Origin of the sequence: Pseudomonas sp. MWU347, assembly GCF_017947305.1 — a bacterium.
GTDB lineage: Bacteria > Pseudomonadota > Gammaproteobacteria > Pseudomonadales > Pseudomonadaceae > Aquipseudomonas > Aquipseudomonas putida_A.
The window spans coordinates 114,073-226,556 of the sequence record NZ_JAFGZB010000010.1 but is presented as its reverse complement, the minus strand read 5'-3'; the positions used below and the strand labels follow the sequence as shown (position 1 = coordinate 226,556).

Here is a 112,484-nt window from a genome sequence, read left to right as displayed (position 1 = left end):
CGCCTGCGTCTCTGATAGCATCAGCAATCATTTTTGCGGAATGCGGATTTCGCGCCTGGGTCGTCGGCCCGATTCCCGCCTTCCATCTGTCGCCAGCCCACGGCTGGCCAACGCTCAAGGATCTGAAACGTGATTGGACGCTTGCGCGGCACCCTGGCTGAGAAACAGCCGCCGCACCTGATTCTGGATGTAAACGGCCTCGGGTATGAGCTGGAAGTGCCCATGACCACCCTTTATCGTCTGCCGTCGGTCGGTGAACCGCTGACGCTGCACACCCATTTGGTCGTACGCGAAGACGCGCAGTTACTCTATGGTTTCGCCGGCAAGCGTGAGCGAGACTTTTTTCGCGAGTTGATCCGTCTCAATGGTGTCGGGCCGAAACTGGCCTTGGCCTTGATGTCGAGCCTGGAAGTCGATGAACTGATTCGCTGCGTGCAATCCCAGGATACCTCGGCGCTGACCAAGGTCCCGGGGGTCGGCAAGAAAACCGCTGAGCGCCTGCTGGTTGAACTGAAGGATCGCTTCAAGGCCTGGGAAACCTCGCCGGCCATGTTCGCCCTGGTGCCGAATCAGCCGGACGGCCCGGCGCCGGTCAACACCGCTGAAAACGATGCGGTCAGTGCGCTGATTTCCCTGGGCTACAAGCCGCAGGAAGCGAGCAAGGCGATTACCGCCATCAAGGACAAGAATTTGAGCAGTGAAGACCTGATCCGCCGCGCCCTGAAGGGAATGATTTAAGTGATTGAAGCTGATCGTCTGATCGCCGCCGCGCACAGCCCGCGCGAGCGCGAAGAAGTCCAGGATCGGGCCATTCGCCCGGTCAGTCTGGCCGACTATATTGGCCAGCCGACCGTGCGCGAGCAGATGGAACTGTTCATCCAGGCGGCGCGTGGTCGCAGTGAGTCACTGGATCACACGCTGATCTTCGGCCCGCCGGGTCTGGGTAAAACCACGCTGGCCAACATCATTGCCCAGGAAATGGGCGTGTCGATCAAGAGCACGTCCGGTCCGGTGCTTGAGCGTCCGGGAGATTTGGCGGCACTGCTGACCAATCTGGAACCGCACGACGTGTTGTTCATCGACGAAATCCATCGTCTGTCGCCCATCGTTGAAGAAGTGCTGTACCCGGCGATGGAAGATTTCCAGCTCGACATCATGATCGGCGAAGGGCCGGCGGCGCGCTCGATCAAGCTTGATCTGCCACCGTTCACCCTGGTGGGCGCCACCACCCGTGCCGGCATGCTGACCAACCCATTGCGTGACCGCTTCGGTATCGTCCAGCGTCTTGAGTTCTACAGCACAGCGGATCTGGCGACGATTGTCAGTCGGTCTGCGGCTATTCTCGGTCTGCCACTGGATCCGGAGGGTTCTTTCGAAATCGCTCGTCGTGCCCGTGGTACGCCGCGAATCGCCAATCGTCTACTGCGTCGGGTGCGCGATTTTGCCGAAGTGCGCGCCAAGGGCCATATCACCAAGTCGGTGGCCGATCTGGCGTTGAACCTGCTGGACGTCGATGAACACGGTTTCGACCATCAGGACCGGCGCCTGCTGCTGACCATGATCGAGAAGTTCGATGGCGGCCCGGTGGGTATCGACAGTCTGGCGGCGGCGATCAGTGAAGAGCGCCATACCATCGAAGATGTGCTGGAGCCGTACCTGATTCAACAGGGTTACATCATGCGTACGCCACGGGGCAGGGTGGTGACACGGCATGCGTACCTGCATTTCGGTTTAAACATTCCGTCACGAATGGGTGAAATGCCCGTGGCAGACGAGTTTCTCGATGCCTTGGACGATTGATACACATTTATTGGCGATTTATTCAGCGTTTGTACTGTCACAGGACGGTACTTTTGCGGTAAAGCCTTAAACACTGAAAAAACAGTTGCCTGGCCGGATTGGCAACCCGAGGAGTAAGCACTAGAGTATGCGCGCGCAAAACGGGCTTGAGCCGTTCGCACATCGTTGTCGCGTTTATTACGAGGACACCGATGCGGGCGGCATCGTGTATTACGTTAATTACCTCAAGTTTATGGAACGGGCTCGAACCGAGCGGCTCCGGACGCTGGGCTTTGCCCAGTCGGAACTGGCCGGGGAGGACCTGTTGTTTGTCGTGCATTCCAGCGAAGCGCGCTACCACGCGCCGGCGCGACTGGACGACGAACTGCTGGTAAGCGCTGATGTAATCGAATTGAACCGTGCCAGCCTGCGCTTTAAACAGCAGGTCAGGCGGGCCACGGATAATGTGCTGCTCTGTGAAGGGCAGTTTCTGGTGGCCTGCGTGCGCACCGACAGTTTGAAACCCCGGGCCATGCCCGAATCCTTGCGTGCGGCCTTTGCCGACGCGGGCGGCACGGGTACACACTCAAAGCAGGAGATAAAGCGTGGAAGCTAACGTCGTCGACCATTCCTCCATGTGGAGCCTGGTCAGCAATGCCAGCATCGTGGTGCAGTTGGTAATGTTGACCCTGGTGGCCGCATCGGTGACCTCATGGATCATGATCTTTCAGCGCAGCAATCTGTTGCGCGCCGGTCGACGCGCCCTGGAGAGCTTCGAAGAGCGCTTCTGGTCGGGTATCGATCTGTCCAAGCTGTACCGTCAGGCCGGCAGCAACCCGGATCCGGATTCGGGTGTGGAGCAGATCTTCCGTGCCGGTTTCAAGGAGTTCTCCCGTCTGCGTCAGCAGCCAGGCGTCGATCCGGAAGCGGTGATGGAAGGTGTGGCCCGTGCCATGCGCGTTGCCATCTCCCGTGAGGAAGAGAAGCTGGAGCAGAGCCTGCCGTTTCTCGCCACCGTTGGTTCGGTCAGCCCGTACATCGGTCTGTTCGGTACCGTGTGGGGCATCATGAACTCCTTCCGCGGTCTGGCCAGCGCCCAGCAGGCGACCCTGGCCACCGTGGCCCCGGGTATCGCCGAAGCCCTGATCGCCACCGCGATCGGCCTGTTCGCCGCGATCCCGGCCGTTATCGCTTACAACCGTTTCTCTGCCCGCAGCGAAACCTTGCTGAGCCGCTACTACACCTTCGCCGATGAGTTCCAGGCGATCCTGCACCGCAAAGTGCACACCAGCGAAGAATAAGCAGGTATTTCCCGATGGCTTTAATCGCTCGAGCCCGAAACAAGCGCAAGCCGGTCGCCGAGATGAACGTGGTGCCATACATCGACGTGATGCTGGTGCTGCTGGTTATCTTCATGGTGACCGCGCCGATGCTCAATCAGGGCGTGAAAGTGGATCTGCCCAAGGTTTCCAGCGAAGCCTTGCCGCAGGACAACAACACTCAGGTGCTGACCATTTCGATCAAGGCTGACAAGACCTACTACTGGAACCTTGGCAGCGAAGTCGATACCGAAAAGCAGCAGGACAGGGCAATGACCCTGCCGCAGATGACTGACGCGGTGACCAAGATCATTCGCGCCGGCACCGAAGGCGGCAAGCGTACCCAGGTCTTTATCCGAGGCGACAAGTCGGTCGACTACGGCGCCGTGATGGGTGCCATGGGCGGGTTGCAGAAAGCCGGGGTCGGTAATGTTGGTTTGATTACCGAGGCCCCCTGATGCAGCAACAGCGAGAGCCGTCCGCCTCGGAAAGCTACTTCTGGCCAAGTGTTCTGGCGATTGTCCTGCACGTGCTGGTGTTCGGCATGCTGTTCGTCAGTTTCGCCTTCACACCCGAGTTGCCGCCGGCCAAGCCGATTGTCCAGGCGACCCTGTACCAACTGAAATCGAAAAGTCAGGCAACCACCCAGACCAATCAGAAGATTGCGGGTGAGGCGAAGAAATCCGCCGCGCGCCAGACCGAAGTCGAGCAGATGGAGCAGAAAAAGGTCGAGCAGGAAGCGGTGAAGGCTGCGGAACAAAAGAAAGAAGAAGCGGCTCAAAAGGCCGAGGAAGCCAAGAAGGCCGATCAGGCGAAGAAAGCGGACGAGGCGAAAAAGGCTGATGAAGCCAAGAAAGCCGACGATGCGAAGAAAGCCGAGGCCAAGAAGGCAGAAGAGAAACAATTGGCTGATATAGCCAAGAAGAAAGCCGAAGAAGAAGCCAAGAAGGCGGCTGAAGAAGAGGCCAAGAAAGCGGCCGCTGAAGAAGCCAAGAAGAAGATCGTCGAAGACGCGAAGAAGAAAGCCGCCGAAGACGCCAAGAAAAAAGCTGAGGCTGAAGAGGCGAAGAAGAAAGTCGCCGACGAAGCGAAGAAGAAAGCTGCTGCCGATGCTGCGAAGAAAAAATCGCAGGAAGCGGCACGTAAATCCGCCGAAGAGAAAAAGGCTCAGGCCCTGGCAGATTTGCTTTCCGATACGCCGCAGCGTGAGCAGGCCATGGCCGATGAACAGGGTGACGAAGTCGCGGGCAGTTTCGATGACCTGATTCGTGCGCGGGCAGCGGAAGGTTGGGCGCGTCCGCCTTCGGCACGCAAAGGCATGACGGTCGTGCTGCAAATCGGCATGTTGCCGGACGGTACGGTGACTTCGGTCAGCGTCGCCAAGTCCAGTGGCGATGGTCCGTTCGATGCGTCGGCAGTTGCGGCAGTGAAGAATATTGGACGTTTGACAGAAATGCAGGGAATGAAGCCGAGCGATTTCGCTCCGTATCGTTCATTCAAGATGACATTCACACCTGAGGATCTAGCCTTGTGAGAAACCTTCTTCGAGGAATGCTGGTCGTGATCTGCTGCATGGCAGGGATCGCGATGGCTGATGAAAAGAACATTCTGGTCACCAGCGGCAGCGATCGGGCCACCCCGATCGCCGTCGTACCGTTCGGTATGCAGGGCGGTGCCGTGCTGCCGGACGACATGGCCGAAATCATTGGTAACGATTTGCGGAACTCGGGCTACTACTCGCCGATTCCAAAGCAAAACATGATCAGCCAGCCAAGCCAGCCGAGCGAAATCATCTTCCGTGACTGGAAGGCGGTGGGTGCTCAATACATGATGGTCGGCAGCATTGCTCCTGCGGGCGGTCGTCTGCAGGTGCAATGGGCACTGTTCAACGTGGCCACCGAGCAGAAAGTGGCTGACGGCAGTGTTTCCGGTACCACCGAGCAACTGCGTGACATGGCGCACTTCATCTCTGACCAGTCGTTCGAAAAACTCACCGGCATCAAAGGTGCGTTTTCGACCCGTCTGCTGTACGTGACAGCCGAGCGTTTCTCCGAGAAGAACACTCGCTACACCCTGCAGCGTTCGGACTACGACGGTGCCCGTGCCGTGACTCTGCTGCAATCGCGCGAGCCGATCCTGTCGCCGCGTTTCGCACCGGATGGCAAGCGCATCGCCTACGTGTCGTTCGAGCAGAAGCGTCCACGGATCTTCATGCAGAACATCGACACCGGTCGCCGTGAGCAGATCACCAACTTCGAAGGCCTGAACGGCGCACCAGCCTGGTCGCCAGATGGCAATCGCCTGGCTTTCGTACTGTCGAAAGACGGCAACCCGGATATCTATGTGATGAACCTGGGTTCGCGTCAGATCACTCGCGTGACGGCAGGCCCTGGCATCAACACCGAACCGTACTGGGGCAAGGATGGTTCGACCATCTACTTCACCTCGGACCGTGGCGGCAAGCCGCAGATCTACAAAACCAGCGCCAGCGGCGGTGGTGCCGAGCGTGTGACCTTCATTGGCAACTACAACGCCAACCCGAAGCTGTCGGCTGATGAAAAGACGCTGGTGATGATTCATCGCCAGGATGGTTTCACCAATTTCAAGGTGGCGGCCCAGGATTTGCAGCGAGGTAGTGTAAAGATCCTCACTGATAGCACTCTGGACGAGTCACCTACTGTTGCGCCCAACGGCACCATGGTAATCTACGCCACCCGCCAGCAGGGCCGGGGAGTCTTGATGCTCGTGTCCATTAATGGACGCGTGAGGCTCCCGCTTCCTACCGCACAAGGCGAAGTCAGAGAACCGTCCTGGTCCCCTTACCTGAACTGACGCGGCGCTTTACGTTTTACTTAACACACTGGGGTTCATTAGGAGTTTCACGATGGAAATGCTGAAGTTTGGTAAATTTGCTGCGCTGGCTCTGGCCATGGCTGTAGCTGTAGGTTGCTCGTCCAAAGGCGGCGACAACGCCGGTGAAGGCGCTGTTGATCCAAACGCTGGTTACGGCGCAAACACTGGTGCCGTTGACGGTTCCCTGAGCGAAGAAGCTGCTCTGCGCGCAATCACCACCTTCTACTTCGAATACGACAGCTCGGACCTGAAGCCAGAAGCCATGCGCGCTCTGGACGTTCACGCCAAAGACCTGAAAGCAAACGGCGCTCGCGTTGTTCTGGAAGGCAACACCGACGAACGTGGTACTCGTGAGTACAACATGGCACTGGGCGAGCGTCGTGCGAAAGCCGTTCAGCGCTACCTGGTACTGCAAGGTGTTTCCCCAGCTCAGCTGGAACTGGTTTCCTACGGCGAAGAGCGTCCAGTTGCTACCGGCAACGACGAGCAGTCCTGGGCTCAAAACCGTCGCGTCGAACTGCGTAAGTAATTCGATATGCGAACGTGCCGTCGTGCTGTAACTGTTCTGGCTCTCAGCCTCGCGCCGCTTGCGGCGTGGGCTGCGGTTCCTGTGGTCGATGACAACTCCGGTTATAACAATAGCGGGAGCAGTTATCCGCCTGCGGGTTACGGTACGAACGGCGCCTATGCCGGGGGAGCGGCTTCGGCCCCTGCCTCGGCACAGGGCATGCTGTTCAACCAACTGCAACAGATGCAGGATCAGATATCGCGCCAGCAAGGTGTGATCGAAGAACTGCAGAATCAGGTTGCGCGCATGAAACAGGAATCCCTGGAGCGATACCAGGATCTTGATCGGCGCATAGGATCCGGTGTTGCACCTGCCGCGACTCCTGAGAATTCTTCTGCCGGTGGCGATGCAAGTGCTGCTGCCGGTGCTGCCGCTGGCGCCGGGGCTGCTGCCCAGGCACCTGCTGCAAGTAGCGAACCGGGTGATCCGGCCAAGGAAAAGCTGTATTACGATGCCGCTTTCGACCTGATCAAAGCCAAGGATTTCGACAAGGCCAGCCAGGCTTTCTCGGCATTCCTGCGCAAATACCCGAACAGCCAATACGCGGGCAATGCCCAGTACTGGTTGGGCGAAGTGAACCTGGCCAAGGGCGATCTGCAAGGTGCAGGTCAGGCTTTCGCCAAGGTGTCGCAGCTCTATCCCAAGCACGCCAAAGTGCCGGATTCGCTGTACAAGCTGGCTGATGTAGAGCGCCGCCTCGGTCACACCGACAAGGTCAAAGGCATTCTGCAACAGGTGGTTTCCCAATACCCGGGGACCTCCGCTGCTCAGTTGGCCCAACGCGATCTGCAACGCATGTAAGTGTGTTTGACCCGTTTGGAAGAAACCCGCGCTTGTCGCGGGTTTTTTCGTTAGAATTCACGCCCTTTTTCTGAAACACGCTTCTGGTGATCTACGCGTTGGCGGGGTTGTCTGAAGTGCCTGACGGAGGCGGACAGCCTGTTTAGCTGTTACGCCCGTGGCGACTATGCAAGACACATTGAGAATTACCGAAGTTTTCTACTCGTTGCAGGGGGAAACGCGGACTGCCGGGCTGCCCACGGTTTTTGTGCGCCTGACCGGTTGCCCATTGCGTTGCCAATACTGCGACAGCGCCTATGCGTTCAGCGGCGGTACGATCCGCACCCTCGACGATATCCTCGAACAAGTGGCCGGGTTTCGCCCGCGCTACGTCTGCGTGACCGGCGGTGAACCGCTGGCGCAGCCCAATGCCATCCCGTTGCTCAAGCAATTGTGTGATGCCGGTTACGAAGTGTCACTGGAAACCAGTGGTGCACTCGATATCTCGGCGGTAGATTCGCGCGTCAGTCGCGTGGTCGACTTGAAGACGCCGGACTCCAAAGAGGCGCACCGCAACCGCTACGAAAACATCGAACTGTTGACGCCCAACGATCAGGTGAAGTTTGTCATCTGTTCGCGGGACGACTATGACTGGGCGGTTTCCAAACTGATCCAGTACGGTCTCGATCAACGTGCGGGTGAAGTGCTGTTTTCCCCAAGTCATCATGACCTCAATGCCAGGGATCTGGCGGACTGGGTGGTGGCAGACAACCTGCCGGTGCGTCTGCAATTACAGCTGCACAAGTATCTTTGGAATGACGAGCCGGGGCGCTGAGATGACTGAACAACTGAACACCACCGAACAGCGTGCAGTGATTTTACTGTCGGGCGGTCTGGATTCGGCCACGGTCGTGGCAATGGCCCGAGCCGAAGGTTTCGCCTGTTACACCATGAGTTTCGATTACGGCCAGCGCTCCCATGCAGAGCTGCATGCCGCCGCGCGCGTCGCTCGCGATCTGGGTGTGGTCGAGCACAAAGTGATCGGCCTGAACCTGAATGGCATAGGCGGCTCGGCACTGACCGACACCAGCATCGACATCCCGGAAGAACTGGGCGAGGGCATCCCGGTGACCTACGTACCGGCGCGCAACACGGTGTTCCTGTCGCTGGCACTGGGCTGGGCTGAAGTGCTCGGCGCGCGTGACATCTTTATCGGGGTCAACGCGGTGGACTATTCCGGTTACCCGGATTGCCGTCCGGAGTTCATCGAGTCGTTCGAGCGCATGGCCAACCTGGCGACCAAGGCGGGTGTGGAAGGCAACGGTTTCCGCATCCAGGCACCGCTGCAGAACCTGAGCAAGGCGCAGATCGTCCAGGCGGGCGTGAAGCTGGGCGTGAATTACGGCCTGACAGTTTCCTGCTATCAGGCGGACGATGACGGCCGTGCGTGCGGCAAATGCGACAGCTGCCGCCTGCGTGCAGAAGGCTTCGCAGCGGCCGGTGTAAGCGATCCAACACCTTATTTTTGATTTTTTTCAAAAAGGTGTTGAATAGTCCTTAAAAATCAGTATTATACGCGCCACCACACAGCGGGTCGTTAGCTCAGTTGGTAGAGCAGTTGGCTTTTAACCAATTGGTCGTAGGTTCGAATCCCACACGACCCACCATATTTGGCGGTTTAGAAAATCCGGAAGGCCCACGAAAGTGAGGATTTCCGGGTTTTTTTTTGCCTGCGATTCAGGCACCTCTCCCTTGATCGTTGCCTGCGCTGACACAGGTCAGAATCATCTTTTGTATCAACGGGATATTCTGTAGCCTTGCGCAGCTTCAACGCTGTCCGTGCCTGATAATACTCACTCTCCCGGCGGTACCCTCAAGTGGTCCGGAGCCGGGTGTATACTCGACTTTCGCGCGAAAGCGCCTGCAGGTCTTGCGAACATGACGCAGATTTCCGAACGCCTTCTGGTTCAAGCCCACCTCGATGCCAAACAGCCCAAACCGCTGACTGCCGAGGAAGAGGCCCACTACCGTTCCGCCATCGCCGCCGAGCTCAAGGCTCAGGACGCGGTGCTGGTGGCCCACTTCTATTGCGATCCGGTGATTCAGGCCCTGGCCGAAGAAACCGGCGGCTGTGTGTCTGACTCCCTCGAAATGGCGCGCTTCGGCAACGCTCACCCGGCCAAGACCGTGGTGGTCGCCGGCGTGAAGTTCATGGGCGAGACCGCGAAGATCCTCAACCCGGAAAAACGCGTGCTGATGCCGACCCTGGACGCGACCTGCTCGCTGGACCTCGGTTGCCCGGTGGACGAGTTCTCGGCGTTCTGCGATCAGCACCCGGAGCGCACGGTGGTGGTGTACGCCAACACCTCGGCCGCGGTCAAAGCCCGTGCTGACTGGGTGGTAACGTCGAGCTGCGCACTGGAGATCGTCGAAAGCCTGATGGACAACGGCGAGACCATCATCTGGGGCCCGGACAAGCACCTGGGCACCTACATCCAGCGCAAGACCGGCGCTGACATGCTGCTGTGGGACGGTGCCTGCATCGTCCACGAAGAGTTCAAGTCCAAGCAGCTCGAAGACATGAAGGCGCTGTATCCGGACGCCGCGATTCTGGTGCACCCGGAGTCGCCGACCTCGGTGATCGAACTGGCGGACGCAGTAGGTTCCACCAGTCAGTTGATCGCAGCCGCGCAAAGCCTGCCGAACAAGACCCTGATCGTCGCCACCGACCGTGGCATCTTCTACAAGATGCAGCAGCTGTGCCCGGACAAGGTCTTCATCGAGGCGCCAACCGCCGGTAACGGCGCGGCGTGCCGCAGTTGCGCACATTGCCCGTGGATGGCCATGAACACCCTTGAGCGCACGCTCAAGAGCCTGAAGGAAGGGACGAACGAGATCTTTGTCGATCCGGCGCTGATTCCGCAGGCGATCCGCCCGTTGAAGCGCATGCTGGATTTCACCCAGGCGGCGCGGATGAAGCTGGCGGGTAACGCTTAAGCTCGTTGAGGCAACACGCAAAACCTGTGGGAGCGGGCTTGCTCGCGAAGGCGGTGTATCAGTCGATGCAAAAGGTGACTGATACACCGCCTTCGCGAGCAAGCCCGCTCCCACATTGGTATCTGGTGTCTGGAAACTATTTGGTCTTCTTCGGAATCCGCACCACGCGGGTATCGGAATAGATGTCGTGCCAGGTGCGCTTCTGCTTGTCGTACAGCGACCAGAAGAATCCAAGCCCTGCGCACAGCCACGAAGCGATCGACACCATAAACCGCAGCAGCGCCTGCCACAGGCTGATCGCGCTGCCATCGGCGTTCTGTACGCGTATGCCCCATACCTGCATGCCCAGTGTCTGCCCGCCGTGGGTCCAGAACTTGGCGAAGAACGCAAACAGCACCAACAGCAACACTGTGGAATACAGCGGATCGCCATCCATTTTTCCGGCGTCGGTCAGCACGCGCAGGCGTTCTTCACCGATGATCGCTGCCTGGATCAACTTGTAGACGAATCCGGTGACGATCAGCAGGGCAGTGCACAACAGGAAGTCATAGAACATCGCGGCCAGGCGCCGGCCGAGGCCAACAGCAGGAAAGTCGCCCTGGGGAGTGAGCAGGTTCTTCGACATGGCAGCCTCTGGACGCAAAATGAAGCGCCATTTTACGGATTCGCGCGCACAAAAAAGCCCCTGATATCAATATCAGGGGCTTTTTCGTTACAGAAGATTAACCTTCTGCTTGTACTTCATCAGCCTGCATGCCTTTCTGGCCTTGCACAGCAACGAAGGTCACTTTCTGGCCTTCTTTCAGGCTCTTGAAGCCGTTGCCCTGAATAGCGCGGAAATGCACGAACAGATCCGGACCGCTTTCTGGAGTGATAAAACCAAAACCTTTCTCGTCGTTAAACCACTTGACGGTACCGCTCTGACGTTGGGACATTTCTTATTTCCTTTGACGCATAAATTGATGACAGCCTCTTTCTCATGAAAGAGTACTGGGGCTGGTTGCAGGAGAGTAAGAAGACGTCGAGCGGGATGTAGCTAACTTGTAGGCTACTGCCCAGGTCACGATTCCAAGCTGACCCATGCAAACACAGTGGACAAACTCTACGCCAACTACGGGAGAAAAAACAAGCCCCGCGAAGGCCCCGGTTTTACTGTCCCTGCTGGCAGTTAGTCAGTCTGCTAGTGCGGCTTAGACGATTAGCTTGTTCAAAAGTTTTCGAACGTTATAAGTAAAGTTCATAATCGAATCAAATGTTAGAAAATGCACTTTTTTGTGGCGATTGCGTTACACATTAGTGCACGCATAACGCAATCGCGTTACTTATAGAAACAGTCAATCAACCACGATAGTAGCGTTGTGGAACAAATGGCATTTTGCTTACAAGCATTTGCACCTTTTTCCCACGAACGATGGCCCAGACTGGCGTATCCAGGGTGACATAAGCGCCGTCGAGGTAACCCATCGCCAACGGCCCGCCCAGGGTCGGACCGAAGCCGCCGCTGCACACGCTGCCGATGATTTCGCCCGCGTCGTTGACGATTTCTGCGCCTTCACGCACCGGCGTACGTTCCTGTGGCAGCAGACCGACGCGTTTGCGCGCGACGCCATTCTGCTGCTGAGCAAAAACTGTCTCTGCCCCCGGGAAACCACCGGCCCGTGCGCCGTCGGCACGACGTGGCTTGGAGATTGCCCACAACAGGCTGGCTTCGATCGGCGTGGTCTCGGTGTTCATGTCGTGCCCGTACAGGCACAGGCCGGCTTCCAGGCGCAGCGAGTCGCGGGCGCCGAGGCCGATGGCCTGAACTTCCGGTTCGGCCAGCAGGGCGCGGGCGAGTTTTTCTGCATCGGCGGCCGGCACTGAGATTTCGAAACCGTCTTCACCGGTGTAGCCCGAACGGCTGACGAAGCAATCCACGCCCAGCAGTTGCACGCGGTTGAACTGCATGAAAGTCATTTTTGCGACTTCAGGGGCCAGGCGCGCCAGCACGGTGACCGCAGCCGGGCCTTGCAACGCCAGTAGCGCGCGCGCTTCGAACAGCTCCGTAATGGTGCACTGATCGCCGATGTGCTTTTGCAGATGCGCCAGATCCTGATCCTTGCACGCGGCGTTGACCACCAGGAACAGCTCGTCGTTACCGAGATTGGCGACCATCAGGTCGTCGAGGATGCCGCCGTTGTCGTTGGTGAACATTGCGTAGCGCTGCATGCCCACCGGCAGGTCGATGATATCCACCGGCACCAGGGTTTCCAGAGCCTTGGCGGCATTGGCGCCGGTCAGGCGGATCTGGCCCATGTGCGAGACATCGAACAGCCCGGCCTGTTCACGGGTGTGTTGGTGTTCCTTCATCACGCCCAGCGGGTATTGCACCGGCATGTCGTAGCCGGCGAACGGCACCATGCGGGCGCCGAGTTCGATATGCAGAGCGTGCAGCGGGGTTTTCGACAGTTGTTCGGTGGACATGCGTGGCTCCTTGAAAGTTTGAGTTTGGGGGCATGGGGCTAGATTTAGATTAAGATCAAAAGCCCCTCACCCCAGCCCTCTCCCGGAGGGAGAGGGGGCTAAGTGCGGTCCTCTCCCAAAGGGAGAGGACATAAATCAGCATTCGATGATGTTGACTGCCAGACCGCCACGGGCGGTCTCTTTGTATTTGCTTTTCATGTCGGCGCCGGTCTGGCGCATGGTGCGGATGACCTTGTCGAGGGAGACGAAGTGTTGCCCGTCGCCGCGCATGGCCATGCGCACCGCGTTGATCGCTTTCACCGAGCCCATGGCGTTGCGCTCGATACACGGCACCTGCACCAGCCCGCCAATCGGGTCGCAGGTCAGGCCGAGGTTGTGTTCCATGCCGATTTCCGCCGCGTTCTCGACTTGCTGCACGCTGCCGCCGAGCACTTCACACAACGCGCCGGCGGCCATCGAGCAAGCCACGCCGACCTCACCCTGACAGCCGACTTCGGCACCGGAGATCGAAGCGTTTTCCTTGTACAGAATGCCGATGGCGGCGGCGGTCAGCAGAAAGCGCACCACGCCGTCATCGTTCGCACCCGGGATAAAGCGCATGTAGTAATGCAGCACCGCCGGGATGATGCCCGCCGCGCCGTTGGTCGGCGCGGTGACTACACGACCACCGTTGGCGTTTTCTTCGTTGACCGCCAGTGCATAAAGGTTGACCCAGTCCAGCACGGACAGCGGATCACGCAGCGCTGATTCCGGGTTCTTGCACAGTTGCCGATGCAATGCCGCCGCCCGGCGTTTGACCTTCAGCCCGCCCGGCAAAATGCCTTCGTTGCGACAGCCAGCGGCGACGCAGTCCTGCATCACTTGCCAGATTTTCAGCAGACCGGCGCGCGTCTCCGCCTCCGGGCGCCAGGCGCTTTCATTAGTCAGCATCACCTGGCTGATCGACAACCCGTAGGTAGCGCAATGGCCGAGCAAATCCTTGGCACTTTTGAACGGGAAGGTCAGCGGTGTCGCGTCTTCGACGATTCGGTCGGCACCGGCCGCATCTTCATCGACCACAAACCCGCCACCGACCGAGTAGTACTCGCGGCTGCGAATCTGAATACCGGCAGCATCGAAGGCGCGAAAGGTCATGCCGTTGGGGTGATAGGCCAAGGGTTTGCGGATCATCGCCAGGTGTTCTTTCTCGTTGAACGCAATGCTGTGTTCTCCGAGCAGATTCAGCCGGCCATTGCCGCGAATATCCTGCAGGCGTGCGGCGACGGTTTCGGTATCGACGGTGTCCGGGTGTTCACCTTCAAGGCCAAGCAGCACGGCTTTGTCGCTGCCGTGTCCCTTGCCGGTAGCACCGAGCGAGCCGTACAGCTCGACTTTGACGGTGCTGGTGGCCGACAGCAGGTCATCGCGGCGCAGGCCTTCGGCGAAGCGCGCAGCGGCACGCATCGGGCCGACGGTGTGGGAGCTGGAAGGGCCGATGCCAATCTTGAACAGGTCGAACACGCTTAACGACATGAGTGGTTCTCCGGTTTCTTGTTATAGGAATTGGCGCAAGCTCGAGGCTGGACACAAATCCCCTGTGGGAGCGGGCTTGCTCGCGAATGCGGTGTGTCAGGCAACATTGATGGCGATTGATACACCGCATTCGCGAGCAAGCCCGCTCCCACATTGGGATCTATGGTGTTGCTGAAAATCGGGGCAGGTGACCTGCCCCTCATCCGTTTAAGCGTAGCTTTCGATCGACGGGCAGGCGCAGACCAGGTTGCGGTCGCCGAACACGTTGTCGACACGACCGACCGGCGGCCAGTATTTGCCTTCGACCAACGACGCCACCGGATAAACGGCCTGCTCGCGGCTGTACGGGTGGGTCCACTCGCCGACCAGTTCCGCAGCAGTGTGCGGGGCGTTCTTCAGCGGGTTGTCGTCCTTGTCCAGCGTGCCGTTTTCCACCGCGCGGATTTCTTCGCGGATGCGGATCATGGCGTCGCAGAAGCGGTCCAGTTCTTCCTTGGATTCACTTTCGGTCGGCTCGATCATCAGCGTACCGGCGACCGGGAACGACATGGTCGGGGCGTGGAAGCCGAAATCGATCAAGCGCTTGGCAACGTCATCGACGCTGATGCCGCTGCTGTCTTTCAGTGGACGCAGGTCGAGGATGCATTCGTGCGCCACCAGCCCGTTGCTGCCGGTGTACAGCACTGGATAGTGCTCTTCGAGGCGACGGGAAATGTAGTTGGCATTGAGGATCGCCAGCTGCGAAGCACGCTTCAGACCGGCGCCACCCATCATGCGAATGTACATCCAGGTGATCGGCAGAATGCTTGCGCTGCCGAACGGTGCTGCGCAGACCGCACCTTCCTTGCGTTGCATCTGGCCGTGACCCGGCAGGAACGGGGTCAGGTGCGACTTGACGCCGATCGGGCCGACGCCCGGGCCGCCACCGCCGTGCGGGATGCAGAAAGTCTTGTGCAGGTTCAGGTGCGAGACATCGCCGCCGAACTTGCCCGGCGCGCAGAGGCCGACCATCGCGTTCATGTTGGCGCCGTCGATGTACACCTGACCGCCGTTGTCATGAATGATCCCGCAGATTTCGCGGATGCCTTCTTCGAACACGCCGTGGGTCGACGGGTAGGTGATCATCAGCGCCGCGAGGTGTTCGCGGTGCTCGACGGCTTTGGCGCGCAGGTCTTCGATATCGACGTTGCCGCGCGCATCGCACGCGGTCACCACCACGCGCATGCCGGCCATGTTGGCGGTGGCCGGGTTGGTGCCGTGGGCCGACGACGGGATCAGGCAGATGTCGCGGCGCTCGTCGCCACGGCTCTGGTGGTACGCGCGAATCGCCAGCAGGCCTGCGTACTCACCTTGCGAACCGGCGTTCGGTTGCAGCGAGATCGCGTCGTAACCGGTGGCGGCGCAGAGCATCGCTTCCAGTTCATCGGTCAGTTGCTGATAACCGGCGCTCTGCGCAGCCGGAGCGAACGGGTGCAGGGCGCCGAATTCGGCCCAGGTCACCGGGATCATTTCGCTCGCGGCGTTGAGTTTCATGGTGCACGAGCCCAACGGGATCATCGTGCGATCCAGTGCCAGGTCCTTGTCCGCCAGTTTGCGCAGGTAGCGCATCAGCTCGGTTTCCGAGTGATAACGGTTGAACACCGGGTGGCTGAGGATCGGCGACTGACGTACCAGCGCCGCCGGGATGGTGCTTTGCACCGACGCGGCCAGCGCAGCGAAGTCCGGCAGGGCCTTGCCGTCGGCGAACAGGCCCCACAGGGTTTCGATGTCAGCCTGAGTGGTGGTTTCGTCCACCGACAGGCCCAGACGCTCGGCATCGATGACCCGCAGGTTGATCTGCGCGGCGTGTGCCTTGTCGTGCAGCGTGGCGGTGTGTGCGCCGGTGGCTACGGTCAGGGTGTCGAAGAAGCTTGTCTGCTCGACGGTCTGGCCCAGTGCGCTCAGGCCCTTGGCCAGAATCGCGGTCAGGTGATGCACGCGGTTGGCGATCTGGGTCAGGCCTTTCGGGCCGTGGTACACGGCGTACATGCTGGCGATGTTGGCCAGCAGCACTTGTGCGGTGCAGATGTTCGAGGTGGCCTTCTCGCGGCGGATGTGTTGCTCGCGGGTCTGCATCGCCAGACGCAGGGCCGGTTTGCCGAAGCGGTCAACCGAAACGCCGACCAGACGGCCCGGCATGTCGCGCTTGAACGCATCCTTGGTAGAGAAATAGGCCGCGTGCGGGCCACCGAAGCCCAGCGGCACGCCGAAGCGTTGCGCGGAACCGATAGCGACGTCGGCGCCGAACTCGCCCGGAGCGGTCAGCAAAGTCAGGGCCAGCAGGTCGGCAGCGACCGCCACCAGCGCGTTGGCGGCGTGGAAGCGCTCGGTCAGTTCGCGGTAGTCGAACACATCACCATTGCTCGCCGGGTATTGCAGCAGCGCGCCGAAGAACGGCGTGACGTCGCTCAGTTCACGCTCATCGCCAACCACCACTTCGATGCCCAGCGGCTCGGCACGGGTGCGCAGCACGTCGAGGGTTTGCGGGTGGCTGTGGATCGAGGCGAAGAACTGATGGCTGCCCTTGTTCTTGCTCAGGCGTTTGCAGAAGGTCATGGCTTCGGCAGCGGCGGTGGCTTCGTCGAGCAGGGAAGCGTTGGCGATCGGCAGGCCGGTGAGATCGCTGATCAGGGTCTGGAAGTTCAGCAGCGCTTCGAGACGGCCCTGGGAAATTTCCGGCTGGTACGGGGTGTAAGCGGTGTACCAGGCCGGGTTTTCCAACAGGTTGCGCAGGATCGGTGACGGCGTGTGGCAGTTGTAGTAGCCCTGGCCGATGTAGGTCTTGAACAGTTGGTTTTTGCCGGCGATCGATTTGATCATCGCCAATGCATCGGCTTCGCTCAGGCCGTCGTCCAGGCCGAGCACGCTGGTGCCCTTGATGCTTTCCGGGATGACGCTGGCGCTCAGCGCTTTGAGCGAGTCGAAGCCGAGGCTGTTGAGCATGGCTTGCTCGTCACCGGCGCGTGGGCCGATGTGACGGGCGATGAATTCGTTGGCAGTGCCGAGGTTTACTTGGGTCATGTCGTTACTCCTCAGGCTTCGGCTTGGGCTTTGATCAGGCGGTCGTAGGCGTCTTGATCGAGCAGTTTGCCGACAGCGGCGGCGTCGCTTGGCTGGAAGCGGAAGAACCAGCCTTCGCCCAGCGGATCTTCGTTGACCAGTTCCGGGCTGCCGTCCAGTGCCGGGTTCACTTCCACAACTTCACCGTCGAGCGGCATGTACACGCCGCTGGCGGCTTTCACCGATTCCACGGTGGCGGCTTCAGCGCCTTTTTCGTAAGCCTGCAGCTCAGGCAGTTGCACGAACACCACGTCGCCCAAAGCGTTCTGCGCGAAAGCGGTGATGCCGACAGTAACGCTGCCGTCAGCTTCGGTGCGCAGCCATTCGTGATCTTCAGTAAAACGCAACTCGCTCATGGAAACTCCTAAGGGGGCCAGACTCGTCTGGTGGACGCGGTGGAAGGCTTGGGCATGAAAGCCCTGATTTTATGAGCGGTTACTTAGCAAGAACGCGGCCAGATTGTATTTATCTATATAAATCAAATAGTTATATGTTTCTGGTTGTGATGGGTGTGGGGCTTCTGTAGCGAAATCGCTACAGCTTGGGGCGGGGAGAAAAGCTGAAGCGGATCAAAGCCTTGCACAGCGGCGATCGGAGGAGGGTGTAGCGATATCGTTCCGCTGTAGCGCTTTCAGTACAGATGGAGGTCGCTTTTGAACGGATTTCGAATCCGTCACATCAACCCCCTGTGGGAGCGGGCTTGCTCGCGAAAGCGTCAGGTCAGTCGACATCACTGTTGAATGGCCCACCGCATTCGCGAGCAAGCCCGCTCCCACATTTTTGACCGCGTGCGGCTTACGGTTTATTGGGGATGCCGTACTTGCGCAGGCGATGGGCGATTGCCGTGTGCGAGGTCTGCAGGCGGCTGGCCAGTTGGCGGGTCGAGGGGTAGCTGACGTAGAGTTTTTCCAGCAGCGATTTTTCGAAGGATTCGACGGCTTGTTCAAGGCTGTCGACGTCGCTGTCGGTCTGCCGCGCCACCGAGGTGCCGGCGATGTCGAGGTCGCCGATGTCGACCAGACTGCTCTCGCAGATCGCGGCGGCGCGGAAGATCACGTTCTGCAACTGGCGCACGTTGCCCGGCCAGCGGTTGCCGAGCAGCGCTGGATAAGTCCCCGGTGCCAGGCGACACACCGGGCGCTGGATCTGCGCACACGCCTGCTGCATGAAATAGCGCGCCAGCAGCAGAATGTCCTGACCTCGCTCACGCAGCGGCGGCACTTCGACGTTGAGCACGTTGAGACGGTAGAACAGGTCTTCGCGGAACAGGCCTTCGCTGACCATTTTTTCCAAGTCGCGGTGGGTCGCGCTGAGGATCCGCACGTTGACCTTCACTTCACGATCGCCGCCCACTCGACGGAAGCTACCGTCGTTCAAAAAGCGCAGCAGTTTGGCTTGCAAGTACGGCGACATCTCGCCGATCTCGTCGAGAAACACCGTGCCCTGGTTGGCCAGTTCCATCAGCCCCGGTTTGCCGCCACGTTGCGCGCCGGTAAAGGCACCGGGGGCGTAGCCGAACAGTTCGCTCTCGGCGAGGTTTTCCGGCAGCGCCGCGCAGTTCAGCGCGAGAAACGGCGCACTGTGCCGCGCACTGATCGCGTGGCAAGCGCGGGCCACCAGTTCTTTACCGGTGCCGGTTTCGCCTTGAATCAGCAGCGGTGCGTCGAGGGCTGCGACTCGTTGCGCGCGGGCCTTCAGCGTGCGGATCGCCGGAGACTCGCCGAGCAATGCATCGAAACCTTCGGCATGGTCATGGTGCAACGCCGAGAGCTGTTCGCCGATACGGTTTGGCTGATACAGGGTCAGCAGCGCACCGGCGTCGGTGATCGGCGTGGCGTCCAGCAGCAGGGTCTGGCCATTGACGGTGATCTCACGCAGCGGCAGGCGGAAGCCTTGTTCGAGCAGGGTTTCCAGCAGACCGGGGTCGTTGAACAGCTCAGAGACACTTTCACCTGCCGGTTCACGCCCGTACAGCGCAATCAGTGCCGGGTTGGCCAGCAGGACTTTGCCGGCGCTATCAAGGGCAAGTACCGGATCGGTCATCGCCGCGAGCAACGCATCGAGCTGCAAGTGCCGACGCTGACCAGGGAGGATGTCGACCACCACCACGGCCTCCACGCCGCGCACCCGGAACAACGCATCTTTGAGCTCTTCGAGCACTTGCGGGCTCAAGGTCGGTGCATCGATGTAGACGTTGGGCGGAATCATCTCCACCGCATCCAGATTGAGATTGCGCCCACCGAGGATAGCCAGGACTTCCTGGGTGATGCCGACGCGGTCGATGAAGCTGACGTGGATACGCATGGGGGCGGTTCAGTGTTCTGGAATGCGGAGGGGGGCAAGTATGCCTTGATGGGGGACTGGGGTGAAATCTTGAGATTGTTGTCGTGCTGGAGATCTACCCCCTCACCCCAGCCCTCTCCCCAGAGGGGCGAGGGGGAAAGGGAGCAGATTGGGGGCTTTTCAAAACTTGAGTTCGGCTCGCTATTTCAGGTCGGTGTACCTTGAGCGAGCAACTCGGTCAGTCCCCTCTCCCTCCGGGAGAGGGTTAGGGTGAGGGGGCTTTTGGGGTTACTCGAAATGCTCGGGATTAACCGGATCCCCGGATTGCATATTCAACTTCTGCCGGATGTCCTCAAACATCAGATCGTAATGTTTGTGCACCGAACCGATCTGGCTGTGAGCCTTTGGAATCCCATATTTCTCGGCAATCCGGGTCACGTCGCGGGCGAAGTTGTAAGCCTCTTCCTTGGGCAGGAAAAACGCTTCCTTCATGTCCTTGCCCTGCATATTGCCGTGCAGGGTGAACTGTATCCCTTTGCCTTTTTGCGGATCGGTGAACACTTCATAGTCGAGACACAGGTCGTAACTGACGTCATCTGGCGTCAACGCATGTCGCTCGATGTGCAAATGACCGGGGTTGAATATGGCCATGGGTTTCTCCTGATCAAGGCATGGGAGAAGGGCAGACCCTGGGCCTGCCCTTGAGTTTCTAATTATCGATAGCTGATGCCCGGCTTCGCCGTGCTGACGCGTGTGCCGGCAGTGCCCTGGACGATCGCTTCGATGTCCGCGAGCGAGCCGATCACCGCGACCTTGCCAGTATGGCGCGCGAATTCGCAGGCTGCCTGCACCTTCGGTCCCATGGAGCCAGCGGCGAAACCGAGGCGTTCGAGTTCATCCGGGTGGGCTTCGGCGATGGCTTTCTGCGACGGCTTGCCATAGTCGACGAACGCCGCGTTGACGTCGGTGGCGATCACCAGCAAGTCAGCTTCCAGTTGCTCGGCGAGCAGCGACGAGCACAGATCCTTGTCGATCACCGCCTCGATGCCCTTGAGGTTGCGGTGCTCGTCGTACATGGTCGGAATCCCGCCGCCACCCGCACAAATCACGATGCTGCCCTTGTCCAGCAGCCACTTGATCGGGCGGATCTCGAAGATGCGTTTCGGCCGTGGACTGGCCACCACACGACGGAACTTGTCGCCGTCCGGAGCGATGGCCCAACCTCTTTCAGCAGCGAGTTTTTCCGCTTCGGCCTTGTCGTAGACCGGGCCGATCGGTTTGGTTGGATTCTGAAAGGCCGGGTCCTTGGCGTCGACTTCAACCTGGGTCAGCAGGGTGGCGAACGGCACTTCGAAGTCCAGCAGGTTGCCCAGTTCCTGTTCGATGATGTAGCCGATCATGCCTTCGGTTTCGGCACCGAGCACGTCCAGCGGGTAAGGGGTGACGGAGGTGTAGGCCGCCGCCTGCAGCGACAGCAGGCCGACTTGCGGGCCATTGCCGTGGGCGATGACCAGTTGGTTGCCGGGATGGATCTTGGCGATTTGCTCGGTGGCGATGCGGATGTTGGCGCGCTGGTTGTCAGCGGTCATCGGCTCGCCACGACGGAGCAGGGCGTTACCGCCCAGAGCTACGACGATACGCATGGTGCATGTCCTTCTAAAACAGAGGAATGGCAAACGACTCGGTCGCACTGCCGGAACCGCGGGCCTTGGTGGGAGGGGGCTTGCTCCCGAAGGCGGCGGATCAGTCGACATCTCTGTTGAATGACACACCGCTTTCGCGAGCAAGCCCGCTCCCACATTGGGATTCGGTTCCTTCAGTGGGAGCTATTTCAGTTACAGATCAGCCAGGGTCGAAACCAGGATCGCCTTGATCGTGTGCATGCGGTTTTCCGCTTGCTCGAAGGCGATGCAGGCGGGTGACTCGAACACGTCGTCGGTCACTTCGATGCCGTTGGCCAGGTGCGGGTACTGTTCGGCGATCTGTTTGCCGACCTTGGTATCGCTGTTGTGGAACGCCGGCAGGCAGTGCATGAACTTGGTGCGCGGGTTGCCGGTGGCTTTCATCAGCTCTTTGTTGACCTGGTACGGCAGCAGTTGCTGGATACGTTCGGCCCAGGCTTCAACCGGCTCGCCCATCGACACCCAGACGTCGGTGTGGATGAAATCGACGCCTTTGACTGCGGCTTTCGGGTCTTCGGTCAGGGTGATGCGTGCGCCGGATTCTTCCGCGTATTTCTTGCAGCGATCGACCAGATCGTCATGCGGCCACAGGGCTTTCGGCGCGCAGATGCGCACGTCCATGCCGAGCTTGGCGCCGACCAGCAGCAGCGAGTTGCCCATGTTGTTGCGCGCATCGCCGAGGTAGGCGTAGCTGATTTCGTGGATCGGCTTGTCGGCGTGTTCACGCATGGTCAGCACGTCGGCGATCATTTGCGTTGGGTGATATTCGTCGGTCAGGCCGTTGAACACCGGCACCCCGGCGAACTTCGCCAGCTCTTCGACGATTTCCTGTTTGAAACCACGGTATTCGATGGCGTCGTACATGCGACCCAGCACGCGGGCCGTGTCTTTCATGCTTTCCTTGTGGCCGATCTGCGACGAGTTCGGGTCGATGTAGGTGACATTGGCGCCTTGGTCATAGGCCGCCACTTCGAACGCGCAACGGGTGCGGGTCGAGGTTTTTTCGAAGATCAGGGCGATGTTGTTGCCCTTGAGGTGTTGCTGTTCGGTGCCGGTGTATTTCGCGCGTTTCAGATCGCGGGACAGGTCGAGCAGGTAACGCAGCTCGCGTGGGGTGTGGTGTTCCAGGCTGAGCAGGTTACGGTTGTGGATGTTAAAAGCCATGATGGATCTCCTTCGGTGTCGGTTATCCCCCTGGCCGCGCTTTGTAAGTCGCGGCCAAGGCTCAGAGGTTTAGTAATCGATTGGGTCGCGGATGATCGGGCAGGTCATGCAGTGGCCGCCGCCACGGCCACGACCGAGTTCGCCGGCGCTGATGGTGATGACCTCCACGCCCGCCTTGCGCAGCAGGGTGTTGGTGTAGGTGTTGCGGTCGTAGCCGATGACCACGCCCGGTTCCACGGCCACCACGTTGTTGCCGTCGTCCCATTGCTCGCGTTCGGCGGCGAAGCTGTTGCCGCCGGTTTCCACCACGCGCAGCTTCGGCAGGTTGAGGGCTTTGGCCACGGTGTCGAGGAAGCTGCCTTCTTCGCGGCGAATGTCGATGCCGCCCTGTTTGCTTTCGTCAGGCCGCAGGGTGAACGCGACGATCTGGTTCACCACTTCCGGGAAGATCGTCACCAGGTCGCGGTCGCAAAAGCTGAACACGGTGTCCAGGTGCATCGCGGCGCGGGACTTCGGCAGGCCGGCGACGATGACTTTTTCCACCGCTTTGTTCTTGAACAGATTCAGCGCCAGTTGGCCGATCGCCTGACGCGATGAGCGTTCGCCCATGCCGATCAACACCACGCCGTTGCCGATCGGCATCACATCGCCGCCCTCGAGGGTCGAGCTGCCGTGATCCTTGTCCGGGTCGCCGTACCAGATTTCGAAATCGGCGTTGGTGAACTGCGGGTGAAATTTGTAGATGGCAGTGGCCAGCAGGGTTTCCTGGCGACGCGCCGGCCAGTACATCGGGTTCAGCGTCACGCCACCGTAGATCCAGCAGGTTGTGTCGCGGGTGAACTGGGTGTTCGGCAGCGGCGGCAGGATGAAGCTGGAGTGGCCGAGGAAGTCGCGGAACATCTGGATGGTCTTGCCACCGAAGCTGTCCGGCAGATCATCCGCGGATACGCCGCCAATCAGGTATTCGGCGATGTGTCGCGGCTCAAGGCTTTTCAGCCAGGACTTCACTTCGCTGATCAGGCCCAGGCCTACCGAGTCGGCGGTGACCTTGCGATCGAGGATCCAGTCCAGCGCTTCGGGGTTGGCGACGATATCAGTCAGCAGGTTGTGCATTTCCAGCACGTCGATCCCGCGTTCACGCATCTTGGTCACGAAGTCGAAGTGGTCGCGCTTGGCCTGGGCCACCCACAGCACGTCATCGAACAGCAGTTCATCGCAGTTGTTCGGGGTCAGGCGCTGGTGGGCCAGACCTGGGGAGCAAACCATGACTTTGCGCAGTTTGCCGGCTTCGGAATGGACGCCGTACTTAACTTTTTCCGTGGTCATTGCAGTGATCCTCCAGATTACAAATCAAGGGTTACAAGGTCAGGAAGCCGTCGTAGAGACCGTAGGCAGCCACCAGGGCACCCACGACCACTGCGGCGAAAATCAGCTTCTCGACGTTAGTGAAAATCGGTTGTTTGAGTTCCAGCTTGGCCTTGGCGAACAGGATCGCGCCGGGTGCGTAGAGCAGGGCCGAGAGCAGCAGATACTTGACCCCGCCGGCATACAGCAGCCACACCGCGTAGATCAGCGCGATGCCGCCGATAATCAGATCCTTGCGTCGTTCGGCCGCGAAGCCTTCGTAGCTTTCGCCGCGCACCGCCAGCAACAGGGCATAGGCCGCCGACCACAGGTACGGCACCAGAATCATCGAAGTGGCGAGGTAGATCAGCGACAGGTAAGTGCTGGCCGAAAACAGGGTGATGATCAGGAGCAGCTGGACCATCGCGTTGGTCAGCCACAGGGCGTTGACCGGTACGTGATTGGCGTTTTCCTTGCGCAGAAACTCGGGCATGGTGTGGTCTTTGGCGGCGGCGAACATGATCTCCGCACACAGCAGCACCCACGACAGCAGCGCGCCCAGCAGCGAGATGATCAGGCCGACGCTGATCAGCACCGCGCCCCAATGACCGACCACGTGCTCAAGCACGGCGGCCATCGACGGGTTCTGCAGTTTGGCCAGTTCCGGCTGGGTCATGATGCCCAGCGACAGCACGTTGACCAGCACCAGGAACAGCAGCACGGTGATGAAACCGATGACGGTGGCCTTGCCGACGTCCGAGCGTTTTTCCGCCCGCGCCGAGAAGATGCTCGCGCCCTCGATGCCGATGAACACCCACACGGTGACCAGCATCATGTTGCGCACCTGGTTCATTACGCTGCCCAGATCCGGGTTTTTCACACCCCAGATGTCGGCGGTGAAGATGTCCAGTTTGAAGGCGAATACCGCGATCAGCACGAACAGCAGCAGCGGCACGACCTTGGCGACGGTGGTCACCAGGTTGATGAACGCCGCTTCCTTGATCCCGCGCAGTACCAGAAAGTGCACGGCCCACAGCAGCACCGAGGCGCCGATCACCGCCGCTACCGTGTTGCCTTCGCCGAAAATCGGAAAGAAATACCCGAGGGTGCTGAACAACAGAACAAAGTAGCCAACGTTGCCCAGCCAGGCACTGATCCAGTAACCCCAGGCGGACGAGAAACCCATGTAATCGCCGAATCCGGCCTTGGCGTAGGCGTAGACACCGCCGTCCAGGTCAGGCTTGCGATTGGCGAGGGTTTGAAAGACAAAAGCGAGGGTGAGCATGCCGACAGCGGTGATGGCCCAGCCAATCAGTACCGCGCCGACGTCGGCGCTCGCGGCCATGTTTTGTGGCAAAGAGAATATCCCGCCACCAATCATTGAGCCGACTACCAAGGCAACCAATGCACCGAGTCGTAGTTTTCCGGGAGCTTCAGACATTGCATGACTCCATTGCAGGAGAGAAGAGTTCACAGCGTAGATCTGTTGTCTGTTCAATCAGCTGACATAGATCAGTGCATGGCCACATTCCATTGTTAATGAATGACTTATGAAACAACTGGAGGCATAAAGCTATCGCCTGGAAAGCCCGTCCTAGAGGCTTTTTACTGATGTGGTTGGGAATTGGTCTTATTACTTTAGAGTTATCACGCTAGTTGGTTTTCAGCTTTTGGCAAATTTTTCACATCTGTTTTCAGTACAGAATCGAATAATCAGGATTCGCGCACAAAAGCGATTAGTCGTGCTAGGCGTTAGCGTTGTTGGCTATATATAAGAGGGGTATTGGCGTTATTCAAAAAACGTACTTACGCTTTATCCGTTTAGTTAATACCCAGAAATAGACACACTTGTGGCGAGGGGATTTATCCCCGATGGGTGGCGTAGCCGCCCCAGATCCATTCGGCGCGGTGTCAGGCAGAACGAGTTCTCAGGTTTTGGGGCGGCTATGCCGCCCATCGGGGATAAATCCCCTCGCCACAGGTATAAACAGGTTTCGAGAACCGTTGTCAGGAAAAGGGAGACTGGAATGTCGCAACCGACGCAAAAGCTGCGACTGGGTGCGTTGATCGCCCTGGTGGTGGGTTCGATGATTGGCGGGGGGATTTTCTCGCTGCCACAGAACATGGCCGCCCGCGCCGATGCCGGGGCAATCCTGATCGGCTGGGGGATCACCGCCATCGGCATGCTAACCTTGGCCTTCGTGTTCCAGACCCTGGCCAACCGCAAGCCCGAGCTGGACTCGGGGGTCTATGCCTACGCCAAGGCCGGGTTTGGCGACTACATGGGTTTCTCGTCCGCCTGGGGCTACTGGATCAGCGCGTGGCTGGGCAACGTCGGTTATTTCGTGTTGCTGTTCAGCACCCTCGGTTACTTCTTTCCGGTATTCGGTCAGGGCAATACGCCGATCGCCATCGGCTGCGCGTCGGTGCTGTTGTGGGCGGTGCATTTTCTGGTGATGCGCGGGATCAAGGAGGCGGCGTTCATCAATCAGGTGACCACGGTCGCCAAGATCGTGCCGCTGATCATGTTCATCGTGATTGCCGCCGTGGCGTTCAAGGCCGACATTTTCACCCGCGACATCTGGGGCCGCAGCAACCCGAGCTTCGGCGGGGTGATGGATCAGGTGCGCAACATGATGCTGGTGACGGTGTTCGTGTTTATCGGCATCGAGGGCGCCAGCGTGTATTCGGCGCGGGCGGAGAAACGCAGCGACGTCGGGCGCGCCACGGTGATCGGCTTCCTCGGTGTGCTGGCGCTGCTGGTGCTGGTCAACGTGCTGTCGCTGGGGATCATGAGCCAGCCCGAACTCGCGACTTTGCAGAACCCGTCGCTGGCGGCGGTGCTGGAGCACATCGTCGGGCCGTGGGGCGCATTGTTGATCAGCCTCGGTCTGGCGGTGTCGCTGCTTGGCGCATTGCTGTCATGGGCGCTGCTGTGCGCGGAAATCCTGTTTGCCACGGCCAGGGACAAAACCATGCCGGCGTTCCTGAAAAAGGAAAACGCCAACCATGTGCCGGTCAATGCGCTGTGGCTGACCAACGTGATGATTCAGATATTCCTGCTGATCACACTGTTTTCCGCCGGCACCTACACCAGCCTGATCTACCTCGCTTCGTCGATGATTCTGGTGCCGTACCTGTGGTCGGCGGCGTACGCGGTGCTGCTCAGCGGACGTGGCGAAACCTACGAACATGCCTCGGCCGAACGTACCAAGGATCTGCTGATTGGCGGCATCGCCCTGTGCTACGCGGTGTGGTTGTTGTATGCCGGCGGAGTGAAATACCTGCTGCTGTCGGCGTTGCTGTATGCGCCGGGGGTGGTGCTGTTTGCCAAGGCCAAGCATGAGCAGGGCGAGCCGCTGTTCACCCCTGTCGAGAAAGGCATTTTCGCCTGCGTGCTGATCGGCGCGGGGCTGGCGGCGTATGGTTTGTACAGCGGGGTGTTGTCGCTGTAGGTGGATTGATTGTGCATCGGTGGTGTCAGTGCGGGCCTCTTCGCGAGCAAGCCCGCTCCCACATTTGAAATGCATTCCCCTGTGGGAGCGGGCTTGCTCGCGAAGAGGCCCGAATGGTCATCACCACTGCGCGCGATGCGAACCCAATTCAGTAGCCGGCAACGCCCACTGCAGCGGCGTCCCGCTGATCGTCACCGGTGCCAGCAAGCGGTGCGCCGGCCCCCACGGGGTCTGCTCCACCCGTGAGTCTTGATCCTGTTTAGCCTCGGCGCGCAACGCTTCGCTCGTCCCAGGCCCATGTTCGATCAACAGTTTGGCGGTGCGCGCCAGTGACAAGCGTGCAGAACCGCCGCGACCGCTGCGCAAACGTTCAGTGAGCAATGTGATCGCACTCGCCGCCATCAGATACCCGGTCGCGTGATCCAGCGCCTGCACCGGCAGCGGCGTCGGTTTGTCAGCCTGTTTCCAGCGCTGTCCGGCCTCGGCGATGCCGCTGCTCATCTGCACCAGGCTGTCGAAGCCACGGCGGTTCTGCCATGGGCCGCTCCAGCCGTAGGCATTGAGACTGACGTCGATCAGCCCCGGCGCCAGTTGTCGACGGCGTTCGGCGCCGAAACCGAGGTGTTCCAGGGCATCGGCACGGTAGCCGTGCAGGAGAATGTCGGCGTCCTTCAACAGGATTTCGAACACCGCGCGATCGCTCGGTTGCTGCAGGTCCAGCCGCGCACAGCGTTTGCCAAGAGTCATGTCGGGAATGACACCCGGCTCGTTCCAGCTCGGCGGATCGATGCGCAGCACGTTGGCGCCGAGGCCCGCGAGAAAACGGCTGGCGGTGGGGCCGGCGAGCACGCGGGTCAGGTCGAGCACCTTGAGCCCGGCCAGCGGTTGCGCCACCGAGCCTTGCCACGCGTTGGCCTTTTCATCCTGCGAATCGATGAAATGCACCAGCGGCTCGGCATTCACTGCCATCCCTTGCGGATGCTGCTGCCATTGCGCCCAACTGCGCATTTCGGCGGCGCAGCCGTTGGCCTCGACCACCGCTTGTTCCAGATCGGCGCTGTTCCACTGCGCGACTTTCGCCGCCATGGCAGCGCGATCGGCGCAGGCACCGAGCACGCTTTCAGCCGCAGCACGGTGATGTGGGGCGTTGGTGTGCAGGCGGATCCAGCCGTCTTCGGTTGCGTAGTCGCCAGCAATCGGATCCCACAGCGGCGGGATCTCCCAGCCGATCGGCCGCAACGAGGTGGCAAACCAGAACGACGCCAGACGCCGATCGACTTCCACGGCGGGCAAGTGCCCGGTCTGTTGCCGGAGCAGTTCGCTGACGGCCTGACCGGCAGCGCCGATGCTCGCGCAGGCCAGGTCGCTGACGGCAAACGCCGAGGGCAGGGCGCCACTGGCGGTCAACGGAATCGACGTGTGGGGCAAGCCGAGTGCGGCTTGAATGGACGTGAGTAAATCAGTCATCGAAGGCCCTCCGGGAGAGAGGGCGATGATAGTGCAAAAAAATCTCGGCTTAGATGAAAACCCTCATCTCCTGAGTCAACACAAATCCCTGTGGGAGCGGGCTTGCTCGCGAATGCGGTGTATCAGCGCCATATAAAGTGACTGACACACCGTATTCGCGAGCAAGCCCGCTCCCACAAGGGGACTGTGGTGGATTTCAGACGCGGAACTGATCCATCAGCTTCATCTGCTGACTGGCCAGGGCATTGAGCTGGCTGCTGATCGCCGCCGATTCAGTGGCCTGTTCAGTCAGGGTTTCAGTCACGGTGCGGATCGCCGAGACGTTGCGGTTGACCTCTTCGGCCACGGCGCTCTGCTGTTCGGCGGCGCTGGCGATCTGCAGGTTCATGTCGCTGATCACCGTGACCGCATCGCTGATCTTGCCCAGCGCATCCACCGCCTGCCGGATCTGCCCGGCGTTGTTGTGCGCCTGGGTCTGGCTCGAATGCATGGTCGCGACCACGCCACGGGTGCCGGTCTGGATGCGTTCGATGACGATGCGGATTTCTTCCACCGAATCCTGAGTGCGCTTGGCGAGGTTGCGCACCTCGTCGGCCACCACCGCGAAACCACGACCGCTTTCCCCGGCGCGGGCCGCTTCGATGGCGGCGTTGAGCGCCAGCAGGTTGGTCTGTTCGGCGATGCTGCGGATCACTTCCAGCACCGAACCGATCTGCTCGCTGTTGACCGCCAGCGCTTCGACTTCGGTCACCGCTTTGCTGACTTCATCGGCCAGTTGATTGATGTCGCGGGTGCTGCGCTCGATGATCGACATGCCGTCCCTGGCCGACTGATCGGCGCCCTTGGCGGCGTTGGCCGCGTTCGACGCGCTGTTGGCGACGTCGTGGGCGGTGGCGCTCATTTCGTTGGACGCGGTGGCGACCTGATCGATTTCGCGGAACTGCACCTGCATGCCTTCGCTGGTCTGGCGGGCGATTTCCGAAGACTGATCAGCAGTGCCACGCGCTTCGGTGATGCTCTGCTTGATCTGGGCGATGGTCGGTTGCAGCTTGTCGAGGAAGCGGTTGAACCAGTTCACCAGTTCGCCCAGTTCATCCTTCTTGCTGTAGTTCAGGCGCTGGGTCAGATCGCCTTCACCGCTGGCGATGTTCTTCAGCATCTCGGCGACGCTGTTGATCGGCCGGGTCACGCCCGACGCGGTGAGCCAGATCAGCAGCAGGCCAATCAGACCGGCGACTACCGCCACCAGCAACGCGGTGATCACCCCGGTTTTCTGCGCATCGTCGAGCACTGCCTGCAGCTTGACCGAATCGGCCAGCAGAACCTGCTTCGGCAGGTCGATGACCACACCCCAAGCCCGCGAGTTGCCAATCGGATCTACCGGGTACACCGCGCGAATCAGCTCGCCCTGTTCGAGAATCTTCGGCGTGCCGCTGCTGACCAGTTGCAGCAGATCCTTGCCATCGGCACCGAGGGTATCGCTGATCTTTTTACCGACCTTGGTCGCATCGGAACTGTCGGCAGCGAGCACGCCGCTGCCCGAAACGATCAGCATGTGTCCGGCGTTGTTGAACAGGTTGCGTTGGGACTCCACCGCCGCCGCTTGCAGGGCATCGAGGGCGATGTCGACACCGACCACGCCGATGGCCTTGCCGTCGACGATCAACGGCACGGAAATGGTGGTCATCAACATTTCCTTGCCGCCCACGGTGTCGGCATACGGGTCGAGCAGGCAAGTACGCTTGTTGTCACGAGGGCAGGTGTACCAGCTGTTGTACGGCGTGCCGCTGACGCTGAGGGTGGTCTTGGTCATGTCTTCTTCGACCATGATCGTGTTCAGCGCCGAGCCGGCAGCGCGGCTCCAGTAAGTTGCAAAACGCCCGGCTTCATTGGACTGACGCGCGGCATCGTTGACGAACTCGCTGTCCTTGCCGTCGAGGCCGTTGGGTTCGAAGGCGAGCCAGATGCCGAGCACCTTGTCGTTGCGCTCGAACGCGGTTTTCAGGCTCTGATTCAACTCTTCACGCAGGGCCCCGGCGTCCAGCGAACGCTTGGCGGCCAGTGCGCGCATGTCCTTGATCTGATCGGCCAGCGCGGTGATCACCGTCAGGCTTTCGCCAAAGGTCTTCTGCACCCGCACTGCTTGTTCGGCCGCCTTGGCCTGCAACAGGTTCTGCACACTGGCGGTGAGCATCTTGCTGCTGGAGTCACTGACCAGATCGTCGTTCTGGTTGGTCTGGTAAATGTTCATGCCGACGATCAGCGCAACCACACCCAGCAGGCACAGACCGGAGAGCAGGACAATTTTCAGGCGAATGGAGAGAGAGTCGAACATGGGGCGATCTCGTGAATGAATGAGCAGGTGGCCACGGGATGAACTACCCGGTTCGCCAAATCCATTCAGCGCCATGCATTGCTCATCGGCGCGCGGCGAAGGTGCATGAGGCGCTTGCCGACGAACGGTCAGCGCTAAACGTTTGCGCAGGGGATTGTGCTGAAAAGGCGATTAATTACAGGGAAGTTTCAGTCCCATGAACCCCGAGGCACTGCTGGTGATGAGGCTTTGTGGTGAGGGGATTTAGCGAAACGTCGCACCGCCCCGATGGACTGCGCAGCAGGCCCAAAACCTGACAACCAGTTTTAACTGAAACTCTGCGGATGCCTGATTTAGTGGCTGCTGCGCAGCCAATCGGGGATAAATCCCCTCACCACAAAAGTCACATCCACAAAGCATAGTGGGAGGTCAGGAAGAGGAGGGGAGCGCTTCCGGGCGCGACCAGATCCACAGATTGCCCAGACTCATCCCGGCAATCGCCAGATACACCGGCCAGCCGTGATCGAGCATTACCAGCATCAACGTCGCGCACAGCAGCATGCTGATCGTGGCGCTGACCTTGGCTTTGCGCGCGATGATCTTGCCGTTGCGCCAGTTGCTCAGGATCGGCCCGAACAGCCGATGGTTTTCCAGCCAGGCGCTCAGGCGCGGCGAGCTGCGAGTCGCGGCCCAGGCGGCGAGCAGGATGAACTCGGTGGTCGGCAGGCCGGGCACGACGATGGCGATCAGGCCAATGCCGAGGCTGACGTAGGCCAGCAGGCCGAACAGCAGACGGGCGAGTTTTGAGGTGGCGGGTTGCGGCATGGGCTCGGGGTTGCAGTGAGGCGAATCGGGGATTCTACAGGCTCGCGCTGTTCCCATGTGGGAGCGGGCTTGCTCGCGAAAGCGGTGTGTCAGTGACATATGAGGTGGCTGACACAGCGCTTTCGCGAGCAAGCCCGCTCCCACAGTAGGGATTTGTGTTGGGTCAGGCCGGTTCGGCTTCTGTGGCGTAAGCCTGTTCCAGCAGCACGGTGAAGCGGTTGAACGCGTCGATTGCGCCTTGCTCGACTTCGGCTTCCTCTTCGGCGGTGAACGGCAGGGAATCGAGGGTGCGCACGAAGCTTTTCCAGCCTTCGGCACGGCCGCCTTCCGGTTCACCCAGGTGACGGGCACCAAAGGTTTCGCTCAGCTCCAGCGCCACCGCACGTTTGATCAGGAACGCAGCGCCGAGCTTCGAACCTTCGGAGACGAAAATCCAGCCCAATGCACGGGCCTTGCTCGGGTTTTTCAGCGCACCGGCCACCGGTGCCGGGATGTCGGTGTCGAGATCCGCCAGGTCAGCCTTGGCCGCATCCGCGCGGCAACGGGCCGGCAGATCCGGGACGATGGCAGTCAGTTCGGCATTGTTATAGAGATCGACCAGTTCCGACTGGAACAGGTACTGCGCGACCACGAAACGCGCGAAGTTGGCGCGGGTCTCGAACGGCGCGTGGGCCTTGACCAGGGCGTCGAGCTTGCTGTGCGGCTCGTGGGTGATCTGGTTCAGGCGTTGTGAACGCAGGGCTTTTTCCGATGTGGTCATGGGGTGTCCTTGATAAAAGAGGCGCTTGATAACGAGACGAACGGGCAGGTGCCAAACCGTAAAAAAAAGCCCTGCGACGCGCTGAACAATGCGCGTCGCAGGGCCGTCCGGATCAGATGTCCCAGACCAGATTGATCGTGAAGTTGCGGCCCGGTTGGGTCAGACGATCGAGGTTGGCCGGTTGCGTCACCGAGGCTTCGCCGACGCTGTCGTAACCGCGCACGTCATCCCACAGCCAGTATTTCTTGTCGGTCAGGTTGTAGATGCCGCCGCTGACGGTGACGTCGTCGGTGACTTTGTAGTAGCCGGCCAGATCGAGAATGCCGAAGCCCGGGGTCTTGAACTGGCTGCTGACGCCATCCGGCGACTTGAAGTTGCTGTCGTCGACGCGATCCTTTTTCTTCACCACGGTCCAGCTCAGCAGGCCGCCGTAGTTGTCCTGGTCGTAACCCAGGCCGAACACGCCGGTCAGCGGATTGACGCTGTTGAGCGGTTCGCCGTTGTCGTTGTTGCGACCGTAGGCGTAAGCGATCGAGCCCTGGGTGTAGAGGCCCTGCGGCGCGCCGAACGCATCGAGGTTCAGGCGACCTTTGACTTCGGCGCCCTTGATGGTCGCGTGCTTGATGTTGCTCGACTGGAAGGTCAGCTCGTCGTAACCGGGAGTGACCGCGTCTTCGTTGATGAAATCGCGGTACTTGTTATAGAACACCGCCACGTCGAACGAGCCTTGTTCGAAGTTGCCGCGCAGACCGGTTTCATAGCTTTTGCTTTTCTCCGGTTCCAGGTTCGGGTTGGGCGCCACGTTGTAGCCGGTGGTGCTGTTTTCAAAGCGTCCGTACAGCGCTTTAGCGGTCGGCGTGCGGAAACCTTCGGCGTACTGGCCGTACCAGGTGTAATTTTCGGTCAGGGCGTAGGTCAGGCCGAATTTGGGCGAGACTTTGTGCCAGCTCTTGTTCGCGTCGCTGACCGTGCCGTTGCCGTCGGCGGCCACGGTGTTGAGGAATTCCTGGGTGATGTGCGGCTTTAGCTGGGTGTGGTCGTAGCGCAGGCCCGGCAGTAAGGTCCACTGGTTCCAGCTGATCTGATCCTGAGCGAACAAGCTGTAGGTGTTGATGGTCGGGTCCGGGAAGTCGCTGGATTTTTTCAGCACATCCGCCGCGCTGGTGGCGCCGATGGCGGTGCAGCCACGGCCGACCGCGAGGCACTTGCCGTCGCCGCTGCGCGAGCCGGTGACCTTCTGTTGCTTGATCGTGGTGCCGTAGGTCAGCACGTGATCGGTGTCACCGATGGCGAAGGCCTTGTCCAGTTGCGCATCGAATACCCACTGTTTTTCCTCGTAGACCGTGTCGCGGGTGCGCAGCACTTTACGGGTCATCGGATAGTAGAACTCTTCGGTGCTCTGATCGGTTTTGGCGATCTGGTGATTGAGGCTCCACTTCACGTTATCGGCCAGCAGGCTGTCGAGGGCAAAGCTGTGCTCGAGGCCGAAACGCTCGCGGGTGATGGTGTCATTGCCGGTGCGCCACTGGTACATGCCGCCGGGCAGCATGCTGTTGGGGATGGTCGGCGCGCCGTTGAAGTACGGGCCGCCGTAGGCACTTTTCTGATCGGTGTCGCGATCGTCCTTGTACTTCTCGTAGGTCAGGCCCAGACGGGAATCTTCGTTGTAGTTCCAGCCGATCTTCGCCAGGACGTTGGTGGCCTTGACGTCTTCCGGGTTGGCAGCGGTGCGCGCCAGGCCCGTGCCGTTGTTGCTGCCGTAGGAATCGGTTTCGTGACCGTCGCGCTGGCTGAAGTGCAGCAAGCCGTCGAACTGCTCGGCACGCCCGGCGACGGTGGCGGATTTCAGCCAGCTCTCATCGGCGGAGCTGTAACCGGTTTTGAAGCGAGCGCCGACGTCTTTGCCGGGCTTGATGATGTCGTCCGGCTCGAGGGTGTAGTAGCTGACGGCGCCGCCAATGGCGTTGCTGCCGTACAGCACCGAGGCCGGACCCCGGAGGATTTCCACGCGTTTGACGATTTCCGGGTCGACGTAATTGCGCTGGGTCTTGGCGTACGGGCCGTTGAAGAAACCGTCCGGCACTTCGACGCCGTCGACCTGCGTCAGGATGCGGTCGCCGTCGATGCCGCGGATGTTATAGCCGCTGATACCGCCACGCTGGCCGGCGCCGCCGACGGACACGCCCGGCTCGTAGCGCACCAGATCCTTGATGGTGTTGACGTTGTTGCGGTCGAGGTCCTGGCGGGTCTGCACAGTGACTGTGGCCGGAACGCTGCTGACCGACTGTTCCTGGCGAGTGGCGCTGATGGTCACCTGATCCAGATTGAGTGCACCGCTGGAGCTGCGCTTCTCCAGCACCACGTTATTGTTGCTCAGCTTGCGGAAGCTCAGGTTGGTCCCCACCAACAGGCGCTCCAGGGCTTTTTCCGGCGGCAGCGAACCGCGCACGCCCGGCGACGAAACACCCTGACCCAGTTCCGCCGGCAAGCCGACCTGCCAACCAGTGACGCTGGTAAAGGCATTGAGCGCCGACACCAGCGGTTGCTGGCCGATCGAGAACGAATAATCACCCATGTTGCGCGCCGGTTGTTCGGTGGCAGCCATCAGCGGTGCGGTGCCGGCCATGAGGATGGCGGCCGTCAGCAGCGACAATACGCGGGAAGGGGAAGCGGTCTGGCGGGTAAGGCGAGAGGACATCGATAGCGCTCCGTGTCGCACGAATCTTTATAGGTGCTGATCCGTCTCCGAAGATGCGAATCAATTGCATTGGCTATAACGAGACGAACGGGCTTTGGCTATCGAGTAAAAATAATTCTCATTTAGTTCAGGATCACCAGCGCGGGGAATTCCTGCAGGCGCGCCGAGGTGATGTGGGCGAGGGAGCGCACCACGTCCAGCGGTTGGTCGAGGCGGTAGTTGCCGGTGACGTTGACGTCGGCCAACTGCTCGTTGGTGTTGATGATCCAGCCCGGGTAGTAGCGGCGCAATTCGGCCAGTACCTGATTCAACGGGCAGTTCTCGAACACCAGTCGGCCCTGAACCCAGGCCAAATCGGTGGCGGCATCGAGCTTGGCCGGACGATCGAAACCGTTGGGGCCGATGCGAATGCTTTCGCCGGCGCTCAAACGCACTCGTGCGTCGTTGTGCGTGGCGCGCAGATCGACATCGCCGCGCTGCACATTGACTTGTGCCACACCGTCCAGATAACGCACGGCGAATGCGGTGTCGCGCACGCTGGCCTGCACCGGGCCGGCATCGATTTGCAGCGGCTGGCCACGGTTGGCAGCCACTTCGAAAAACGCTTCGCCCTGATACAGCCGCGCCACGCGCTGCCGGTCATTGATGGTGCTGGAGAATGCCGAGTTGGTGTTGAGCAGCACCTTGGAGCCATCCTCCAGTTGCAGGCGCTGGCGCTCGCCGACCACGGTCAGGTGATCGGCCTGCAGGCGCATCGGCAGATTGCTGAAACTGAACAGACCGAGCACCAGCACCGCAGCAGTCGCCAACGGTTTCCAGTGCGGACGCAGACGTTTGAGCAACGTGACTTTCGCAGGCTTCGCCGCGAGACTCTGTGCACACTGCACCACTTGCGGCCCGTCCCAGATCGCCTGAGCCTTGGCGAACGCCTCGGCATTCAACGGATCGGCCGCCAGCCACGCGTGAAATTGCCGGGTCTGCTCTTCGTCCGCACTGCCGAGCACGATGAGCCAGTCCAGAGCCTGGTCCATTGCACGGGCGGCGTCCTGCGCCGTTGCGGGCGAAGGCGGGCGGTGGGTGTCCGTCACGGTGTGTCCTCGGCAGTGTCTGTGCACGGCTGTTTTTTTAGTGAAGCGTAAAAGTCGGGCAAGGGTAACAAAGCCCGATGATCAGTGCAGTCGATCCTGTGGATGACAGCAAACGCCTTTGGCCTCAATCGCCATTCAAGCGCTCGGCGACACCGATGCAGATCGACATGATCAGCTTGAGTTCCTTCTGCACGGTGCTGAGGGACACATTCAATTCGTCGGCGATTTCCTGGTAGCTGTGCCCGTGCAGGCGGCTGAGGATGAAAATCTGCTGCTGACGCGGGCTGAGTTGACTGAGGCTCACGTTCAGGCGCTCCAGCAATTGTTCGGCGTGGGCGGCGTCTTCGGCGCTGCTGGCGGGGGCGGCGATGCTGTGCACCACGTCCTGTGGCACGTCATCGACCATGGTCCGCGAATGGATCTTGCGCGCACGCAGGTGATCCAGCGCCAGGTTGCGCGCGGTCTGGAACACGAAGGGTTCAAGGTGATCGATGGCGCGTTCGCTCAGCGCCCGCGTGACGCGCAGGTAGGTCTCCTGCAACAGGTCTTCGGCGGTGCTGTGGTTGTTGACCATCCGCTCGATCGTGCGCAGCAGGGACGTGCGCTGAGAGAGGAAGACATGATTGAAGCGCGATTGACTCACGGGGGAACCTGATCCATTTCGAGCGAATGATAATGCTTATCATCTAGTCGAGTGGTCAAGTGTTGATTTCAGATTGAAATCAGAAACCTGTGGGAGCGGGCTTGCTCGCGAATGCGGTGAGTCAGTCGATACATCAATTGCCTGACACGACGCCTTCGCGAGCAAGCCCGCTCCCACATGGGAGGAAGGGATTATTCCGCGTTGCAGAGCGCCAGGCAGTTATCCAGCATGCGATTCGAGAAGCCCCATTCGTTGTCGTACCAGGCCAGCACCTTCAGCAGTTTGCCGCTGGCTTTGGTGTGATTGGCGTCGAAGATCGACGACAGCGGGTTGTGGTTGAAGTCGCTGGAAACCAGCGGCAACGTGTTGTAACCCAAAATTTTCGAATGCTGGCTGGCGGCTTTCATCAGCGCGTTGACCTCGTCGGCCGTGGCTTCCTTCTTCAACTGCACGGTCAGGTCCACCAGCGACACATTGATCACCGGCACGCGCACCGCCATGCCGGTCAGTTTGCCCGCCAGTTCCGGCAGCACCAGGCCTACCGCTTCAGCGGCGCCGGTCTTGCTCGGGATCATGTTCTGCGTGGCCGAACGCGCGCGGTACGGGTCGGTGTGGTAAACGTCGGTCAGGTTCTGGTCGTTGGTGTAGGCATGAATCGTGGTCATCAGGCCGCTTTCGATCCCCAGCTCGCGGTGCAGCACCTGCGCCACTGGCGCCAGGCAGTTGGTGGTGCACGAAGCGTTGGAGATGATCTGGTGCGACTGGCGCAGAATGTCGTGGTTCACACCATAAACCACCGTAGCGTCGGCGCCTTTGGCCGGGGCCGAGATGATGACTTTGCGCGCGCCGGCAGTAAGATGCGCAGCCGCTTTGGCGCGGTCGGTGAACAGACCGGTGCATTCGAACACCACATCAATCTTTTCCGCCGCCCATGGCAGCTCGGCCGGGTTGCGAATGGCGCTGACCGCAATGCGGTCGCCATTGACCGTCAGGCTCTCATTGTCATGGGCCACTTCGGCGTCGAATGTGCCGTGAACGGTGTCGTATTTGAGCAGATGGGCATTGATGGCGCTGTCGCCCAGATCGTTGATGGCGACGATCTGCAAATCCTGTCGATAGCCTTGGGTATACAGTGCGCGCAGGACATTACGGCCGATGCGGCCAAAACCATTGATTGCGATTCGAAGAGTCATTGAACAGCGCCGCCGTCGTTTTGTTGTTGGAATTACAAGATTATTCGCATAAAAATAGAAAACAAGCCTTTTTAGTGGCAATATTTTGTTTTATCTACAACGAGTGACCTGAATCAACTGGTCCGAATGGTCAAAAAAGCCGTCTGTCATTCCAACAACAACGGCGTTTGATCAGCATAGACAATCAGGTCGCCACATCCGTTAGCCTGGAGTTCTACACATGCATCCCCGCGTCCTTGAGGTCACCGAACGGCTTATCGCCCGCAGCCGCGCCACGCGTCAGGCTTACCTTGCACTGATTCGCGGTGCCGCTACCGACGGGCCGATGCGCGGCAAGCTGCAATGCGCCAACTTCGCCCACGGCGTGGCCGGGTGCGGCAGCGAAGACAAGCACAGCTTGCGGATGATGAACTCGGCGAACATCGCCATTGTTTCTTCGTATAACGACATGCTCTCGGCGCACCAGCCGTACGAAGTCTTTCCCCAGCAGATCAAAAACGCCCTACGCGAAATCGGCTCGGTCGGCCAGTTCGCCGGCGGTACGCCGGCGATGTGTGATGGCGTGACCCAGGGCGAGCCGGGCATGGAGCTGAGCCTGCCGAGCCGCGAAGTGATCGCCATGTCCACGGCGGTGGCGCTGTCGCACAACATGTTCGACGGCGCGCTGATGCTCGGCATCTGCGACAAGATCGTGCCGGGGCTGATGATGGGTTCGCTGCGCTTCGGCCATCTGCCGACGATCTTCGTCCCGGGCGGGCCGATGGTCTCGGGGATTTCCAACAAGGAAAAAGCCGACGTGCGGCAGAAATACGCCGAAGGCAAGGCGACCCGCGAAGAGCTGCTGGAGTCGGAGATGAAGTCCTACCACAGCCCGGGCACCTGCACCTTCTATGGCACCGCCAACACCAACCAGTTGTTGATGGAAGTCATGGGCCTGCACTTGCCGGGCGCGTCTTTCGTCAACCCGAACACCCCGCTGCGTGATGCCCTGACCCGCGAAGCCGCGCATCAGGTGACGCGCCTGACCAAGCAGAACGGCAACTTCATGCCGATCGGCGAAATCGTCGACGAGAAGGCGCTGGTCAACTCGATCGTCGCGCTGCACGCCACCGGCGGCTCGACCAACCACACCCTGCACATGCCGGCGATCGCCATGGCTGCGGGCATTCAATTGACCTGGCAGGACATGGCCGACCTCTCCGAAGTCGTGCCGACCCTGAGCCACGTCTACCCGAACGGTAAAGCCGACATCAACCACTTCCAGGCCGCTGGCGGTATGTCGTTCCTGATCCGTGAGCTGCTTGAAGCGGGCCTGCTGCACGAAGACGTCAACACCGTGCTCGGCCATGGCTTGAGCCGCTACACCAAAGAGCCGTTCCTCGATAACGGTGAGCTGGTGTGGCGCGAAGGCCCGATCGAAAGCCTCGACGAAAACATCCTGCGCCCGGTTGCCCGTGCATTCTCCGCCGAGGGTGGCTTGCGGGTGATGGAAGGCAACCTCGGTCGCGGGGTGATGAAGGTTTCCGCCGTGGCGCTGGAAAATCAGATTGTCGAAGCACCGGCCATGGTGTTCCAGGATCAGCAGGATCTGGCCGATGCGTTCAAGGCCGGTTTGCTGGAGAAAGATTTTGTCGCGGTGATGCGCTTCCAGGGCCCGCGCTCCAATGGCATGCCGGAACTGCACAAGATGACGCCGTTCCTCGGCGTGCTGCAGGATCGTGGCTTCAAAGTCGCGCTGGTCACCGACGGGCGCATGTCCGGCGCGTCGGGGAAAATCCCGGCGGCGATTCACGTCAGCCCCGAAGCTTATGTCGGTGGTGCTTTGGCGCGGGTGCAAGAGGGCGATATCATCCGCGTCGATGGCGTCAAAGGCACTTTGGAACTCAAGGTCGACGCCGCCGAATTTGCAGCGCGTGAACCTGCCAAAGGCCTGTTGGGCAACAACATCGGCAGCGGTCGCGAACTGTTTGGCTTCATGCGTTTGGCCTTCAGCTCGGCGGAGCAGGGCGCCAGCGCCTTCACTTCTGCCCTGGAGACGCTTAATTGAAACTGGCTTTGGTCGGTGATATCGGAGGCACCAACGCGCGGTTCGCGTTGTGGAAAAACCAGCAACTGCAATCGGTTCAGGTGCTGGCGACAGCCGACCATGCCAGCCCGGAACAGGCGATCAGCCTGTACCTGAGCGGCCTCGGTCTGGCGCCGGGTTCGATCGGTTCGGTGTGCCTGTCGGTGGCGGGGCCGGTGAGTGGTGATGAATTCAAATTCACCAACAACCACTGGCGCCTGAGCCGCACGGCGTTCTGCAAAACCTTGCAGGTCGAGCAGTTGCTGCTGATCAACGACTTCTCGGCGATGGCGCTGGGCATGACCCGCTTGCAGCCCGGCGAATTCCGTGTGGTCTGCGAAGGCACGCCGGAGCCTTTGCGCCCGGCGGTGGTGATCGGCCCGGGCACCGGCTTGGGCGTCGGCACCTTGCTCGATCTCGGCGAAGGCCGGTTTGCCGCGTTGCCGGGGGAGGGTGGACACGTCGATCTGCCGCTGAGCAGTCCGCGTGAAACCCAGCTCTGGCAGCACATCCACAACGAGATCGGCCACGTCAGCGCCGAGACTGCGTTGAGCGGCGGCGGCTTGCCTCGGGTGTATCGGGCGATCTGCGCGGTGGATGGGTATGAGCCGACACTCGATACGCCGGAAGCGATCACCGCAGCCGGCCTGGCTGGCGATCCGATCGCGCTGGAAGTGCTGGAACAATTCTGCTGCTGGCTCGGTCGTGTGGCGGGCAACAACGTGCTGACCACCGGTGGTCGTGGCGGCGTGTACATCGTAGGCGGGGTGATTCCGCGCTTTGCCGACTTCTTCGTCAACAGCGGTTTCGCCCGCAGCTTCGCCGACAAGGGCTGCATGAGCGATTACTTCAAGGGCATTCCGGTGTGGCTGGTGACGGCGCCGTATTCCGGGTTGGTGGGTGCCGGTGTCGCACTGGAACAAGCAATCCCGACCTGAAATGCAATCCAATTGTGGGAGCGAGCCTTTGTGGCGAGGGGATTCATCCCCGATGGCCTGCGAAGCAGGCCCGGTTTTTCCAGGGTCGCTGCGCAACCCATCGGGGATAAATCCCCTCACCACAGGTTTGTTCCCACAGTGGTTCTGTGGTGTTTGCAAGTTCGATGCTTAAGGCATAATCCGCCCCAATTCCAACAACAAGGATGCCTTCGAAGTGAGCTCAGTCAACAAGTCGATATTGTTGGTCGATGACGACCAGGAAATACGCGAGTTGCTGGAAACCTACCTGACCCGCGCCGGGTTTCAGGTGCGGGCCACCGCCGATGGCGCCAGTTTCCGCCAGGCACTCAACGAGGCGCCGAGCGATCTGGTGATCCTCGATGTGATGCTGCCCGATGAAGACGGTTTCAGCCTGTGCCGGTGGGTGCGCCAGCATCCGCGCCAGGCGCAGGTGCCGATCATCATGCTCACCGCCAGTTCCGACGAAGCCGACCGGGTAATCGGGCTGGAGCTCGGCGCTGACGACTACCTCGGCAAACCTTTCAGCCCCCGCGAACTGCAAGCCCGAATCAAGGCGCTGCTGCGTCGCGCGCAGTTCGGTCAGGAACGCAGCGGTAGCGACGTACTGGCCTTCGACGAGTGGCGGCTGGACATGGTCAGTCATCGACTGTTCCACACCGACGGCGAAGAGGTGATTCTCTCCGGTGCCGACTTTGCGCTGCTGAAGTTGTTTCTCGATCATCCGCAGGAAATTCTCGACCGCGACACCATCGGCAACGCCACCCGTGGCCGTGACCTGATGCCGCTCGACCGGATTGTCGACATGGCCGTCAGCCGCTTGCGCCAACGTCTGCGCGATACAGAAAAACCGCCACGACTGATCCGCACCGTGCGCGGCAGCGGCTACCAACTGGCAGCCAATGTGGTTGCCGGCAATGCTCACTGAGTCGCTGCGCCGGCTCGCCAGCAAGGTGCCGGTGCCGCGTTCGCTGCTTGGGCGGATGCTGCTGCTGACCTTGTTGGCGGTGTTGTTTGCGCAGACGTTGTCGAGCGTGATCTGGGTCTCGCAACTGCGCGCCACCCAGCTCGAAGGCCTGGTCACCAGCGCCCGCAGCCTGGCCCATTCGATGACCGCCAGCGTCAGCTATTTCCGCTCGTTGCCGGTGGCGTACCGGCCGCTGGTACTCGACCAGTTGCGCAGCATGGGCGGCACCCGTTTTGTGGTGACGCTCAACGACAAGCCGCTGGGTATGGACGTGCTGCCGATCACCCCGCGCAAGGCTGCGGTGATTCAAGCGGTGGACGAAGTGTTGCGCCAGTCGCTGGGCCACGATACCGATATCTCGGTAACCTTCGTCAGCCCCGAGGATCTGCGGATCTTCAATGCCGGGCTGAAACTCGATGAGCTGCCGCGCTCGTGGGCGCATTACGCACTGACGCTGGAACCGGTGAATCCGCCGGTGCTGGTCACGCAGATTCAAATGGCGCCGGGCGAATGGCTGTACATCGCCTCGTTGCTGCCCGAACCCTACACCAGTCTCGAAGAGCAAGGCCTGCCGGCACAGCAGGTGTGGTTCATCGTCCTTACCAGCGGCTTTTTGCTGCTGTTCATCGGCCTGCTGGTGCACTGGCAGAGCCGGCCGCTCAAGCGTCTGGCGCGGGCGGCGCGGGATCTGTCGCTGGGTGCCGATGTCGAGCCGGTGGCCGAGGGCGGCGGCAGCGAAGTGGTGGAAGTGGGCCGTGCGTTCAATACCATGCGCGAGCGTATCAGCCGCTACCTGACCGAACGCAGCCAGTTGTTCAGCGCGATTTCCCATGACCTGCGCACGCCGATCACCCGTCTGCGCTTGCGCGTCGAACTGCTGGAAGACGAGAAACTGCAAGCCAAGTTCGGCCGCGATCTGGATGAACTGGAGCTGCTGGTCAAAGGCGCGCTGCAGTGCGTGAAAGACACCGACATCCACGAGAACATCGAGCCGGTGGACTTGAACCACGTACTCGACTGCCTGGTGGAGCCGTATCTGGCGCCCAACGGCAATGGCCGCGTGACCCAGCAAGGCAAGGCGCTGGCGGCGTATCCGGGCAAGCCTCTGGCGTTGAAACGCTGCATCGGCAACCTGATCGACAATGCGCTGAAGTACGGGCAGAACGCGCATCTGCACATCGACGACGATGAGCGCGCGTTTGTCCTGCACGTCGACGATGAAGGCCCGGGGGTTCCGGAGCAGCGGCTGGAGCAGGTGTTCGAGCCGCACTTTCGCTTGGCCGGGCAGCAGCAGGGTTATGGTCTCGGTTTGGGCATTGCGCGCAACATTGCTCACAGCCATGGCGGTGAGGTGACGTTGCAGAATTTGCGTGAGGGCGGGTTGCGCGTGACCCTGCAGTTGCCGCGTTCGGCGGATTAGATCAAAAGAGCCCCTCCCCCTAGCCCTCTCCCGGAGGGAGAGGGGACTGACCGAGTTGTCTTGCGTCATACATCGACCTGAAACACCGTGTCGATTATGGATTCGCTGAAAAACTTTCAGGTCGGCGTAACTCTTCAATACCCCTCGGTCGGCCCCCTCTACCTCTGGGAGAGGGCTGGGGTGAGGGGTTGCTCTTTGTCACAGCCTGGTGACAAACCCCGCCCCTTTCGTTACAAGCCCACCCCGACCCGTTGTTTAGACTGCCCGCAGTCATAACAACAAAAAAGGGCCACTCATGGACACCTTTCACCCAGACTTCAGCAGTTGGCTGAACGCCCCTGCGCACCAGCAATGGCTCGCCGACGAAGGTCTGCGCCTGCTGGCATTCGCCAAGGCTTCCAGACTGCCCGAGGGTTTCGGCAATCTCGACGAGCGCGGCCGTTTGCCGGCGCACGCGCAAGCCGAAACCATGAACACTGCACGCATGACCCACAGTTTCGCCATGGCTCACATTCAGGGTCTGCCGGGGTTCGCGGAGCTGGTCGATCACGGCATTGCGGCGCTGCGCGGGCCGCTGCGGGATGCGCTGCACGGTGGCTGGTTTGCGGTCGCTGAACACCGCGATGGCAACACCGGCAAGAACGCCTATCTGCATGCCTTTGTCGCGCTCGCGGCCAGCTCGGCGGTGGTCGCGCAGCGTCCCGGCGCCCAGGCGTTGCTGGATGATGCGATCGACATCATCGACACCTATTTCTGGAGCGAAGAAGAGGGCGCCATGCGCGAATTCTTCAATCGCGACTGGCGCGAAGAAGAGGCCTATCGCGGCGCCAACAGCAACATGCACGCCACCGAAGCATTCCTCGCGCTGGCCGATGTCACTGAAGACCCGCGCTGGCTGGTACGTGCGCAGCGCATCGTCGAGCGGGTGATCCACGGTCACGCCGCCGCCAACGGCTACATGGTCATCGAGCATTTCGACCGCGACTGGCAACCGCTGCGCGAGTACAACCACGACAATCCCGCTGACGGCTTCCGCCCTTACGGCACCACCCCGGGCCACGGTTTCGAGTGGGCGCGGCTGCTGTTGCATCTGGAAGCGGCGCGGGTCCAGGCCGGGATGCTCACGCCGGGCTGGCTGGCGACCGACGCGCAAAAACTCTTCGAGCAGAACTGCCGACACGGCTGGGACGTCGATGGCGCCCCGGGGATCGTCTACACCCTCGACTGGGGCAACAAAGCCGTGGTGCGTCATCGCTTGCATTGGACCCATGCTGAAGCCAGCGCGGCGGCCAGCGCCTTGCTCAAACGCACCGGTGATGCGCAATACGAAACCTGGTACCGGCTGTTCTGGGAATTCTGTGAAGGCCATTTCATCGATCGCTGCGACGGCAGCTGGCATCACGAACTCGATCCGCAAAACCGTCCGAGCGCCGATATCTGGCCGGGCAAGCCCGATCTGTATCATGCCTGGCAGGCGGTATTGATCCCTCGTCTACCCTTGTCACCGAGTATGGCGACAGCTCTGGCGCAAATATCCCGGCCTGTTCCTGTGTAACCATGTGGTGACATTTGCGCGTCCCTTCGTTACCTGCGAAGGGAATCGCCCTGTTTAAACTCCTGTGCAGCGCAAGCACCAGACTTGCATGCATAACAACAAGAAAGGTACATCTCAGATGAATGCGATTTCTCGCCTCGCTACTGTCATTTCTGTCGCCTCCCTGTTCCCGCTCGCAATTCTGCCTCTCAGTGTTTCCGCTGCCGAATCCAAAGGTTCGGTCGAAGTCGTGCACTGGTGGACGTCCGGTGGCGAAAAAGCCGCTGTCGATGTGCTCAAGGCGCAAGTTGAAAAAGACGGTTTCACCTGGAAAGACGGCGCTGTCGCCGGCGGTGGCGGTGCCACGGCCATGACCGTGCTGAAAAGCCGCGCCGTTGCCGGTAACCCGCCGGGTGTCGCCCAGATCAAGGGCCCGGACATCCAGGAGTGGGCTTCCACCGGTCTGCTCGACACCGACGTCCTGAAGGACGTGGCCAAAGAAGAGAAGTGGGACAGCCTGCTCGACAAGAAAGTCTCCGATACCGTGAAGTACGACGGTGATTACGTGGCCGTACCGGTGAACATTCACCGGGTGAACTGGCTGTGGATCAACCCGGAAGTCTTCAAAAAGGCCGGCATCACCAAGAACCCGACCACCCTCGAAGAATTCTACGCCGCCGGCGACAAGCTCAAGGCTGCGGGCTTCATCCCGCTGGCCCACGGCGGTCAGCCTTGGCAGGACAGCACCGTGTTCGAAGCCGTGGTGCTCTCGGTCATGGGCGTTGATGGCTACAAAAAAGCCCTGGTCGATCTGGACAACAAAGCGCTGACCGGTCCGGAAATGGTCAAGGCGCTGACCGAGCTGAAGAAAGTCGCGACCTACATGGACCAGGACGGCAAGGGTCAGGACTGGAACCTGGAAGCGGCCAAGGTCATCAACGGCAAGGCCGGCATGCAGATCATGGGTGACTGGGCCAAGTCCGAATGGACGGCCGCCAAGAAAGTCGCCGGCAAGGATTACGAGTGCGTAGCCTTCCCGGGCACCGACAAGGCGTTCACCTACAACATCGACTCCCTGGCGGTGTTCAAGCAGAAAGACAAAGGCACTGCGGCCGGTCAGCAGGACATCGCCAAAGTCGTGCTGGGTGAAAACTTCCAGAAAGTCTTCAGCATCAACAAAGGCTCGATCCCGGTACGTAACGACATGTTGAACAACATGGACAAACTCGGTTTCGACTCTTGCGCGCAGACCGCTGCCAAGGACTTCCTGGCAGACGCCAAGTCCGGTGGCCTGCAGCCGAGCATGGCGCACAACATGGCGACCACGCTGGCGGTGCAGGGCGCGTTCTTTGATGTCGTGACCAACTACATCAACGACCCGAAAGCCGACCCGGCCGATGCGGCCAAGAAACTGGGCGCGGCGGTTCAGTCGGCCAAATAACCCTCAGTAGCGTAGGCCCCTCTTTGTGGGAGCGGGCTTTGTGGTGAGGGGATTTAGCGAAACGTCGCACCGCCCCGATGGGTCGCGCAGCGGCCCCAGAAAGTTGCAGCGGTGGAGTACCAGAAAGACCGCGTGCAAAGGTTTTGCGACTGCTTCGCAGCCGATCGGGGATAAATCCCCTCGCCACAGAGCTCGCTCCCACAAGGGGAAAGCGTGTGAATTTTCTACCCTCGTACTGGATTTCCCCATGAGTTCTGTTGCTGTGTTCAGCAAAGCCTCGCCGTTCGATGCACTGCAGCGCTGGCTACCGAAACTGGTGCTGGCGCCGAGCATGTTCATCGTGCTGGTGGGCTTCTATGGCTACATCCTGTGGACGTTCGTGCTGTCGTTCACCACCTCGACGTTCCTGCCCAACTACAAGTGGGCCGGCCTGGCGCAATACGCGCGGCTGTTCGACAACGATCGCTGGTGGGTGGCGAGCAAGAACCTTGCAGTGTTCGGTGGCATGTTCATCGGCATCACCCTGGTGATCGGTGTGCTGCTGGCAGTGTTCCTCGACCAGCGCATCCGTCGCGAAGGCTTTATCCGCACCATTTACCTGTACCCGATGGCACTCTCGATGATCGTCACCGGTACCGCGTGGAAATGGCTGCTCAACCCGGGCATGGGCTTGGACAAATTATTGCGTGACTGGGGCTGGGAAGGCTTCCGTCTGGACTGGCTGATCGACCCGGATCGCGTGGTGTACTGCCTGGTGATCGCTGCTGTGTGGCAAGCCTCGGGCTTCATCATGGCAATGTTCCTTGCCGGCCTGCGTGGGGTCGATCAGTCGATCATTCGTGCCGCGCAGATCGATGGCGCGAGCATGCCGACCATCTACTGGAAAGTCGTGCTGCCAAGCCTGCGTCCGGTGTTCTTCAGTGCGGTGATGATTCTGGCGCACATCGCGATCAAGAGCTTCGACCTGGTCGCGGCGATGACGGCGGGTGGCCCGGGTTATTCCTCCGACCTGCCGGCGATGTTCATGTACTCCTTCACCTTCAGTCGCGGCCAGATGGGCATGGGCTCGGCCAGTGCGATTCTGATGCTCGGTGCGATTCTCGCGATCATCGTGCCTTACCTGTACTCCGAGCTGAGGACCAAGCGTAATGACTAGTCTCGCTGCCAAACCCGCTTTCAGCCTGAGTCGCGTCGCGATCTACGCGGTGCTGATCCTCGCGGTCCTGCTGTACCTGATTCCGCTGGTGGTGATGCTGCTGACCAGTTTCAAGACCCCGGAAGACATCAGCACCGGCAACCTGCTCAGTTGGCCGACCGTGGTCAGCGGCATCGGCTGGGTCAAGGCCTGGGCCACGGTTGACGGTTACTTCTGGAACTCGATCAAGATCACCGTGCCGGCCGTGGTCATTTCCACCGCCATCGGCGCGCTGAACGGTTACGTGCTGTCGTTCTGGCGTTTCCGTGGTTCGCAGCTGTTCTTCGGCCTGCTGCTGTTCGGCTGCTTCCTGCCGTTCCAGACCGTACTGCTGCCGGCCTCGTTCACCCTCGGCAAGATGGGCCTGGCGAGCACCACCACCGGCCTGGTCTTCGTTCACGTGGTCTATGGTCTGGCGTTTACCACGCTGTTTTTCCGTAACTACTACGTGAGCATTCCCGATGCGCTGATCAAGGCTGCACGGCTGGATGGCGCGGGTTTCTTCACGATTTTCCGGCAGATCATTCTGCCGATGTCGACCCCGATCATCATGGTTTGCCTGATCTGGCAGTTCACCCAGATCTGGAACGACTTCCTGTTCGGTGTGGTGTTCTCCAGCGGTGATTCGCAACCGATCACGGTGGCGCTGAACAACCTGGTCAACACCAGCACCGGCGCCAAGGAATACAACGTTGATATGGCAGCGGCGATGATCGCCGGCCTGCCGACCCTGCTGGTCTATGTGGTCGCAGGCAAGTATTTCGTGCGCGGGCTGACGGCCGGCGCAGTCAAGGGGTAATCATGGCAACGCTCGAACTTCGCAACGTCAACAAGACCTACGGTGCCGGCCTGCCGGACACCCTGAAGAACATCGAACTGTCGATCAAGGATGGTGAGTTCCTGATCCTGGTCGGCCCGTCGGGCTGCGGCAAATCGACCCTGATGAACTGCATCGCCGGCCTCGAGACCATCACCGGTGGCGCGATCATGATCGGCGATCAGGACGTCAGCGGCATGAGCCCGAAGGATCGCGACATCGCCATGGTGTTCCAGTCCTACGCGCTGTACCCGACCATGAGCGTGCGCGAGAACATCGAGTTCGGTCTGAAAATTCGCAAGATGAGCCAGTCGGCGATCGACGAAGAAGTCGCGCGCGTGGCCAAGCTGCTGCAGATCGAACACTTGCTCAACCGCAAGCCGGGCCAGCTCTCCGGTGGTCAGCAACAGCGCGTGGCGATGGGCCGTGCGTTGGCGCGTCGGCCGAAGATCTATCTGTTCGACGAACCGCTGTCGAACCTCGACGCCAAGCTGCGCGTCGAGATGCGTACCGAAATGAAACTGATGCACCAGCGCCTGAAAACCACCACGGTCTACGTGACCCACGACCAGATCGAAGCGATGACCCTGGGCGACAAAGTGGCGGTGATGAAGGACGGGATCATTCAGCAGTTCGGCACGCCGAAAGAGATCTACAACGACCCGGCCAACCTGTTTGTCGCAAGCTTCATCGGTTCGCCGCCGATGAACTTCATTCCGCTGCGCCTGCAACGCAAGGACGGTCGTCTGCTGGCACTGCTTGACAGCGGCCAGGCGCGTTGCGAGTTGCCGATGAGCATGCAGGATGCAGGGCTGGAAGATCGCGAAGTGATCCTCGGCCTGCGCCCGGAACAGATCGTTCTGGCGAACGGCGAGGGCAATGGTCTGCCGAGCATCAAGGCGGAAGTGCAGGTCACCGAGCCGACCGGTCCGGACACCCTGGTGTTCGTCAACCTGAATGAAACCAAAGTCTGCTGCCGCCTGGCGCCGGACGTGGCACCGCAGGTGGGCGAGACCCTGACCCTGCAATTCGATCCGTCGAAAGTGTTGTTGTTCGATGCCAAGACTGGCGAGCGTCTGGGGACTGCGGGGCAACCGAAGACCGAAGCGCACGGCGCCAACGTCGCCCAGTTCAAGGGGCGCTGAAGATCAAAAATGTGGGAGCGGGCTTGCTCGCGAAAACGGAGTGTCAGGCAGCACACATGGCGACTGACATGACGCCTTCGCGAGCAAGCCCGCTCCCACAGGGGAAAAGTGGTGTTCGGCCTGTCGAGCATCGCAATTTATGTAAACCGCGTTGGAAAAAAACAGTTAATAACAATAAAGACGAGGATGTAGGGATGAAAAAGAAACACGTCAATGCCCGGTTGATCTGCCAAGTGTCAGCTGCGGCGGCATTGGTGCTGGCCGGTAACGCCATGGCGGCGGATGCCTTCAGCTCCGACTCGAAATGGATGACCGGTGACTGGGGTGGCGAGCGGACCAAGCTGATCGAGCAAGGTATCGACATCAAGGCTGACTACGTTGGGGAAATGGGCGCCAACCTGCATGGCGGCTACAACGACGACAAGACCGGTCGCTACAGCGATCAGTTCGGTCTGGGCGTGGCGCTGGACCTGCAAAAACTCTGGGGCTGGGACAACACTCAGGCCAAGATCCAGTTGACCAACCGTAACGGGCAAAACATCTCCAACGACCGCGTTGGCGATCCGCGTGCTGGCACTCTGTCGTCTTCGCAGGAAGTCTACGGTCGTGGCCACATGGTACGTCTGACCCAGTTGTGGATTCAGCACCAGTTCTTCGACAACAAGCTGGACGTCAAGGCCGGTTACTTCGGTGAAGGCGAAGACTTCAACACCTTCCCGTGCGACTTCCAGAACCTGGCGTTCTGCGGTTCGCAAGTGGGTAACTGGGCGACCAACATCTGGTACAACTGGCCGGTCAGCCAGGCCGCGATTCGCGTGAAGTACAACATCAACGACGAGCTCTACGCGCAGATCGGTGCTTACAACCAGAACCCGTCGCAACTGGAACACGGCAACGGCTTCAAACTCAGCGGCAGCGGCACCAAAGGGACTGTTCTGCCAGTCGAACTGGTCTGGTCGCCGAAGGTCAACAGCCTGCCGGGCGAATACCGCGTCGGTTACTACAAGAGCACGGCTGACGCCAATGACGTCCGTGAAGACGTCAACGGCTTCGACGCTGCAACCACTGGCGACGCGTACAAGACCCACAGCAGCAAACACGGCTACTGGTTCGTCGCGCAGCAGCAACTCACCAGCCACAACGGTGATGCTTCGCGCGGTCTGAACATCGCCGCCAACGCGACCTTCCACGACAAGGACACCAACTTCATCGACAACTACCAATCGGTGATGTTTGTCTACAAGGGCCCGTTCGACGCGCGTCCTAAAGATGACGTGGGTATCGGCGCGGCGCGTATTCATGTCAACGATGACGTGAAGAAAAACGCCGAGTTCCTGAATGCGTCCAACGGTGTTTCGGACTACGACAACCCGGTGTTCTCGCCAATTCGTGAAACCGAATACAACTACGAGATCAACTACGGCTTCCACGTCACCAACTGGCTGACCGTACGCCCTAACCTGCAATACATCACTCACCCGGGTGGTGTGGATGAAGTGGACAACGCTTTAGTCGCTGGCCTGAAAATTCAGTCTACGTTCTAACGCTGTTGCGATAAGCTCCTCTCTATGTGCGCATATTTGCGGACAGCCAAGGCTGTCCGCTTTTTTTTGCGATAGACGTCCGATGTTACACCTGTGGCGAGGGGATTTATCCCCGATGGGGCGCGAAGCGGCCCTGAACCCATTGCATACGATATGTCAGTGGGAAAACGGTTGCAGGTTTGGGTTTGCTTCGCAACCCATCGGGGATAAATCCCCTCGCCACAGTGTTCACTCTCACTGGGCACAAAGGTAATTGAGTACCCCCATGATTTTCAGGACCGTGGCCAATGCATGAGCATCCGCTGCAACGCTTCTTCAAATCCCTGCGCGAACGACCGGTGTTTGCCTGGGAGCGCTATCAGATGCGCGATGTGCTGGTGATCGACCATCCGCTGTGTCAGGCGGTGTTCAGTCGGCAGGGCGCGCAGTTGCTGCACTTTCAGCCGCGCGGGCAGAAACCGTGGTTGTGGTGTGCGGCGAAGTGGCCCCACGTTGGCGCCATTCGCGGTGGCGTGCCGGTGTGCTGGCCGTGGTATGGCCGCCATCCGAGCGAAAATGCCTGGCCATCTCATGGCTGGGCACGACTGCTCGACTGGAAGTTGCTCGACAGCAGCAGCGCCGAGGATGGCGTGCGACTGCACTGGCAATTGCAGTTGTGCGACTGGCAGGTCGACCTGCACGCGCACCTCGGTGAGCGCATGGAATTACGCCTGAGCACCGAGCATCAGGACGACATGCCGTGCCAATTGAGCCAGGCTTTGCACGCTTACTGGCGTATTGGTGATGTCGGTGAGATAGCGCTGTCTGGGCTCGAAGGTGCGCAGGGTTATGACCAACTGAGCCGCCGGTCGTGTCAGCAGGAAGGCGAGTTGCGCGTCGATGGCGGCTGTCAGCGGGTGTTCCAGCACGACGGCGAATTACAGCTCAAGGATCACGCCTGGCAGCGCGAGTTGTGCATCGATACCGGCGACAGCGGCGACACGGTGGTCTGGCATCCGGGCTCGCGCCCGTTGCTGGGCGTGAGCTGGGATGAAGTGACGGAGTTTGTCTGTGTCGAAGCGGCGGCGGGCGGTACCGACAGCCTGCATCTGGCGCCGGGGGAGAAGGCGCATTTGAGTTTGCAGGCGTGGGCGGCGGCTTGAGTGCGTCAAGTTCACCGCTACCCTCACCCTAGCCCTCTCCCGGAGGGAGAGGGGACCGATCGGGGGATGCTGAAGAATTACGCCGAAATGAAAGAGCGGTGCTGAATCCATAATCGACTGGATATTTCAGGTCGATGTATAGCGCAAGACACCTCGGTCAGCTCCCTCTCCCTCGGGGAGAGGGCTGGGGTGAGGGTTGGCTTTTAAGCTTTCAATGACTCAGTTGAACTCGTCACCCACCGGATACCGGCTCGCATTCAAGCTCTCTTTGATCTTGCGCAGATGCGGCTGGAAATCCACCCCGCGGCGCAGCGTCATGCCGGTCGCCAGCACATCCAGCACCGTCAACTGAATGATCCGCGAGGTCATCGGCATATAGATGTCGGTGTCTTCCGGCAGCGGAATGTTCAGGCTCAGGGTACTGGCCTTGGCCAGCGGTGAATTCTCGGCGGTCAGGCCCAGCACCGAAGCGCCGTTCTCCCGGGCGATGCGCGCCACTTCCACCAGTTCGCGGGTGCGGCCGGTGTAGGAAATGATCACGAACAGCTCACCGGTATGCGCCACCGAAGCAATCATTCGCTGCATCAGCACATCCGCATGGGCGGTGACGGCGAGGTTGAAACGGAAGAATTTGTGCTGCGCATCCAAAGCCACAGGCGCTGACGCACCGAGGCCGAAGAAGTGGATCTGCCGGGCCTGAATCAACAGGTCGACGGCGCGGCTGATCAGGTTCGGATCGAGCGCCTGGCAAGCGCTGTCCAGCGAGGCGATGGCGCTGCCGAAAATCTTCTGCGTGTACGCCTCGGGATTGTCATCGGCCTCCACCGCGCGGCTGACATATGCCGCGCCACTGGCCAGGCTTTGCGCCAGTTGCAGCTTGAGTTCAGGGTAGCCGCTGACACCGAACGAACGGCAGAAGCGGTTGACCGTCGGCTCGCTCACCGATGCGGCCTGGGCGAGGGCGGCGATGCTGAAGCGGGTGGCCTGCTGCGGGTTGAGCAGGATCACCTCGGCGACTTTGCGTTCGGCCTTGTTCAGCTCTTCAAGGCGACTCTGGATCTGTTCCAGTAAATTTCGCACGCGGTCCATATGGAATTCCTAATTCACCTGCGCAAAGGTGCGCCGGGCTATGCAAATTGGGCCTTTGATGTGGCCCGTAACGGTGGCCTATCCTACTGGTGGCTCCGACCGACCACCACTCGGAATCTGTATTTTGCGAAAATGTTGTGGTTATTACTACATTTTCCCTTGAGTGATGCCTTGAAAAAAGGTATTTGTAGCTTAACTTGATAAAAGAACAAACATCATGCCTTCGATTACGGTTGAACCGTGCACCTTTGCCTTGTTCGGCGCTCTGGGCGATCTGGCCCTGCGCAAGCTGTTTCCTGCCCTTTATCACCTCGATGGCGCCGACCTGTTGCACGAGGACACGCGCATCATCGCGCTGGCCCGTGAACCCGGCTCCGAGCAGCAGCACCTGGCGTTCATCGCCGCCGAATTGCGCCGTTACGTCGGCAAAGAGCTGGACGAGGCCGTGGCCGAGCGCTTTCTGGCGCGCCTGAGCTACCTGCACGTCGACTTCCTCAAGGCTGAAGACTATGTGGCGCTGGCCGAAGCGGCCGGCAGCGCGCAACGCATGATTGCCTACTTCGCCACACCAGCAGCGGTGTACGGCGCGATCTGCGAGAACCTGGCGAAAGTCGGTCTGGCAGAAAACACCCGCGTGGTCCTGGAAAAGCCGATCGGCTCCGATCTGGAATCCTCGCGCAAGGTGAATGACGCCGTGGCCCAGTTCTTCCCGGAGAACCGCACCTACCGCATCGACCACTACTTGGGCAAAGAGACCGTCCAGAACCTGATCGCCCTGCGTTTCGCCAACAGCCTGTTCGAAACCCAGTGGAACCAGAATTACATCTCCCACGTGGAAATCACCGTGGCCGAGAAGGTCGGCATCGAGGGCCGTTGGGGCTACTTCGACAAGGCCGGCCAGCTGCGCGACATGATCCAGAATCACCTGTTGCAGCTGCTGTGCCTGATCGCCATGGACCCGCCGGCCGACCTGTCCGCCGACAGCATCCGTGACGAAAAGGTAAAAGTGCTCAAGGCGCTGGCACCGATCAGCCCGGAAGGCCTGACCACGCAAGTGGTGCGCGGTCAGTACATCGCCGGGCACAGCGAAGGCAAGTCTGTGCCGGGCTACCTCGAAGAGCCGAATTCCAACACCCAGAGCGACACCGAAACCTTCGTCGCCCTGCGTGCCGACATCCGCAACTGGCGCTGGGCCGGCGTGCCGTTCTACCTGCGTACCGGCAAGCGCATGCCACAGAAGCTGTCGCAGATTGTCATCCACTTCAAGGAACCGTCGCACTACATCTTTGCGCCGGAACAGCGCCTGCAGATCAGCAACAAACTGATCATCCGTCTGCAACCGGACGAAGGTATTTCCTTGCGTGTGATGACCAAGGAGCAGGGCCTGGACAAGGGCATGCAGTTGCGCAGCGGTCCGCTGCAACTGAATTTCTCCGACACCTGGCGCAGCGCACGGATCCCCGATGCCTACGAGCGGTTGTTGCTGGAAGTGATGAACGGCAATCAGAACCTGTTTGTCCGTAAAGATGAAATCGAAGCCGCGTGGAAGTGGTGTGACCAGTTGATCGCCGGCTGGAAAAAATCCGGTGACGCGCCCAAGCCGTATGCGGCCGGGTCGTGGGGGCCGATGAGCTCGATTGCACTGATCACGCGGGACGGGAGGTCGTGGTATGGCGATATCTGATGTGAAACTGCCCGCGGGCGTGAATGCCCACGAATTCAAGAGCCCGGTGCTGTTGGCCGAAGGTCTGGCGCTGAACGTCGCCAAGCAGTTGAGCGATGCCATCGCTGCACGCGGCAACGCGGTGCTGGTGGTCTCAGGCGGTCGCAGCCCGGTGGCGTTTTTTCAGCACCTGGCCAAGCAGGAGCTGGATTGGTCGAAGGTCGTCGTGACCCTCGCCGACGAACGCTGGGTACCGGTCGAACACGCCGACAGCAACGCCGGCCTGCTCAAGCAGTATCTGCTCAAAGGCCCGGCCGCCAAGGCGCAGTTCCTCAGCCTCTACAGCGCGGCGGCCAACGTCGAGCAGGCTGCGGAACAGGCCGACCGTCTGCTCGCGGAATTGCCGCCGATCGACGTGCTGGTGCTGGGCATGGGCGATGACGGTCACACCGCGTCGCTGTTCCCCGACAGCCCGAACCTGACTGAAGCCTTGCAGGCTGACGGCAGCCGTCGCTGCTGGCCGATGCTGGCGCCGAGTGTGCCGCGTCAACGCCTGACCATGAGCCGCGCGCTGCTGGCTTCGGCGAAGCACAAGATTCTGTCGATTTCCGGTCAGTCGAAACTGACCACTCTGAATGCCGCACTGGCATCCGACGACGTCGCGGCCATGCCGGTGCGCGCGTTTCTGCAACCTACGTTAGAGATTTACTGGTGCCCATGAGCCAAGGATCAGCCGCTATGAAAAATCCATCCCCGACCGTTTCCATGGCGGACAAAGTTGCCCTGATCGACAGCCTCTGCGCCAAGGCGCGGATCCTGCCAGTGATCACCATCGCCCGTGAACAGGACGTGCTGCCACTGGCCGACGCTCTGGCCGCCGGTGGCCTGACCGCGCTGGAAGTGACCCTGCGTTCGCAGTTCGGGCTCAAGGCGATCCAGATCCTGCGTGAGCAGCGTCCGGAACTGGTGACCGGTGCCGGCACCGTGCTTGATCGCAACATGCTTGCAGCAGCGGAAGCGGCGGGTTCGCAATTCATCGTCACCCCGGGCATCACCCGTGACCTGCTCGAAGCCAGCGTCGACAGCCCGATTCCGCTGCTGCCGGGCATCAGCAACGCCTCTGGCATCATGGAAGGCTATGGCCTGGGCTATCGCCGCTTCAAGCTGTTCCCGGCGGAAGTCAGCGGTGGCGTGGCAGCGATCAAGGCGCTAGGCGGCCCGTTCGGCGAAGTGAAATTCTGCCCGACCGGTGGCGTCGGCCCGGCCAACATCAAGAGCTACATGGCGCTGAAAAACGTCATGTGCGTGGGCGGTAGCTGGATGCTCGATCCCGAATGGATCAAGAACGGCGACTGGGCGCGCATTCAGGAATGCACCGCCGAGGCCCTGGCGCTGCTGGACTAAACGTTTTACCTGACACTTCGTTGTGTGTTCTACGGCTTTACGGTGCGCTTGGTCGGTGCACCGTTTTTTTTTGCCCGGCAAAAATACTCATGGAAACGGCGCGACACATAGTTACCGCACCGCGGGGCTCGTGCGCCGTTAATCTGCGTTCATCTTATGGAAAAGAGAACGCGTCATGGAACGAGACACTTCAACCGCACCGTCACCATCGATCTATCAGTTGGCCCCCGAGCAGATCGCCGGGCCGTACTTTCGCAATCCCAAATTGCTGCGGCGCAACATCAGCGAAGGCGCCGAAGGGCTACCCTTGCTGCTGCGCCTGAGCATCGTCGACGCGATGACCGGCCAGCCGGTAAGCGGGGCACTGGTGGACATCTGGCACTGCAATGCACGAGGCGCCTATTCGGGGTGGAGCCGGATCAATCCGGATCTGGAGGTCGACTCCGATGCCATCGGCTCGGTGCCGCGCACCGACGATGACACCTATCTGCGTGGCAGCCAGTTCTGCGATCAGCAGGGGCGGGTGCGCTTCACCACCATCTATCCGGGGTTCTATGCCGGTCGGGCGCTGCACATTCATGTGGCGGTGCGCATGGTCAGCGGCAGTGAATATCTGGAGGAGCGCAACGTGGCCTGGGTCGGTCAGCTGTATTTCCCCGAAGTGGTGTCACGCGCGGTGCTCAATGCCCGTGACTATCGCGGGCGAGCCTCGACACCCTTGAACAATGCCGATGACAGCTACTACAGCAACATGCGCGGCGAAGATTCGACCCTGACCGTGTGGCCGATCGGCCGCGACTCTCACGAGGACGGCTTTTTCGGCCATTTGACCATCGGCATCGACACCTTTGCCGCCTCGTCGCAGATCAAACCCGAGGACTTCGACAAGTACACCGTGTGAACCGATCAACGCAGCTCGTTGAGTGCACGGGTCAGCAACTGCATGTCAGCCGCCGTGGTGGTCAGCCCCGGCGTGATGCGAATGCTCGGCCCGCTCGCTGCGCCGTTGCGTACCACGGTGAACAGGTTGTACTCGTTGAGCAGGCGCTCGACCATTGCCTGTTGATCGGCGTGGCGAGTGAAACGCATCGAGGTGATCCCGCAATACAGGCGCGGATCGTCCGGGGTCATCACCTCGATCCCCGGCAGGTGCCGCACCGCGCTGACCCACAGATTGCGCAGGTAATTGAGCCGGGCGCTTTTGGCCGCAGCGCCGCCGAGCGAGCGGTGCTCCTCGAGCGCCAGCGGCAGCGACATCAGCGCCGGAATGTTCGGCGTGCTGTACGGCGTGCGGGCGCGGATGTCGGTGGCCGGAAAGTGCATTTCGCCCATGTCCGGATCGATGTCGGCCAGGCGCTGCGGGGCGATGTACAGAAAGCCCAGGGTCAATGGCGCGCCAATCCACTTGTGCAGGTTAAAACCGGCGAAGGCGATGCCCATCGCTTCCAGATTGAACTCGATCTGGCCAAGGGCGTGAGCGCCGTCGAGGATGATGTCCACGCCATGCTGTTTCGCCAGTTCGGCGATGGCCTGCACCGGCATCACAAGACCGGTGCGGTGGGTAACATGGGTCAGGGCCATCAGTTTGAGTTTCGGATAGCGGATGAAGGCTTCGCGGTAACTGTCCAGCAGGCTGTCGAAACTGGCCGGGTGAGTGTGGTTGATCTCGATCACGTCGACGCCGCGATGGCGTGACAGCCAGCGCATGGCACCTTTGACCGTGTCGTATTCCAGGTCGCTGATCAGCACCTGATCGCCCGGAAGCAGGCGATTGTAATTGCGGATCAGCGATTGCAGCGCATCACTGGCGTTGCGCGTGAAAGCCACGCTCTGCGCGCGCACACCGATGGTCTCGGCCAGTTGCGCACGAATCTCCAGGCTGTCGTGCTGTTCGAAACGCTGGCGTACATACACCGAGTTGCTGGTGTTGATCAGCTCGATATTGCGCTGATAGTCCTCGATCACTGTGCGCGACATGCGCCCGAAGTAACCGTTCTCCAGGTTCAGCGGGCCGGTTTGCGCTTCGTAACGATCGGCGAAGGTTTGCCAGAACGCTTCGTCACGGGCACGGCGGGTGTTGTCAGGCATGGTCGAGGCTCTAGGGAGGAGGGCGCTTCAGTGGCGCGGGGCAGGTTTGCCGTGTTTGGCGCGTAGTGGTTCGAGCAGATCCGACAGGCCGTTATGGTCGATTTCCTGCATCAGCGCCAGCAGTCCGCCGAGTTCGCCGTGAGGAAAACCCTCGCGGGCGAACCAGTTGAGGTAAGGCCCCGGCAGGTCGGCAATGATCCGGCCCTTGTACTTGCCGAAGGGCATTTCACGGGTGATCAACAGCTCAAGCTTTTCAGGATTCATCAGTGGCAATCATCTGGATTCAATCAGTCAGGAAAATACAGGCATTCTGCATGCAGGCCAAATGACAGATCATGCAAATAACCGTGATACAGATAGTTCAAATATCTTTAACTTATTGAAAAATAACGATTTATTTTTGAATGAAAAACTGGCACGCACACTGCAATAACCCTTGCATCTTCAACCAACCGCAAGGAATTGAAAAATGACTGACATGAATAAAGAAGCGATCTCTGTACTCAACGACCTGATCGAAACCTGCAAGGACGGCCAGGAAGGGTTCAAGACTTGCGCTGAAGACATCAAGCATCCAGAACTCAAAACCCTGTTCGTGACCCGTTCTGCCGATTGCGCGACTGCCGCCGCTGAACTGCAGGCTGAAGTGCGTAAACTGGGCGGTGATCCGGAAACCTCTACCAGCGTCAGCGGTGACCTGCACCGTCGCTGGGTCGACGTCAAAGCCATGTTCACCGGCAAGGACGAAGAGGCTGTGCTGAACGAGGCCGAGCGCGGTGAAGACCACGCCCTGAAGGCTTACCGTGAAGCCATCGAGAAAATCAACAAGCACGGCCTGGTCGGCATTCGTGACCTGGTTGAGCGTCAGTACCACGGCGTACAACGCAATCACGACCAGGTGAAAGCCCTGCGTAACCAGGCTCGCGCTCGTTCGTAAGCCACGCTGGTAAAACTGTGGGAGCGGGCTTGCTCGCGAATGCGCTGTGTCATGCAACGATGATGTTGCTGACATAACCGCTTCGCGAGCAAGCCCGCTCCCACTTTTGTTTTTTGTGTACCTGATGATCAGCCGATGCTGATCGCCGGCAGAGTCGGCAGGGTCACGGTCTGTTGTTTACGCGGCGCCAGAATTTCGGCCTCGCCATCCACCACCAGCTCATCGCGCTGGTTGAACACGCGAGTGGCGATGCGCACGCGAAACTTCGGCAGCTTCTCGAGGATTTCCAGGCGCACGGTCAGGGTGTCGCCAATCTTCACCGGCTTCTGAAAGCTCATCTGCTGACCGATGTAGATAGTGCCCGGCCCAGGCAGCTCGCACGCTACGGCGGCGCTGATCAGTGCACCGCTGAACATGCCGTGGGCGATGCGTTCCTTGAACATGCTGGCGGCGGCGAACTCGGCATCCAGGTGCACCGGGTTGTGGTCGCCCGACATCGCGGCGAACAGCTGAATGTCGCGCTCTTCGACAGTCTTGCTGTAGCTGGCGGTCTGGCCGACTTCGAGGGCTTCGTAAGGGATGTTGGTAACCTGGGTCATCGGTCTTGATTCCTGTGACGGATTAAAGTGAATCCACAAAAAATTATTCGCTGCGATGGGGGCGGCGATGGCTCAGCGCCTGGTCGATCCAGGTCAGCACATCGGCAATCACTTCGTCGCGATTGGTTTCATTGAACAATTCGTGCCGCGCCTGCGGGTAGATCTTCAGTTGCAGGTTCTGGCTGCCGGCCGAGCGCAACGCTTCGGCCAGATCTGTCAGACGCTTGCCTTCGCTCACCGGATCACATTCACCGCCGATCACCAGCAGCGGCAGGCCCGGGTCGATCTGGGCGAGATTGGACGCTTTGCTGATCTGCTGCAAGCCGCCGAGCAAGTCGATCCACAATTGATTGGTGCAGCGGAAGCCACACAACGGGTCGTTGGCATACAGATCGACCTCGACCGGGTCGCGGCTCAGCCAGTCGAACGGCGTGCGCGCCGGTTTGAATTTTTTGTTGAACGAGCCGAACGACAACCACTCGATCAGCGCACTGCGGCCCTTGCCGCCCTGACGCAGTTTTTCGAAACGGGCGATTTGTCGCGCCGCGCCGTAAAGCGCCACCGGCTGGAAGTTCGAACCGCTGAGAATCGCCCCATGCAGGCTGGCGCTGTGATGCAGCAGGTAACCCTGAGCGAGGTAGCTGCCCATGCTGTGCCCGAGCAGGATGATTGGCACGTCGGGATGCTGCTGGCCGATGTGCTGATTGAGGCTGGCCAGATCGCCGATCACCTTGCACCAGCCGTCGTCATCGGCGAAATGCCCGAGCGTCCCGTGTTCGGCGGTTTTGCCATGGCCGCGCAGATCCGGGGCGTACACACCATAGCCTTGAGCACAGAACGCATTCGCCAGCCGCTCGTAGCGGGCGCTGTGTTCGGCCATGCCGTGGGCCAGCAGGATCAGCGCTTTCAAGGGCGCGGCAGGCAACCACTGGTTGACGAACAGGCGGCTGCGGTCACTCGCGTCCAGCCAAAAGCCTCGGTGGATCATGGCAATTCCTTTTTTATCGAGCGGTATCGGCCCGCAGTCGTAGCATTGTATAGCGCGTCCGATCAGCTCACGCCACGGCAGGAAGATTCATACGATCAATGTCGCCATCGCCCATATTTGCCTCAATGGCCATAACTGCTAGTGTCCGTGAAGCTCCGCTTTTTGCTTTGTGCCCTCAGGGATCAGCGCGAAACCACAGAAAAGCGGCTCCCGGATCGATTCAGGTAAAGAGGACAAGAACAATGCAACCTGATTTCTGGAATGACAAACGCCCCGCCGGCGTACCACTGGACATCGACATGGGCGAGTTCAAGTCGGTGATCGAGGTGTTTGAGCGTTCCTGCAAGAAATTCGCGGACCGTCCGGCCTTCAGCAATATGGGCGTGACCCTGACCTACGCTGAACTCGAGCGCTACAGCGCGGCGTTCGCCGGTTACCTGCAAGCCCACACCGATCTGGTGCCGGGGGATCGCATCGCGGTGCAGATGCCCAACGTGCTGCAATATCCGATTGCCGTGTTCGGTGCCTTGCGCGCCGGGCTGATCGTGGTCAACACCAACCCGCTGTACACCGCGCGCGAGATGCGCCACCAGTTCAAGGACTCCGGTGCCCGCGCGTTGGTGTACCTGAACATGTTCGGGCAGAAGGTTCAGGAAGTGCTGCCGGACACTGACATCCAATACCTGATCGAAGCGAAGATGGGCGACATGATGCCCACCGCCAAGGGCTGGCTGATCAACACCGTGGTCAGCAAAGTGAAGAAAATGGTCCCGGACTATTCGCTGCCGCAGGCGATCTCGTTCAAGAGTGCGCTGCGCCTGGGCCGTGGTCTGGGGATCAAGCCGTTGAAAGTCAGCCTCGACGACATCGCCGTGTTGCAATACACCGGTGGCACCACCGGGCTGGCCAAGGGCGCGATGCTGACCCACGGCAACCTCGTGGCGAACATGCAGCAGGTGCGCGCGTGTCTTGCGCAATTGGGGCCTGACGGTCAGCCGCTGCTGCGCGAAGGGCAGGAGGTGATGGTCGCGCCGCTGCCGCTGTACCACATCTATGCCTTCACCGCGAATTGCATGTGCATGATGGTTTCCGGCAACCACAACGTGCTGATTACCAATCCGCGAGACATCGCAGGCTTCATCAAGGAACTGAAGAACTGGCGCTTCTCGGCGCTGCTCGGCCTGAATACGTTGTTCGTCGCGCTGATGGAGCACCCGGACTTCAAGACCCTGGATTTCTCCAGCCTCAAGCTGACCAACTCCGGCGGTACCGCGCTGGTCAAGGCCACCGCCGAGCGCTGGGAGCAGATCACCGGTTGCCGCATCACCGAGGGTTACGGCCTCACCGAAACGTCGCCGGTGGCCTGCACTAACCCGTATGGCGACAAGTCGCGTCTGGGCACGGTCGGTCTGCCGGTGCCGGGTACGCTGCTGAAGGTCATCGATGACGAGGGTGTCGAGCAGCCGATGGGTGAGCGCGGCGAGTTGTGTATCAAAGGCCCGCAGATCATGAAAGGCTACTGGCACAAACCCGAGGCCACCGCCGAAGTGCTGGATGCCGAGGGCTGGTTCAAGTCCGGTGATATCGCGGTGATCGACCCGGACGGCTTCGTACGCATCGTCGATCGCAAGAAGGACATGATCATCGTCTCCGGTTTCAACGTGTACCCCAACGAGATCGAAGATGTGGTCATGGCCCACCCGAAAGTCGCCAACTGCGCGGTGATCGGCGTGCCGGACGAGCGTTCGGGCGAAGCGGTGAAGCTGTTTGTGGTGGCGCGGGAAACCGGGGTCAGCCTCGAAGAGCTGAAGGCGTACTGCAAAGAGAATTTCACCGCTTACAAAGTGCCGAAACACATCGTACTGCGTGAGTCGTTGCCGATGACGCCGGTCGGCAAGATTCTGCGGCGGGAGTTGCGCGATATCGCCTGATCGGTGAATGGCCGCGCGTTGCGCGGATCGCGGGCAAGCCACGCTCCCACAGGGATCTCCATCAACCTTGTGAGAGCGGGCTTGCCCGCGATGCTTTTTGGGGGGGAAGGCCCGGAAAACCGGGGCTTTCAGGGGTGTATAGGATTTTTGCTCTAAAATGACTGCTGGAAAGTCTTGAGTCACTAAAGTGACCATGGAGGCCGCTTTTGGCTCTAGTCGGCCCTCGGCAAAGCTGCTACTCTCGGCGCGCTTTGTGACTTCTCGGCCTGTAGAAAAGCCAGATTCACCAATACAAAACACACACCAATAATAATCGCATCAAATGCGGTGAAGAATTCGCGTTGCTGAGGAGTGGGCTTCCATGATCGAAGACTTTTGGAAGGATAAATACCCGGCTGGAATTGCTGCCGACATCAATCCAGACGAGTACCCGAATATTCAGGCAGTGTTGAAGCAATCCTGCCAACGCTTCGCCAACAAGCCGGCTTTCAGCAACCTGGGCAAGACAATCACCTACGGTGAACTGTACGAATTGTCCGGTGCGTTTGCCGCGTATCTGCAACAGCATACCGACTTGCAGCCCGGTGATCGAATCGCCGTGCAACTGCCCAACGTTCTGCAGTACCCGGTCGCCGTCTTTGGTGCAATCCGCGCCGGGCTGATCGTGGTCAACACCAACCCGCTGTACACCGCGCGGGAAATGGAACACCAATTCAACGACTCCGGCGCCAAGGCGCTTGTCTGCCTGGCCAACATGGCGCACCTGGCGGAAGCCGTGGTGCCGAAAACCGGGGTCAAACACGTTATCGTCACCGAAGTTGCCGACCTGCTGCCGCCGGTCAAGCGCCTGCTGATCAACAGCGTGATCAAGTACGTGAAGAAGATGGTCCCGGCCTATCACCTGCCTAAAGCCGTCAAGTTCAACGACGTGCTGAGCAAGGGCCAGGGCCAGCCTGTGGCCGAAGCCAATCCGCACAGCAGCGATGTCGCGGTGTTGCAGTACACCGGCGGCACCACCGGCGTGGCCAAGGGCGCGATGCTGACCCATCGCAACCTCGTCGCCAACATGCTGCAGTGCAAGGCGCTGATGGGGTCCAACCTCAATGAAGGTTGCGAGATCCTGATCACGCCGCTGCCGCTTTACCACATCTATGCGTTCACCTTTCATTGCATGGCGATGATGCTGATCGGCAACCACAACATCCTGATCAGCAACCCGCGCGACCTGCCGGCGATGGTCAAGGAACTGTCGAAGTGGAAGTTCAGCGGCTTCGTCGGCCTCAACACGCTGTTCGTCGCGTTGTGCAACAACGAAGGTTTCCGCAAGCTGGATTTCTCCAACCTGAAAGTCACCCTGTCCGGCGGCATGGCCCTGCAACTGGCGGCCGCCGAGCGCTGGAAAGCGGTGACCGGTTGCTCGATCTGCGAAGGTTACGGTATGACCGAAACCAGCCCGGTGGCCACGGTCAACCCGATCCAGAACATCCAGATCGGCACCATCGGCATTCCGGTGCCGTCGACCCTGTGCAAAGTCATCGATGATGCCGGTGTCGAGCAGCCCATGGGCGAAATCGGCGAGCTGTGCGTCAAGGGCCCGCAAGTAATGAAGGGCTACTGGCAGCGTCAGGAAGCCACCGACGAGATCCTCGACAGCGAAGGCTGGCTGAAGACCGGCGACATCGCGCTGATCCAGCCCGATGGCTACATGCGCATTGTCGATCGCAAGAAAGACATGATCCTGGTATCTGGTTTCAACGTTTACCCCAACGAACTGGAAGACGTACTGGCGACCCTGCCGGGCGTATTGCAGTGCGCGGCCATCGGCGTGCCGGACGAGAAGTCGGGCGAGGCGATCAAGATCTTCATCGTGGCCAAGCCGGGCGTGACCCTGACCAAGGAAACCGTGATGGAGCACATGCGTGCCAACGTCACCGGTTACAAGGTGCCGCGTTCGGTGGAATTCCGCGATGCGCTGCCGACGACCAACGTCGGCAAGATCCTGCGTCGTGAGTTGCGTGACGAAGAGCTGAAGAAGATCAAGGCCAAGTCCGCCGCCTGAAGCAAAAAGCCCCGCAGATGCGGGGCTTTTTGTTGGAGTAGGTGGTGGATCTGTAGTGACTGTGATGCCGCCTTCGCGAGCAAGCCCGCTCCCACATTCAACCGCGTTCCTCCAGTTGGAATACAGTCAAATGTGGGAGCGGGCTTGCTCGCGAAGCTTTTCGGTTACTGCCGGAACGGCGCGAAATTCACATTGGTTCCCGCCGGACGCATGTCCTGCAGATACGAATCCTTGTCTGCACTCAATTCCAGGCTCAACGCCGCCTTGCGCTTGCCCTCGTTGCGAATCACCAGACCTTCGAGCTTTTCCCGCAGGAACACCGTCGGCACTTTCAGGTGCAGCAGTTCGTCGGTGGCCGGGGTGTGCATCAGCAGGTGAATCCACTCGTACTGACCGACGGCGAGGCGCGTCACCGGCAGGTCGAACCACCAGATGTTGCGGTTGCGGTTCAATTCGGCGAAGTGGCAGTTGTTGGTGCCGAGCACAGCGCTGCCCAGTTCCTGGTTGCGACGGGCAATGGCCTGCTTTTTATCGAGTTTCATAACATTCCTGCGGGATCTGATCGTTGGCGCACGGCGCCCATAGGTGCGCATTCTCGGGGCTTGCGGGGCAAACATAAAGCCCAACCTGCATGGCACGACGAAATGAAGGGCAAAAATAAATGAAACTCGTGGCAAACCCGGCCAGTCAATCATTACGTACTGACTTTTCCCCTTCAATGCACCAAGGAGAAACACCATGAGTAGCACTGGCGATAAAGTAAAAGGCATGGCCAACGAAGCAGTCGGCAACGTCAAGCAAGGCGTCGGCAAAGCCACCGACAACACCAAGCTGCAAGCCGAAGGCAAACTGCAAGAGAAAAAAGGTGAAGCCCAGCAAGCTGTCGGCAAAGCCAAAGACGCCATCAAGAAAGGTGTCGACAAGGCGTAATTCCGCCTTGAACGAAACACACGAGCGGCCATCCAAGGATGGCCGTTTTTGTGTCAAAACCCGACAGCCATCCACGAAGGTCGCCAAGTAGGCTACCGTGATGTAGAAAACGGCCCCTGAGTCGCCACGACTTCAACCTGTAATGCGGCGAAAGGAGACGCGAATGATTTTTCCAGACATGAAAGGTCTGCCACTTCACCGGGTGATGGTGCGCACGGTCACTGAATTCGTCGACGACGAGATGTCGACCTACGCCTCGGCACTGGCCTACCAGATGCTGTTCTCGCTGTTCCCGTTCATTCTGTTCCTGATTGCGCTGATCGGTTTCCTGCATCTGCCGGACTTCTTCACCTGGCTGCGCCTGCAGTCGGAACTGGTGTTGCCGCCGCAGGCGCTGGAACAGGTCAACCCGGTGATCGATCAGTTGCAGCAGTCCAAGGGCGGCTTGCTTTCGGTCGGTATCGTCATCGCCCTGTACACCGCGTCTGCCGGTGTGCGGCTGATGATGAGTGCGATGAACGCCGCTTACGACGTGGTCGAGCGCCGGCCGATCTGGAAGCGTTTTCCGCTGTCGGTGTTCTACACCGTCGGCATTGCCGGCATGTTGCTGGTGGCGGCCGCACTGATGGTGCTCGGGCCGCAAGTGATGGGCTGGATTGCCGCGCAGGTAGGGTTGGAAGATTTCATCGTCACTGTGTGGACGATTGCGCGCTGGCCGGTGATCGTGATCCTGATGATGGTCGCCGTGGCGCTGATCTATTACGTGATGCCCGACGTCAAACAGGAATTCCGTTTCATCACCCCCGGCTCGGTACTCGCCGTGGTGGTGTGGATCATCGCCTCACTGGGCTTTGCGTTCTACGTCAAAACCTTCGCCAACTACAACGCGATGTATGGCAGCATCGGGGCGATCATCGTGCTGTTGCTGTATTTCTACATTTCCTCGGCGGTGCTGCTGCTCGGCGCCGAGATGAATGCGGTGATCGAACACATGTCCAGCGAGGGCAAGGACGAGGGCGAGAAAGTCCCCGGCGAACTCGATGAACATCCCAAACAACATGTCTCTGGCCTGGGGCGCGACCACTCGCTCAAGCCGGACACTGACGAAGCCTGACCATGATCCGTGAAATCCTCAAAATGGGCGACGAACGCCTGCTGCGCATTGCTCCACCGGTGCCGCCGGAAATGTTCGACAGCCCCGAGCTGTGGCAACTGATCGATGACATGTTCCAGACCATGGAAAGTGTCGGTGGCGTCGGCCTCGCCGCGCCGCAGATCGGCGTCGACCTGCAATTGGTGATCTTCGGTTTCGAGCACAGCGAACGTTATCCGGACGCCGAAGCGGTGCCGCAGACGATCCTGATCAATCCGCTGATCACGCCGCTGAGTCCGCTGACCGAGGAGGGCTTTGAGGGCTGTCTGTCGGTGCCCGGCCTGCGCGGTGCGGTGGATCGTTATCAGCAGATTCGCTACGAAGGCTTTGATCCCAAGGGCGAGCCGATCGTACGCGTGGCGTCAGGCTTCCATGCGCGGGTAGTGCAGCACGAGTGCGATCATCTGATCGGCCGCTTGTATCCGTCGCGGATTACCGATTTCAGCAAGTTCGGCTTTACCGAAGTGATGTTCCCGGATCTCGATCCAACGGCTGACGACTGATCCTGAGAACACCTCTATCCCACAATTGATTTTTATGGTTCCAGTTCCATCGCAATCATCGGCTTGCTCCGCGCATACCGGCTCAACCGCTCGGCCAGTGCGTAGGGCAGGGCGGGATCGAAACTGAAACCGCGCCGCTCGTAAAACCCGCGCAAGTCCGGATGACAGAACAGCCACACCGGCTCCTGCAAATCCTTCACCGCCGCCGTGATCAACTCTCCGGCGATCCCTTGCTCACGGCAACCCGGATCAACAAACAATCCGGTCAACCAGTACCCGCCCGCCACCGGCCGCAAGCACAATGCGGCAACGATGTCCTCTCGACGGGCCACCCATAACTGGGCATCGCGCACCGCCTTCATCGACGATTGGTGGCTGCGGTAAAACTTGTTCATCAACGGCCACAAAGGCTCGTCGAGCAGGACGTATCGGGTATCGGGCATGGGATCGGACTGGCGGCGGGCAAAGCGCCGATTATAAAAGAACGCGCGCCGCGCGATAGGTGTATACCTGAGCCTACATCCCTGTGAGTGGAGTACGCATCATGTCCAAAGGTATGGATTCAAAGAAAGCCGCGAAGAAGAAACCGGTGAAGACGGCGATTGAAAAGCGTGCAGAGAAGAAAGCCAAGAAGGTCGATATTTTCGGTCATTGATCACGTCCTTCGGGAGCCCGTCCCCCGGGCTCCCGTTTCAGCGCAAAAATAATCTGCAAGATTGCTCGGCTTCGTTGCACAGAAGGGGAAGATTCCCGTTCCGAGCCACGCCATGCCGAATTACTTCGACGCCGACCATCGCCAGCAGATCGAAACCCTGCGCCAGCGCTTCACCGCTCGCACCGAATGGCCGACCTGGCTGCTGCTGATCGGCGTGTATGGCGGCTGGTTCGCGATCATCATCAACAGTCAGTGGCTCGGTCGCGGCTTGAGCACATTGCTGCTGATTCCGCTGCTGGTGCTGTGGCTGTCGGTTCAGCATGAATTGCTGCATGGGCATCCGACCCGCTCGGTGCTTTTCAATAAAATCCTCGGCTACGCACCTTTTGCGGTGTGGTATCCGTACACGCTATACCGCGACAGCCACCTGCTGCATCACCGCGATGAAGACCTGACCGTGCCCGGCATTGATCCGGAAAGTCGCTACCTTACGGCAGCACGCTGGCAGGGCAGTTCGCTGTTTGAACGCAGCCTGCACTGGCTGAATAAAACCGTAATCGGCCGCTTCATCATTGGTGCGCCGCTGGGATTGATCGCGCTGGCTGCCGAAGAACTGCAACGCCTGAAAAACCGCGAGCGTCAGACCTGGTTGATGTGGCTGACCCACGGTGCGTTCAGCGTGTTAATGCTGTGGTTTATCGCGCGCTTCAGCGTGTTGCCGGTCTGGCATTACCTGCTGCTGATCAGTGTGCCGGCACTGTCGATCGCGATGATCCGCTCCTACTATGAACACCGCCCGCACGCTCAACCGGAGCAGCGCACCGTGCTCAACGAGGCCGGTTGGCCGTGGCGCTGGCTGTTTCTGAATCTGAACTTCCATCTGGTGCATCACGACCTGCCGGGGCTGGCGTGGTACGACTTGCCGGCGGCCTACCGGATGCGCCGCGAGCAGTGGGTGGCGCGCAGTGGCGGGTTTCTGGTGCAGGGTTATGGGCAGTTGTGGCGGCAGCATGGATTCAGGCCGATCGACAGTCCGCAGCATCCTTTCCACTGACTTCAAAAACACCACAAAACCTCTGTGGGAGCGAGCTTGCTCGCGAATGCGGTAGAACAGTGACATGTCTGGTGTCTGACACACCGCTTTCGCGAGCAAGTCGAATCGTCGCACCGCCGCTCCCACAGGGGTAAGTATTTGCAGGGAAATAACGTGTATGACCCAACACCATCTCGAACTGCTGATGTACACCGCCCCCGAGCCCATCCGCTTGGCCAACGAACGCTGGATCTCACGCATTCTTGAACATCTCGGCCACTCCCGCCTGAACGCCGCAAGCCTGTCGCTCCCCGAGCTTTGGTTATCGCCGGATCTGCTGCTGACCCAGACCTGCGGCTATCCCTTGATGACCCTGCTGCGCGGTCAAGTACGCATCGTCGGTCGCCCGCGCTACGAATTGCCCGACGCCACTGCCGGCAATCACTGCAGCCTGATCCTCAGCCGTGCTGACGATTCGCGCGAAACCCTGGCGGACTTTCGCGGCAGTCGCGGGGTGATCAACAGTGACGACTCCAACAGCGGCATGAACCTGTTGCGCCATTGTCTGGCGCCGCTGCACCGCGACGGGCAGTTCTTCGGCGCGCTCGGCATCAGTGGCGCGCACCGCGAGAGTCTGCGTTGGGTGCGTGAGGGGCGCGCTGATCTGGCGGCGATCGACAGCGTGACCTATGCGTACCTCGCTCGGCATGCGCCTGAAGACGTCACTGGATTGCGAGTTGTGGCACGCACTGCGCTCAGCCCGACCTTGCCTTTTATCACCGCCGCGACTGCTACGGATGAGCAGATCGAACAGTTGCGCCGGGTGATGAATCGGGCGTTGCGTGAGCTGCCGGATGTTGCACAGACGTTGGGATTGCCTGAGGTGCTGGCGGCCAGCGAAAGCGATTATCAGGTCGTGCTCGACTATCAGCGTGAGGCTGAACAGTTGGGCTATGGCCGCTTGCGTTGAAAGATCGCATATCTCCAAAAAGAATATAAAAATGAAATATAAATATTATTAATGCATAAGGCGCCTTGCTACGATCGCGCCACCGGATCACCGGACATTCAGCGACCCTTACCCAGGAGCCCTTATGTCCGGCGCCGACACCGCTCACCGCAATCATCTCGACGCTCTGTTCCGCGCCCACTACCGCTGGCTGTGCACTTACCTGAGCCGACATCTGCACGACTCCGCAGGCGCGGAAGACATCGCTGCCGAAACCTTCGCGCAATTGCTTCAGGCGCCCAGTATCACGGCGATTCGCGAACCGCGCGCCATGCTCACCACGATTGCCCAACGCCTGCTCTATCAGCGCTGGCGCCGGGCGGATCTGGAGCGCCGGCATGCGCAGCAGATCGACGTCGATGCTGCCACTTCGCCTGAAGACCTCGCGCAACTGAGCCAGACCCTCAAGCGCCTCGATCAAAGCCTGCAACGCCTGCCGGGCAAAGTCCGCTCGACCTTTCTGCTGGCGCGGATCGATGGCCTGACCTACCCGCAAATCGCCGCCGAACTGGGCATCTCTCAGCGTTCGGTCAGCGTTTACATGAGCCGCTCCCAAGCCCTGTGCGACCGCCACAGCGCCAACCAAATCCTGACAGACAAGAGGTCCGCATGAGATCAATCAAAACCCTGCTCGGCCATTCGTTACTGGCGCTGAGCCTGAGCGTCGGCGCTGTTTCGGCGGCGGAAAAAACCGCACCGATCCACTTCGGTGACATCACCTGGGAAAGCGGTAGTTTCATCACCGAAGTGCTGCGCCTGATCGTCGAGAAAGGTTATGGCTACCCGACCGACACGCTGCCGGGCAGCACCGTCAGCCTGGAAGCGGCGCTGGCGAAAAACGACATTCAGGTGATCGGCGAGGAATGGGCCGGGCGCAGTCCGGCGTGGGTCAAGGCCGCCAATGAAGGCAAGGTGTTCGGCCTTGGCGACACGGTCAAGGGCGCGACCGAGGGCTGGTGGGTGCCGGAATACGTGATCAAGGGCGACCCCGAGCGCGGGATCAAACCATTGGCACCGGAGCTGAAATCGGTGGCCGACCTGCCGCGCTACAAGGACGTGTTCCGCGACCCGGAAGACCCGCGCCGTGGACGCTTCCTCAACAGCCCGACCGGCTGGACTTCGGAGATCGTCAACAGCCAGAAGCTCAAGGCCTATGCGCTGACCGACAGCTACGTCAACTTCCGCACCGGCTCCGGCGCGGCGCTGGATGCCGAGGTGGCGTCGTCGATCAAACGCGGCAAACCGGTGCTGTTCTATTACTGGTCGCCGACGCCGCTGCTCGGTCGCTTCAAACTGGTGAAGCTCGAAGAGCCACCGTTCGATGCTGAAGCCTGGAAAACCCTGGCCGATGCCAACAACCCGAATCCCAAGGGCACCCGCTCGATGCCGGCCAGCCTGGCGATTGGCGTGTCGGCGCCGTTCAAGGCGCAATACCCGGAGCTGGTGTCGTTCTTCGAGAAAGTCGATTTGCCGATTGATCTGCTGAACCAGACGCTGGCCGGGATGAGCGAAAAACGCCAGCCACCACGGCAGGTAGCCGAAGCATTTTTACGCGATCAGCCGCAGGTGTGGAGGGCGTGGGTGCCGGGTGAGGTGGCGAGCAAGGTGACGGCGGGGCTTTGAGTTTCTCCCGGTTGATCTGCGTTGTTTGAACGGACGCCTTCGCGAGCAAGCCCGCTCCCACAGGGGGATCGTGCACGCCACAAATCCAGTGTGGGAGCGGGCTTGCTCGCGAATGATCTAAAGACTTACGCCGCTTCCGCCGCCAACGCCGCGATCACGGTCGGCCGCTGCTCGACGCGCGCCTGAAACCGCGCCAGTGCCGGCCACTGCGCCAGTTCGATCCCGAACAACCCGGCCCAGCGCAGCACCACAAACAACAAAGCATCCGCGACGCTGAAGCCGCTCGGCAACAGATACTCCTGCTGCTCCAGCACCCTGACCAACACCGCAAAACGCTTGAACAACTTCTCCTTGATCACCTCGGCCGGCAACCGCTCATCGAACAGCGCGCCGAGGCTGCCGTGGATCTCGCTCGAAATGAAATTCAGCCACTCCTGCAAACGCAGCCGTTCGAAACTGCCGGGCGCCGGCGCCAGCCCTGACTGTGGTTGAAGATCCGCCAGATATTGCAGGATCACCGGGCCTTCGGTCAGCACCGCGCCGTCGTCCAGTTGCAGGGCCGCGACGTAGCCCTTGGGATTGATCGCGAGAAAGTCTTCGCCGCTGGCCGTGCGCTTGCTGCGATTGTCGACGCGGATCAGCACGAAGGGCAGTTTCAGTTCGCGCAGCACAATGTGCGGCGCCAGTGAACAGGCTTGCGGGGCGTAATACAGCTTCATCGGCAGCTCTCTGGTGGGGATTTGGCGCCAGTGTCATAGTGCGCCGCACCTTCGGTAAAATTAATCTTTCAGAAAGCAGCCATAAGGACAGCTACTGCCATGATGAACCTGATGCATTGGCGGCTGGTGGTCGCCGTCGCCGATCACGGCAACATCACCCGCGCGGCCGAGCGGGTCGGCATGACCCAGTCCGGCGCGAGCCAGGCTTTGGCGTTGATGGAGGAAACCCTCGGCGTGCAACTGTTCAGCCGCGAAAGCCGACAGACCTTGCCCACCGCCATCGGCCTGCCGGTGATCGAGCAGGCGCGGCTGATGCTCGGTGCACTGGAGACCATTCGCCAGACCGTCGACAGCGTGCGCCCGATGCTGCGCGGGACAATTCGTCTGGCGAGTTTTCCCATGGTGCTGGCGAGTTTTCTGCCGCCGCTGTTGCGCCAGTTCAATCGGCTGTATCCGGGGATCGAAGTGGTGGCGCTGGAGGTCAGCGACGACGAGGTGGAAACCTTGCTGGCGGCCGGTCTGGTGGATGTTGGTGTGGTGCTCAACCCGGCGCCCGAGCGCAATGCCGGGCCGTTGGGCCGTGATGAATGGGTGGCGGTCGTGCCGGCAGGGCACCCTTTGGCGCTGCGGGGGATCGAGCAGGGCGTCAGCCTGCAAGAACTGACGGCGCTGCCCTTTGTGCTGGCCACCGGCGGTTGCTCGACCAACGCCCGCAGCCTCGCCGCTGAAGCCGGGTTGCAGTTGCAGGACGTGCGGGTCGAGGTGCGCGAATGGAGCAGCGCCTTCACGTTGGTGCGGGAAAATCTCGGCGTGACGCTGGTGCCGGAAATGACCTTGCCGGCCGAGCGTCAGGGCTTGCGCGTGATTGCCTTGCAGCCACGTATCGAACGGGTGTTTTCGCTGGTGCTGCCTGCGGGGCAGACGCCGTCAGCGACGGTGCAGGCGTTGCTGGATCTGGTGGCGGAGACGGCAGTCGCGACAGCTCGCTGAACCGTTTCTTGTGCAAAAAGTGCCAGATACTGGCCGACTAGTGGCCTTGCGCACGGCATGGCGATGGCTATGCTAGCTGTAACTAACTATGTCGACCGTCATCTGTTAGCCGTGATTTCAACGCTGCCAGAGTGCGCAACCCAAGGCACCGGACACTGAACCAACAAGGAGCAAGTTGTACATGGAAGTTTTCTGCACGTTAGGGCTGGCCCGCTGCTGGGCTATCAAGAGAAGGATGTCTTGATTAGAGCGTTGCTGCATGGACCCTCGGATTAAAACATCATTTATCACCTGACAACTTCCTCCCGTGGAGGAATGCGTGTGCCTGTTCTGTGGAACGTAGTGGTGGATGCTGAAAGACCTGACTTTCATCAAATCAAAAGACCGCGCGGAAGGTGATACAACCATGTTCAACCTACATCACAAGGCTGACCTGCAGGAAATCGAGCGTTTCAGCTGCGCCTTGACCGAAGCCAACGCCAAGCTCGAAGCGATCAGCCGCTCGATGGCGATGATCGAATTTACCCCCGAAGGCATTGTTCTGGATGCCAACGAAAACTTCTGCAAGACCATGGGTTATAGCGCCGAGGAAGTGCGCGGCAAACATCATCGTATCTTTTGCGAAGAAGCGTTTTACCGCAGCGAGGAGTACGCTAAATTGTGGCGCGACCTGGCCCGGGGTGAGCCGATCAGCGGCACGTTTCTGCGCTTGAACAAGTCCGGCAAGGAGATCTGGCTGGAAGCCAGTTACATGCCGGTGTACGGCCCGGACAAACAAGTCAAAAGTGTCATCAAAGTGGCCTCGGACATCACCGCCCGGGTCAACAAAGAGAACGAAGAAGAAAGCATGCTGGCGGCGATCAGCCGTTCGATGGCGGTGATCGAGTTCACCCCGGACGGCAACGTGATTACCGCCAACGACAACTTTCTGAAAACCATGCAGTACTCGCTCAACGAAATCGTTGGCCATCACCACAGCATGTTCTGTCACCGTTCCGAATCCGAATCGGCGCAGTACAAAGCGTTCTGGGCGTCGCTCAATCGCGGCGAATATCACTCGCACCGTTTCGAGCGCAAGAACAAGTCCGGACAGATGGTTTATCTCGAAGCCTCGTACAACCCGCTGTTCGACACCAAGGGCCGTTTGTACAAAGTGGTGAAGTTCGCCAGCGACATCACCCAGCAGATGACTACCTTGCAGAACGCCGCGGAATCGGCCCACAGCACCTCGGTACAAAACGACGCCTGCGCGCAAAAGGGCTCACAGGTGGTGCAGCAGACGGTGCAGATCATTCAGGACATTTCCCGCGACCTAAATGAGGCGGCGCTGAGCATCGATGCGGTCAGCAAGCAGTCGGACATCATCGGCACCATCGTCCAGACCATCCGCGGCATCGCCGACCAGACCAACCTGCTGGCGCTCAACGCGGCCATCGAAGCGGCGCGAGCCGGTGAACACGGACGCGGTTTTGCGGTGGTGGCGGACGAGGTGCGCAGTCTCGCGGCACGCACCAGTCAGGCGACCCTGGAGATTGTCGAAGTGGTACGCAAAAACCATGACCTGTCGCTGAGCGCGGTGTCGAGCATGCAGTCGAGCCTGAGCCGCACCGGGCTGGGTGTGGAACTGGCGAATGAGGCGGGGGAGGTGATTCTCGAAATTCAGCAAGGATCGCGGCATGTGGTGGATGCGATCGGGCAGTTCAATGCGACGTTGCAGCTGAACTGACACCCATCAACAACGGTAGGAGTGAGCCTGCTCGCGATTGCGGTGCGTCAGTCACTGGATAAGTAACTGATGTATCGCTATCGCGAGCAGGCTCACTCCTACATTGGTTCCTAAGCAACTTTCAGATCACAGCGCCGCGAGAAACTTGTCCGCCAGTTTGTCGCTGTCCTTGACGTCATTGACGTTGTCTTTTTCCGCTTGCGCCAGCTTCATCTTGTCCTGCAGACGCTCGGCGATCTCTTTGCCGATGGCCAGTTGTTTCTCCGGCGGCATGGCTTTGATGTCGTCTTCGGTGATGCCCATGCTCTGAAGGATACTGTCGCGCAGGCGCTGTTCCGGCGACTTGCTCATGTAGTCCTTGAACGCGTCGGTGGCCGAGGTCCCGGTGGTGGTGCCGGCCGCTGTGGCGTCGGTGGTTTGCAGGCCGACACGGGTCTTGGCGAAGGCTTCGTCGACGTTATCGCTGATGCGCGTGGCGGCGGCCACTTGCTGGGTGGCGATCTGCGTGGCCGAATCCTCAACCTTGGAGGTCGCGTCGGTCGCCTGCGACTGGGCCTGGTTCTGCAGCGATTGCAGCATGGCGCCGTGCAGGCCGCTTTGCAGACCGGCAGCGGCGGTCGTGGTCGCGTCATCCGCCAGCCGCTTGGGCAGGTGGATGAGCTGCTGCTGTTTGGCACTGACCAACATCATGATGGAGACCTTTGGATAATTGCTGACGGGCATATCCGAGCAATTAGCGTGCCTTTAAAGAAAGTTCTTTTGTTTCAACGTGCTAGTGATCTTGCATGTGCAACAAAGCGGTCATCCCTTGCCGTCGGGCGGCAGAGGATGACCGTGTAGCCTCAGCGGTGGGCAATGTTTTCCAGCGCCAGATTGCGCGTGCGCGGGCCGAACCAGCCGATGGTCAGCATCACGATCAGCATGCTGCTGACGATGAACGCGAGCACCCCGGGCGTGCCGAAGTTGTCGAGGAACAGCCCGATCAACAGGCTGCTGAACACCGTCGACAAGCGACTGAACGAATAACAGAAACCCACCGCCCGGGCGCGGATGTTGGTTGGGAACAGTTCGCTCTGGTACGAGTGATAACTGAAGCTCAGCCAGGCGTTGCAGAAGGTGATCATCACCCCGCAAAAGATCAGGCCGAAGGCGCCGGTCTGCAACGCGAACAAAGTGCCGAAGGTCATCGCGCCCAGCGCCGAGCCGACGATCTGCCACTTGTTCTCGAAACGGTTGGCGAACTTGACGAACAGCAACGGCCCGAGCGGGTAGGCGAGGGTAATGATGAACGCGTACATCAGGCTGTGGGTGACGCTCACGCCCTGGCCGGACAGCAGCGCTGGCAGCCAGTTGCCGAAACCGAAGAAGCCGATCGCCTGGAACACGTGAAACACGATCAGCATCAACGCGCGACGCCGATACGGCGGCTGCCAGATATCGGCGAAGCGGCCCTTGCCCTCGACATCGACGGGCACCGTTTCTGGAGCATCCAGCGGTTGGCGGTGATCCTTTTCGCAGCGGGCTTCGATGTCGTCGAGAATCCTGTTCGCTTCATCGAACCGCCCATGCTGCGCCAGCCAGCGCGGTGACTCCGGCAGACGCTTGCGCAGCCACCAGATGAACAGTGCAAACACCGCACTCGCCAGCACCACCCAGCGCCAGCCCGACACGCCGAACGGCGCCTGCGGCACCAGCCACCACGACATCAACGCCACCGCCGGCACCGCGAGAAACTGCACAAAAAAGGCGAAGGCGAACGCTGAACTGCGCATGCGTTTGGGCACCAGTTCCGAGAGGTAGGCGTCGATGGTCACCAGCTCGATACCGAGGCCGATGCCCACCAGAAAGCGCATGCAGATGATCCCCAGCGCCGAGCTTTGAATGCCCATCAGCACCGTGGCCACGGTGTACCAGACCAGCGCAAAGGTGAAGATCGCGCGACGGCCGAATCGATCGGCCAACGGGCTGAGCAGGCTCGCGCCGAGGAACAGGCCGAGGAAGGTCGCCGACGCGAACGCTGCCTGATCGGAGAAGCCGAACACGCCCTGATTGCCGGTGGCGAATATCCCGTCACGGATCAGCCCCGGACTGATGTAGGCGGTCTGGAACAAATCGTAGAGTTCGAAGAAACCGCCAATTGACAACAGCGCCACCAGTCGCCAGATGGTGGCGACGGCGGGCAGGCGGTCGATGCGGGCGGAAATCTCGGCGGCGCGTATCGGGTCGATGCCGTCGCTTTGCGCGGCGGCGGGGGCATGAGCAGTCATCTGCGGATCCATTTTTTATTGATGGAAAAGCTTAGCCTGCTATCGGAGTTCACGGATTGTGAATTTCGGCGGTTAGCCCCGGAGAACCGCCGATTTCTTGCAATAACTGCTTACCAATTAACGATTTATGCCGCAGCAGTCGAATCGGGCAGCGCCGAGGCCGGCAAGCCGAAGAGGCGATCGAACAGCCAGTTGAAGGCAAACGTGTAGCACGGGATGAAGATGATCAGTGCCAGATCCAGCAGGAACGCCTGCACCAGACTGATGTTCATCCACCAGGCGATCAGCGGAATAAGGAACACGATCAGCGTCAGTTGAAAACCCACTGCATGAGCGATGCGCCGTTTGACCGTGCGGGTGCGCGACTGCTGGCGGCTTTCCCAGTGCTCGAACAGCGAGGTGTAGATGAAATTCCAGGTCACCGCGATGGTGGTGATGATCACCGCCAGCGGGCCGGTGCTGCCGGGCGACGTGCCGGACAACAGCGCCAGGCCGAGGGCGGAGAAGGTCATGCCGATCACTTCATAAAGCGACACGTAGACCAGTTTGCGTTTGACGCCTTGCATGGGGATTTGCCTCTTTCTTGCAACGTGTTGGCCAGCGAGACTGGCGGAGACGGCAAAAGATAGCTTCAATAGGCGTGACAGAAAAAGTCAGTAGCTTTCAGTTTTGGTGATAGGTGGTGGTTTGAATTTCAACAGCGACAGCATCGAATTGTTCCTCGCCGTGATTGAGCGCGGCTCCTTCTCTGCAGCCGCCCGCGCTTTGGGCCGGGTACCTTCCGCGGTCAGCATGGGCATCGGCAACCTTGAGGCGGAGCTTGGCTATGCCTTGTTCGATCGCAGCCACCGCGAACCGCAGCCGACAGCGATGGCGCTGTCACTGGTGCCCCACGCGCGGCTGATTGCCGAGCAGCTTAAGCAACTGCAGGTGCACGCGGTGGAGTTGTCCCTGGGGCTGGAGAGCAAGCTGTCGATTGGCGTGGTCGCGGACATTGACCGGCGCCGCTTGCTCGCCGCGATCAAGGTGATTGCCGAGCGCCATCCACTGCTCGACATCGAAGTGCTGACCGCGCCGCAGGACGATGTGCTGGCGATGCTGCACAGTGGCCGCGTCAGCGTGTGTCTGGCGTTCGCCGGGTTGAGCATGAACGTGCTGGAGCGTTTTCAGTTTGTCGGCAGCGAACGGATGATCGCCACGCTCGCGGCGGACAGTCCGTTGTTGCAGGGGCAGGATCTGTTTCTCGAAGACCTGGTGCATGTGCGGCAGATCTTCGTCGCCAGTCGCGACTTGCCGATCAGCGAAACCCGACCGCTGGTGGCCGAATCGCATTGGCGCACCGACACCCTGGAGACTGCGCTGGAGATGGTCGAGGCAGGGCTGGGCTGGGGCAATTTCCCGTTGTCGGTGGTGCAGCCGTGGCTGGACAGCGGGCGCTTGAAGCGACTGAATTTTCGCAACATCGAAAACGGCCTGGTACTGCCGGTGCACGCGGTGTGGCTCAAGAGCCAGCCGCTGCAAAAGGGCGCGTTAGCGCTCGTCGAACTGTTCAGCCACTGAACCCAACACAAACCCCCTGTAGGAGTGAGCCTGCTCGCGATAGCGTTGTGTCAGGCGATGCATGTGTTGAATGACACACCGCTATCGCGAGCAGGCTCACTCCTACAGGGGGTGTGTTTCAACTCAGCATTTGGGAAGGATCAGGTACTCTCGCGAATCTTTAGTTCAAAACCCATATCCTCAACCGGTCGCGTCACGCTGTTGCCCGCCATCAACGTCAACATTTGCTCCGCCGCACGCCGGCCGATCGCCTCGCGTGGGGTGTTGATGCTGCTCAGGCGCGGCACCATGTGTTCGGACATCGGCAAGTCGTTGAAGCCGAGAATCGCCACCTGCTCGGGGATCTTGATCCCGTTGCGCAGCGCCTCCAGCAGCGCACCCTGCGCCAGGTCGTCGTTGCCGAAGAAGATCGCATCCACATCCGGATGCGCCGCCAGCAGTTGCAGGAACAGTTCACCGCCCAGGCCCACGGACGAGGAGCGCGGGGTCAGCACTTCCAGATCCGGGTCGTAGCGCCCGGCCTTCTGCAGGGCTTTGCGGAAACCTTCACCGCGCAACAAGGTGCGCTGATCGAGTTGCGCACCGATGTAGGCCAGACGCTTGCGACCGCGCGAGAGCAAATGTTCGGCCGCGGTTTCGCCGGCGCTGAGCTGCGAGAAACCCACACAATTCACGCCGGCGGCGCTGTCCAGTTCCATCATGTACACGCAGGGAATATTGCTGGCCTCGATCATCCGCCGCGAACTTTCCGTGCGATCAAACCCGGTCAGCAGCAAACCACGCGGCTGATAAGCCATGTAGTTGCGCAGCAGGTTTTCTTCTTCATCGCGTGAGTAGTGGAAGTTGCCGATCAGTACTTCGAAGCCCTTGGGCGTGAGTACCCGATGAATGGCTTCCAGCGTATCGATGAACAACAGGTTGGACAGCGATGGCACCAGCACCACCACTGAATGGCTCTGCGCCGAGGCCAATGCGCGGGCGGCAGGGTTGACCACGTAGTTGAGTTCACTGGCGGCTTTCTGCACTTTTTCCACCAGTTCCGTGGCGACCGTGCTGACCCCGCGCAAGGCGCGGGAGGCGGTAATCGGGCTCACGCCGGCGAGGCGGGCAACTTCATTAAGGGTGGGACGGCCGGTGGTGCGAGTGTTTTTATCGTTTTTAGGGGTGGTCATCGGGCGGCTTGCCAAACAAAAATCAAGGCACTAAGGTAGCGCTGTCCTGATGCAGCTGCAAATGCGTAAGCGAGGTCCTGCCTGATCTCGCTTTTTGGCGTTGGGGCGCAAACCTGCTGCAACCCAAAAAAACGACAAGAAGGCGTCGGCAACTTCTGCCTGTGCACTAGAGTCATAGCTAGCAAAGGTAGCGCTGTCTGCGCGCTGAGGTGTTATATGAGTCATCCCATCACCGCCCTGGTCATCATGGGCGTTGCCGGTTGCGGCAAGACGTGCGTCAGCGAGGCCCTGTGCCAATTGAGCGGCGCCACTGCCATTGAAGGCGATACTTTTCATCCGGCCGCCAACATCGAAAAGATGAGCGCGGGGATCCCCCTGAACGACGACGACCGTGCCGGCTGGCTCGACAGCCTGTGCGATGAACTGCGTCGGGTCGATGCATCGGGTAAACGCCCGGTGCTGACCTGCTCGGCCCTTAAACACAGTTATCGCGAAGTGCTGCGCAGTGCCTTGCCGGGCCTGGGCTTCGTGTTTCTTGAGCTGACCCCGGAAGTGGCCGCCGACCGCGTATCGCATCGTCCGGGCCACTTTATGCCGGCAACGTTGATCGAAAGCCAGTTCGCCACCCTCGAATCACCAGTCGGCGAGCCGTTGACCCTGGCACTGAATGCTTCGATCCACAGCGTTGAAGAACTGGCGGCCCAGGCGCACGTCTGGTGGCAGGCCCATGGTCTGAAACAGGCGGTATGAGTGTGTTGAAAGAGCTAGCGCTGTCCTCACGAATTCTGTTTAACCCGCTTTAATAACAACAACAAGCCAGGAGACACCCCCAATGTTTGGCATGTCCCACGACGCCTACCTGCTGCTCGATGCAGTGGTCACGGTAATCGGCCTGATTATCCTGATCACCAAATTCAAGATTCACCCCTTTATCTCGCTGACCATCGCGGCCGCGTTCCTCGGCCTGACGTCCGGCATGCCGATCGGCACCATCATCAAGGCGTTCCAGGACGGCTTCGGTGGCGTGCTCGGTTTCGTCGGCATCATCCTCGCGCTGGGCACCATGCTCGGCAAAATGATGGCCGAATCCGGTGGTGCCGATCAGATCGCGCAGACCCTGATTCGCGCCTTCGGCAAGGACAAAGTGCAGTGGGCAATGATGTTCGCCGCGTTCCTCGTCGGTATTCCGCTGTTCTTTGAAATCGGCTTCGTGCTGCTGATTCCGCTGGTGTTCATCGTTGCCCGCCGCACCGGTGTGTCGATCATCAAGATCGGTATCCCGCTGCTCGCCGGCCTGTCCGCCGTACACGGTCTGGTGCCGCCGCACCCGGGCCCGCTGCTGGCGATCGGGGTGTTCGGCGCCGACATCGGCAAGACCATCCTCTACGGTCTGATCGTTGCGCTGCCGACCGCAATCATCGCCGGTCCGATCTTCGGTACCTTCATCGCCAAGCACATTCCCGGCACGCCGAATCAGGAGCTGGTCGATCAACTGGCCCGTGAAAGCGACGACTCAACCAAGTTGCCGAGCTTCAGCATCACCCTGATCACCGTGCTGCTGCCGGTGTTCCTGATGCTGCTGAAAACCTTCGCTGACGTGGCGCTGCCGGACGGTCACTTCTTCCGCACCTGGATGGACATGATCGGTCACCCGATCTCGGCACTGCTGCTGGCCTTGCTGCTGTCGCTGTACACCTTCGGTCACAAGCAGGGCATCGGTTCGCAGCAGATGCTCAAGTGGCTGGACGCGAGCCTGGCGCCGACCGCCGCGATCATCCTGATCATCGGTGCCGGTGGTGGCTTCAAGCAGATGCTGGTGACCAGTGGTGTGGGCGACGTGATCGGCCACATGGCAGTCAGCGCGCAGATCTCGCCGATCCTGCTGGCGTGGCTGGTGGCGGCGGTGATTCGTATCGCCACCGGTTCGGCCACCGTGGCGACCATCACGGGCGCCGGCATCGTGGTGCCGGTGGTGGGGATGATCCCGGGCGTCAACCGTGAGCTGCTGGTGCTGGCCACCGGTGCCGGTTCGTTGATCCTGTCCCACGTGAACGACGCCGGTTTCTGGCTGGTGAAGCAGTACTTCAACATGACCGTGGCCGAAACCTTCAAGACCTGGACCGCGATGGAAACCATCCTGTCGGTGGTGGGCCTGGGCTTTATCCTGCTGTTGTCGCTGTTCGTGTAAGCGATCACACAGACACAAAAAAACCGCAGCGATGCGGTTTTTTTGTGCCCGACGATATCAGGCTGAATGCATTACCCCTGTGGGAGCGGGCTTGCTCGCGAAAGCGGTGTATCAGTCGCTGAAAATGTTGACTGACACGACGCCTTCGCGAGCAAGCCCGCTCCCACAGGAGGATAGGTGTCAGGCAGTGGTTTTCGGGGCCAGGCCATCCGCCCGGAACATCCCGCGAATCCCGCGCACCGCCTGACGAATCCGATCCTGGTTCTCGATCAGCGCGAAGCGCACGTGATCATCGCCATACTCACCAAAACCCACCCCCGGCGAGACGCAGACCTTGGCCTCGGCCAGCAGCTTCTTGGCAAACTCCAGCGAACCCAGATGCGCATACGCCTCGGGAATCTTCGCCCAGACGTACATCGACGCCTTCGGATTCTCGACCATCCAGCCCAGCTCATGCAGGCCTTTGACCAGCACGTTGCGGCGCTGGCGATACTGCTCGGCGATGTCGCGCACGCATTGCTGATCGCCTTCGAGCGCGGCAATCGCCGCCACTTGCAGCGGAGTGAAGGTGCCGTAGTCGTGGTAGCTCTTGATCCGCGCCAGGGCGTTGACCAGTTCCGGGTTGCCAACCATGAAACCGATGCGCCAGCCGGCCATGTTGTAGCTCTTGGACAGGGTGAAAAACTCCACCGCGATGTCCTTGGCGCCCGGCACCTGCATGATCGACGGGGCTTTCCAGCCGTCGTAGACGATATCGGCGTACGCCAGGTCGTGAATCACCAGCACGTCGTACTGCTTGGCGAGGGCGATCACCCGTTCGAAGAAATCCAGCTCCACGCACTGCGCGGTGGGGTTGGACGGGAAACCGAGGATCATCATCTTCGGCTTGGGGATCGAACCGCGAATCGCCCGCTCCAGTTCATCGAAGAAGTCCACACCCGGCACCAGCGGTACCGAACGCACCTGGGCGCCGGCAATCACTGCGCCGTAGATGTGAATCGGGTAGCTCGGGTTCGGCACCAGCACCGTGTCGCCCTGATCCAGGGTCGCCAGCATCAAATGCGCCAGGCCTTCCTTGGAACCGATGGTGACGATGGCTTCGCTTTCCGGGTCGATGTCGACCGCGTAGCGTTGCTTGTACCAGTTGGAAATCGCCCGACGCAGGCGCGGAATGCCCTTGGAGGTGGAGTAACCGTGGGTGTCTTCGCGCTGTGCAACCTGCACCAGTTTTTCGACGATGTGCGGCGGTGTGGCCCCGTCGGGGTTGCCCATGCTCAAGTCGATGATGTCTTCACCACGACGCCGCGCGGCCATCTTCAGCTCGGCGGTGATGTTGAAAACGTAAGGGGGGAGTCGATCTATGCGCGCAAAGCGGCGCGGCGAACCTTGTTCAGCCATTGTTGCCTCGGATAACGTAAGCGCCCGGAACCGTCCGAGCGACGCTGGTCACTGCGGTGACCTGTGGCGGAAGATAAGGGCAGCGGTGGCAGACTGTCCAGCGTGCACGACAATAATTTTTTCCAAGGAAATGCTTAATGGAATTCACCAGCGGCTTCTTGCTGAGCCTTTCGCTGTGCCTGGACATCGGCGTAGCCAACATCGCAATGATCACCCTGGCGATGCAGCGCGGTTACTTTCAGGGCTTCGCGCTGGGCCTCGGCACTTGCGTCGGCGACCTGATCTACGCAGTGCTGGCGCTGGCCGGGATGACCGTGCTGCTGCAGTACGAAAGCGTGCGCTGGGTGCTGTGGATCGGCGGGTCGGTGCTGCTGATCTACTTCGCGGCGAAGATGATCTATTCAGCGATCCATCACGAAGCGCAGTTGGCAGCGACCGCGGAGGTCGGGCAGAACTCGCATCGCAAGGAGTTCTTCCGAGGGATCTTCCTCGCCATGTCCTCGCCCAGCGCGATCCTGTGGTTCGCCGCGGTTGGCGGCACCCTGATCGCCCGCTCCGGTGGCGGCGGCCCGCTCAGCTCGGCGCTGTTTCTCGGCGGTTTTCTCTGCGCCGGCCTGCTGTGGTCGGCCGGTCTGTGCTTTGCCGCAAGCCACGGCGGCAAGTTGCTCGGCGACAAGCTGTTGCGCTACTCCTACATGGCATCGGCGGCGATCTTCTGCTATTTCGCGGTTTACGTGATCGTATCCGGTTATAACGAGTTCGTTGGCTCCGGCGCTGCCGACCAGTTGCACGCCTTGTGACATTGCGAATCGGGTTTGGCTTCTATACTCAGCAGCCGAACCCCTAATTTTGTTCCAGGAGTCGAGTCATGGATGAGCAAAAACGCGTCGAAGTGGCGGAACCTCGCTTCGAACATGGACACTTCCTGCTGATCGCGGGATTTCGTGGTCGATTTACCCAGGACACGGCCAAGGACATCCCCGCGCTGTGGGAAAAGTTCTTGCCGCACCTGGGAAAGATACAGGGACAAAAAAACGAAGTGACCTACGGCGTCTGCAGCAATTTCGACGGCAAGGGTGGCTTCGATTACATCGCCGGGGTAGAAATCAGCAAGCTCGATGACCTCGACCAGAAGGTCTACCAGTGGGTCGAAGTGCTGCCCCGGCAGTACGCGGTGTTCGAGCACAAGGGACCGCTCGACCAGTTGCCGCAAACCCTGCAATACATCTACAAGACCTGGCTGCCGACCTCTCACTACGTGGAACTGAATGCCCCGGAACTGGAACGCTACAGCGCCGATTTCAATCCGCGACTGCACACCGGCAAACTGGAAATCTGCGTGCCGGTCGACAGCAAAACCTGAGTCCATGACGATGAGGCGGATCACTGATCCGCCTCATGTTGTTCAACCGCGCTTGCCCTTGCCCAGCCGTCGCGCCCGCAACAGGTCGATGCCCAGGGTGATAAAGCCGAACGTACTGATGCCCAACACCATCAACAAGCCGATTTCAACGCTGCTCATAAGCGGTTTCTCCCAAGGGTGATCAGAGACACAGCGCAGGAATAGCCCGTCAGCGGCACGAAGAAAAGCGCTTATACGCAGGCTTTACGCCCCCCGCGCGGATCGATATGAACACCTTATTCCTTTATGCTTTGCGCACTTTTCTCCGCTGATTTTCGAGCTGCCATGAACACCGTCATCCGCAACGTCACCGCCGCCGACCTGGATCGCTGCTACGCCATCGAAACCGTTGCCTACGAAGGCGATGAAGCCGCCACTCGCGAGAAGATCGCCACGCGCATCGCCACCTGGCCTGAGGGTTTCATCGTCGCCGAAGTAGACGGCGTAGTCGCCGGGTTCATCAACTCGGGCGCGGCGTTTGATGTGCAAATGTCCGACGAGGCGTTCAAGGAGCTGATCGGTCACGACCCGCAAGGGCCGAACGTGGTGATCATGTCGGTGGTGGTGCACCCGGACTATCAGGGCCAGGGTCTGGCCAAGCGACTGATGGCCGAGTTCATCGAGCGCATGCGAGGGATGGACAAGGCGACGATTCATCTGATGTGCAAGGAGAAGCACATTGCGCTGTATGCCGGGTTCGGCTTTGCCTACATCAAGCCGTCGGAGTCGGATCACGGCGGGATGGCGTGGCACGAGATGATCCTGACCCTCTGAAAATCGCTACAAGCCCAATGTGGGAGCGGGCTTGCTCGCGAAGGCGGTGTGTCAGTTGCCAATGATTTATCTGACACGACGCCTTCGCGGGCAAGCCCGCTCCCACAGGGGAGCAGTGGTGACTCGTTGATAGGTGTCAGTAGAGAGTGTCGCTTACTCTTTTCGGTGCTTCGCGGTCATAAGTTTCGGCATCGAACTGCCCGTCGTTCAAACGCTTGTGAAACGCGCCCGCAGAGGGCAGGGCCGAGCGCGGCAGGTGGGTTTCCGGGTTCCAGGCGTCAGAGCGCACAAAGGCTTTCGAGCAGTGGAAAAACGCCGCCTCTACCGTCACCAGCAACACCGTTTTCGCCGGTTTGCCGTTCACCGCAAAGCTTTCCAGCAGCTCAGGATCGGCGCTGATGGTCGCGGTGCCATTGACCCGCAACGTCTCGCCGATCCCCGGAATGATGAACAGCAGCGACACCCGTGGATCGTGCAGCACATTGCGCAGGGTATCGATGCGGTTGTTGCCCGGGCGGTCCGGCAGGGCCAGGGTGTTTTGGTCAATGATCCGCACGAACCCGGCTTTGTCACCGCGTGGCGAATTGTCGAGACCGTCGGCGCCCACCGAGCTGACGATCACCAGCGGCGACAGGCGCACCATCGCCTGATAATCCTCGTTGAGAAAACCGATCTGCTTGCGCACCGCGCGGTCGTGGGGCAGGCCGTAAATAGCTTCCAGTGCTTCGATTGAATCGATCATCGTGCATCCCTCGATGACTTAGAAAAACAGTCCCATACGCCGCTCGTAACCGATCCGGCCCTTGTACGCTTCGCCGCTGTCGACGAAACCGTGTTTGGCGTACAGCGCGATGGCGGCATCGTTATCGGCATCCACCGACAGTTCCAGCCCCTTGATCTCCGGCCATGCTTCACGCGCCACCTCGGGCAACGCTTGCAGGCAAGCCTTGCCGTAACCTTTGCCCTGGGCGCGGTGATCGACCTGCAAGGCGTGCAGGGTGGCGCTGTGTTCATCGGCCCAGTCCGGCAACACCGGTGGGCGCTTGAGCAGCAGAAAAGCCACCGGCACCTGATCGGCCAGCAGCGCGAAACCTTTGACGCCGGGGCCGGGTCTGGACAGCAGCGTGTGCAACGCGCCGTGAATGTCGCCGGAAAATTTGATCTGCTCGGGATGGATTTCAATCGCCTCGACCTGCTGACGCTGCAAGGCGTTCAGGCTGTCGTACGGCACGAGTTGGGCTGACACGGGAATTTCCTTTTTCCTACAAAGATGAGCCTCGGATTCTAGCGATTTTGTGTTCGGCGGAAATTTTTTGTTTCGTCTGTCGATCCGTACGATGGCCGAACGACTAAGGGTGTCTTCAGCACAAAAACCACGGAGAACACCATGAGCGCACAGACTGAAATCCAGACCCTGATCAACACCTACCGCGACGCGGTAATGACCAAGAACGTCGACAAGGTCATGACGTTGTACACCGACGACATCGTCTCCTTCGATGCGATCAAGGCCCTGCAATTCAAGGGCAAAGCGGCCTACCGTGCACATTGGGAAGCCTGCATGGAAATGTGTTCCGGCCCGCACGTTTTCGAGTTTCACGAGATCGCCATCGAGACCGCCGACAACCTCGCCTTCGCCCATTGGGTAACGCATTGCGGCGGCACCAACGACAAGGGCGAAACCCAGAGCTGCTGGATGCGCGCCACCGCGTGCTATCGGCAGGTCGGCGGGACGTGGAAGATCGCTCACGAGCACTGGTCGGCACCGTTCGATCCGATGAGCGGCAGCACGCTGTTCGATGTGCAACCCTGATCTTCAGCCATAGTTGATCCGTTCGAATCAGGAGAAAACCATGAAGTATTTATGCCTGGTCTACAGCGATGAGCGCCTGCTGCACAACTCGCCCGACAGCCCGGAAGACGCCGAGTGCTGGGCCTACGCCGAGTCGATTCAGGGCAGCGGGCGGATGGTCGCGGCCGAAGCGCTGGAGTCGGTGCAGACCGCAACCACCGTCCGGATGCGCAACGGCAAGCTGTCGATCACCGATGGCCCGTTCGCTGAAACCAAGGAGCAACTGGCCGGTTTCTACCTGATCGATGCCAAGGATCTCAACGAAGCGATTCAGGTCGCCGGCAATATTCCGGCGGCCCGGGTCGGCAGCGTTGAAGTGCGTCCGGTGCGGCAGTTGAATGTCTGAAGTCCGGGCGCGGGTCGAGCAGGTCTATCGCGAAGACTCGCGGCGGATTCTGGCGACCCTGATTCGCCTGCTCGGGGATTTCGACCTCGCCGAAGAAGCCTTGCACGAGGCGTTCTTCGTCGCGGTCGAGCGCTGGCAGCGCGACGGTGTGCCGGACAATCCGCGCACCTGGCTGGTGTCCACCGGGCGTTTCAAGGCCATCGATGTATTGCGCCGCCGCGCCCGCTTCAAGGCCTCGCAGCCGCTGTTGCTGGCGCAGCTCGAAGAATTGGAACAGGCCGACTGGAGTGGCGAAGACGTGGAAGACGACCGCCTGCGGCTGATCTTCACCTGCTGTCACCCGGCGCTGGCGGCGGATGCGCAGGTGCCGCTGACCCTGCGTGAAGTCTGCGACCTGACCACCGAGGAAATCGCCCGCGCGTTTCTCTCGGCACCGGCGGCGATTGCCCAGCGCATCGTCCGTGCCAAGGCGAAGATTCGCGATGCAAAAATCCCTTATCAAGTCCCCAGCCTGAGCGAACTGCCCGAGCGCCTCGACAGCGTGTTGCGGGTGATTTATCTGGTGTTCAACGAAGGCTATTCGGCATCGATGGGCGCCGAGCTGACCCGTGAGGATCTGACCCGCGAGGCGATTCGGCTTGGGCGGTTGCTGATGGAGTTGCTGCCGGAACCGGAGGTCATGGGCCTGCTGGCGTTGATGTTGTTGCATGAGTCGCGGCGGCCGGCGCGCACTTCGCCCAGTGGTGAACTGGTGCTGCTGGACGACCAGGATCGCTCGCGCTGGGATGCCGGGTTGATTGCTGAAGGTTGTGCGCTGGTGGAGCGGGCGCTGACCAACCGAAGGTTCGGGCCGTATTGCCTGCAAGCGGCGATCGCCGCGGTGCATGCCGAAGCGCCGTCAGCGGCAGAAACCGATTGGCAGCAGATCGTCGGGCTGTATGACGTGCTGTTGCGGGCGGTGCCGTCGCCGGTGATCGAGTTGAACCGCGCGGTGGCAGTGGCCAAGCGCGATGGGGCGCTGGCCGGGCTGACGCTGATCGAGGGAATTCTGGATCGCGGCGAGTTGCAGGATTACCACCTGGCGCATTCGGCGCGGGCGGAGTTTTGTCGGCAGTTGGGCCGGGTGGAGCAGGCGCGGGCGGCGTACTTGCGAGCACTGGAACTGACCCGGCAAGAGCCGGAGCGGCGGTTTATCGAGGGGCGGCTGAGCGAACTGGATTGATCCCAGGAATTCATTGGCAGTGCCGGCCCCTTCGCGAGCAAGCCCGCTCCCACAGGCGATCGCATTCCAACTGTGGGAGCGAGCTTGCTCGCGAATGGGCGCGCCGCTATTCCAGCATCTTGCTCAGCAACCAGCTCCCCGCCGGCCCCGGCGGATACAGCCGCGACCACAACGCATCGACATACACCGGCCGCGGCCAGCCGCGCACCGTCAGTTCCACCAGCGAGCCATTACCGAAACGCGCCACCAGCCAGCGCGGCAGCGCCGCCCAGCCAAAGCCCATCTCCGCCATTTCCATCAGCATCAGGTAACTCGGCGCCGACCACACCCGGCCCTTTGCCCGGCTGTCGTAGGGATTGACGATGGTCGCCAGGCGCAACTCGCGATGCTGCTCCAGCACCTGCTGGTCGACCCGTTCGACCCGGGTCAGCACATGATCATCTTTGACGAACAGCGCCAGGTCAGTGCGCTCGGCGACGGTCGAGGTCACCAGATCCGGCGGATAGGTGTCCTGCATTTCGGCAAACGCCAAGTGCGCGCGGCCACGCTGGACCAGTTCGATCAGGTCGTCACACTCGGCGATCAGGCATTCCAGTTCCAGGTCCGGGTAGCGCTGCTCGAAGCCGACCAGTGCCGCTTCAAATCGCGCTGACTGGTAGGTGTCGGAAATCGCCACGGTCAGCTTCGGCTCCACGCCTTGTGCCAGTTGCCGGGCGCTCATTTCCATACGACTGGTGGCCGCCAGAATCGCCTCGGCCCGTTGCAGCATCACATGACCGGCCGGGGTCAGCGTCGGTTTGCGGCTGCTGCGGTCGAACAGCACCAGATCCAGATCGATCTCAAGACTCGCCACTGCCGCACTGATGGTCGACTGACTGCGCCCCAGCTTGCGCGCCGCTGCCGAAAACGAACCCTGAGTGGCCGCTTGCACGAACGCCAACAGCACTTCTTGCGAAGCCATGAACTATCGCCTTGATCGATGGTTATTGGTTATGAAGTATCGGTATGAGGGCAGATTATGGCAACCCTCTTCACTCAAGGAGTCAGGCCATGACTGCCAACAAATCCATCACTGAACGTATTTTCCAGGCCATCGGTTTCGAGTTTCTGGCGATCCTGATCTGTACCCCGTTACTGGCGTGGATCATGGACAAACCGCTGCTGGACATGGGCGCGGTGACCGTGCTGATCGCTCTGCTGGCGCTGGCGTGGAACGTGCTGTTCAACGGCTTTTTCGACCGCATGCTCAAGCGCCTGAACGTCGCGCACAACGCCTGGACGCGGGTGGTCCATGCGCTGCTGTTTGAGGGCGGATTGATCGTGATGGGCGTGCCGCTGATCGCCTGGTGGTTGTCGGTCAGCCTGTGGCAGGCGTTCTTGCTCGACATCGGCGTGTTGCTGTTCTTCCTGCCGTACACCTATGTGTATCACTGGGGGTATGACGTGGTGCGCGAGCGCCTCGTGACCCGCCGGGTATGCGCGGGATAAGCACAACCTGTGGCGAATGCAAAACCTGTGGCGAGGGGATTTATCCCCGATGGGGCGCGTAGCGGCCCCTCTTTTTATCCAGAAAAGAAGGGCCTGCTGCGCAGTCCATCGGGGATAAATCCCCTCGCCACAGAGGCTCTCACCAAGAAAGTTTTTAGTGAATGGGGGGGTTAGAGGAACATTCCTCCCGATGCCTCGACCCGCTGCCCGTTGATCCACTGCGCACCCGGCGCCAGCAGCATCGACAGCGCGCCACCAATATCATCCGGCTGCCCGGCGCGACCCAGTGCGGTATTGCTCGCGACCATCGCGTTCAACGCCGCGTTGTCGCGCACCGCACCGCCACCAAAATCAGTCTCGATCGCGCCCGGCGCCAGAATATTCACGCCGATCTGCCGCGCACCCAGCTCCTTGGCCTGATAGCGGGTCAGCACTTCCATCGCGCCTTTCATCGCCGCGTAAGCGGCATAACCCGGCAGGCTGAAGCGGGTCAGGCCGCTGGAGATGTTGATGATGCGCCCGCCGTCATTGATCAGCGGCAGCAGTTGCTGAGTCAGGAAGAACGGCCCTTTGAGCTGGATATTCATCAGCAGGTCGAACTGTTCCGGGGTGGTCTCGGCGAACGCCGCGTGCACACCGATCCCGGCGTTGTTGATCAGGAAGTCGAAACGCGGACGGTCCAGTTGCTGCAACGCTTGTTCAACTCGTTTGGCGAAATCGGCAAAGGTTTCGCTGCGACCGACGTCCAGTTGCAGCATCACGGCTTTGGCACCGCGTTGTTCCAGTTCAGCCACCAGCGCCTGGGCTTCATCGGCGCGGCTGTTGTAGGTGCCGATGATGTCCACGCCTTCGGCGGCGAGGTGCAGGGCGGCGTTCTTGCCCAGGCCACGGCTGGCACCGGTGATCAATGCGATTTTGCGGCTCATGTGAAATCCTCGATTGCGGTGAGTGGTGATGAGCAAAGTTTATTTATCCGCCATGGGGTGATAAACAGACTGAAACCGGAATCACTGATCGACTCAGCCGAACAATCTACGGGTGTCCTCATGAACAAACTGGAACTGCTGCGCACCTTCGTCCGGGTCAGCGAACTGTCGAGTTTCACCCTGGCCGGCGAGAGTCTCGGGTTGCCGCGCTCGACGGTTTCCGAACATGTGCAGGCCCTGGAAACCCTGCTCGGCACGCGCCTGCTGCAACGCACCACGCGCAAGGTGCAGGCGACTCAGGACGGCCTGGTGCTGTATGAACGCAGCAAGGATCTGCTGTCGCACATGGACGAGATCGAGGGGCTGTTTCGGCAGGATCCGGCGTCGCTGAGCGGGCGGATTCGCGTCGACATGCCGAACATCCTCGCGCGGCGCCTGATCATGCCGCTGCTGCCGGAGTTCATGGCGCGCCACCCGAATCTGGAACTGGAAATCAGCAGCACCGACCGCCGTGTCGATCTGCTCAGCGAGGGTTTCGATTGCGTGGTGCGCATCGGCGCGCAGCCGGATCAATCGGTGGTGGCGCGGCACTTGGGCGACTTCCCGATGATCAACTGCGCCAGCCCGGCGTACCTTGAGCGCTACGGCGTGCCGCAGACGCTGGAGGATCTGGCGCAGCATCGGCTGGTGCACTACGTCGGCGTGCTAGGTTCGCGCTCGGAAGGGTTTGTGTATGAACAGGACGGACAGGTGCGGCGCCTGCCGATGGCTGGCAGCGTCACGGTCAACAGCACTGATGCTTACGAGTCGGCGTGCCTGGGCGGCTTCGGCCTGATCCAGGTGCCGCGCACCGGCATGCAGCCGCATCTGGACACCGGTGAGCTGCTGACTGTGCTGCCGCAGTTCACCGCGCCGGCGATGGCGATTTCAATCCTGTATGCACGGCAACGGCACTTGCCGCTGCGGGTGCGAGTGTTCATGGAGTGGTTGGGCGATGTCATCCGTTCCACTCTCTAATGCCTGACACAAATCAAACTGTGGGAGTGGGCTTGCCCACGAAGAGGCCGGCCCATTCAGCATCGATGTTGACTGATCTGACGCCTTCGCGAGCAAGCCCGCTCCCACAGGGGGGGGGGGCGGTGGGTGAAGTATTCGGGGCTGGTCGCGATCCAGGGTGGGAGTGGGCTTGCCCACGAAGAGGCCGGCCCATTCAGCATCGATGTTGACTGATCTGACGCCTTCGCGAGCAAGCCCGCTCCCACAGGGGTGGGCGGTGGGTGAAGTATTCGGGGCTGGTCGCGATCCAGGGTGGGAGTGGGCTTGCTCACGAAGAGGCCGGCCCATTCAGCATCATTGTTGACTGATCTGACGCCTTCGCGAGCAAGCCCGCTCCCACAGGGGTGGGCGGTGGGTGAAGTATTCGGGGCTGGTCGCGATCCAGGGTGGGAGTGGGCTTGCTCACGAAGAGGCCGGCCCATTCAGCATCGATGTTGACTGATCTGACGCCTTCGCGAGCAAGCCCGCTCCCACAGGGGGGGGCGGTGGGTGAAGTATTCGGGGCTGGTCGCGATCCAGGGTGGGAGTGGGCTTGCTCATGAAGAGGCCGGCCCATTCAGCATCATTGTTGACTGATCTGACGCCTTCGCGAGCAAGCCCGCTCCCACAGGGGGGGGGCGGTGGGTGAAGTATTCGGGGCTGGTCGCGATCCAGGGTGGGAGTGGGCTTGCTCACGAAGAGGCCGGCCCATTCAGCATCATTGTTGACTGACCTGACGCTTTCGCGAGCAAGCCCGCTCCCAAAGGGATCTAAGTCGATCAGAAGATCTGGGTGAACAGCCAATAGAGGCTGCCCGACAGCAGAATCGCCGCCGGCAAGGTCAGCACCCACGCCATCAGCAGATTGCGGATGGTCTTCATCTGCAAACCACCGCCATTGGCGACCATGGTGCCGGCCACACCCGATGACAGCACATGGGTGGTCGAGACCGGCAAACCGAACATGTCCGCCGCGCCGATGGTCAGCATCGCCACGGTTTCCGCCGAGGCGCCCTGGGCGTAGGTCAGGTGGGTCTTGCCGATCTTTTCGCCGACCGTCACCACAATTCGTTTCCAGCCAACCATGGTGCCGAGGCCCAGGGCGATGGCCACGGCGATCTTCACCCACAGCGGGATAAAGCGCGTGGCGTTGTCGATCTGCTGTTTGAACAGTTGCAGTTTGTCAGTGGTGTCGGCGTCGAAATTGCCGACCTTGTTTTTGTCCATCAGGCGAATGCTTTCGCTGGCCAGGTACATGTCGTTACGCACGTTGCCCATGGCCTCGGCCGGGACTTTCGACAGCGAGCCATAGCCTTTCACCTCCTCGCCAATATGCCCGGTGAGAGCGGCGAGGGCGGGGATCAGTTGCGGCGTGGCTTGCTTGCTGCGCACGTAATCGGACAGTACCGGACGCGGATCCACCGGGGCTGGCAGCGGGGTGTTTTTCACCAGCGCTTGCTGGGTGACTTCGGCGACGGCAGCGAACTGCAGCGCCTGATCGGCGGGCATGGTGCGGTTCAACGCGTAAGCCATCGGCAAGGTGCCAACCAGAATCAGCATGATCAGACCCATGCCTTTCTGCCCGTCGTTGGAGCCGTGGGCGAAAGACACACCGGTGCAGGTGGCGATCAGCAAACCGCGAATCCACCACGGTGGCGGGTTGTTGCCTTCCGGCGCCTTGTACAGCGCGCGATTCTTGATGAAGGCGCGCATGGCCAGCAGCAACAGCGCCGCGCAGCCGAAGCCCACCAGCGGCGACAGCAGCAGGGCGTAACCGATCTTGGTCGCCTGCGCCCAGTCCACGCCGCTGGTGCCGTCGCGTCCGTGCATCAAGGCATTGGCCACGCCGACGCCGATGATCGAACCGATCAGCGTGTGGGAAGAGGAGGCCGGCAGGCCCAGCCACCAGGTGCCGAGGTTCCACAGGATCGCCGCGATCAACAGGGCGAAGATCATCGCGAAACCGGCGGACGAACCGACCTGCAGAATCAGCTCCACCGGCAGCAGGGCGATGATGCCGAACGCCACCGCGCCACTGGACAGCAACACCCCGAGGAAGTTGAAGAAGCCCGACCAGACCACCGCCACATTCGGCGGCAGCGAGTGGGTGTAGATCACCGTCGCGACCGCGTTGGCGGTGTCGTGGAAACCGTTGACGAACTCAAAGCCCAGCGCAATCAGCAGCGCCACGCCGAGCAGCAAAAACGGGGTCCAGGTGGTGACGGTGGTGCCCAGCTCATGCATGTCGTGCATCAGGCTGTAAGCGGTGAACAGCATCCCCATCGCGAGCACCGCGAAGAACACCACGTAAGTGAACGGCCCGGGTTTTTTATCAAGTGCCGGCCGGCCGCCGTGGGCGGACGTGGGGCGGGCGGCGGTCAGGGAGGGAGTAGCCATGAGCGGACAATCCTGATCGAGGGAAGGAGTGTCGGTCATGATCGTTGCTAAATATTACAGAGAGACTGCGGCAGGTCAGTGTTTGGCGGATTAGCTCACCGCTGATCTGTTGAGCCCATTCCTGAGTGCAGGAGGGGAAGTTGATTTAAGGTGAGCTGTTTGTGGTGAGGGGATTTATCCCCGATGGGTTGCGAAGCAGCCCCAAAAACCATTCATCTCGGTTTATCAGCTAAAACGCGTCCACCGGATATACGACTGCTACGCAGCCGATCGGGGATAAATCCCCTCGCCACAGGACCTCTGTCACCACAATGGATCTGTGGTGGGCAAGGGTCAGTAATCCCCACGCTTGCGAAACGCCCAGCGCCCGGCAATCACGGTAAACGTCGCGACCAGCGCCACCAATATCCAGAACCCCTCGGGATCCGTCGCCAGTGGCACTCCCCCCACGTTCATGCCGAAGAAACCGGCAATGATGTTGATCGGCAGCGCCAGCACCGTGACCACGGTCAGGGTGAATAGTGTGCGGTTGCTCTGTTCGTTGAGGTTGGCGGCGATTTCTTCCTGGAGCAGTTTGATCCGCTCGCCGAGGGCGGTGAGGTCGTTGATGATCAGCGCGAACTCCTCGGTGGATTTGCGCAGCTCCTTGACGTCCTCCTTCTGCAGCCACGGCGGCGGACGGTTGAGCAGGCGCAGCAGCGAACCCGGCTCCAGCGCCAGCAGCCGTTGCAGGCGCACCAGTACCCGGCGATTGGCGCCGAGTTCGGCGCGGTTGGTCGACAGCCGTGAGGAGAGCAATTCGTCCTCGACCTGATCGACGCTCATGCTGGTCTTGCGCACGATCTGCGTCAGCACTTCGCCCTGATCACGCAGCAAGTGCACCAGCAGTTCCGACGGCGAGCGAAAGCATTCGCCGGCCTTCACCGACGAACGCAATTTGTCCACCGAGTGCAGCGGTTGCAGGCGTGCGCTGACGATCAGTTTGCTGCGCACGCAGACCCACAGCGTCGACACGTCTGAGGAAACCATGCTGCTGAGGTTGAACACCACGTCGTTGACCACTGCCAGCAACGCCGAATCAACGTGTTCGATGCGCGTCGAGCGCGAACCTTCGTGCAGCGCCTCGAAAAACTCTTCGGGCAATTGCAGATGACTTTTCATCCAGCGCTCGCACGCGGCGTGCGCCAGGTTCAGGTGCAGCCAGAGGAATTCATCACTGTCGCTGTCGTCTTGCAGACAACGCAGGGCGGTCGCCGAATCGACTTCGCGGCCACGTTCACCGGGACGAAAACGGAAGCCGTAAAGCAGACCGAACAAATCAGGATCGCGATGACTGAGGTCGAGGCTGTGGTTCATGGAGGCTCGCTGCGAGGAGGGCGCGTCGGTCGCGGAATGGCAGGTTCACTGAGCCGCATCATCGCAATCACACATGACGCTTGTGTGACTGCAAAATGACAGTGATCGTGATCATTACCGGCAATCCTGTGGGAGGGGGCTTGCTCCCGAATGCGGATGATCATTGAGTGATGATGTGGATGACACGCCGCTTTCGCGAGCAAGCCCGCTCCCACCCCTGGGCCATGGTCGATCACAGTCTCTTAATTCACCTACCAATGGTCGGATTTTCTTCAAGAAGCGCTCTGGTACGCCGATCACGCTTGGGTTACGTTGCGCGCGCTTGGCCATGAGCCAAGGCTCGCCGACACGGATGTCCGGCAAAATTCCACGCCTTACCGGGCGTGCCTCATCCCTGTCCTGAGTATCTCGCGATGCTGCAAAAATCCTTGAGAGCACAAATTCTCGCCCTGCTGGGCGGCAGCCTGCTGGCGATGCTGTTGATCGCACTGGCCTGCTTTCATTTCCTGTCCAACGGCGTGCAGAACTACAGCCAGTTGATCGCCGGCCCCTTGCACACCTCACAATTGATTGACGAGGCCAACCTGCAATTCAAGGTGCAGGTGCAGGAGTGGAAAAACGTCTTGCTGCGCGGCAAGCAACCGGCGGACCTAGCCAAGTACTGGAGCCAGTTCGAAGATCGTCAGCGCGATGTGCAGAACATTCTCGGTGAACTGGCCGGTCAGAAAGGCCTTGAGCCGGCGCTGAAATCCCGCATCGAACGCTTGCGTGATGAGCACCGCCAACTCGGCAGCGCCTACCAGAAGGGCCGCGATGCCTATGTCGCTGCGGGTGCCGATCCAACGGCTGGCGACAGCGCCGTCAAAGGCGTGGACCGCGCCACCAGCGATCAGATGAGCGAACTGGTCGCCGAGCTGCGCAAGCAGGGCACCGAACAGTCGGCGCAAATCAGCGCCAGTGCCGACAGCACCGTGCTGCTGGGGATACTGGTGATGCTCGGCTCGGGTCTGCTGATCGGCTTGCTGAGCCTGTGGCTGGTCAACCGCAACCTGATCGAGCCGATCCGCAAGCTGATCGACTACGTCACCCAGTTGAGCCGTGGGCGCCTAGCCGAACGCGTTGCCAACGACCGTCAGGACGAGTTGGGCAACCTCGCCGCCGCGGCCAATACCCTGCGTGATTTCCTCGCCGAAACCTTCACTCATCTGCAACGCAGCGCCAGTGATCTGGACAGCGCCAGCGGCGAACTGAATGCGATCGCCACGACCATGGCCGGCGGCACCAACGAGCAGTTCAACCGCACCGATCAGGTGGCCACGGCGATGAACGAAATGTCTGCCACTGCCCAGGAAGTCGCCCGTCACGCGGCGGATGCGGCGCGCGCCGCCGACGATGCCGACCAGTCTGCCCAGCAGGGTGAAAAGGTCATGCAGGGCACCATCCACACCATCACTAAGATGCGTGGCGAAATTGCCAACACCGCTGAAGTGATTCGTCGTCTGGAAAGCGACAGCGGCCGCATCGGCAAGGTGCTGGAAGTGATTCGCGGCATCGCCGAGCAGACCAACCTGCTGGCGCTTAACGCGGCGATTGAAGCGGCGCGGGCCGGTGAAGCCGGACGCGGTTTTGCGGTGGTCGCTGACGAGGTGCGCAATCTGGCGCAGCGTACGGCCGAGTCGATCATCGAGATCAACCAGATCATTCAAAACGTGCAGACCGGTGCCGTGGACGCTGCGCAAGCGATCGAAAGCGGTCAGGCGCGCAGCGACGAAAGCGTCGAGCAAGTGACTCAGGCCGGTGCGATGCTGGAGCGCATCACCCACGCCGTGGAAGCGATCCGCGACATGAACCGCCAGATCGCCACCGCCGCCGAAGAGCAGACCTCGGTGGCCGAAGACATCTCGCGCAACCTGACCGAGATCACGTCCATCGCCAGCACCAACCTCAACAGCGTGCAGCGCACCGAAAGCGCCAGCCAGAACCTGCATGGCCTGTCCGGGCAACTCAATGAAGTCACCGCGCGCCTGAGCGCCTGACGTCCGCCGACGTGTACCGGTTCGGTTACCGAGTCGGTACACAGTCGATCTCAAATCCGTGCGAGTGCCGCCGATGGCCGGTTATCTATAACCGGCATTGGAGCCCTCCCATGGTCAGCATCACCTCTGTTTCGATCAATCAGACCGTCAGCACCGCCACCAGCAAGACCAGGATCAGCGACGCGAGTGACGACACCTCGACCCCTGCAACCAGCAGCGCGGGCGTCAGCGCCGATACCAGCAAAGTGGCGGCTGGCGGGGGCGCGGCTCCGGCGGGCGACAGCAGTTCCGACAGCAGCGGTGAGTCGGATTCGGTGAAAGAATTGCGCAAGCAGATCGCCGAGCTGCAAAAGCAATTGCAGGAGCAACAGCAAGCGCTGCAAGCGGCTCAGGCCAAGCAGGAAGACGCGGATGCCAAGGCTGCCGACGTGGCGTCCGCCGAGTCGCAAATCTCCAGCACTTCGGCTTCGTTGCAGACGGCCACGGCGGCGTTGTTGCAGGCGTTGCAGGATTCCGGGTCGAGCAGCTCGGGGTCGTTGGTCAGCACTTCGGCTTAAGCATCACCGCAATACTTTTGTGGGAGCGGGCTTGCTCGCGAATGCGGTGTTTCAGTCACCGAAAATATTGACTGACACGACGCCTTCGCGAGCAAGCCCGCTCCCACAGGGGATTTGTGGTGTGTCTCAGATTGTGGGCAGGCTGAAGGTGAATAGCGTGCCGCTCTGTGCGGTGGACGCCACATGCAAATGCCCGCCATGGGACTGGGCGATCTGGCTGGCGATATACAGCCCCAGACCGAGCCCGGCCTGGGGCGCGCTGCCGGTCGGGCGCGAGTAAGGCTGGAACAGGTGCGGCAGGATCGCCTCGGGAATATGCCCCTGATTCTTCACCCCCAGCATCAGCGCACCGTGCTCGACTTGCGCGATGACCTCAATGTCGCCCTCCGGGTCGCCATGGGCCACGGCATTGGCCAACAGGTTCGACAGCAGTTGAGCAATTCTCGCGCGGTCACAGGGCAAGCCCTGCAAGTCGCCGATGGACGCACGAATCGTGCGCTGCGGATGCACGTTGCGAATCTCCGTCACCACTTGTTGCACGGCTTCGGTCAAATCCGCGCAGGGCTGGATATCCACCGGAATACCCTTGCCCAACCGTCCGCGAGCAAAGTCGAGCACGTCATCCACCAACCGTGTCGCCCTTTGCGCACTGCCAAGGATATTGCGTATCCGCACCTCGATGGCCGGATCCGGATGCTTGCGCAGAAGCATTTCGGCGCCAGCGCTGATGGCGAACAACGGGTTGCGCAAGTCGTGGCCGAGAACGGCGATGAATTGTTCGCGCAACTCGGCGGTTTCGCGCTCCTGCAACAACGCGGTTTCGGTGCGCTGCGCGTTTTCCTCGGCTTCGATCTGCAACGCGAGCATCCGCGCGAACGACTCCATGGTGCTCTGGATGCTGCTGGACTTGAGTTGCGCGGGGTTCGGATCGAGCGCGCAGATCGTGCCGAAAAACCGTCCGTCAGTGCGGAACACCGGCACCGAGATATAGCTCTCGAATTTGTACAGGCGCGGGGTGTGATGATCGCGGTAGAGCGGGTCTTCGCTGGCCTTGTCGATCACCACCGAGGTGTGCGCAGCACGGATTTCGTGGCACAGCGTGGTGACCACATCCAGCTCGCCACCAACCTGCAGGCCGAAATCCAGCTGATCGAGGACGGCGCAGGCTGTCCACGAATCTTCGGTAACCCGCGCTACGGCGGCAAAGCGCAGGCCGGTCAGTTCGCGGATCACCTGAAGGATCGCCGGAACCGCGCTGATCCGTCCGATTGTCGCGATGTCTGCTGCCGCTGTCTGCCCCATGCCCATCGCTCTCGGCTGCAATCGTTTATCTGATGCTCGCCATACTAGCGGTCTGATGGCGGTTTTGGCATCCCTTCAGGCTGCATCCGCGTGATTCGCCGGGCAACGGACGCAAAAAAGCCGCACGATCGCTGATCGTGCGGCTTTGCTTTGGCGGTGTATCAGGTGTCTTGCTTGTTGCTCAGCACTTTGCCGGTGGTGGCATCGAAATCGACGTCGAACTCTTTGCCGTCGGCGGTTTTCAGCTCGACTTCGTACTCGTAACCGTTGAAGTGGTTATCCAGATCGGTGTCGGTGATGGTCGCACCCGGGTGCAGTTTCAGCGCTTCGGCGTTCATCGACTCCAGCGACTTGATCTTGCCGGATTTGACCAACTCAGGGATCTGGTCGACACGCACATCGGCTTGGGCCAGGCCAGCAGTCAGGGTCAGGGCTGCGGCGGTAAACAGGGCAGTCAAAGTTTTCATCGGGTCATTCCTTGGGTTGTTCGTTGAAGTGGGCTCAGGTTAACCACCGCAACTTAACTCACCCTTAAAACCCCACATCGCGTGCAGCGCTCTTGTAGGAGTGAGCCTGCTCGCGATGCGGACAACCCGGTCTGCTGATCAGAACCCGTTGTTCTTCAACACCTGATCAACACTGGCACTGGCCGGGCGCTTGTAGAACTTCAACAGTTCGCTGGCGCGGTTGGTGAAGATGCCATCAACGCCGGCCGCCATGACTTTCTCGAAATCCACCGGCTCATCGACGGTGTAGACGTGCACCAGCATGCCCTGATCGTGGGTGTACTGGTTCATCCACGGTTGCACCAGATCCGAATAGCTCTGGTCGCCGCCCTTGGTCAGCCTGGCCGAAGGGCCGGTGCCGATGGCGCCGTGAGCCTTGGCGAAATCCACCCATTGCTTGAATTCGGCTTCGGATTTCGGCTCCTGCTTGCCGTAGAACACGTTCTTGTCCTTCTCGCCGGACTCGGCAAAGGTCACCTTCGATTTCGGCTCGATGCTGCCTTCGCCGACCCACAGCAGCAGGATTTTCGGCACTTGCGGCATTTCCTTTTGCAGCAGTTCGAGGCTGTTCTTCTCGAAAGTCTGCAGGATCACCTTGCCTTTGCCCTGGCCGACGGCCAACTCGCTTTTCGCCAGTTTCGAACCGGCCGGGCTCAGCCAGCCGCGATCTTGCAGCTTCTCTTTCAGGTCATGCTCGATGCCCGGAAACAGCTGCGGCTCCTTGGTTTCGATGTAAAGACCCGGCTTGTGTTTCGGGTTGGCCTGGGCGATGTCGATGATTTCATCGAGGGTGAGGATTTTCAGCCCGGCGTAGGACGGACGCGCGCGATCCGGGTAAGCCTTGTTGTACCAACTGCCGGCGTCGAGGGTTTTCAGTTCGGCCATGGTGAAGGCGGTGGCCGGGCTGTCTTTACGCTCCGGGAATTTGGTCGCGACGTCGGTGGTGCGTTGCAGGTTGTTGTCGTGCAGGGCGAACAGCACGCCGTCCTTGCTGCGCTGCAAATCCATTTCCAGGTAGTCGGCACCGAGGTCGCGGGCCAGTTTGTAGGAGGCGGCGGTGGACTCCGGTGCATCAAAGGACGCGCCACGGTGAGCGATCACGGCTGGATGCGGGATGCCATGGGCGGCGGCAAGCGCGTTGACGTCAGTCTGGGCGGCGTGGGCCTGGCCGAGACCGAGCATCAGGCTCAGCATGAGGGCGCTTTTGGTGAAAGTGGCGGGCATGTTCGAGTTCCTTTCGCAGGGCATTTTCAAAGACGTACCTTTTAACAACTGAATCGATTGGGTGCTATCGCCAGACCGACATAAACGTATTAAAAGCGATTTTTCCTGCACTTTTGTGGCGCGGTTTGCAGTACGCTTGCCCTCGGCAGACGCCCCGGCAGAGGGCGCGCCGATTTCGTTGCCCTGCGTGTAAACCATCGATGATTTTTCGTGAGGTTTACCATGCGCATCACTTCCCAACTCATCTGTCAGGCTGCCGATGACCTCAAGGGGTTCGTCGGCCTCAACCGCAAGACCGGCCAGTACATTGTGCGTTTCAGCGAAGATTCGTTCGGCATGGACGTGGCCGATGACGGCATTATTCCCACCAGCGAGTTTGTCTGGGCGCCGGTTTCTGAGACGACCATGACCTTGAAGCGCGAGCTGATTCAGTTGCTGCTGGATCAGAACATCGATGAGCGGATCAACATCACCGAGCCGTTGCGGGTGTACATGAGCAAGGTTGAGGTGCCGGAGATTGTGGCGGTGCGCAGTCTGGTGAAAGGCTGAAGTTTTTGTAGTGGCTTTTGCGGCCCCTTCGCGAGCAAGCCCGCTCCCACATTGGATCTGTGGCGTTCACAAATTCCTGTGGGAGCTGGCTTGGCAGCGATGAGGCCAGTGAGAACACAACCAAATTCAAAGCCCGAACGCTGTACCTGTGGGAGCGGGCTTGCTCGCGAAGAGGCCAGTCAGCACGCCGCCATCGTCACTGCCCAAACCGATACTCCCGCTCCACCCGACACACCCGGGTCTGAAACTTCGAATACCACTGCCCCCGCCCGCGCGCCTGGATCACCCGGTGCTCGGGATGCTCGCGCCAGGCCAGAATCGCCGCTTCGCTCTGCCAGTAGGAAATGGTGATCCCGACCCCGTCTTCCCCACGAATCGAATCAATGCCGAGAAACCCCGGTTGCTGGCTGACCAGTTCCATCATCCGTTCCGACGCCGCCGCATAACCGTTGTCACCCTCGGTGCGGGTCGAGGTGAAAATCACCGCAAAGCAAGGCTCGTTCGGCTTCATGGGCGTTGCTCCGCACACGCATCGACAAATGCTCGCACCAGCGGCGGAACCTGGCCCTTGAGCGCCGCGCGTTCTGGTTGAAACAACGTGGCGACAAAAAACACATGGTCAGTCAATTCGATCGCGCGCAAGTCGCCCGCCGAATCATGGCCGACAGCGTGTAGCCGATGGGTCAACAACTCTCGTTCGAACCGCGGATTCACCCCGAACCGGCAGCGATAGCCTTCATGAATCTCGGACGTTTCGTACGCCTTGGCGATCAACGAACCGGCGACCAGATGAATGCTGTCCACCGCCTCCACCAACGAACAGGTCAGCGGTGTGAGCACGGCTCGCGGTGAATCCGGCGATGTTTCGCCATGCTCGGCATCGGCCCAGCCCAGCACATTGCGGGAAAACTCCAGCAGCGCATGCTGAAAACCACCGCAGGTGCCGAGGAAAGGGCGCTGTTGTTCGCGGGCAAAACGGATGGCCCTGAGTGCACCGGCCTCACTTTTGTAGGGGCTGGCCGGGACGCACCAGAACCCGTCGAAGTGATACAGCGCAGTGTCGGCGTGTATCTGCTCGGTGGGCAGCCATTCGAATTGCACATTGTGGCCGGACTGCTCGGCGATCATGCCGAGGGCAACGGGGATCGCCTTGTGAGCGGTGACTTGCGGATCGTGATCGCCGATCAGGGCGATGGAAATGGCGTCCATGGGATTTCCTTGATTTGAGTGAGTGATGAACCTCTGTGGTGAGGGTGTGCAGTTGTCGATCACCGGGGCTCACTATAGATTGGCGTTCACGCACTCAATATTGGCGTTTCCCCAAGTGATCAATGCAGCGACGCACTATCGACTCGATTACCCGGATCTGGCGCTGATCCTTGCGTTGGTGCGCGGCGGCTCTCTGGCCCGGGCTTCGCAGCTGCTCAAAGTAGACGTGTCGACGGTGTTTCGCGCGGTGCGTCGTCTGGAGTCAGCGCTGGGTCAGCAATTGTTCGAAAAGAGCCGCGCCGGGTACCTGCCAACCACCCTCGCGCAGACTCTGGCCGAGCAAGCCGAACGCGCCGAGCAGGCACTGGAAGCGGCGCGGATCGGTGTCGAGCAGGGCGGCGAAGTGGTCAGCGGCACGGTGCGCCTGACCTGTACCGATTCGGTGCTGCAGGGTCTGCTGTTGCCGGCGCTGGCGCAGTTCATGCCGAACTATCCGGCGCTGACCCTCGAACTGAGCACCTCCAACGATTTCGCCAACCTCAGCCGCCGCGATGCCGACATCGCCCTGCGCCTGACGCGTACACCGCCGGAGCACCTGGTCGGACGGCAACTGGCGAAGATTTCCTACCGGGTCTGCGCCAGTGCGCGTTATCTGCAAAACGTCGATGCGACGGATCTGGCGGCGCTGACATGGATCGCCCCGGACGAGTTTCTGCCGGATCACCCGACCGTAGCCTGGCGCCGTCAGCAGTTGCCCGGCGTGACCCCGGCTTATCGCTGCAACAGCATGCTCTCGGTGACTGAACTGGTGCGCGGCGGACTCGGTGTGGCGGCGTTGCCGGACTTTCTCATTACCGAAGGTTTACAGGCTCTCAGCGAACCGTTGCACGGTTACGACACCGCGCTGTGGCTGCTGACCCGCCCGGACTGCCGGGCGTTGCGCTCGGTGGTCACGCTGTTCGATGAACTGGGGCGGGCACTGCGGTTGCCGTGATCAGCGTTGCGGGTTCTGGCAGATGTGCGCATGCAGTTCGCGGGTCAGGCCTTCGATGCGCTCGGTCAGGCTCTTGGTCATTTCGGTGAGGCGGGTGTTCTGCTCCAGCAGTTCGAGCAGTTGCGCGGTGGTCTGCGCAGCCTGAGCCTGGCGCTCACTGTTGGCCACGGCCAGCGCTTCACGGTGTTGCGCGTCGGCGTCCGATTGCGCCTTGTCCCGCGCGGCTTGCCGGGTTTGTGCCAGCAGGATCAACGGCGCGGCGTAGGCGGCTTGCAGGCTGAACGCCAGGTTGAGCAGGATGAACGGGTAGACGTCGAACTGCGTCACGCCCAACACGTTGAGACCGATCCACACCGCGACGATCACGGTTTGCGCACCGAGGAACAGCGGCGTGCCGAAGAATCGCGCGAAGGCCTCAGCGCGCAAGGCGAACGTGTCGTTGCCGAAGGTGGTGTTGAGGTGGGCGTGGGGGCGGTGGAAGCGCAGGTGGTCGACGGGGGCGGTGGTGGGCGTTTCGGGTTTTTCTGTGGTCATGATGGGCTCGGCAGGACTTGGGACTGAAGGTCACTATAGTCCTGCATCGAGGCTTATAGCCCTTTCGCGAGCAAGCCCGCTCCTACAGGGATTGAGTCGATCACTTAACTTGTGATCAACCCAGAACCTGTGGGAGCGAGCTTGCTCGCGAAAGAGACGACGCGGTCTTTCACCCTGGCAAGTCTCTCAGCCCGGCGCCCGCTCATTGGCAAACATGCTCACCGCCTGCACCGCTTCACTGGCGCCATCGCGGATCTGCAGAATCACGCTGCCGGCCTGGTCCGCCAGTTCTACACCTTGCGCCGCCCGCCCTCGGGTGCCTTCCATGCTCTTGATCGCCTGCCGCGTTTCGCTCTGAATCAGGCCGATCATGTTGGAAATCTCCGCCGTTGAGCCGCTGGTGCGCGCTGCCAGTTGCCGCACTTCGTCCGCTACAACGGCGAACCCGCGACCCTGATCACCTGCACGCGCCGCTTCAATCGCTGCGTTGAGCGCCAGCAGATTGGTCTGGTCGGCAATCGCACGGATGGTGTTGACGATCGCCGTGATCTGCTCCGAGCGTTCGCCAAGTTGCGCGATCAGCGTTGATGACTGCGCGATATCGTCAGCGATTTCGCGCATCTCACTGGCCGCCTGCTGGATCACCTGAGTGCCTTGCTCGGCGACTTTCCGGGTTTCCACCGAGATGTGATAAGCAGCGCTGGCGCTGCGCGCATCGTGCTCGTGCTGCTCGACGCGGGCGGTGACGTCCGTGGCGAATTTCACCACTTTGCACAACCGCCCGGCAGCGTCGTATACCGGGTTGTAATTGGCCTCCAGCCACACACTCTGGCCGCGCTTGTCGACGCGTTCGAACTGACCCTGAAACAGCTCACCCTGATTCAACCGCCGCCAGAAATCCTCGTAGGCGCTGCTGTTGACCAGCTCCGCGCGGCAGAACAAGCGGTGATGTTTACCCTTCAGTTCAGCGAGCGTGTAACCCATGCGCGTCAGAAAATTCTGGTTGGCGGTGAGAATGCCGCCGTTGAGGTCGAATTCGATCACCGCCATTGCCCGGTCGATCGCCTGCAGCTTGGCGTTGGCCTCGCTTTCCTGCTGAACCTTGGTCGTCACGTCCATGGCGAACTTGACCACTTTGACCACGCGACCCGACGCATCCTTGATCGGGTTGTAGTTGGCTTCCAGCCAGACCGGCTGGCCCTGGCTGTTGATCCGCTCGAAGGTGCCGGACTGGAACTGGCCGTTTTTCAGGCGCGACCACAGTTCGGTGTATTGCGCGCTGCGGCCAAACTCCGCGGTGCAGAACAAGCGATGCGGCTGGCCGATCACCTGTTCGGCGCGGTAACCCATGGTTTTGAGGAAGTTGTCATTGGCCTTTAACACTACGCCTTCAAGGTCGAACTCGATCACCGCCATGGAGCGATTGATCGCTTCAAGCAGGCCGTTCTGTTCGGTGATGGTGTGTTGAAGGTCGTTGAGTTCGGACTGGTGGCGTTTGAAAAACATAGGGGCAGTACCTGGAAGTAGGGAAAGACGAGGTTTGTGTCCCTGTTTCCGCGCTGGCAGAGCAAATGCTGGATGAGCATTTGCCATTGACTGCAAAGTGCCAGCATCCAGGCTGACGAGCCGATCTTATACAAACTGCTTTGGGTTGTACAAGAAATTGCGAATCAACCTGTTTGCAGCCTTTTCAAGGCTGAGAGAGGGGGGCGTCTTCTTAGCCCGGACTGCTCAGCGCCACGCTGATGGTGTTGCGCCCCGTGTGTTTGGCGGTGTACAGCGCTTTGTCGGCGTCATCCAGCCAGGCAACCGCGTCGCTGTACGACGGCTGAAACCGGGCCAGACCGATACTCAGGCTGACGCGTAGCTCTGGCACATCCGGGTGCCGATATTGATCCATCGCCTGCCGCAATCGTTCCATTTGCGCCTCGGCTTTATTGAGTGGCTGGTCGGGCAGGATCAGGCAAAACTCGTCGCCGCCATAACGACCGGCCCGTTCACCTTCGGCCAGCAGCCCTTTGAGTGCCTGGCTCAACTCGCGCAGCACGGCGTCGCCAACGATGTGCCCATAGTTGTCGTTGATGGTCTTGAAATGATCGATGTCGATCAGCGCCAGAATGTCCTGGGTGTTGTTATCTCGGCACCGGGTGAAACGCGTATGGAGCAGATCCTTCCAGGCGCCGTGATTGAGCAGCCCGGTGAGGCTGTCGGTGCGGCTCAGGTCTCTGAGTGCACGTTTGTGTTGTGCAAGTTTGATCGCCAGTTGGTAACTGACCATGCCCAGGGCCAAGGGGTACAAGGTCAGCATCGGCAGGCAGGCCCAAACCTCGATTTGCGTCATCGTCAGGCTGAACTTGAAGCCGAACAGTAAACAGCCCAGCAGTACGCCGGCCACTTGGGCCAGGGCACCGAGCAGGAACAGACGTCGTCCACCGGCGGCGACATTGTTCATGGTCATCATCGACAGGATGGTCACGGTGGTCAGCGGATTGAACTGAAAGCACGCGGTCCAGAAGCCCCCGCACAACGAGTCGTACAACAGGTTGCGGCGTTCGGCATGGTAGGGGAAGGTCGAGCGGGTCGAAATCTGGTAGGCCAGATGCGGCCAGATAAAACCGTTAAACACCAGCAGCGCCCAGAGCCAGTTCGGCATGTGCAACGGATACAGCGCGGCCGCGACGCTGAAAAAGCCGACACCCAGACCGATGATCCTGGGCAGATAAATGCGTCTGGCGAATGACAAGCCTTTGCCGCGTTGATTTTCCATGATGTCCTGCGCCAGATTCATCCTGAAATACTTTGAAGTGTTTTTTCAGGTTGACCGTTCGTCGGTCAATTGTCGGACATTGTCATTTATTCCAACGGGAATAATCAGTGTCCTTCCGAGCCATTTAATCGTGGCGGGGCGCAGGAGAGGGCCGGTTTAGAGCTGGTATCTGGCCAGAAACATCTCCATGGCCGACTCGGCCACGGCTTTTTGCGTGTCTGCATCCAGCGGCGGCAGGCCCATGGAAATCTGCGGCCAGAAACCGAACGACTTCAACAGCCCTTGCACCTGCTGCGCGGCGAATTCTGCGTTCACGGTTTTCAGCCGACCATCCGCCAGCGCAGCGCGAATCCACACCGTCAGGCCTTCTTCGCGCTCGCCCATGCGCGCCACCATGTCCTGCGCGCGCTCCGGGGAATGAATGGTGGCAGCGATCGCCACCCGCGCCAGTCCGAGAAAGTTGTCATCGGCCATCATCTGCAGTTTAGCCAGCAACATGGGCAGCAGTTGCTCGCGCAGCGGCTGATCCGCGCGATAGCTCACGGCTTGCTCGTCGGTGATGCGTGCCCAGAGTTGGTTGAGAATTTCGGCGAACAGCTCTTCCTTGCTGGGAAAGTGGTTGTACACCGTGCGCTTCGACACCCCGGCGGTGGCCGCGATCTTGTCCATGCTGGTGACCTCGAACCCGTTGGCACGGAATTCGGCAATTGCCGCCTGGATGATGGCTTCGCGTTTGCGGTCGGTGAGGCGTTGTGGAGCTGTCATAAGTACGCTTCGGCAGAGAAGGGGTGGAATTACACTTGGCAGTTTACTTGTCATCACGTTTCATGCAACCTAGAAACTACACCGCCCAGTGTAATGTTGCGTTAATCCGCGCAACCTAAAAACAGACAGTTCGGCTGATGCGTGCGTGCCTTGGCCATTTATCGTCCCACCGTGAAAAACCGTGAATTGCACGGTTTTTCTGGAGTCTCTCAGTCATGGCCAATCCAGATTTTTCTGCGGATCAAACTTCCACGCCTGAAGCCTCTCGCCAGGATCAAGGGCTGTTCCGTAACCACGCGCCGGTGCAGCGCGAAGGTGGGCGCAAGATGCTGCGGATCATGTGGAACATGATCTTCAACAAGCCGCGCAATACCCGACCGGCCGCCGCGATCCCGGTGCAACCGCTGACCCGTGAAGACCTGCTGGCGGCGCCTGACCACAGCGTCTATCGCCTCGGTCACTCGACTCTGCTGCTGAAAATGCGCGGCAAATTCTGGATCACTGACCCGGTCTTCGCCGAGCGTGCGTCGCCCGTGCAATGGGCCGGCCCGAAACGTTTTCACCAGCCGCCGATCAGCATCGACCAGTTGCCGCCGATCGAAGCGGTGATCCTGTCGCACAACCATTACGACCACCTCGATTACCAGGCGGTACTGCAACTGGCGGCCAAAACCAACTATTTCCTGACCCCGCTGGGCGTCGGCGACACCCTGATCAAATGGGGCATCGACGCCAGTAAAGTTCGCCAGTACGACTGGTGGCAGGGCACCGAAATCGCCGGCATCCGCTTCGTTGCCACTCCCTCGCAGCACTTCTCCGGCCGCAGCCTGTTCGACAGCAACAGCACCCTGTGGGCCTCGTGGGTGATGATCGACGGCGACACGCGGATCTTCTTCAGCGGCGACAGCGGCTACTTCGACGGCTTCAAACGCATCGGCGAACAGTACGGCCCGTTCGACCTGACCCTGATGGAAACCGGCGCCTACAACGTCGAATGGCCACACGTGCACATGCAACCCGAAGAAACCCTGCAAGCGCACCTCGACCTCAAGGGCCGCTGGCTGTTTCCGATCCACAACGGCACCTTCGACCTGGCAATGCACGCCTGGCATGAACCGTTTGACCGGATTCTGGCGCTGGCCTGGGAGCGTAGTGTTTCGATTACCACGCCGCGAATGGGCGAGGCGTTTAATTTGATGCAGCCGCAGCGGGGGCACACGTGGTGGCTGAATATGGAGCAGGATGTGTCGGAAAACGCCCCAATTGCTGGTAGCGGCTACAAGTCGGGATGACTTTTCCTACTGTCGGTAGTCCAGCTGGCTGACAGCTCTTTCCTATGTCCTCGGTAGGCTTGGTCGCGAGTGAATGAATCACTCGTGATTAGCCTAAACAAGGACGATAGACATGACGCATTTCTTCAAACGTCGCGTGAATACGCTGACGAAATCCATATTGGTCGCACTGGCAGCGACAGGTGTTGCTGCCACCGCCCATTCGGCTGCCGATCTTCATTACGCCAGCGTCAGTGAACTCAGCAAAATGATGGCCGACAATGAGCTCACTGCTGTTGAACTGGTTGAACACTTTCAACAGCGAATTGCCGAGCTGGACAAGCAAGGCCCTGCTATCCACGCCATCGTCGAACTGAATTCACAAGCCATCGAAATAGCTACCGCGCTGGATAACGAGCGTAACGAGGGGCTGTCGCGTGGTCCGTTGCATGGTATTCCGGTACTGCTCAAAGACAATTTTGATACCGCCGACAGCCTGCAAACCAGCGCCGGCTCCTTGGCCATGGTCGGCCAGCCGGCAGCCAACGATGCTTTTGTGGTTAAACAGCTGCGGGATGCCGGCGCGATTATTCTGGGTAAAGCCAACATGAGTGAATGGGCTTATGTGCGGGAAATGGGTTTGCCCCATGGTTGGAGCGGACGTGGTGGGCAAGGGAAAAACCCACATGCACTGAGCGAGGAAATCTGCGGTTCCAGTTCTGGATCGGCCGCTGCCGTGGCTGCCGGTTTCGCGCCGATCTCCTTGGGCACGGAAACCAACGGTTCGATCACTTGCCCGGCATCGGCCAATGGCGTAATCGGCGTCAAACCCACCCTGGGTCTGTTCAGTCGCACCGGGGTGGTGCCAATCACCCGTCTGCAAGACACCCCAGGCACTTTGACACGTACTGTCCGTGACGCGGCGATGATGTTCAACGTGTTGCAAGGCACGGATGCGGAAGACTCCGCGACATCGATCGCCCCGACAGGAATCGACTACACAGCGCTGCTGGCAAACGATGCCCTGCAAGGCAAGCGTATCGGTTATCCCGCCGCTTACGAGGGAACGGGCGGCGTGGTCCTGACTCCCGGAGTGGAGTTTCAGAAGGCAATGATCACACTCGAGAAACAAGGTGCGACGCTCGTGCCAGTGACCGTTCGTTTACCTGATATCGATAATTTCGTACCCGGTCTGATGGGCGCGATGAAATACGAATTGCCTGAATATCTCGTCAGCCGTTCCGGTCTGCCGATCCAGTCGTTGCAGGACCTGATCGACTTCAATCAGCTCAATCCCGGCAAGGAGGGCTATGGGCAGGCCACGCTCGAAGCGATGAATGCGTTGGACATGACTCACGAACAGGCCAGCGGATTGATCTTGAGCATCAGCAAAAACTTCAAGGACGCCATTGACGAGCAACTGCGCGAACACAACCTCGACGCAATGGTTGCCGAAGCGGATGGTTACTCGCAATTTTCTGCCGCAGTGGCTGGTTATCCGGCGGTAACCCTGCCATCGGGCATGAGCGCTAACGGTATACCCACGTCCGTGTTCTTTTTCGGCAAAGCATGGAGCGAGCCGCAATTGTTCGCCATGGCCTACAGCTATGAACAAGCCTCGGCCGAGCTGCGGCACCCTGCGTTCAAGTAATCATTCCACCTAAGCAAAATCCCCACGCTCTGCAACGTTCTGTTGCATGGCCTGGGGATTCAATTTGCGACCCGGCGCAAACCCGGGAAAGAACACCAACCCCTGTGCCTCAAACCGATAAGCCAA

General features: G+C 60.4%; 107 protein-coding genes, 1 tRNA gene and 1 pseudogene (2 of these 109 only partly in view). 59 read left to right on the top strand and 50 right to left on the bottom strand.

Going from position 1 to position 112,484, the window contains the following annotated elements:
* The 14 genes from ruvC to nadA all read left to right on the top strand — a co-directional run.
* Positions 1-15: the 3' portion of a crossover junction endodeoxyribonuclease RuvC gene (gene ruvC / locus KCG87_RS21830; RefSeq protein WP_103303956.1), read on the top strand. Its footprint begins 513 nt before the window's first position; 15 of the gene's 528 nt are visible here — the last part of the coding sequence; the start codon falls outside the window, past its left edge; the stop codon is at positions 13-15.
* Positions 16-129: 114 nt separating this feature from the next.
* Positions 130-738, top strand: a complete 609-nt coding sequence (gene ruvA, locus KCG87_RS21825) for a Holliday junction branch migration protein RuvA (RefSeq protein WP_003227522.1) — start codon at positions 130-132, stop codon at positions 736-738.
* Positions 739-1,800 (top strand): Holliday junction branch migration DNA helicase RuvB, encoded by a 1,062-nt coding sequence (gene ruvB, locus KCG87_RS21820; RefSeq protein ID WP_003227521.1) that lies wholly within the window; start codon positions 739-741, stop codon positions 1,798-1,800.
* A 127-nt stretch (positions 1,801-1,927) separates the two neighbouring features.
* On the top strand, positions 1,928-2,395 hold the full coding sequence (gene ybgC, locus KCG87_RS21815) for a tol-pal system-associated acyl-CoA thioesterase (RefSeq protein WP_027612533.1): 468 nt from the start codon (positions 1,928-1,930) through the stop codon (positions 2,393-2,395).
* Positions 2,385-3,080 carry a protein TolQ gene (tolQ, locus tag KCG87_RS21810; RefSeq protein ID WP_007912733.1) on the top strand — a complete coding sequence of 232 codons (696 nt, stop codon included), beginning with the start codon at positions 2,385-2,387 and terminating at the stop codon, positions 3,078-3,080. Before ybgC ends, tolQ begins: the two co-directional genes overlap by 11 nt.
* Positions 3,081-3,103: 23 nt before the next feature.
* Positions 3,104-3,556, top strand: a complete 453-nt coding sequence (gene tolR, locus KCG87_RS21805; RefSeq protein WP_161794900.1) for a protein TolR — start codon at positions 3,104-3,106, stop codon at positions 3,554-3,556.
* Positions 3,556-4,632: a cell envelope integrity protein TolA gene (gene tolA, locus KCG87_RS21800; RefSeq protein ID WP_139054324.1), complete on the top strand. Its 1,077-nt coding sequence runs from the start codon at positions 3,556-3,558 to the stop codon at positions 4,630-4,632. Before tolR ends, tolA begins: the two co-directional genes overlap by 1 nt.
* Positions 4,633-4,649: 17 nt before the next feature.
* Positions 4,650-5,930 (top strand): Tol-Pal system beta propeller repeat protein TolB, encoded by a 1,281-nt coding sequence (gene tolB, locus KCG87_RS21795; RefSeq protein ID WP_164747834.1) that lies wholly within the window; start codon positions 4,650-4,652, stop codon positions 5,928-5,930.
* A gap of 52 nt (positions 5,931-5,982) precedes the next feature.
* Positions 5,983-6,480 carry a peptidoglycan-associated lipoprotein Pal gene (pal, locus tag KCG87_RS21790; protein ID WP_003178634.1) on the top strand — a complete coding sequence of 166 codons (498 nt, stop codon included), beginning with the start codon at positions 5,983-5,985 and terminating at the stop codon, positions 6,478-6,480.
* A 6-nt stretch (positions 6,481-6,486) separates the two neighbouring features.
* Complete coding sequence (gene ybgF, locus KCG87_RS21785) at positions 6,487-7,320, top strand: tol-pal system protein YbgF (RefSeq protein ID WP_097085952.1); 834 nt, start codon at positions 6,487-6,489, stop codon at positions 7,318-7,320.
* 166 nt (positions 7,321-7,486) lie between these two features.
* A complete protein-coding gene (gene queE / locus KCG87_RS21780; RefSeq protein WP_027612537.1) occupies positions 7,487-8,134 on the top strand; it encodes a 7-carboxy-7-deazaguanine synthase QueE in 648 nt (215 codons plus the stop codon).
* Between the two features lies 1 nt (position 8,135).
* The gene (gene queC / locus KCG87_RS21775; protein ID WP_210558830.1) at positions 8,136-8,828 is read left to right on the top strand and encodes a 7-cyano-7-deazaguanine synthase QueC; all 693 of its coding nucleotides are present in this window, start codon (positions 8,136-8,138) and stop codon (positions 8,826-8,828) included.
* Between the two features lie 62 nt (positions 8,829-8,890).
* Positions 8,891-8,966, top strand: a tRNA-Lys gene (locus KCG87_RS21770).
* A gap of 271 nt (positions 8,967-9,237) precedes the next feature.
* Positions 9,238-10,296 carry a quinolinate synthase NadA gene (gene nadA / locus KCG87_RS21765; protein ID WP_134787182.1) on the top strand — a complete coding sequence of 353 codons (1,059 nt, stop codon included), beginning with the start codon at positions 9,238-9,240 and terminating at the stop codon, positions 10,294-10,296.
* 136 nt (positions 10,297-10,432) lie between these two features.
* Here nadA and KCG87_RS21760 read toward each other — a convergent pair whose 3' ends face one another.
* From KCG87_RS21760 to arcD (KCG87_RS21705), 12 genes are all read right to left on the bottom strand, one after another.
* Complete coding sequence (locus KCG87_RS21760; protein WP_115989038.1) at positions 10,433-10,921, bottom strand: RDD family protein; 489 nt, start codon at positions 10,919-10,921, stop codon at positions 10,433-10,435.
* 97 nt (positions 10,922-11,018) lie between these two features.
* Positions 11,019-11,231, bottom strand: coding sequence for a cold-shock protein (locus KCG87_RS21755; protein ID WP_007934683.1), 213 nt, complete (start codon positions 11,229-11,231; stop codon positions 11,019-11,021).
* A 403-nt stretch (positions 11,232-11,634) separates the two neighbouring features.
* Positions 11,635-12,759, bottom strand: coding sequence for a glycine cleavage system aminomethyltransferase GcvT (gcvT, locus tag KCG87_RS21750; protein ID WP_210558831.1), 1,125 nt, complete (start codon positions 12,757-12,759; stop codon positions 11,635-11,637).
* A gap of 135 nt (positions 12,760-12,894) precedes the next feature.
* The gene (locus tag KCG87_RS21745) at positions 12,895-14,271 is read right to left on the bottom strand and encodes an L-serine ammonia-lyase (RefSeq protein WP_210558832.1); all 1,377 of its coding nucleotides are present in this window, start codon (positions 14,269-14,271) and stop codon (positions 12,895-12,897) included.
* Between the two features lie 207 nt (positions 14,272-14,478).
* A complete protein-coding gene (gene gcvP / locus KCG87_RS21740; protein ID WP_210558888.1) occupies positions 14,479-17,346 on the bottom strand; it encodes an aminomethyl-transferring glycine dehydrogenase in 2,868 nt (955 codons plus the stop codon).
* A complete protein-coding gene (gene gcvH, locus KCG87_RS21735; RefSeq protein WP_027612543.1) occupies positions 17,343-17,726 on the bottom strand; it encodes a glycine cleavage system protein GcvH in 384 nt (127 codons plus the stop codon). Before gcvH ends, gcvP begins: the two co-directional genes overlap by 4 nt.
* A gap of 439 nt (positions 17,727-18,165) precedes the next feature.
* Entirely contained in the window at positions 18,166-19,674 is a 1,509-nt protein-coding gene (locus tag KCG87_RS21730; protein WP_027612544.1) for a sigma-54-dependent transcriptional regulator, read from the bottom strand.
* 267 nt (positions 19,675-19,941) lie between these two features.
* Complete coding sequence (locus tag KCG87_RS21725; RefSeq protein ID WP_041068604.1) at positions 19,942-20,304, bottom strand: DUF5064 family protein; 363 nt, start codon at positions 20,302-20,304, stop codon at positions 19,942-19,944.
* Positions 20,305-20,366: 62 nt separating this feature from the next.
* A complete protein-coding gene (arcC, locus tag KCG87_RS21720; RefSeq protein WP_134787177.1) occupies positions 20,367-21,296 on the bottom strand; it encodes a carbamate kinase in 930 nt (309 codons plus the stop codon).
* 192 nt (positions 21,297-21,488) lie between these two features.
* The gene (locus KCG87_RS21715) at positions 21,489-22,499 is read right to left on the bottom strand and encodes an ornithine carbamoyltransferase (protein ID WP_003227481.1); all 1,011 of its coding nucleotides are present in this window, start codon (positions 22,497-22,499) and stop codon (positions 21,489-21,491) included.
* Positions 22,500-22,568: 69 nt separating this feature from the next.
* The gene (arcA, locus tag KCG87_RS21710) at positions 22,569-23,825 is read right to left on the bottom strand and encodes an arginine deiminase (protein ID WP_098965261.1); all 1,257 of its coding nucleotides are present in this window, start codon (positions 23,823-23,825) and stop codon (positions 22,569-22,571) included.
* Positions 23,826-23,856: 31 nt separating this feature from the next.
* Positions 23,857-25,284 (bottom strand): arginine-ornithine antiporter, encoded by a 1,428-nt coding sequence (gene arcD, locus KCG87_RS21705; RefSeq protein ID WP_210558833.1) that lies wholly within the window; start codon positions 25,282-25,284, stop codon positions 23,857-23,859.
* A gap of 586 nt (positions 25,285-25,870) precedes the next feature.
* Between arcD (KCG87_RS21705) and arcD (KCG87_RS21700) the strand changes: the two genes are divergently transcribed.
* Positions 25,871-27,298 (top strand): arginine-ornithine antiporter, encoded by a 1,428-nt coding sequence (arcD, locus tag KCG87_RS21700; RefSeq protein ID WP_027612550.1) that lies wholly within the window; start codon positions 25,871-25,873, stop codon positions 27,296-27,298.
* A gap of 120 nt (positions 27,299-27,418) precedes the next feature.
* Here arcD (KCG87_RS21700) and KCG87_RS21695 read toward each other — a convergent pair whose 3' ends face one another.
* The 8 genes from KCG87_RS21695 to gap form a co-directional block, all read right to left on the bottom strand.
* Entirely contained in the window at positions 27,419-28,765 is a 1,347-nt protein-coding gene (locus KCG87_RS21695) for a CoA transferase (protein WP_210558834.1), read from the bottom strand.
* 196 nt (positions 28,766-28,961) lie between these two features.
* Positions 28,962-31,100 carry a methyl-accepting chemotaxis protein gene (locus KCG87_RS21690; RefSeq protein WP_135296415.1) on the bottom strand — a complete coding sequence of 713 codons (2,139 nt, stop codon included), beginning with the start codon at positions 31,098-31,100 and terminating at the stop codon, positions 28,962-28,964.
* A 408-nt stretch (positions 31,101-31,508) separates the two neighbouring features.
* On the bottom strand, positions 31,509-31,904 hold the full coding sequence (locus KCG87_RS21685; RefSeq protein ID WP_097085930.1) for a YbaN family protein: 396 nt from the start codon (positions 31,902-31,904) through the stop codon (positions 31,509-31,511).
* Between the two features lie 163 nt (positions 31,905-32,067).
* Entirely contained in the window at positions 32,068-32,664 is a 597-nt protein-coding gene (locus KCG87_RS21680) for a biliverdin-producing heme oxygenase (protein WP_135296414.1), read from the bottom strand.
* Positions 32,665-32,776: 112 nt separating this feature from the next.
* The gene (locus KCG87_RS21675; protein WP_210558835.1) at positions 32,777-35,362 is read right to left on the bottom strand and encodes a TonB-dependent receptor; all 2,586 of its coding nucleotides are present in this window, start codon (positions 35,360-35,362) and stop codon (positions 32,777-32,779) included.
* A 122-nt stretch (positions 35,363-35,484) separates the two neighbouring features.
* A complete protein-coding gene (locus KCG87_RS21670; protein ID WP_210558836.1) occupies positions 35,485-36,450 on the bottom strand; it encodes a FecR domain-containing protein in 966 nt (321 codons plus the stop codon).
* A 124-nt stretch (positions 36,451-36,574) separates the two neighbouring features.
* A complete protein-coding gene (locus KCG87_RS21665; protein WP_210558837.1) occupies positions 36,575-37,093 on the bottom strand; it encodes a sigma-70 family RNA polymerase sigma factor in 519 nt (172 codons plus the stop codon).
* Positions 37,094-37,284: 191 nt separating this feature from the next.
* Positions 37,285-38,286: a type I glyceraldehyde-3-phosphate dehydrogenase gene (gene gap, locus KCG87_RS21660; protein WP_095137054.1), complete on the bottom strand. Its 1,002-nt coding sequence runs from the start codon at positions 38,284-38,286 to the stop codon at positions 37,285-37,287.
* A 220-nt stretch (positions 38,287-38,506) separates the two neighbouring features.
* On the opposite strand from gap, the gene edd reads away from it, so the two are divergent.
* From edd to KCG87_RS21605, 11 genes are all read left to right on the top strand, one after another.
* Positions 38,507-40,333 carry a phosphogluconate dehydratase gene (gene edd / locus KCG87_RS21655; protein ID WP_047599558.1) on the top strand — a complete coding sequence of 609 codons (1,827 nt, stop codon included), beginning with the start codon at positions 38,507-38,509 and terminating at the stop codon, positions 40,331-40,333.
* Positions 40,330-41,289, top strand: coding sequence for a glucokinase (locus KCG87_RS21650; RefSeq protein WP_210558838.1), 960 nt, complete (start codon positions 40,330-40,332; stop codon positions 41,287-41,289). Before edd ends, KCG87_RS21650 begins: the two co-directional genes overlap by 4 nt.
* Positions 41,290-41,503: 214 nt before the next feature.
* Positions 41,504-42,235: a response regulator transcription factor gene (locus tag KCG87_RS21645; protein WP_007917879.1), complete on the top strand. Its 732-nt coding sequence runs from the start codon at positions 41,504-41,506 to the stop codon at positions 42,233-42,235.
* Complete coding sequence (locus tag KCG87_RS21640; protein ID WP_134787168.1) at positions 42,225-43,694, top strand: ATP-binding protein; 1,470 nt, start codon at positions 42,225-42,227, stop codon at positions 43,692-43,694. The genes KCG87_RS21645 and KCG87_RS21640 overlap by 11 nt, the downstream gene beginning before the upstream one ends.
* Before the next feature lie 295 nt (positions 43,695-43,989).
* Entirely contained in the window at positions 43,990-45,249 is a 1,260-nt protein-coding gene (locus KCG87_RS21635; protein ID WP_210558839.1) for an AGE family epimerase/isomerase, read from the top strand.
* 118 nt (positions 45,250-45,367) lie between these two features.
* Positions 45,368-46,669 (top strand): ABC transporter substrate-binding protein, encoded by a 1,302-nt coding sequence (locus KCG87_RS21630; protein WP_027612563.1) that lies wholly within the window; start codon positions 45,368-45,370, stop codon positions 46,667-46,669.
* 247 nt (positions 46,670-46,916) lie between these two features.
* Complete coding sequence (locus KCG87_RS21625; RefSeq protein WP_007917874.1) at positions 46,917-47,825, top strand: sugar ABC transporter permease; 909 nt, start codon at positions 46,917-46,919, stop codon at positions 47,823-47,825.
* Positions 47,818-48,663, top strand: coding sequence for a carbohydrate ABC transporter permease (locus KCG87_RS21620; RefSeq protein ID WP_007969317.1), 846 nt, complete (start codon positions 47,818-47,820; stop codon positions 48,661-48,663). The genes KCG87_RS21625 and KCG87_RS21620 overlap by 8 nt, the downstream gene beginning before the upstream one ends.
* A 2-nt stretch (positions 48,664-48,665) precedes the next feature.
* A complete protein-coding gene (gene ugpC / locus KCG87_RS21615) occupies positions 48,666-49,826 on the top strand; it encodes a sn-glycerol-3-phosphate ABC transporter ATP-binding protein UgpC (protein WP_097085915.1) in 1,161 nt (386 codons plus the stop codon).
* A 194-nt stretch (positions 49,827-50,020) separates the two neighbouring features.
* Positions 50,021-51,370: a carbohydrate porin gene (locus KCG87_RS21610; protein WP_027612565.1), complete on the top strand. Its 1,350-nt coding sequence runs from the start codon at positions 50,021-50,023 to the stop codon at positions 51,368-51,370.
* Positions 51,371-51,657: 287 nt separating this feature from the next.
* On the top strand, positions 51,658-52,512 hold the full coding sequence (locus KCG87_RS21605; RefSeq protein WP_003227443.1) for a D-hexose-6-phosphate mutarotase: 855 nt from the start codon (positions 51,658-51,660) through the stop codon (positions 52,510-52,512).
* 219 nt (positions 52,513-52,731) lie between these two features.
* On the opposite strand, the gene KCG87_RS21600 is transcribed toward KCG87_RS21605, so the two are convergent.
* On the bottom strand, positions 52,732-53,592 hold the full coding sequence (locus KCG87_RS21600) for a MurR/RpiR family transcriptional regulator (RefSeq protein WP_169842436.1): 861 nt from the start codon (positions 53,590-53,592) through the stop codon (positions 52,732-52,734).
* A gap of 226 nt (positions 53,593-53,818) precedes the next feature.
* Between KCG87_RS21600 and zwf the strand changes: the two genes are divergently transcribed.
* The 4 genes from zwf to KCG87_RS21580 all read left to right on the top strand — a co-directional run bounded on the left by zwf (position 53,819) and on the right by KCG87_RS21580 (position 57,569).
* Positions 53,819-55,285, top strand: coding sequence for a glucose-6-phosphate dehydrogenase (gene zwf, locus KCG87_RS21595; RefSeq protein WP_027612566.1), 1,467 nt, complete (start codon positions 53,819-53,821; stop codon positions 55,283-55,285).
* Positions 55,272-55,985, top strand: coding sequence for a 6-phosphogluconolactonase (pgl, locus tag KCG87_RS21590; protein ID WP_095137060.1), 714 nt, complete (start codon positions 55,272-55,274; stop codon positions 55,983-55,985). Before zwf ends, pgl begins: the two co-directional genes overlap by 14 nt.
* Before the next feature lie 17 nt (positions 55,986-56,002).
* Positions 56,003-56,668, top strand: coding sequence for a bifunctional 4-hydroxy-2-oxoglutarate aldolase/2-dehydro-3-deoxy-phosphogluconate aldolase (locus KCG87_RS21585; protein WP_003227433.1), 666 nt, complete (start codon positions 56,003-56,005; stop codon positions 56,666-56,668).
* Positions 56,669-56,843: 175 nt separating this feature from the next.
* Positions 56,844-57,569 (top strand): intradiol ring-cleavage dioxygenase, encoded by a 726-nt coding sequence (locus KCG87_RS21580; protein WP_098965238.1) that lies wholly within the window; start codon positions 56,844-56,846, stop codon positions 57,567-57,569.
* A 5-nt stretch (positions 57,570-57,574) separates the two neighbouring features.
* Here the strand turns inward: KCG87_RS21580 and KCG87_RS21575 are convergent, their stop codons facing one another.
* The gene (locus KCG87_RS21575; protein WP_135296405.1) at positions 57,575-58,756 is read right to left on the bottom strand and encodes an aminotransferase class V-fold PLP-dependent enzyme; all 1,182 of its coding nucleotides are present in this window, start codon (positions 58,754-58,756) and stop codon (positions 57,575-57,577) included.
* Between the two features lie 27 nt (positions 58,757-58,783).
* On the bottom strand, positions 58,784-59,020 hold the full coding sequence (locus KCG87_RS21570; RefSeq protein WP_003227425.1) for a DUF3820 family protein: 237 nt from the start codon (positions 59,018-59,020) through the stop codon (positions 58,784-58,786).
* A 205-nt stretch (positions 59,021-59,225) separates the two neighbouring features.
* On the opposite strand from KCG87_RS21570, the gene KCG87_RS21565 reads away from it, so the two are divergent.
* Entirely contained in the window at positions 59,226-59,693 is a 468-nt protein-coding gene (locus tag KCG87_RS21565) for a PA2169 family four-helix-bundle protein (RefSeq protein WP_003227422.1), read from the top strand.
* Between the two features lie 128 nt (positions 59,694-59,821).
* Here KCG87_RS21565 and KCG87_RS21560 read toward each other — a convergent pair whose 3' ends face one another.
* Both KCG87_RS21560 and KCG87_RS21555 read right to left on the bottom strand, forming a co-directional pair.
* On the bottom strand, positions 59,822-60,292 hold the full coding sequence (locus KCG87_RS21560) for a MaoC family dehydratase (RefSeq protein ID WP_003227420.1): 471 nt from the start codon (positions 60,290-60,292) through the stop codon (positions 59,822-59,824).
* Positions 60,293-60,335: 43 nt separating this feature from the next.
* Positions 60,336-61,280, bottom strand: coding sequence for an alpha/beta hydrolase (locus KCG87_RS21555; RefSeq protein ID WP_027612571.1), 945 nt, complete (start codon positions 61,278-61,280; stop codon positions 60,336-60,338).
* A 242-nt stretch (positions 61,281-61,522) separates the two neighbouring features.
* On the opposite strand from KCG87_RS21555, the gene fadD2 reads away from it, so the two are divergent.
* Complete coding sequence (gene fadD2, locus KCG87_RS21550; protein ID WP_210558840.1) at positions 61,523-63,211, top strand: long-chain-fatty-acid--CoA ligase; 1,689 nt, start codon at positions 61,523-61,525, stop codon at positions 63,209-63,211.
* Positions 63,212-63,572: 361 nt separating this feature from the next.
* The gene (gene fadD1, locus KCG87_RS21545) at positions 63,573-65,270 is read left to right on the top strand and encodes a long-chain-fatty-acid--CoA ligase FadD1 (protein WP_003227414.1); all 1,698 of its coding nucleotides are present in this window, start codon (positions 63,573-63,575) and stop codon (positions 65,268-65,270) included.
* A gap of 164 nt (positions 65,271-65,434) precedes the next feature.
* On the opposite strand, the gene KCG87_RS21540 is transcribed toward fadD1, so the two are convergent.
* Positions 65,435-65,812: a hypothetical protein gene (locus KCG87_RS21540; protein WP_210558841.1), complete on the bottom strand. Its 378-nt coding sequence runs from the start codon at positions 65,810-65,812 to the stop codon at positions 65,435-65,437.
* A 196-nt stretch (positions 65,813-66,008) separates the two neighbouring features.
* On the opposite strand from KCG87_RS21540, the gene KCG87_RS21535 reads away from it, so the two are divergent.
* From KCG87_RS21535 to def, 3 genes are all read left to right on the top strand, one after another.
* Complete coding sequence (locus KCG87_RS21535) at positions 66,009-66,200, top strand: CsbD family protein (RefSeq protein ID WP_027612573.1); 192 nt, start codon at positions 66,009-66,011, stop codon at positions 66,198-66,200.
* Positions 66,201-66,363: 163 nt separating this feature from the next.
* Complete coding sequence (locus KCG87_RS21530) at positions 66,364-67,314, top strand: YihY/virulence factor BrkB family protein (RefSeq protein WP_210558842.1); 951 nt, start codon at positions 66,364-66,366, stop codon at positions 67,312-67,314.
* A 2-nt stretch (positions 67,315-67,316) separates the two neighbouring features.
* Positions 67,317-67,856, top strand: coding sequence for a peptide deformylase (gene def, locus KCG87_RS21525; protein ID WP_003227403.1), 540 nt, complete (start codon positions 67,317-67,319; stop codon positions 67,854-67,856).
* Positions 67,857-67,888: 32 nt separating this feature from the next.
* Here def and KCG87_RS21520 read toward each other — a convergent pair whose 3' ends face one another.
* Positions 67,889-68,299, bottom strand: coding sequence for a GNAT family N-acetyltransferase (locus KCG87_RS21520; protein ID WP_134787165.1), 411 nt, complete (start codon positions 68,297-68,299; stop codon positions 67,889-67,891).
* A gap of 324 nt (positions 68,300-68,623) precedes the next feature.
* Here KCG87_RS21520 and KCG87_RS21515 point away from each other — a divergent pair, with 324 nt between their 5' ends.
* From KCG87_RS21515 to KCG87_RS21500, 4 genes are all read left to right on the top strand, one after another.
* The gene (locus KCG87_RS21515) at positions 68,624-69,565 is read left to right on the top strand and encodes a fatty acid desaturase (RefSeq protein WP_134787164.1); all 942 of its coding nucleotides are present in this window, start codon (positions 68,624-68,626) and stop codon (positions 69,563-69,565) included.
* 157 nt (positions 69,566-69,722) lie between these two features.
* Complete coding sequence (locus KCG87_RS21510) at positions 69,723-70,514, top strand: PhnD/SsuA/transferrin family substrate-binding protein (protein WP_135296400.1); 792 nt, start codon at positions 69,723-69,725, stop codon at positions 70,512-70,514.
* Between the two features lie 124 nt (positions 70,515-70,638).
* Complete coding sequence (locus tag KCG87_RS21505) at positions 70,639-71,166, top strand: sigma-70 family RNA polymerase sigma factor (protein WP_098965228.1); 528 nt, start codon at positions 70,639-70,641, stop codon at positions 71,164-71,166.
* Positions 71,163-72,176: an ABC transporter substrate-binding protein gene (locus KCG87_RS21500; protein WP_098965226.1), complete on the top strand. Its 1,014-nt coding sequence runs from the start codon at positions 71,163-71,165 to the stop codon at positions 72,174-72,176. The genes KCG87_RS21505 and KCG87_RS21500 overlap by 4 nt, the downstream gene beginning before the upstream one ends.
* 125 nt (positions 72,177-72,301) lie before the next feature.
* Here KCG87_RS21500 and gstA read toward each other — a convergent pair whose 3' ends face one another.
* Entirely contained in the window at positions 72,302-72,895 is a 594-nt protein-coding gene (gene gstA / locus KCG87_RS21495; protein WP_098965225.1) for a glutathione transferase GstA, read from the bottom strand.
* Between the two features lie 99 nt (positions 72,896-72,994).
* Between gstA and KCG87_RS21490 the strand changes: the two genes are divergently transcribed.
* Complete coding sequence (locus KCG87_RS21490) at positions 72,995-73,885, top strand: LysR family transcriptional regulator (RefSeq protein ID WP_098965223.1); 891 nt, start codon at positions 72,995-72,997, stop codon at positions 73,883-73,885.
* 406 nt (positions 73,886-74,291) lie between these two features.
* Positions 74,292-75,611 (top strand): PAS domain-containing methyl-accepting chemotaxis protein, encoded by a 1,320-nt coding sequence (locus tag KCG87_RS21485; RefSeq protein WP_134787162.1) that lies wholly within the window; start codon positions 74,292-74,294, stop codon positions 75,609-75,611.
* 126 nt (positions 75,612-75,737) lie between these two features.
* Here KCG87_RS21485 and KCG87_RS21480 read toward each other — a convergent pair whose 3' ends face one another.
* The 3 genes from KCG87_RS21480 to KCG87_RS21470 form a co-directional block, all read right to left on the bottom strand.
* Positions 75,738-76,298 (bottom strand): hypothetical protein, encoded by a 561-nt coding sequence (locus KCG87_RS21480; RefSeq protein ID WP_097086278.1) that lies wholly within the window; start codon positions 76,296-76,298, stop codon positions 75,738-75,740.
* 155 nt (positions 76,299-76,453) lie between these two features.
* Positions 76,454-77,878 carry an MFS transporter gene (locus KCG87_RS21475; RefSeq protein ID WP_210558843.1) on the bottom strand — a complete coding sequence of 475 codons (1,425 nt, stop codon included), beginning with the start codon at positions 77,876-77,878 and terminating at the stop codon, positions 76,454-76,456.
* A gap of 125 nt (positions 77,879-78,003) precedes the next feature.
* Positions 78,004-78,444, bottom strand: a complete 441-nt coding sequence (locus tag KCG87_RS21470; RefSeq protein ID WP_098965220.1) for a PACE efflux transporter — start codon at positions 78,442-78,444, stop codon at positions 78,004-78,006.
* 121 nt (positions 78,445-78,565) lie between these two features.
* Here KCG87_RS21470 and KCG87_RS21465 point away from each other — a divergent pair, with 121 nt between their 5' ends.
* Positions 78,566-79,438, top strand: coding sequence for a LysR family transcriptional regulator (locus KCG87_RS21465; RefSeq protein WP_210558844.1), 873 nt, complete (start codon positions 78,566-78,568; stop codon positions 79,436-79,438).
* A gap of 140 nt (positions 79,439-79,578) precedes the next feature.
* Here KCG87_RS21465 and KCG87_RS21460 read toward each other — a convergent pair whose 3' ends face one another.
* Positions 79,579-80,610: a LacI family DNA-binding transcriptional regulator gene (locus tag KCG87_RS21460; protein WP_210558845.1), complete on the bottom strand. Its 1,032-nt coding sequence runs from the start codon at positions 80,608-80,610 to the stop codon at positions 79,579-79,581.
* 216 nt (positions 80,611-80,826) lie between these two features.
* Here KCG87_RS21460 and KCG87_RS21455 point away from each other — a divergent pair, with 216 nt between their 5' ends.
* The gene (locus KCG87_RS21455) at positions 80,827-81,360 is read left to right on the top strand and encodes a gluconokinase (protein WP_027612589.1); all 534 of its coding nucleotides are present in this window, start codon (positions 80,827-80,829) and stop codon (positions 81,358-81,360) included.
* Positions 81,361-81,442: 82 nt separating this feature from the next.
* Positions 81,443-82,798 carry a GntP family permease gene (locus KCG87_RS21450; RefSeq protein ID WP_097085886.1) on the top strand — a complete coding sequence of 452 codons (1,356 nt, stop codon included), beginning with the start codon at positions 81,443-81,445 and terminating at the stop codon, positions 82,796-82,798.
* A 77-nt stretch (positions 82,799-82,875) separates the two neighbouring features.
* On the opposite strand, the pseudogene KCG87_RS27515 reads toward KCG87_RS21450, so the two are convergent.
* Together KCG87_RS27515 and alaC are read right to left on the bottom strand one after the other, a co-directional pair.
* Positions 82,876-83,007 (bottom strand): annotated as a pseudogene (locus tag KCG87_RS27515) (metal ABC transporter ATP-binding protein); the annotation flags it as partial.
* On the bottom strand, positions 82,979-84,196 hold the full coding sequence (gene alaC / locus KCG87_RS21445) for an alanine transaminase (protein ID WP_095137080.1): 1,218 nt from the start codon (positions 84,194-84,196) through the stop codon (positions 82,979-82,981). The gene alaC and the pseudogene KCG87_RS27515, both read right to left, overlap by 29 nt.
* Before the next feature lie 137 nt (positions 84,197-84,333).
* Here alaC and KCG87_RS21440 point away from each other — a divergent pair, with 137 nt between their 5' ends.
* From KCG87_RS21440 to KCG87_RS21430, 3 genes are all read left to right on the top strand, one after another.
* Positions 84,334-84,996, top strand: a complete 663-nt coding sequence (locus KCG87_RS21440; RefSeq protein ID WP_210558846.1) for a LysE family transporter — start codon at positions 84,334-84,336, stop codon at positions 84,994-84,996.
* 68 nt (positions 84,997-85,064) lie between these two features.
* Positions 85,065-85,559, top strand: a complete 495-nt coding sequence (locus tag KCG87_RS21435) for a GyrI-like domain-containing protein (protein WP_134787157.1) — start codon at positions 85,065-85,067, stop codon at positions 85,557-85,559.
* Between the two features lie 324 nt (positions 85,560-85,883).
* Positions 85,884-86,372, top strand: a complete 489-nt coding sequence (locus KCG87_RS21430) for an N-acetyltransferase (RefSeq protein ID WP_098965213.1) — start codon at positions 85,884-85,886, stop codon at positions 86,370-86,372.
* Positions 86,373-86,508: 136 nt separating this feature from the next.
* Here KCG87_RS21430 and KCG87_RS21425 read toward each other — a convergent pair whose 3' ends face one another.
* Positions 86,509-87,114: a pyridoxamine 5'-phosphate oxidase family protein gene (locus KCG87_RS21425; RefSeq protein WP_095137084.1), complete on the bottom strand. Its 606-nt coding sequence runs from the start codon at positions 87,112-87,114 to the stop codon at positions 86,509-86,511.
* Between the two features lie 18 nt (positions 87,115-87,132).
* Complete coding sequence (locus KCG87_RS21420) at positions 87,133-87,618, bottom strand: GNAT family N-acetyltransferase (RefSeq protein ID WP_103368946.1); 486 nt, start codon at positions 87,616-87,618, stop codon at positions 87,133-87,135.
* Positions 87,619-87,759: 141 nt separating this feature from the next.
* Here KCG87_RS21420 and KCG87_RS21415 point away from each other — a divergent pair, with 141 nt between their 5' ends.
* From KCG87_RS21415 to KCG87_RS21405, 3 genes are read left to right on the top strand one after another with little or no spacing between them, the layout of a single operon-like run.
* Entirely contained in the window at positions 87,760-88,185 is a 426-nt protein-coding gene (locus tag KCG87_RS21415) for a nuclear transport factor 2 family protein (protein ID WP_027612596.1), read from the top strand.
* Positions 88,186-88,225: 40 nt separating this feature from the next.
* Complete coding sequence (locus tag KCG87_RS21410; protein WP_134787154.1) at positions 88,226-88,570, top strand: YciI family protein; 345 nt, start codon at positions 88,226-88,228, stop codon at positions 88,568-88,570.
* Entirely contained in the window at positions 88,563-89,792 is a 1,230-nt protein-coding gene (locus KCG87_RS21405; protein ID WP_210558847.1) for an RNA polymerase sigma factor, read from the top strand. The genes KCG87_RS21410 and KCG87_RS21405 overlap by 8 nt, the downstream gene beginning before the upstream one ends.
* Before the next feature lie 106 nt (positions 89,793-89,898).
* Here the strand turns inward: KCG87_RS21405 and KCG87_RS21400 are convergent, their stop codons facing one another.
* Positions 89,899-90,753: a LysR family transcriptional regulator gene (locus KCG87_RS21400; RefSeq protein WP_135296386.1), complete on the bottom strand. Its 855-nt coding sequence runs from the start codon at positions 90,751-90,753 to the stop codon at positions 89,899-89,901.
* Positions 90,754-90,842: 89 nt separating this feature from the next.
* On the opposite strand from KCG87_RS21400, the gene KCG87_RS21395 reads away from it, so the two are divergent.
* Positions 90,843-91,280, top strand: a complete 438-nt coding sequence (locus KCG87_RS21395) for a multidrug/biocide efflux PACE transporter (protein WP_210558848.1) — start codon at positions 90,843-90,845, stop codon at positions 91,278-91,280.
* Between the two features lie 170 nt (positions 91,281-91,450).
* On the opposite strand, the gene KCG87_RS21390 is transcribed toward KCG87_RS21395, so the two are convergent.
* Positions 91,451-92,206 carry an SDR family oxidoreductase gene (locus tag KCG87_RS21390; RefSeq protein WP_123588718.1) on the bottom strand — a complete coding sequence of 252 codons (756 nt, stop codon included), beginning with the start codon at positions 92,204-92,206 and terminating at the stop codon, positions 91,451-91,453.
* Between the two features lie 120 nt (positions 92,207-92,326).
* On the opposite strand from KCG87_RS21390, the gene KCG87_RS21385 reads away from it, so the two are divergent.
* Positions 92,327-93,223: a LysR family transcriptional regulator gene (locus tag KCG87_RS21385; RefSeq protein ID WP_134787151.1), complete on the top strand. Its 897-nt coding sequence runs from the start codon at positions 92,327-92,329 to the stop codon at positions 93,221-93,223.
* Positions 93,224-94,020: 797 nt separating this feature from the next.
* Here KCG87_RS21385 and KCG87_RS21380 read toward each other — a convergent pair.
* Positions 94,021-95,637, bottom strand: a complete 1,617-nt coding sequence (locus tag KCG87_RS21380; protein ID WP_115989069.1) for an inorganic phosphate transporter — start codon at positions 95,635-95,637, stop codon at positions 94,021-94,023.
* A 333-nt stretch (positions 95,638-95,970) separates the two neighbouring features.
* Positions 95,971-96,993: a transporter gene (locus KCG87_RS21375; RefSeq protein ID WP_183784307.1), complete on the bottom strand. Its 1,023-nt coding sequence runs from the start codon at positions 96,991-96,993 to the stop codon at positions 95,971-95,973.
* A 413-nt stretch (positions 96,994-97,406) separates the two neighbouring features.
* On the opposite strand from KCG87_RS21375, the gene KCG87_RS21370 reads away from it, so the two are divergent.
* Complete coding sequence (locus KCG87_RS21370; protein ID WP_098965194.1) at positions 97,407-99,029, top strand: methyl-accepting chemotaxis protein; 1,623 nt, start codon at positions 97,407-97,409, stop codon at positions 99,027-99,029.
* A gap of 110 nt (positions 99,030-99,139) precedes the next feature.
* Positions 99,140-99,586 (top strand): hypothetical protein, encoded by a 447-nt coding sequence (locus KCG87_RS21365; RefSeq protein WP_096795042.1) that lies wholly within the window; start codon positions 99,140-99,142, stop codon positions 99,584-99,586.
* Between the two features lie 126 nt (positions 99,587-99,712).
* Here the strand turns inward: KCG87_RS21365 and KCG87_RS21360 are convergent, their stop codons facing one another.
* The 3 genes from KCG87_RS21360 to KCG87_RS21350 form a co-directional block, all read right to left on the bottom strand.
* On the bottom strand, positions 99,713-100,888 hold the full coding sequence (locus KCG87_RS21360) for a GAF domain-containing sensor histidine kinase (RefSeq protein ID WP_210558849.1): 1,176 nt from the start codon (positions 100,886-100,888) through the stop codon (positions 99,713-99,715).
* A gap of 161 nt (positions 100,889-101,049) precedes the next feature.
* Complete coding sequence (locus KCG87_RS21355) at positions 101,050-101,355, bottom strand: PepSY domain-containing protein (RefSeq protein WP_007917758.1); 306 nt, start codon at positions 101,353-101,355, stop codon at positions 101,050-101,052.
* A gap of 138 nt (positions 101,356-101,493) precedes the next feature.
* The gene (locus KCG87_RS21350) at positions 101,494-102,618 is read right to left on the bottom strand and encodes a glycerophosphodiester phosphodiesterase (RefSeq protein WP_210558850.1); all 1,125 of its coding nucleotides are present in this window, start codon (positions 102,616-102,618) and stop codon (positions 101,494-101,496) included.
* A 222-nt stretch (positions 102,619-102,840) separates the two neighbouring features.
* Here KCG87_RS21350 and KCG87_RS21345 point away from each other — a divergent pair, with 222 nt between their 5' ends.
* The gene (locus KCG87_RS21345) at positions 102,841-103,167 is read left to right on the top strand and encodes a DUF2025 family protein (protein WP_210558851.1); all 327 of its coding nucleotides are present in this window, start codon (positions 102,841-102,843) and stop codon (positions 103,165-103,167) included.
* Between the two features lie 196 nt (positions 103,168-103,363).
* On the opposite strand, the gene KCG87_RS21340 is transcribed toward KCG87_RS21345, so the two are convergent.
* Together KCG87_RS21340 and KCG87_RS21335 are read right to left on the bottom strand one after the other, a co-directional pair.
* Positions 103,364-103,678: an antibiotic biosynthesis monooxygenase gene (locus KCG87_RS21340; RefSeq protein WP_210558852.1), complete on the bottom strand. Its 315-nt coding sequence runs from the start codon at positions 103,676-103,678 to the stop codon at positions 103,364-103,366.
* Positions 103,675-104,376, bottom strand: coding sequence for a CTP synthase (locus tag KCG87_RS21335; RefSeq protein WP_210558853.1), 702 nt, complete (start codon positions 104,374-104,376; stop codon positions 103,675-103,677). Before KCG87_RS21335 ends, KCG87_RS21340 begins: the two co-directional genes overlap by 4 nt.
* Positions 104,377-104,428: 52 nt before the next feature.
* Between KCG87_RS21335 and KCG87_RS21330 the strand changes: the two genes are divergently transcribed.
* The gene (locus KCG87_RS21330) at positions 104,429-105,370 is read left to right on the top strand and encodes a LysR family transcriptional regulator (protein WP_096795148.1); all 942 of its coding nucleotides are present in this window, start codon (positions 104,429-104,431) and stop codon (positions 105,368-105,370) included.
* Here KCG87_RS21330 and KCG87_RS21325 read toward each other — a convergent pair whose 3' ends face one another.
* The 4 genes from KCG87_RS21325 to KCG87_RS21310 all read right to left on the bottom strand — a co-directional run bounded on the left by KCG87_RS21325 (position 105,371) and on the right by KCG87_RS21310 (position 109,436).
* Positions 105,371-105,904: a DUF1003 domain-containing protein gene (locus KCG87_RS21325; protein WP_135296379.1), complete on the bottom strand. Its 534-nt coding sequence runs from the start codon at positions 105,902-105,904 to the stop codon at positions 105,371-105,373.
* A 186-nt stretch (positions 105,905-106,090) separates the two neighbouring features.
* On the bottom strand, positions 106,091-107,410 hold the full coding sequence (locus KCG87_RS21320) for a PAS domain-containing methyl-accepting chemotaxis protein (RefSeq protein WP_027612613.1): 1,320 nt from the start codon (positions 107,408-107,410) through the stop codon (positions 106,091-106,093).
* 211 nt (positions 107,411-107,621) lie between these two features.
* Positions 107,622-108,671, bottom strand: coding sequence for a diguanylate cyclase (locus KCG87_RS21315; protein ID WP_135296947.1), 1,050 nt, complete (start codon positions 108,669-108,671; stop codon positions 107,622-107,624).
* Positions 108,672-108,827: 156 nt separating this feature from the next.
* Entirely contained in the window at positions 108,828-109,436 is a 609-nt protein-coding gene (locus KCG87_RS21310; protein ID WP_210558854.1) for a TetR/AcrR family transcriptional regulator, read from the bottom strand.
* 215 nt (positions 109,437-109,651) lie between these two features.
* On the opposite strand from KCG87_RS21310, the gene KCG87_RS21305 reads away from it, so the two are divergent.
* Entirely contained in the window at positions 109,652-110,728 is a 1,077-nt protein-coding gene (locus KCG87_RS21305) for an MBL fold metallo-hydrolase (protein WP_134787141.1), read from the top strand.
* A 112-nt stretch (positions 110,729-110,840) separates the two neighbouring features.
* Positions 110,841-112,358 carry an amidase family protein gene (locus KCG87_RS21300; RefSeq protein ID WP_210558855.1) on the top strand — a complete coding sequence of 506 codons (1,518 nt, stop codon included), beginning with the start codon at positions 110,841-110,843 and terminating at the stop codon, positions 112,356-112,358.
* Between the two features lie 9 nt (positions 112,359-112,367).
* On the opposite strand, the gene KCG87_RS21295 is transcribed toward KCG87_RS21300, so the two are convergent.
* Positions 112,368-112,484: the end of a hypothetical protein gene (locus tag KCG87_RS21295; protein WP_027612618.1), read on the bottom strand. The gene runs 192 nt beyond the window's last position; 117 of the gene's 309 nt are visible here — the last part of the coding sequence; its start codon lies beyond the right edge, outside the window; the stop codon is at positions 112,368-112,370.

What these genes read in the sequence shown, in the direction of transcription:
- ybgC (WP_027612533.1), top strand. Translation starts at nt 1,928, where the DNA reads ATGCGCGCGCAAAACGGGCTTGAGCCGTTCGCACATCGTTGTCGCGTT.
- tolA (WP_139054324.1), top strand. Translation starts at nt 3,556, where the DNA reads ATGCAGCAACAGCGAGAGCCGTCCGCCTCGGAAAGCTACTTCTGGCCA.
- tolB (WP_164747834.1), top strand. Translation starts at nt 4,650, where the DNA reads ATGCTGGTCGTGATCTGCTGCATGGCAGGGATCGCGATGGCTGATGAA.
- pal (WP_003178634.1), top strand. Translation starts at nt 5,983, where the DNA reads ATGGAAATGCTGAAGTTTGGTAAATTTGCTGCGCTGGCTCTGGCCATG.
- ybgF (WP_097085952.1), top strand. Translation starts at nt 6,487, where the DNA reads ATGCGAACGTGCCGTCGTGCTGTAACTGTTCTGGCTCTCAGCCTCGCG.
- queE (WP_027612537.1), top strand. Translation starts at nt 7,487, where the DNA reads ATGCAAGACACATTGAGAATTACCGAAGTTTTCTACTCGTTGCAGGGG.
- queC (WP_210558830.1), top strand. Translation starts at nt 8,136, where the DNA reads ATGACTGAACAACTGAACACCACCGAACAGCGTGCAGTGATTTTACTG.
- nadA (WP_134787182.1), top strand. Translation starts at nt 9,238, where the DNA reads ATGACGCAGATTTCCGAACGCCTTCTGGTTCAAGCCCACCTCGATGCC.
- KCG87_RS21760 (WP_115989038.1), bottom strand. Translation starts at nt 10,921, where the DNA reads ATGTCGAAGAACCTGCTCACTCCCCAGGGCGACTTTCCTGCTGTTGGC.
- KCG87_RS21755 (WP_007934683.1), bottom strand. Translation starts at nt 11,231, where the DNA reads ATGTCCCAACGTCAGAGCGGTACCGTCAAGTGGTTTAACGACGAGAAA.
- gcvT (WP_210558831.1), bottom strand. Translation starts at nt 12,759, where the DNA reads ATGTCCACCGAACAACTGTCGAAAACCCCGCTGCACGCTCTGCATATC.
- KCG87_RS21745 (WP_210558832.1), bottom strand. Translation starts at nt 14,271, where the DNA reads ATGTCGTTAAGCGTGTTCGACCTGTTCAAGATTGGCATCGGCCCTTCC.
- gcvH (WP_027612543.1), bottom strand. Translation starts at nt 17,726, where the DNA reads ATGAGCGAGTTGCGTTTTACTGAAGATCACGAATGGCTGCGCACCGAA.
- KCG87_RS21730 (WP_027612544.1), bottom strand. Translation starts at nt 19,674, where the DNA reads ATGCGTATCCACGTCAGCTTCATCGACCGCGTCGGCATCACCCAGGAA.
- KCG87_RS21725 (WP_041068604.1), bottom strand. Translation starts at nt 20,304, where the DNA reads ATGGCCATATTCAACCCCGGTCATTTGCACATCGAGCGACATGCGTTG.
- arcC (WP_134787177.1), bottom strand. Translation starts at nt 21,296, where the DNA reads ATGCGTATCGTCGTAGCTCTGGGCGGTAACGCCCTGCTCCGTCGTGGC.
- KCG87_RS21715 (WP_003227481.1), bottom strand. Translation starts at nt 22,499, where the DNA reads ATGGCTTTTAACATCCACAACCGTAACCTGCTCAGCCTGGAACACCAC.
- arcA (WP_098965261.1), bottom strand. Translation starts at nt 23,825, where the DNA reads ATGACCACGGAAAAAGTTAAGTACGGCGTCCATTCCGAAGCCGGCAAA.
- arcD (WP_210558833.1), bottom strand. Translation starts at nt 25,284, where the DNA reads ATGTCTGAAGCTCCCGGAAAACTACGACTCGGTGCATTGGTTGCCTTG.
- arcD (WP_027612550.1), top strand. Translation starts at nt 25,871, where the DNA reads ATGTCGCAACCGACGCAAAAGCTGCGACTGGGTGCGTTGATCGCCCTG.
- KCG87_RS21695 (WP_210558834.1), bottom strand. Translation starts at nt 28,765, where the DNA reads ATGACTGATTTACTCACGTCCATTCAAGCCGCACTCGGCTTGCCCCAC.
- KCG87_RS21690 (WP_135296415.1), bottom strand. Translation starts at nt 31,100, where the DNA reads ATGTTCGACTCTCTCTCCATTCGCCTGAAAATTGTCCTGCTCTCCGGT.
- KCG87_RS21685 (WP_097085930.1), bottom strand. Translation starts at nt 31,904, where the DNA reads ATGCCGCAACCCGCCACCTCAAAACTCGCCCGTCTGCTGTTCGGCCTG.
- KCG87_RS21680 (WP_135296414.1), bottom strand. Translation starts at nt 32,664, where the DNA reads ATGACCACATCGGAAAAAGCCCTGCGTTCACAACGCCTGAACCAGATC.
- KCG87_RS21675 (WP_210558835.1), bottom strand. Translation starts at nt 35,362, where the DNA reads ATGTCCTCTCGCCTTACCCGCCAGACCGCTTCCCCTTCCCGCGTATTG.
- gap (WP_095137054.1), bottom strand. Translation starts at nt 38,286, where the DNA reads ATGACTCTTCGAATCGCAATCAATGGTTTTGGCCGCATCGGCCGTAAT.
- edd (WP_047599558.1), top strand. Translation starts at nt 38,507, where the DNA reads ATGCATCCCCGCGTCCTTGAGGTCACCGAACGGCTTATCGCCCGCAGC.
- KCG87_RS21640 (WP_134787168.1), top strand. Translation starts at nt 42,225, where the DNA reads ATGCTCACTGAGTCGCTGCGCCGGCTCGCCAGCAAGGTGCCGGTGCCG.
- KCG87_RS21635 (WP_210558839.1), top strand. Translation starts at nt 43,990, where the DNA reads ATGGACACCTTTCACCCAGACTTCAGCAGTTGGCTGAACGCCCCTGCG.
- KCG87_RS21630 (WP_027612563.1), top strand. Translation starts at nt 45,368, where the DNA reads ATGAATGCGATTTCTCGCCTCGCTACTGTCATTTCTGTCGCCTCCCTG.
- KCG87_RS21625 (WP_007917874.1), top strand. Translation starts at nt 46,917, where the DNA reads ATGAGTTCTGTTGCTGTGTTCAGCAAAGCCTCGCCGTTCGATGCACTG.
- KCG87_RS21620 (WP_007969317.1), top strand. Translation starts at nt 47,818, where the DNA reads ATGACTAGTCTCGCTGCCAAACCCGCTTTCAGCCTGAGTCGCGTCGCG.
- ugpC (WP_097085915.1), top strand. Translation starts at nt 48,666, where the DNA reads ATGGCAACGCTCGAACTTCGCAACGTCAACAAGACCTACGGTGCCGGC.
- KCG87_RS21610 (WP_027612565.1), top strand. Translation starts at nt 50,021, where the DNA reads ATGAAAAAGAAACACGTCAATGCCCGGTTGATCTGCCAAGTGTCAGCT.
- KCG87_RS21605 (WP_003227443.1), top strand. Translation starts at nt 51,658, where the DNA reads ATGCATGAGCATCCGCTGCAACGCTTCTTCAAATCCCTGCGCGAACGA.
- zwf (WP_027612566.1), top strand. Translation starts at nt 53,819, where the DNA reads ATGCCTTCGATTACGGTTGAACCGTGCACCTTTGCCTTGTTCGGCGCT.
- pgl (WP_095137060.1), top strand. Translation starts at nt 55,272, where the DNA reads ATGGCGATATCTGATGTGAAACTGCCCGCGGGCGTGAATGCCCACGAA.
- KCG87_RS21585 (WP_003227433.1), top strand. Translation starts at nt 56,003, where the DNA reads ATGAAAAATCCATCCCCGACCGTTTCCATGGCGGACAAAGTTGCCCTG.
- KCG87_RS21580 (WP_098965238.1), top strand. Translation starts at nt 56,844, where the DNA reads ATGGAACGAGACACTTCAACCGCACCGTCACCATCGATCTATCAGTTG.
- KCG87_RS21575 (WP_135296405.1), bottom strand. Translation starts at nt 58,756, where the DNA reads ATGCCTGACAACACCCGCCGTGCCCGTGACGAAGCGTTCTGGCAAACC.
- KCG87_RS21570 (WP_003227425.1), bottom strand. Translation starts at nt 59,020, where the DNA reads ATGAATCCTGAAAAGCTTGAGCTGTTGATCACCCGTGAAATGCCCTTC.
- KCG87_RS21565 (WP_003227422.1), top strand. Translation starts at nt 59,226, where the DNA reads ATGACTGACATGAATAAAGAAGCGATCTCTGTACTCAACGACCTGATC.
- KCG87_RS21560 (WP_003227420.1), bottom strand. Translation starts at nt 60,292, where the DNA reads ATGACCCAGGTTACCAACATCCCTTACGAAGCCCTCGAAGTCGGCCAG.
- KCG87_RS21555 (WP_027612571.1), bottom strand. Translation starts at nt 61,280, where the DNA reads ATGATCCACCGAGGCTTTTGGCTGGACGCGAGTGACCGCAGCCGCCTG.
- fadD2 (WP_210558840.1), top strand. Translation starts at nt 61,523, where the DNA reads ATGCAACCTGATTTCTGGAATGACAAACGCCCCGCCGGCGTACCACTG.
- fadD1 (WP_003227414.1), top strand. Translation starts at nt 63,573, where the DNA reads ATGATCGAAGACTTTTGGAAGGATAAATACCCGGCTGGAATTGCTGCC.
- KCG87_RS21540 (WP_210558841.1), bottom strand. Translation starts at nt 65,812, where the DNA reads ATGAAACTCGATAAAAAGCAGGCCATTGCCCGTCGCAACCAGGAACTG.
- KCG87_RS21535 (WP_027612573.1), top strand. Translation starts at nt 66,009, where the DNA reads ATGAGTAGCACTGGCGATAAAGTAAAAGGCATGGCCAACGAAGCAGTC.
- KCG87_RS21530 (WP_210558842.1), top strand. Translation starts at nt 66,364, where the DNA reads ATGATTTTTCCAGACATGAAAGGTCTGCCACTTCACCGGGTGATGGTG.
- def (WP_003227403.1), top strand. Translation starts at nt 67,317, where the DNA reads ATGATCCGTGAAATCCTCAAAATGGGCGACGAACGCCTGCTGCGCATT.
- KCG87_RS21520 (WP_134787165.1), bottom strand. Translation starts at nt 68,299, where the DNA reads ATGCCCGATACCCGATACGTCCTGCTCGACGAGCCTTTGTGGCCGTTG.
- KCG87_RS21515 (WP_134787164.1), top strand. Translation starts at nt 68,624, where the DNA reads ATGCCGAATTACTTCGACGCCGACCATCGCCAGCAGATCGAAACCCTG.
- KCG87_RS21510 (WP_135296400.1), top strand. Translation starts at nt 69,723, where the DNA reads ATGACCCAACACCATCTCGAACTGCTGATGTACACCGCCCCCGAGCCC.
- KCG87_RS21505 (WP_098965228.1), top strand. Translation starts at nt 70,639, where the DNA reads ATGTCCGGCGCCGACACCGCTCACCGCAATCATCTCGACGCTCTGTTC.
- KCG87_RS21500 (WP_098965226.1), top strand. Translation starts at nt 71,163, where the DNA reads ATGAGATCAATCAAAACCCTGCTCGGCCATTCGTTACTGGCGCTGAGC.
- gstA (WP_098965225.1), bottom strand. Translation starts at nt 72,895, where the DNA reads ATGAAGCTGTATTACGCCCCGCAAGCCTGTTCACTGGCGCCGCACATT.
- KCG87_RS21490 (WP_098965223.1), top strand. Translation starts at nt 72,995, where the DNA reads ATGATGAACCTGATGCATTGGCGGCTGGTGGTCGCCGTCGCCGATCAC.
- KCG87_RS21485 (WP_134787162.1), top strand. Translation starts at nt 74,292, where the DNA reads ATGTTCAACCTACATCACAAGGCTGACCTGCAGGAAATCGAGCGTTTC.
- KCG87_RS21480 (WP_097086278.1), bottom strand. Translation starts at nt 76,298, where the DNA reads ATGTTGGTCAGTGCCAAACAGCAGCAGCTCATCCACCTGCCCAAGCGG.
- KCG87_RS21475 (WP_210558843.1), bottom strand. Translation starts at nt 77,878, where the DNA reads ATGACTGCTCATGCCCCCGCCGCCGCGCAAAGCGACGGCATCGACCCG.
- KCG87_RS21470 (WP_098965220.1), bottom strand. Translation starts at nt 78,444, where the DNA reads ATGCAAGGCGTCAAACGCAAACTGGTCTACGTGTCGCTTTATGAAGTG.
- KCG87_RS21460 (WP_210558845.1), bottom strand. Translation starts at nt 80,610, where the DNA reads ATGACCACCCCTAAAAACGATAAAAACACTCGCACCACCGGCCGTCCC.
- KCG87_RS21455 (WP_027612589.1), top strand. Translation starts at nt 80,827, where the DNA reads ATGAGTCATCCCATCACCGCCCTGGTCATCATGGGCGTTGCCGGTTGC.
- KCG87_RS21450 (WP_097085886.1), top strand. Translation starts at nt 81,443, where the DNA reads ATGTTTGGCATGTCCCACGACGCCTACCTGCTGCTCGATGCAGTGGTC.
- alaC (WP_095137080.1), bottom strand. Translation starts at nt 84,196, where the DNA reads ATGGCTGAACAAGGTTCGCCGCGCCGCTTTGCGCGCATAGATCGACTC.
- KCG87_RS21440 (WP_210558846.1), top strand. Translation starts at nt 84,334, where the DNA reads ATGGAATTCACCAGCGGCTTCTTGCTGAGCCTTTCGCTGTGCCTGGAC.
- KCG87_RS21435 (WP_134787157.1), top strand. Translation starts at nt 85,065, where the DNA reads ATGGATGAGCAAAAACGCGTCGAAGTGGCGGAACCTCGCTTCGAACAT.
- KCG87_RS21430 (WP_098965213.1), top strand. Translation starts at nt 85,884, where the DNA reads ATGAACACCGTCATCCGCAACGTCACCGCCGCCGACCTGGATCGCTGC.
- KCG87_RS21425 (WP_095137084.1), bottom strand. Translation starts at nt 87,114, where the DNA reads ATGATCGATTCAATCGAAGCACTGGAAGCTATTTACGGCCTGCCCCAC.
- KCG87_RS21415 (WP_027612596.1), top strand. Translation starts at nt 87,760, where the DNA reads ATGAGCGCACAGACTGAAATCCAGACCCTGATCAACACCTACCGCGAC.
- KCG87_RS21410 (WP_134787154.1), top strand. Translation starts at nt 88,226, where the DNA reads ATGAAGTATTTATGCCTGGTCTACAGCGATGAGCGCCTGCTGCACAAC.
- KCG87_RS21405 (WP_210558847.1), top strand. Translation starts at nt 88,563, where the DNA reads ATGTCTGAAGTCCGGGCGCGGGTCGAGCAGGTCTATCGCGAAGACTCG.
- KCG87_RS21400 (WP_135296386.1), bottom strand. Translation starts at nt 90,753, where the DNA reads ATGGCTTCGCAAGAAGTGCTGTTGGCGTTCGTGCAAGCGGCCACTCAG.
- KCG87_RS21395 (WP_210558848.1), top strand. Translation starts at nt 90,843, where the DNA reads ATGACTGCCAACAAATCCATCACTGAACGTATTTTCCAGGCCATCGGT.
- KCG87_RS21390 (WP_123588718.1), bottom strand. Translation starts at nt 92,206, where the DNA reads ATGAGCCGCAAAATCGCATTGATCACCGGTGCCAGCCGTGGCCTGGGC.
- KCG87_RS21385 (WP_134787151.1), top strand. Translation starts at nt 92,327, where the DNA reads ATGAACAAACTGGAACTGCTGCGCACCTTCGTCCGGGTCAGCGAACTG.
- KCG87_RS21380 (WP_115989069.1), bottom strand. Translation starts at nt 95,637, where the DNA reads ATGGCTACTCCCTCCCTGACCGCCGCCCGCCCCACGTCCGCCCACGGC.
- KCG87_RS21375 (WP_183784307.1), bottom strand. Translation starts at nt 96,993, where the DNA reads ATGAACCACAGCCTCGACCTCAGTCATCGCGATCCTGATTTGTTCGGT.
- KCG87_RS21370 (WP_098965194.1), top strand. Translation starts at nt 97,407, where the DNA reads ATGCTGCAAAAATCCTTGAGAGCACAAATTCTCGCCCTGCTGGGCGGC.
- KCG87_RS21365 (WP_096795042.1), top strand. Translation starts at nt 99,140, where the DNA reads ATGGTCAGCATCACCTCTGTTTCGATCAATCAGACCGTCAGCACCGCC.
- KCG87_RS21360 (WP_210558849.1), bottom strand. Translation starts at nt 100,888, where the DNA reads ATGGGGCAGACAGCGGCAGCAGACATCGCGACAATCGGACGGATCAGC.
- KCG87_RS21355 (WP_007917758.1), bottom strand. Translation starts at nt 101,355, where the DNA reads ATGAAAACTTTGACTGCCCTGTTTACCGCCGCAGCCCTGACCCTGACT.
- KCG87_RS21350 (WP_210558850.1), bottom strand. Translation starts at nt 102,618, where the DNA reads ATGCCCGCCACTTTCACCAAAAGCGCCCTCATGCTGAGCCTGATGCTC.
- KCG87_RS21345 (WP_210558851.1), top strand. Translation starts at nt 102,841, where the DNA reads ATGCGCATCACTTCCCAACTCATCTGTCAGGCTGCCGATGACCTCAAG.
- KCG87_RS21340 (WP_210558852.1), bottom strand. Translation starts at nt 103,678, where the DNA reads ATGAAGCCGAACGAGCCTTGCTTTGCGGTGATTTTCACCTCGACCCGC.
- KCG87_RS21335 (WP_210558853.1), bottom strand. Translation starts at nt 104,376, where the DNA reads ATGGACGCCATTTCCATCGCCCTGATCGGCGATCACGATCCGCAAGTC.
- KCG87_RS21325 (WP_135296379.1), bottom strand. Translation starts at nt 105,904, where the DNA reads ATGACCACAGAAAAACCCGAAACGCCCACCACCGCCCCCGTCGACCAC.
- KCG87_RS21320 (WP_027612613.1), bottom strand. Translation starts at nt 107,410, where the DNA reads ATGTTTTTCAAACGCCACCAGTCCGAACTCAACGACCTTCAACACACC.
- KCG87_RS21315 (WP_135296947.1), bottom strand. Translation starts at nt 108,671, where the DNA reads ATGGAAAATCAACGCGGCAAAGGCTTGTCATTCGCCAGACGCATTTAT.
- KCG87_RS21310 (WP_210558854.1), bottom strand. Translation starts at nt 109,436, where the DNA reads ATGACAGCTCCACAACGCCTCACCGACCGCAAACGCGAAGCCATCATC.
- KCG87_RS21305 (WP_134787141.1), top strand. Translation starts at nt 109,652, where the DNA reads ATGGCCAATCCAGATTTTTCTGCGGATCAAACTTCCACGCCTGAAGCC.
- KCG87_RS21300 (WP_210558855.1), top strand. Translation starts at nt 110,841, where the DNA reads ATGACGCATTTCTTCAAACGTCGCGTGAATACGCTGACGAAATCCATA.